We start from the raw sequence: 85,369 nt of genomic DNA, 5'->3' as shown, positions 1-85,369 counted from the left end.
ATAGTGATGCCACTTCCCAATATTATGGAGTATTAATCTTCATTTCTAAAGGCTATCCTCCTGTACAAGGCAGATTCTATACGCGTTACGCACCCGTTCGCCGGTCGTCAGCAAAAAAGCAAGCTTTCTCCTGTTACCCCTCGACTTGCATGTGTTAAGCCTGCCGCTAGCGTTCATCCTGAGCCAGGATCAAACTCTTCATTGTATAATCTTTAATATTATGAATGAATAAGTTTCAAAAGAATTTTATCTAACGAAGTTAGACATGTTATTCTACTCTTTGTTTTACGCTGTCAATTTCAATATTTTCAATGAACTTTGTTAATCGCAATATTTAGTCTTCTCAACCAAAATTTTAATTAACTCTCTTGCAGAAATACTAGACTCGAACTAGTTGATTTTTTTTATCTAAATCATTCCAAAATTTCTATGATCGTGTCGCTTTATTTAAGCGGTTGCAAATTTACAAACCTTTTTGAAACTGACAAACTTTTTTGAAAGTTTTTTTTTAATTTGTTTTTGCTAGAATTTTAATGAACTGTCGTCTCTAAAACGGACTGCAAAGATAGCATCTTTATTTTGTAATAAACAAGAATAATTTAACTTATTTTTCACTCTCTTTTAACACCTCTCTACCGCCTATTTTAATGAACTTTTACTAACTTTATAACTTGTCGTTTTTTCGTTAGCGGGTGCAAATATAGAACCCTTTTTTAACATAACAACTATCTTTTTTAATCTTTTTTTGAATTATTTTTTATACACACTATTTATCAGGTAGTTATAAGTGAAAGTTTTTTAAGCTAGGTATTGATTAAGCTAATTCTTCTTTATTCTTTTTGTTTTTTTACTCTTTTTTTTCTTCTTCTTCATCTTTGCAAACATCTTTATATACTCTTCTACATCTACTTTTCCTTTTCTATTTATTACAATTGATTTATAATCTTTTTCCAATTTAGGCTTTTGATATTCTATTTTTTCATCTATTAAAGCTCTTTGTATTATATCTTCTATTAAATAATCTTCGTTTTCGCTTTCTGGTTTGTATTCAGATTTTAATGATAGCTTAAATAAATTTGCTGTAGTATTGTACCAAAATGCTTTCCACCCACTTCTTAATTCTTTTACATTATTAAAAGCCGTCTTCCCTGTTTGTCTATGTATTAGTTTTAATAATAATCTTCCTTCTGTTCTTGTTAATTTTTTTAATGGTTTCGTTAATTCTTCTTCCAAATATTTTTGTACTCTTTTTACATATCGTCTTTTTTTACTTTTCGATTTTATTCTAGACAATCGAGAATTAACACTATCTATTCTTTTTGCTGCTAATACTGCATACGGATATGCTTTAAAAACTTTCCTTCTGAACCAATAATAATAATGAACATCTGATTGTTTTTTAAATTTATGCTTTGGCAAAACAGAAACTTCGTTTAAAGTAATCATTAAACTATCTCCATCCTTTATTAAAAAATATTCATCATTAAAATTTGGTAACGTATCTTTTATTTGCCCTTTCATAACTCCGGCAATTAATATTATACATATATATATGAGCTTTTTCATTATTTTTTTATGCATTAAATAAGGATATCAAATTTAATTAGTTTCTTTTAAAACAAAAAAACTCATGAAATGTTTCATGAGTTTTTCTTTTTTATTTTTTTTAGACTATTCTGCCATAATAGCTTCTGCTATTCTTTTGTAAGTTCCGTTTTCTAACTTTTCTCGAATTGCTGAAAATGCTTCGATTGTTTCATCTACATCTTCTTGTGTATGTCTTGCTGTTGGTATTAATCTTAATATAATTAAACCTTTTGGTATTACTGGGTACACTACAATTGAACAAAACACTCCATGGTTTTCACGCAAATCTTGTACCATTGCCATTGCTTCTGGTATTTCTCCTTTCAAATACACTGGCGTTATACATGTTTGTGTTGTTCCTAAATCAAAACCTGCATTTCTTAAACCTGACTGTAACGCATTAGTGATTTTCCACAGATTTTCTTTTAACTCTGGCATAGTACGGATCATATCCAAACGTTTTAATGCTCCTTTTACCATTGGCATTGGTAAAGATTTAGCAAACATTTGTGACCTCATATTATATTGTAAGTATTGTACTACATCTTTATCTCCTGCAAAAAATGCTCCTATACCAGCCATAGATTTTGCGAATGTTGCAAAATACACATCTATTCCATCTTGAACTCCTTGTTCAAATCCTGTTCCTCTTCCTCCTTCTCCTAAAGTTCCAAATCCATGTGCATCATCTACTAATAACCTAAAGTTATATTTTTCTTTTAGTGCTACTATTTCTGCTAACCTTCCTTGCTCTCCTCGCATACCAAAAACTCCTTCAGAAACCAACAAGATTCCTCCTCCTGTTTTTTCTGCCATTTTTGTAGCTCTTTTTAGGTTTTTCTCACAGCTCTCAATGTCATTATGACGATATACAAATCTTTTTCCTGCATGTAATCTAACTCCATCTATTATACACGCATGCGTATCCATATCATATACGATAATATCATCTTTCCCAACTAAAGCATCTATTGCTGAAACCATTCCTTGGTATCCAAAATTCACTAAATACGATGCTTCTTTTCCTACAAACTCTGCACACTCTTGCTCTAATTGCTCGTGATACTTTGTATGTCCAGACATCATTCTAGCTCCCATTGGATAAGCCATTCCATCAGTTGCAGCTGACTCTCCGTCTACTTTTAATACTTCTGGATGATTTGCTAAACCTAAATAATCATTAATACTCCAAGTAACTACTTTTTTTCCATTGAAAGACATTCTATTTGATATTGGTCCTTCTAATTTAGGAAACACATAATATCCTTCTGCTTTATCTGCCCATTTTCCTAAAGGTCCTTTATCGTCTTTTATTCTTTCAAATAAATCTTTTACCATTATTACTTTTGATTTTTTATAGACTGCGAAAATAGTTCTTTTTTAACAGACTTTCAAATTGACTTTATGTTCATTTTACTCATAAAAAAAAGATGCCCGTATGACATCTTTTAATTTCTTTTATATTTTTATTTTCTAGCTTTCTATTTTAACTGCTAATTCTTTTTCAAATGGCTGGCTATACATTCTCTTTCCTATAGCTTTGTATACCGCATTTGCAACTGCTCCTCCTGCTGGCGGAAGTCCTGGCTCTCCTAGACCTGTAGGCGATAATTCATTTTCTACAAAATGTACTTCTACCTCTGGTGTTTCATTCATTCGTATTAATCGATAGGTATCAAAGTTTTTATTTGATGGTTTTCCATTATCGAATGTTAAATCTCCATACATTGCATGTCCTAAACCATCTAGAACACCTCCTTGTATTTGATTTATAGCTCCCGTAGGATTGATTACAATTCCGCAATCTACTGCTGCTATTACTTTGGTAACTATTGGTGATCCATTTTTTAACTCTACTTCTGCTAATTCCGCCACATGTGTATTATGACTATAATATGCTGCAAATCCTTGGTAAACTCCTTCTCTTGGATTCCCCCAATTTCCTTTTTCTGCTGCTAGTTTTATAGTATTTTGCATTCGTTCTCCTGAATACTCGATTTTCTCATCTTTTGTACCCTTTACATTTTCCAGCAATTCTAACCTTAATTGTACTGCATCTTTATTTAATTCCAATGCTAATTCGTCAAAGAAACTTTGTTCTGCAAAGGCTAAAAAGTTTGTATAAGGTGCTCTCCAAGCTCCTGTTGTAATATTGCTTTTATAATTTTTGGTTGACACTTTATAGTTTGGAATACATCCTGCAGGAAAAAAATGTGGTATTAAGCCATACATATTTCCATTTATTGCTGCTTCCTTTAAATGGTATCCTGTTATTTTTCCATCTTTAATCGAAGCTGCTATTCTATATTTTATAGCTGGTCTGTAAATTCCATCTGTCATATCATCTTCTCTTGAAAAAACTACTTTTACTGGTTTTTTCGATTTATCTGATATTTCAGCTGCTTCTAAAGCAAAATCACCATATAAACGACGTCCAAATCCACCTCCCATTCTAGTCATTTCTAACTCTATTTCTTCTTCTTTTCTATTTAAGAGTTTTGCTATTCTTCCTGCTGTCCACTGTGGTGTTTGTATAGGCCCAACCAAATGTATTTTTTCTGAAGTTACATTTGCATAAAAATTCATTGGTTCTAAACAGTTATGCGGTAAAAAAGGTGAATGATATGTTTTTTCAATTATTTTATCTGCTTCCTTAAATGCTTGTTTTACATTTCCATCTTCTCTTCTTACATCTAAATCTTTTGCGTCTAATATTTCATTCAATATTTTATTATGATCTGATGTACTTTCTAGTTTTGAACCTTCTTTCCAGGTTGCTTTTAAAGCTTTTTTTCCTTTCATAGCAGCCCAAGTACTTGAACCTAGAACTGCAATTTTATCTCCAAATTTTATTATTTCTGAAACGCCATTTACTTTCTTCGCATCTGAATCATCAAAAGCTTCTAGTATTTGTCCAAATGCAGGTGGTCTTAAAACTGACGCATACAACATCCCTTCAGCCTTATAATCTAACCCGAACAACGGTTTTCCTGTTACTATTTTCTCTAAATCTACATTAACTGCATTTGTTCCTATTATGGTATATTCTGAAGATTTTTTTAATGTTACTTTTTCTGGCACTTCTAGAAGAGCTGCTTCTTTAACAACATCGCCATAACCTAAAGTTTCTCCTTTAGCATTTGTTATTACACCTTTGGATGCTTTACAAGTTGATGCCTCTACACCCCATTTTGCCGCTGCTGCATTTACCAACATTTGTTTTGTTGTTGCTCCTGTTTGCCTCAACGCATCCCATCCATGTCTTATAGATTGACTTCCTCCTGCTACCTGTCTTGTATATTCTTTTTTATTATACTTCGCTTGAACTACATGTACCTTATCCCAATCTACATCTAACTCTTCTGCAATAATCATTGGCATAGATGTTTTTACCCCTTGACCTATTTCTGGGTTAGGCGAATAAATGGTTACATAGCCTTCTTGTGAAATTTTTATAAAAGCATTAAAATCGTTAAAATTTAAATTCTCTACATCTATTGATGGTTTTACATTTGGTTTACATGCTGTAAACATATTAAAACCTATCATTACTCCTCCACCTGCTAATGCAGCCGTTCTTAGAAAATTCCTTCTACTGAATGTGTACTTTTTTTCTTGAGTGCTCATAATTTAAATTTTTAAGACATTTTTTTAGCTGCTATGGCTACTGCTTTTTCTATTCTATTATACGAGGCACATCTACACAAGTTTCCATGCATTGCTTCTCTAATCTCTTCACTTGAAGGTTTAGGGTTATCTTTCAAAAACGAAGCTGCTGTCATTATTTGTCCTGCTTGACAATAACCACACTGAGGCACATCTACTTCTTTCCATGCTTCTTGCAAAGGATGATCTCCTTTTTCTGAAAGCCCTTCAATTGTTGTAATTTCTTCTTTATCTAACATTGATACTTGAAGTTGACAACTTCTCATTGCTGTTCCATCTACATGTACTGTACAAGCTCCACATTGTGCTATTCCGCAACCAAATTTGGTTCCTAGCATGTTTAACTCATCTCTTAAAACCCAAAGTAATGGTGTATCGGCATCTACATTAACGGTTTTTGAGCTACCATTAATATTAATTGTATATGTTGGCATTTTGGATAGTTTTGTTACGTTTTGTGTAAGTTACAAAAAATATAAAACTTCTAATTTCTCTTAACTTCTTTTTAAGAAAACTTTAAGCTCAATTATTTTTAAATTAAACTGTCTCATAACCAATTCATACGCCTTTTATTAATAGTTTTGTAAGATATTTTACTCTTATGGAATTTGATAGACACTTTTTTTACGATTACCTAATAGATTTTGGTTTTTCTAAAAACATTTCTATTTATTTAAATCTGTTTTTTCTTGTAATCATATCTCTTATTCTTACTTATCTTATAGATATTATTGCTAGAAAAGTACTTAGAAATATCTCTATTAGGATTGCGAAATCGTCTAAAACAAGTTTTGATGATATTTTAATTACCAATAAAGTTCCTACTAATGTTGCACATCTTATTCCTGTGCTTATTTTTTTCGAGTTAATTCCTATTATCTTTTTTGATTTTGAATATTTAAGGAATTTCACCACTAAATTAGTTTCAATAATTAGTATTCTTTTAACGCTTAGTATTGCTAGGAGTATTTTGAATAGCCTTAAAGATTTTTTAAAAAAGCTTCCTCGTTTTAAAGACAAGCCTGTTGATAGCTATATTCAGGTTTTTATGATTTTTGCTTGGCTAGCTGGAACTATTTTAGCTTTTGCTATTATCACCGATCAATCTATTTGGAAGTTTTTTACCGCTCTTGGTGCTGCTTCCGCTATAATTATTCTAATTTTTAAAGACACAATACTTGGTTTTGTTGCTAGTATTCAAGTTTCTGTTAATGATATGGTTCGTATTGGTGACTGGATTACTTTTGAGAAATTTGGTGCCGATGGTGATGTTATTGAAATTTCTTTAGCCACTGTTAAAGTTCAAAATTTTGATAAAACTATTACCACTATCCCAACCTATGCTTTAATTTCTGATTCTTTTAAAAATTGGAGAGGTATGGTTAATTCTCAAGGTAGAAGAATTAAAAGAGCATTAAATATTAAAATGGATAGTATTCATTATTTATCTGATGACGAGATAAACAATTTAAAATCTATTCATCTTATTGAAAATTATTTAACTGACAAACAAGAAAACATTAATGCCTATAATGAAGAGAAAAATATAAATAAGAACTTTCTTTTAAATGGTAGAAACCTCACTAATATTGGTGTTTTTAGAAAATATGCTGAAACATATATAGAAAATCATCCTGCTATTAATAAAAACATGATGATTATGGTTAGACAATTAGCTCCAACTTCTCAAGGATTGCCTCTTGAAATTTATGCTTTTAGTGCTGATAAAAGATGGCAAAACTATGAATATATTATGGCTGATATTTTTGACCACTTACTTGCTTCTGTGCAATACTTTAATTTAGAAGTGTTTGAATTACCTTCTAATCTTACAACTATAAATTAAGCTCGCTAATCATTTCATTATAGTCGTACTGTAAATCTTCGTGCAACTTATCTATGGCTTTTTTTGCTAGCTCTAATTGCCTATCGTAAGTTGCTTGTAATCTTGGACTTCTTTTTATACTTGGTTTAAATTCTTTTAGCCTAATACAAAAGTGTAACAGTAAAGCTACTTCTGTTTCTTTCTTTTTTGAATATCGAATAAACTTTTTGGTTGTTGTTAAGATTTTACGAACACTTTTACGTATATAATAGTAACTCTTTGTGTTTACTTGCTCAAATAATTCGTCTATTTCTTCTTTTATACTTTCTATATAGCCTTCCTCATTATAAGATTCAAATAACAAATACGTTAGCAACTCTTTATTTTCTTTTTTAAATTTTGATAACTGTAAACATAATTCCATCAATTCTCCTGATGTTTTATATGCCAATTCATCTTTTATTTTTTTTACAGTTACTGCCTTCATTGGTTTAATTTTAAAAAGTTAAAAATAAAAAAAGCCTCATAGAAATTCTATGAGGCTCTTCTTAAAATTTATTTTTTATTGAATACTTGGGATTTCTACTAACTCATTTACATCAGCATCGTAGTCTACTCCTGCTACTTTAAATCCAAATAACTTAAAGAATTCATTACTATAACCTTCTAAATCTCCTATTTCAGAAAGATTTTCTGTAGTTGCTTCTTCCCATAATTTAGAAATCTCCGCTTGTACATCCTCTCTCATTTCCCAATCATCAACACGAATTCTTCCTTTTTCATCTAAAGCTAAATCTCCTCCAAACAATCTCTCACTATATAAACGTTGGATTTGCTCTATACACCCTTCGTGAATTCCTTTTTCTTTCATTACTTTAAATAATAATGATATATATAATGGAATTACTGGTATTGCTGAACTTGCTTGTGTTACTAATGCTTTATTTACTGAAACATAAGCCTTTGCTCCTATAGATTTTAAATCTTCTGTAATTTTAAATGCTGTAGCTTCTAAATCATCTTTTGCAGCTCCTATTGTACCATTTCTATATACTGGTTTTGTTACTTCTGGCCCAATGTATGAATACGCTACTGTTGTTGCTCCTTCTGATAATAAATTTTCTGCTTGTAAGGCGTCCATCCACATTTTCCAGTCTTCTCCTCCCATTACAGTTACCGTATTAGCAACATCATCACCTTCAGCTGGTTTTATTGATATTTCTGATACATTACCTGTATGAAAATCTACTGTTTTATTTGAAAACACCTCTCCTATTGGTTTTAAAACAGACTTATATCTTTTTCCTGTTTCTGGATGTGTTCTTACAGGCGAAGCTAAACTATAGATTACTAAATCTATTTGACCTAAATCTTCTTTGATTAAATCTACTACTTGCTTCTTTACATCATTTGAAAATGCATCGGCATTTATACTTTTTGCATATAATCCTGCTGCATGCGCTTCTTTTTCAAAAGCTGCTGTATTGTAAAAACCTGGTGATGCTGGTCTTCCTTCACTTGCTGGCTTGTCAAAAAACACTCCTATTGTTGCGGCATCTGAACCAAATGCACTTGTTATTCTTGAAGCTAATCCAAATCCAGTTGAAGCTCCTATAACTAAAACTTTTTTTGCTCCTTCTATTTTTCCTTTTGACTGTACATATGCTATTTGGTCTTTTACATTTTGTTCACATCCAACTGGGTGAGATGTTAAACAAATAAACCCTCTAGTTCTTGGTTCTATTATCATTGTTGTTTGTTTTAAAATTTTTAATTTCTAATTGGCTATCTGAAATTCTTTGACCAATCATCGTTAAAATTCTTTTATTTATTTCAGCATCATTGTCTTTATAGAATTCAAATTCTTTTATGGTGAATTGACCTATAATTGAACCTAATAACTGATTTTTAAAATTTATATTTTTTTTAATTATTGTATCAACTAGATTTTGAAAACTTTCTTTTTCTAGATGTAATACCTTAACTTTTTGTTTATTACAGTAAAAAATAAAAAACTGTAAAATAAGATCGTGTTGTAGTTTTAAAATTGGTCGTAAAATTCTGTTTTGAAAATCTTCAATTGGAATTTTTGATGTCAAATTTAAAACCGGTCGTATGCTTATTTTTTTATTGTCCATTTAAAAAACTGACAACATTTTTTTCAATACGTGCTAATACATTCTCTGTATTTGCCTTAACAAAAGTTTCTCCTGTAATTTGTTCGTATAATTCGATATATCTATTAGATATCTCATTAATTTTCTCATCTGACATTTCAGGAATTTGTTGTCCTTCTTTTCCTTGAAACCCATTTTCTATTAGCCATTGACGTACAAACTCTTTTGATAATTGTTTTTGCTTTTCTCCTTTCTCTTGACGTTCTTTATATCCTTCTTTATAAAAATAACGCGATGAATCTGGAGTATGTATTTCATCTATCAAAACTATTTTTCCATCTCTTGTCTTACCGAATTCATATTTAGTATCTACTAAAATTAAATCTCTAGAAGCTGCTATTTCTGTTCCTCTTTGAAATAATTTTCTTGTGTAATCTTCTAAAACTAAATAATCTTCTTCTGAAACTATTCCTTTTGCTAAAATTTCCTCTCTTGAAATATCCTCGTCATGCTCCCCGTTGTCTGCTTTTGTAGATGGAGTAATAATAGGTGTAGGAAATTTATCGTTCTCTTTTAATCCTTCAGGCATTTCAACTCCACAAAGAATCCTTTTCCCTGAATTATATTCACGAGCGGCATGTCCTGACAAGTAACCTCTAATAACCATTTCTACTTTAAATGGTTCACATAAATGTCCTACTGCAACATTTTCATCTGGATTTGCCACTAACCAATTCGGAACAATATCGGCTGTATCATTCATCATTTTGGTTGCGATCTGGTTTAAAATCTGTCCTTTAAAAGGGATTTGACGAGGCAAAATTACATCAAAAGCTGACAATCTATCTGATGCAATCATTACCAATAGTTCATCATTTACATTATATACTTCTCTTACCTTTCCTTTATAAACAGACTTCTGTTGTGGAAACTTGAAGTTAGTTTCGTTAATTGTATTCATTCTTTTTTTGTTGTGTTGTTGACTGCAAAAGTAAGTTTTTACATTTCAAAACTCAAAGTTTAAAAGTTATAAATTACAACTAAAGATTACTCTGTTTCAATACTTTTATATGCTTTTACAATTTTCTTAATTAAGCGGTGTCTTACTACATCTTTATCATCTAAGTATATTTGTCCAATCCCATCTATACCTTTTAAAGCTAACAATGCTTCTTTTAAACCTGAGACTTGTTTTCTTGGTAAATCTATTTGACCAGGATCACCTGTAATAATAAACTTTGCATGCATTCCCATACGTGTTAAAAACATTTTCATTTGGTTATGCGTTGTATTTTGTGCCTCATCTAAAATTACAAATGCATTATCTAATGTTCTTCCACGCATAAATGCTAATGGTGCTATTTGTATAATTCCCTTTTCTAAATATGATTCTAACTTTTCATGCGGAATCATATCTCTTAATGCATCATATAAAGGTTGCATATACGGGTCTAATTTTTCTTTTAAATCTCCTGGTAAAAAACCTAAGTTTTCCCCTGATTCTACCGCTGGTCTCGTTAGTATAATTCTACGCACTTCTTTTTCTTTAAGTGCCTTTACTGCTAATGCTACTGCTGTATATGTTTTTCCAGTTCCTGCTGGACCTACTGCAAAAAGCATATCGTTTTTAAGCATTAACTCAACCATTTTACGTTGGTTTGTTGTTTGTGCTTTTATTAATTTACCGCTAACTCCATGTACTAAGACTCCTTCAACCTTATTCGATTTACGAATTTCCTCTTCCTTTCCTGTAGATGTTAAAATACGTTCTATGCTATTTTCATCTAACTTGTTATATCTATTGAAGTATTTTATGAGCATTCCTAAACGTTTTTCAAATTCGTCTAAAAGCTCTGCTTCTCCATAAATTTTTAATGTATTTCCTCTTGCAACAATTTTTACTTTTGGAAAGTATGTTTTTAACTGAGTTATTGTACTGTTTTGAGCTCCAAAAAAATCTTTTGGATTAATTTCGGTTAATTCAATAATTCGTTCGTTCAAATGATATATGTTTTTAATATTATTCACTCTAAAAATAATGATTATTTTTATCGAATTACGTAGTTTTGCTGTAAATTCAACAGATTTTTTCAACATATTAATTAACAAGCAACTAATTAAATGCCTCTCATTACTTTAACTACCGATTTTGGAATAAAAGACCACTTTGTAGGGGCTGTTAAAGGTGCTATTTATACTGAATTACCTGATGCGAACATTGTTGACATTACGCATCACATTACTCCTTTTAATATTACCGAGACTGCTTATATTTTAAAAAACACCTATAAAAGCTTTCCTGATAAAACAATACATATTGTTGGAGTTGATTCTGAATTGAGTGTAGATAATAAACATATTGCTTTAGAATTAGACAATCATTATTTTATTTGTCCTGATAATGGAATTATATCTATGATTGCTTCCGAAATAAAACCTTCAAAAATTGTTGAAATTAATATCCACAATCATATTGAGAGTAGTTTCCCTGTATTAGATGTATTTGTTCAGGTTGCTTCTCATATTGGTCGCGGCGGTAGCTTAAATGTTATTGGTAAAGAGATTGAGTCTTACAAGAATATTACTGAAATTCAACCTAAGATAAATCAAAAGCAAGACCATATTATAGGTGGTGTTATTTATATTGATAACTACGGAAATGTCATTACAAATATTAGTAAGAAACTTTTTAACTCTATTGGTAAAGGGCGTAATTTTACTATAACTGCCAGACGCTATAGTTTTGATAAAATTTACAATCGTTATAATGAAATTGTAGATTATTCTATTCCTGTTGAAAAAAGACAATACGATGGAGAAAAATTAGCTATTTTTAATTCTGCTGGTTTTTTAGAAATTGCCATTTACCGTAGTAATTTAGATACTGTAGGAGGTGCTTCTACCTTGCTAGGTTTAGGTTATAGAGACAGTATTTCTATTGAGTTTGAAACTATTATTTCACCAGATTTTACCACTATAAATTAATTATATGTTTGTTCGAATTGTAAAAATGAGTTTTCAACCTGAAAAAATTGAAGAATTTTTAAAAAACTTTGATTCTAAAAAAGAGTTTATTAGAAAATCTCCTGGTTGTAACTTATTAGAACTATATAGAGATAAAACAAATCCGAATACCTTTTTTACTTACAGTTATTGGGACACTGAACAAGATTTAGAAAATTATAGAAATTCTGAATTATTTAAAGGTGTTTGGGCTCAAACTAAAGTTTTATTTAATGATAAGCCATTAGCTTGGAGTGTAGATAAATTAGTTTCTTTAGTTTAATGGAATTACTATTCAAACCTTTTCCTAAATTAGAAACTGAGCGATTAGTTTTAAGAAAACTTATAGATAGTGATAAGAAAGCTATTTTTGATATACGATCTAACAAAGAAGTTAATAAATTTATAGACAGACATGCTCCTGAAAATATTTCCGATGTAGAAACTTTTATTAGAATGATTGACCAATTAATCAATACTAATAAAGGTATTTATTGGGTAATTGAACATAACAACACTCTAATTGGTTCTATTGGGCTGCGTCATTTTAACCATGATTTTTCTTATGCTGAGATAGGTTATGAATTGCATCCTGATTTCCATAGAAAAGGTTTTATGAGTGAATCATTACAAAAAGTTATTCATTTTGGTTTTTCTAAACTTAACTTAAAAGCTATAGAAGCCTTCACTCATAAAAATAATGAAAGCTCTATCGCGTTATTGAATAAAAATAATTTTATTTATCAACCTAAAAGAAGAGATAAGGGTTTTGAAAATAATCGTATTTTTCGAATTGAAAATAATTAATAATTTACGTTAACAATTATATGTTTCCTATTTTAAAAAAAGAATTTAACTCATTTTTTTCATCCCCCATAGCTTATTTAGTTATTGGTGTTTTTTTACTAATAAACGGATTATACTTATGGGTATTTAAAGATAATTTTAATATTCTAAACGCTGGTTTTGCAGATTTAAGTAGCTTCTTTTATTTAGCTCCTTGGTTATTCTTGTTTTTAATACCAGCGATTACTATGAGAAGTTTTGCCGATGAATTTAACAGTGGAACTATTGAAATTTTAAAAACTAAGCCATTAACCGATTGGCAAATTATTTTAGGCAAGTTTACAGCTTCACTTCTTTTAGTTTTTATTACTTTAATTCCTACATTAACTTATGCATATACTGTATATGCGCTAGGTAATCCAATTGGAAATTTAGATTTAGGAAGTATTGCTGGTTCTTATTTTGGTCTGTTTTTTTTAGCTGCTATATACACTAGTATTGGTTTGTTTACCTCTACTCTATCTAAAAATCAAATTGTAGCTTTTATTATTAGTGTTTTTATCACTTTTATTTTATTCTATGGTTTTGATACAATTGGTAACTCACTAGGAAATTCGGGATACTTATTTCAACAATTTGGAATTAATGAACACTTTAAAAGTATTAGTCGAGGTGTTATCGACACTAGAGATGTAGTTTACTTTATTAGCGTTACTTTTTTCTTTTTATTCATTACTAAACAACAATTAAAAAATGAATAAGAAAATACAACATATAGCTTATGCTTTCGTAGGAATCTTATTAGTAAATTATCTTTCTAACTTTGTATTTAAACGTTTTGACTTAACTCAAGACAAACGTTACACAATTTCTAACGTTAGTACGAAACTACTAAATAAAATAGATAAGAACATTTTAATTAATGTATACTTAGAAGGTGATTTTCCAGCTGAGTTCAAACGCTTACAAATAGAAACTCGTCAGTTTTTAGAAGAACTAAAAGCTGAAAATTCAAATGTTAGGTTTCGTTTTGTTAATCCTGATAATATTCGTGAACGTCTTATAAAAAAAGGAATGCTTCCTAGTCAATTAACTGTAGAGGAAGATGGAAAATTATCTGAGGCCATTATTTTCCCTTGGGCTGAAATTAATTATGGTAAAAAAACAGAGCTTGTTTCTCTTTTACCAAATTCTATTGCTAAAACTCAAGAAGATCAATTACAAAACGCAATTGAAAAACTTGAATATTCTTTTGCTAATGCAATTCATAACATAACCAAAACCAAAAGAAAAAAAATAGCAGTTTTATCGGGTAATGGTGAATTAGACGATATATATGTTTATAGTTTATTAAGTGAAGTTGGAAAAAAATATCGCTTAGCTAAATTTACTTTAGACAGTGTTGAAAACAGTCCTCAAAAAACATTAAATGATTTAACTAAGTATGATTTAGCCATTATTGCTAAACCTACTAAAAGGTTTACCGAAAAAGAGAAATTTACAGTTGATCAGTTTATTACAAATGGAGGTAAAACTCTTTGGATGATTGATAATAATTATTCAGACACAGATAGTTTATATAATGAAGGAAGAATGTTAGCTTTTCCTCGCGATTTAAATTTAACTGATTTACTTTTTAGTTATCAAGTACGTGTAAATAATAAACTTATTCAAGATTTATATTCTGCTAAGATTCCTTTAGCTACAGGAAATTTAGGAAACCAAGCACAGTTTCAACATTTAAATTGGTTTTATCATCCTTTAGTGAATGGAAATCCAAACCATCCTATTACTAAAAACGTATCACCAGTTCGTTTTCGTTTTACAACGCAGATAGATACATTGAAAGGAAATATTAAAAAAACTCCTTTATTAGTTACTTCTGTTTTAACTAAAAAAATAGGAACTCCTAAAATTGTTGAATTACAAAGTATTTCTAAAGAACCTCAACAAAAAGATTACTCAAGTGGTCCACAATTATTATCTGTTTTATTAGAAGGTGATTTTAAATCTGCTTATAAAAGTAGAATCAAACCATTTAACACTCCACTTTTCAAATCTGAAAGCAGCTCTAATAAAATGATTGTTATTGCTGATGGTGATGTAGGGAAAAATCAAATTTTAAAAGGAAAACCTCATGATTTATCTTTAGACAAATGGACTGGAGAAATATTTGGAAACAAAGATTTCTTAATGAATGCTATTGATTATTTATTAGACGATTCTGGTTTAATTCAACTACGTAATAAAACAGTCAAGATAAACCTTCTAAACAAACAAAAAGCTTATACTGAAAAACGTTTTTGGCAATTTATAAATATTGGTGTTCCTTTAATTTTACTTGCCTTGTTTGGTTTTGGTTTTAATTACTTAAGAAGAAAAAGATACTCTTAAATAACTAATAAATCATCATAAATAAAAGTATAATTCAATTGTTTCTGTAATTTATCTGAACTGATTATTTTATACTTCAAATCTAAAGAATCATCAAAAACTGGTGATTCTTTTTTCATTTTAATCTTTGCATTGATATAAAATTCTTTTCTTGTTGGGTGGTGATTTGAACAAGCGTTAAATACTTCTTCCCATACATTTTGTTTAATTATTTGATAAATAATTTGAATACAATCGTCCTGATGTATCATATTTACAAAACCTTTTGGATGCGGTATTTTTCTATTTTCAAACCAATTCCCAGGATTCCTATCCCTACCTAACAATCCCGCAAAACGAATTACAGTAGTTTTAAAGTTTATATTTCCTTTAAAAAGATTTTCTATTTCTGCTAAAGGTGAAGATATCAATGTGTCTTCCTCAGTTATTACTTTGTTTAAACTAGGATAAACTGAAGTAGAACTTATAAAAATTACTTTTTGGACTGTTGATTTCTCTATTTCATTTATTAAGCTTTCATAGCTTACAGTATTCTTAGATGTAATTGCTACAATTAATATACCTGAACTTAAAAACGATTGTATTTCTTTATTGAAATTTACATCAATATCTATTAAAAAAGGAGCAATTCCTTTTTCTTTAAAAATACTTAATTTATTTTTTGAAGTAGTAGACCCTTTGACATTATACCCTTTCTTCAATAAATATTCTGCTAATGGAAGTCCTAACCAACCACATCCTAAAATACTAACATCCCTCATCGCAACAATTGTCATCTTTTACTAATTTACACGAAACTACTGCTAATAACGCTCCTAAAATTGGTGCTAATAGATACAACCATAAATGTTCTAAGTGTCCTGACACTAATGCCGGCGCTATTGAACGTACTGGGTTCATCGAAGCTTTTGTCATTGGTCCAGCAAACATTGCTTCTAACAAAACGACTCCTCCAATAGCAATACCTGCCATTACCCCAACTTCTTTACTCCCTGTTGAAACATTAATAATTGTAACCATTAAAAAGAAAGTCAGTAATAATTCTAATATAAAAGCTCGCCAAGGCTCAATACTAGGTATCGTAGCTCCGTAAAATTCACTTTCAGGAAATAAAACCCACAGTACACTGCTTGCTAATAATGCACCTAATAATTGGGCTATTATATATTTTGGAACCTCTTTCCATGAAAACTTTTTGGCATAAGCAAAAGCAATGGTTACTGCAGGATTAAAGTGTGCACCCGAAATTTCTCCAAAAGAATATATCATTGCCATTACTATTAATCCCCAAGTAATAGCTACTCCTATATGAGTTAAATCTACCCCTCCAGTTATTTCATTAATTGTCATAGCCCCTGTACCACAAAAAATTAACGCAAAAGTTCCTATTAATTCAGAAATGTATTTTTTCATAATGGCAAATATCAATTAAATAGTTAATATTTATTTTAAGTTTTCGTTAACATTAATCCGTATAATTCCTCGTAATTTTATCAGAACAAACTATAAACAAATTAATCATCATGAAAAAATTACTTTTAAGCTTATTTGTTGTTGCTATATCAGCAAATGTTAATGCACAAGTAAAAACTCCAGCACCAAGCCCTGCTTCTAAATTAGAGCAACAAGTAGGTTTAACTGACGTTACTGTAGAATACTCTAGACCTGGAATGAGAGGTAGAACTATTTTTGGAGATTTAGTGCCTTATGGAAAAGTATGGAGAACCGGAGCTAATCAAAACACTAAAGTTACATTTAGCGACGATGTTACAATTGATGGAAAAGAATTAAAGAAAGGTACCTATGCCTTGTACACAAAACCGAATAAAGATTCATGGGAAGTTATTTTTTATTCTGATGCAAACAACTGGGGAACTCCAAGAAAATGGGACGACAGTAAAGTAGCATTATCTACAACTGCTAAAGTTGAAAAAATGCCTATGAAAATTGAGACTTTTACTTTAACTATTGACAATATCAAAAACAGTTCTGCTGTTTTAGGTATGTTATGGGAAAATGCTTATGTTGGAGTAAAGTTTAACACACCTACTGATAAAGGTGTTGAAGCTAGTATTGCAAAAATAATGAGCGGACCTTCTGCTGGTGATTATTTTTCTTCTGCTAAATATTATTTAGATGAAGGTAAAGACATCCAAAAAGCTAAAGAATGGATCAACAAAGCTGTTGATATGACTAAAGACCGTCCACGTTTTTGGTATTTACGTCAGCAATCATTAATCTTAGCTAAAGCTGGAGATAAAAAAGGAGCTATTGCTGCTGCTAAAGCTTCATTAGCTGGAGCTGAAAAAGCTGGTAACGCTGATTACGTTAAAATGAACAAAGAGTTTTTAGCTAAAATGTAATAAACTCACATATTTAAAAAAAACTCGTAGCTATATATTAGCTACGAGTTTTTTTTATCTAAAAATAATCTATTTAGTTAATTTATTTACACATAAATAAAATTTATCATAAAAAATTAAATTAACCATATTTAAAACATAGATTAGTAAGTAATTAACTTAATCAAACTAATTTATGTGTAAAATTAAAGTCCCCCTTTTAATTGTACTTTCTTTACTTACGATACAATTAATACAATCTCAAAACAATAACTACGACATTGGTGTAGGTATTTCAGACATTACTGGAGAAATTGCTGAAAGCGCTTTTTTTGGTTATGGAAACCCTTTCTTTAAAAATAGCGGTATTAAAGACAGACAATATGCAAGAGCATATATTGTTAAAGAACCCAATGGCACACCCGCTGTATTTGTTTGTATAGACAAAGGTGCCATGTTTCAATCAGTTAATTTAGCTGTTCTAGAAAAACTTAAAAATTATTATGGTAGTACTTATACTGATACTAACCTCGTTATTAGTGCTACTCACACTCACGTTTCACCTGGTGGATATTCCCATTATGAGCTTTACAATACTTCTACCGGTGGTTTTTATAAAAAGAACTTCAATATTTTAGTTGATGGAATTTTTAATGCTATCAAACAAGCTCACGACAACTTAGCCCCAGGTAGAATTTATTATAACTCAGGAAGTTTAACAAATGCCAGTATTAATAGATCTTTAGTAGCTTACAATTTAAATAGTGATGCTAATGACTATATGAATATTGATGATCAAATGACGGTTTTAAAATTTGTACAAGGTAATACTGAGGTTGGAATGATTTCTTGGTTTGGAGTTCACCCAACAAGTTTATCAAAGAACTATAAATATGCTAGTGGCGATAGTAAAGGTTATGCTTCATTAAAATTTGAACGTATGAAACAATCTTCATACGGAAATGGTAACTTTACTTTTGTTGCTGCTTTTCCTAATACAAATCCTGGAGATATGTCTCCTAATTTAAACCAACCAGCTCCAAATGATTTATATACAGATGCTACTGGACCAGGTAGTAACGAAGTAGAAAGTTCTGAAATTATTGGAGATAGACAATATCTAAAAGCATTAGAATTATATAATAATGCTAGTGAACAACTTACCGGATCAGTAAAAGCAGTATCAAGATATAGTGATTTTTCTAATATCGAAGTTGCTTCAAAATTTACCGATGGGGTAATACGCCATACTTGTAAAGCTGCTCTTGGTATTTCTTTTAGAGCTGGTGCAGAAGATGGTAGAAGTGGTATTGGACGAGAGGGTGAGACAAGGTCCAATCCTAATTCAGGTCCTGCTGTTGATCAATGTCATATGGAAAAACCTATTGATCCTTTATTTTTTGTAGGGCGAAATAGTAATAATCCAAGAACTCCTAAGATACTCCCTACTAGTATTTTAAAAATAGGTCAATTTGGAATTTTTGCTGCTCCTGCTGAATTTACTATTATGGCTGGAAGGCGTGTAAAAGCTACTGTTGCAGAAAATAGTGCTACTGGAATACAGTATAGTGTTTTAGCTGGTTATTCTGATGCTTACTGTGGTTATGTAACTACTAGAGAAGAATATGCCTCTCAACAATACGAAGGAGCCAGTACACAATTTGGTCCATGGACCTTAGCTGCTTATCGACAAGAGTTTGAAAGATTAGCTACTTTATTAGTTTCTCCAAATTCAACCCCTTGGCCTACTCTAGCACCAACTCCTCCTCAAAAAACATATATTGGACTTGATAAAACGGTACATATTCTTTTTGATGATAAACCCTTATTTAAAAGTTTTGGAAGTGTGTATTCTGATACAAATAGTTCATACAATACCGGTAATACTGCTAAAGTTACTTTTTGGGGTGCTCATCCTAATCATGATACTAAAACAAATAGTACTTATTTTACTGTTCAGAAAAAAGTTGGAAATTCTTGGGTTACTAAATTTCAAGATAGAGATACCAACACTCTTATGATTTGGAAAAGAGACGGTGTAGCAAATTCAAAAATTACTATACATTTTAAAATCACCTCAGAAGTAGAAAGTGGCTATTACAGAATTGTACACACTGGTAAATGGAAAAATGGTTGGACAGGAAAAATAAGTCCGTATAGCGGAACTAGTAAAACGTTTTATGTAAATGGTTATGCTAGTAGAACTGTTAAGCAAGAAACAGAAAAGAACATGCTCAATCAACATATTGTTTATCCTAATCCTAGTCGCGGAAACTTCACTTTTATCAACAATAAAAACTCTAAAGGTTCTTTTAAAATAGTTAACACTGTAGGACAAGTAATTAAAACTGGTGAAATTCCTAACAAAAAATATATTAAGAATCTATATTTTAAAGCTGAAGCTGGAGTTTATCTTTTGAAAGTTAAATATGATAATGGAGAAACTGATATAACTACAATTTTAAAAAAATAAGCGAATAAAAAAACTCACAATATAAATTGTGAGTTTTTACTTTTTATATTTTCAATTTAAAATCTCCAACAAACAATTCTAGTTACTTTATTTCCTTGTGTCATTGGAATTACTTTAAATTCTTTTACTCCTAGTTTTTTACCCGACTTCTGTAAACTTTCTACATTTTCTTTTTTAGAAACCAAGCTTGTAAACCACTTACTAACTGTTGGATATTGTGAACTCTCATATAAATATGTATGTAAAAAAGCTTTTTCACCTCCTATATACCAAAGTTCGTTACTATTTCCTGAAAAATTACGAACTGCATTATTTCCTAAATTTCTCGACTTTCTCCTATTAGCTCCTCTAGCCTCTTCTGCCGATTTATAAAAAGGAGGATTGCACATAGTTACTGTAAAAGAATCTTCCTTTTCAAGAATTCCTTTTAAAACATGCTCTTCTTTAAATTGCTGTCTTAATTTTATTTTAGCATCTAAATTATTATCATCTATAATATCTTGAGCAGAATCTAACGAGTCTAAATCAATATCAGATGCTACAAAATTCCAATTATACACTGCATTTCCTAATAACGGATATATACAAGTTGCTCCAGTACCAATATCTAATACAGTTACCTCTTTTTCTTTCCCTATTAAATCTGCTAAATAATGAATATAATCAACTCTTCCTGGAATTGGCGGGCATAAATTATCGTCTGAAAACTCCCATGTTTTAATATTGTAATAAACCGATAGTAAAGCTTTATTAAATTCTTTTACTGCTTTTGGATTTGAGAAATCGATAGTTTCTTTACCGTACTTCTCTATTACAAACTCTTTTATTTTAGGATACTTTTCTTGAAGTACTTTAAAATCGTATCCTTTATTATGGATATTATTTTTATGTAGTGCTTTTTTCTCCATTAAAGTGTAATTATTGTAAACTCTAAATCTAAAGGATTTAAACTCTTTTTTAACTTATCCAAAAAACGAACTCCATACTCTAGATAATATTCTGAGAAATTACGTTGACGTTCTTCTAAACTTTGATTTGGTAATATTTCATTTTGAAGCAATGTAATTCTGTCTACCAATTCTTTTTGTTTTCTTTTCTCCGCTCTTAACCACCTTTTCTCAAGGTTTTCTAATCCTTTTAATTGTTTTTTCTCTTGGGCATTTACAGCCCCTATAAAAGAAACATCAGTTTTTTGAGCTACTTCTCTTAATTCATTGAATTGCTGTTGTAAAAAGCTTTTCTGATTTGTAAAATCAACTTTTACTTCTGATGAATTTAAAACTTTATTCTTTAGTAATGTATTTTGCTTACTGAATAATTCTTCTTTAGATATTGTTAACTTCTCTAATTTTCTTTCTTGTTTTTCCGATAAAACTTGTACTGAATTTCTCAACAATAAAACAGGAAATGGAACTTCTACAGCTTCAAAATAACTTTTCAACTGTAACCAATACGCCAACTCTCCTCCTCCTCCTATGTAACATAAGTTTGGTAAAATTACTTCCTGATATAATGGTCGCATTATTACGTTTGGAGAAAATCTTTCGGGATTACTTTCTAGATGACTTAATATCTCTTCTTTAGTCCAAGAAACATTTGTATTATTTACTTTATACCTACCTTCTTCGAAAATAATACGTTCACGAATCTCATCAGTTAAATAAAATAAGTTTATTTCTCTTGGATTTACTTGTACTTTATATTCTTCACCTAAAGCTTTTATTGTTTCTGTTACCTTTTTATAAGATATTTCTTCTGTTAATTCTCTTGTTATATAAGGAATAAACTCTCTTTTTAAATCATTATCATCTGCATCAATAATCACCAATCCATAGGCTCCAAATAACTCATTAGCAATATACCTAGTAGCATCTGCTAAATTGTTATGTTTTAAATATCCTTCTTCAAATAATTTTACTAAATACTGTGCATTTTTAGAATTTCCTATGTGCAATGAAAAAGCTTCTAAAACTTCTTGTAATCCATCTGTAGAAAAGCGTCCAACTCCCCCAGTTTGTTCTGAATTCCACTGAACTTTTTTTCCTTTAAAATTAAAATAGTTTATTTCGTCAAAATCATGATCTTCTGTTGCCATCCAATATACTGGAACAAAATTTTGATTTTCAATTTTACTATTTAATTCTTCACATAAATTAATTGTTGAAAATATTTTATACAAAAAATATAAAGGGCCAGTAAACAGGTTTAATTGATGACCTGTAGTTATAGTATATGTATTTTCTAAAAGTAAACTATCTATGTTTTGTATTGTTTCCTCTGTAGCATTTAGCTTACTATATTGCTTTTTTAATGCATTAACTAAAACGGTTCTTTTTTCCGGTTTAAAAGATACACCTTTAGCTTCTACTTGTTTTTTTAAACCTTCAATATTCGAAAAATTATTGTAAAAAGGCTTTATTTTCTCTGACTCCTCTAAATAATCTATCATAGTTTTAGAGAAGAAACCAGTTTTTTTGAAAGGTATTTGAATTACACTCATTACTTATTTTTTCTTTGGAATAATGTATAAATATATGGTCGTTCTCCTCCATAAGGATTGGTAAAAGTGTAATTGAATTTCTTAATCAATTCAAAATCTTCTCCAAGTCTCTCTTGCAACATTTCTGCATTATATTTTTGTAACTCAAGCCCACAACATTTTTCTGCTCCATCAAGAGCAAAAACAGCTATAATTACAAAACCATTATTCTTTACAAGTTGTTTTAATAATTTAAAATACACTTCTTTTTCTTCTTCTTTCAAAAAGAAGTGCAATACAGCTCTATCATTCCAAATGTCAATATCTGAAAGTTGATTAAGTTTTGACGGCTTTATTAAGTCATCAACAATAAAATTTATATCTGATGATTTATCTCCTAACCTATTTTTTACATCTTCAATAGCTTTTTCTGACAAATCATTTGCTATCAAATTTGTATATCCATCAGCTAATAATTCATCTATTAACATAGAAGATCCAACTCCTACATTTAAAATCTTAGCATCTTTAGGAGCTTTAGATAGTTTTATTAAATCTATTGTTTCTTTTGAGCTTTCTTCATACCAACCTAATTTCTGTGTAGTATTTTTAGTATAAGCTGTGTTCCAATGTTCTTTTAAAGTATTTTCTTCAGGAACTTTACAATCACTCTCTTTTGTAGTCATAGCTCAAAAATAGTAAAATTTGATACTTCTTTAATAACAAAATTAGATTCTAACAGTTTTTTAACTACATTCTTTTTTTAATCATCATTTTAGCTATTTTTACATCTAGTAAAAAAACATCTATGTATTTTAAACATCCTGAAATTCTATACTTCTTAGGGCTTTTAATAATTCCTGTTTTAGTTCATTTATTTCAGTTACAACGTTTTGTTAAAGTTCCGTTTACCAATGTTGCTTTTTTACAAAAACTAGTTTTACAAACACGTAAAAGTTCGCAAATAAAAAAATGGTTAATTCTCTCAACTCGATTACTACTTTTAACCGCTATTATTTTTGCTTTTGCGCAACCTTATTTTAGCAATCACACAATTGATAAAAAGAAAAACTTTTTTATTTACTTAGATAATTCTTTAAGTACTAATACTAAGGGAGAAAAAGGAAATTTATTACAAATTGCCTCTCAAGAAATTATCGAAAATCTTTCAGATAATGTTACCTATTCATTATTAACAAATGATAACTTTTACAGAAATAAAACAACAAGTGATTTAAAAAAAATATTACTTAAAGTTTCTAATACTTCTAAAAACAGAAATCTCGAAGACGTTTTATTAAAAATTTCCACAGAAAACAAGACACAAAACTCTTTATCAAAAAATATTTTTATTTCTGATTTTCAAAACTATACCAAAAATGATTTTGATGATGTAAATACTCCTATCTCATTAGTTAATCTTATTCCTGAATTAAAAAATAACATAGCTATTGACAGTGTTTTTTTAGACGACAATGGTTCTTCTAACTTTAATCTTAATATTCTTGTAAGCAATCAAGGAAAGGCACAAAAAAACATTCCTATCTCTCTTTCTGACAAGAATAAATTAATAAATAAACAAACCTTTTCTATTGAAGAAAATCAAATAAAAAAAATTGTTTTTTCTATTGTTAAATCTCCTGAATTCTTAGGAAAAATAAGCCTCAATTTCAGTGATACTTACAGTTTCGATAATTCCTTTTACTTCACAATTGATACTAGCACCAAAATTAATGTACTAGCTATAGGAAAGCCTTCTGATTTTATAAATAGAATTTATACTAAAGATGAATTTAATTTAACTACACTTAGTAGCAAAAACATAAACTACAATCTAATCCCTAAGCAAAGTTTAATTATTTTAAATGAACTTGAGAGAATTCCTCAAACCCTTATTAATTCTTTAGTAGATTACACTAAAAAAGGCGGCAATATTATAGTAATACCAAATAATAATACTTCTATCTCATCATATAACGAATTACTTACTAGTGTTAATGCTGGTAAAATAGTTACTAAGAAAAATGATAGTTTAAAAATTACTAGTATTAACTATAATCATCCTCTTTTAAAAAATGTTTTTGAAAAAAGAGTTCAAAACTTTCAATATCCTTTTGTTAAAGAATCATTCACTTCTATATTAAATAACGAGAGTAATTTAGTTTCTTTTGAAAACAAAGATGGTTTTATTAAACAAGTAAATTTATCTAATGCTAACCTCTATTGGGTAGCTGCTCCTTTAGAAAAAGAAAATAGTAATTTTACTAACTCTCCACTAATTGTTCCTATATTTTATAACATAGGAAAACATAGTTTACAATTATCAGAATTGTATTACACTATTGGAGAAGACAATACGATTGATATTAATAAACAATTAGGAAAAGATGAAATTTTGACTATTTCAAATAATGAAAATTCATTTATACCTTTACAACAAACCTTTCAAAATAAGGTTAGAATTACTACTAAAGACCAACCTTTAAAAGCTGGTTTTTATCAGATAAAACAACAAGAGAACCCTATAAAAAACATAGCTTATAATTATCCTAAAAGTGAAAGTTCATTACAATTTTTAGATATTTCATCAACTACAAACAAAGACATCTCTACTTCAGTAAAAAACACTTTACAGGATATAAATAATGAAACTAAAATTCAATGGCTTTGGAAGTGGTTTTTAGCGCTAGCCATCGTATCTTTGCTTTTAGAAATTTTGATATTAAAATTTTTTAAAACATGACAACGCTGCTAAAATCGGCAACAATTATTGATGCCACCAGCTCTTACCACAAACAAACTAAAGATATTTTAATTACCGACGGTATTATTACCAAAATTGATGATACTATTTCTGCTCCTGAAGGGTGTGAAATTGTAACACTTGAAAACTTACATATTTCTACTGGATGGTTTGATACGAGTGTTTCTTTTGGTGAGCCTGGTTATGAAGAACGAGAAACTATAAAAAATGGTTTACTTACTGCTTCAAAAAGTGGATTTACTGATGTTGCGGTAAACCCAAATACTAATCCTGTTATTGATAATAAATCTGCTGTAGAATTTTTAATAAACAAAGCTAATGGAGATGCCACTAATTTATTTCCTATTGGTACGTTAACACAACAAAGTAAAGGAATGGAAATGGCCGAGTTGTTTGATATGAAACAATCAGGTGCAATTGCTTTTGGTGATTATAAAAAATCTATCAACGATAATTTATTAAAAATAGCTTTATTATATACTCAAAATTTTGATGGTTTAGCTTTAAGCTTCCCAAAAAACAACTCTATTGCGGGTGAAGGAGTTGCTAACGAAGGAAAAAACAGCACTTTACTTGGTTTAAAAGGAATTCCAGCCTTAGCAGAAGAAATTCAAATTTCTCGAGACTTATTCTTATTAGAATACACAGGAGGAAAATTACATATTCCAACTATTTCTACAAAAAAATCTGTAGAACTAATTAGAGAAGCAAAGAAGAAAGGATTAGATGTTACCTGTAGTGTTGCCATTCATAATTTGGTTTTAACAGATGATGAGTTACATGGATTTGATGGAAACAAAAAGGTCAATCCGCCTTTAAGAACATCAATTGATACAGAAGCTTTAATCGAAGGCTTAAAAGACGGTACCATAGACATTATTACGTCTGATCATAATCCTATTGATATAGAACATAAAAAAGTAGAATATTCAACTGCTAAAGATGGAACTATTGGTTTAGAGAGTGCTTTTGGCGCTTTAAATACTGTATTAGATATTGAAACGATTGTAAAATGTTTATCTCATAATCCTAAAAATCGTTTTGATATTGAACAGAACCCTATAGAAGAAAACCAAAAAGCTTGTCTGTCTATATTTAATCCTGATGGAAATTTTATTTTTTCTAAAGACCATATTATTTCTACTTCTAAGAATAGCATCTTTTTAGACAAAGAATTAAGAGGTAGTGTTTATGGTATATATAATAAAGGACAGCTTATTCTAAACGCTTAATCGAAAAAACACAATAGCAATTCTAGGCAAAAACAATACAATAATCAGTTATTGGTATATTAAGTTGGGAAATTAACTTCTTTTATCAAAACTGCTTTAAGGAATTTATTACATGAGTTTACACTATATTATACGAGAGCCTAAAAAGGCTTCTACCAATCCCCCACTATTAATTTTATTACATGGATATGGTAGCAACGAAAGAGATTTATTTTCATTTTCTGAAGAATTACCTGATGAATTATTAATTGTAAGTGCCCAAGCTCCATATAGCATGGGATATGATGGATATGCTTGGTATGCTATTAACTTCGATGCTAATAATGAAAAGTTTTCTGATCTAGACCAAGCAAGAGATTCAATGACTAAAATTGCTTCTTTTATCAATGAAATTAAAGAGAAATACAATACAGACTCAAATAAGACGTTTCTTTTAGGGTTTAGTCAAGGAGCAATATTAAGCTATGCTTTAAGTCTTAATAATCCCAATATGGTACAACACGTAGTAGCTTTAAGTGGATATGTTAATGAAGATTTGTTACCAGCTGAAGTTAATACTGAAATAACAACTGATTATTATATTTCTCATGGTACAGTAGATCAGGTTTTACCAGTTAATTGGGCAAGAAAAGCACCTACTTTATTAGAAAATTATAATTTAAAAAGTGATTATTCAGAATATCCTGTAGGTCATGGTGTAGCTCCTCAAAACTTTTACAGTTTTAAGAATTGGATTGAACAACGATTAAAATAATGTTTTTAACTTTACACAAAATTTAATAAATGGATATTTTTACTCATCAAAATGCATACAAATGGTTCGTACCTATTTGTGCATTAGCCATTTTTATTGAAATGTATTTTAGCTACAAAAGAAAAGCTAAAAATTATGAGTTCAAAGATGTTTCAACAAATGTCTACTTTGCCATAACCAATGTTTTTTTAGATGGTCTTATGTATGGAGTTTCATTTATAGTAATGAACTTTTTTTACAGCTATAGATTAATTAACTGGGAAAGTACAGGTGTTTTATATTGGTTAATAGCTTTTATAGGACAAGACTTTCTATATTATATACACCATTATGTAGATCATCATTCGCGCTTTTTCTGGGCAGTTCATGTTACGCATCATAATTCTGAATACTATAATATTTCCACTGGGTTCCGTTCCCCTGTATTCCAACCTTTTTATAGGTTTATGTTTTTAATTCCTTTAATTCTTGTTGGAATAGCTCCACTGCATATTATGTTTGCTTATGCAATGAACCAAAATTATGGAACTTTATGCCACACGAATTTTATTAAAAGAAATAAACGTAAAGGTGTTCTTGGTTTCTTTTTAAATATATGGGAATACATTTTTGTAACACCATCTCATCACAGGGTTCACCATGCTTCAAACACCAAATATTTAGATAAAAATATGGGAATGGCATTAATTATTTGGGATAGAATTTTTGGTACATTTCAAGCAGAAGAAGATGAAGAAGATTACGAAAAACTTAAATTTGGATTAACTAAACCTTTAGAAGATAAAGGACCTGTTAATATCATTTTTCATGAATGGAAAGAAATTTTTAAAGATTTCTTTAGTCGTAAAAAACACTTACCGTTAGGTACTCGATTAAAATATGTTTTTATGCCTCCAGGATGGAGTCACGATGGAAGTTCGAAAACTAGTAAACAACTTCAGAAAGAATTGTTCGAGAATAGTAAATAATAAAAAAACCGAGTATTGTACTCGGTTTTTTTTATTTATCCTAAAATTTGATTGGCGTGTTCTTTTGTTTTTACTTTTAAAATAACATCTTCAATTATTCCATTTTCGTCAATTACAAATGTTGTACGGTGAATTCCATCATATTCACGTCCCATAAATTTCTTTGGTCCCCAGACTCCAAAAGCATTGATTACTTCTTTACTTTCATCTGCTAATAAAGGAAATGGTAGCTCATGTTTATTTATCCAATTCTGTTGACGCTTTGCCGAATCGGCACTAGCTCCTAAGATTTCATACCCTTTGGATAAAAAAGCTTGGTAATTATCTCTCAAATCACATGCCTCAGCAGTACATCCTGGAGTACTTGCTTTTGGATAGAAAAACAATACTAATTTTTTCCCTTTATAATCAGAAAGTTTAACAACATTTCCTTTTTCATCAACTGATTCGAAATTTGGTGCTTTATCTCCTATTTTTAATGTAGTCATAATTTGTATTTTTGCGAATATAAAGATATTGAAAATGACCAAAGCAGACAAAGTACAATTTGTTATTAATACATTAAAAGAGCTATATCCTGAAATTCCTGTTCCTTTAGATCATAAAGATCCTTACACCTTACTTGTAGCAGTTTTATTATCTGCTCAATGTACAGATGTTAGAGTAAATCAAATTACTCCTTTACTTTTTGCAAAGGCAGATAATCCTTATGATATGGTAAAAATGTCTGTTGAAGAAATTAAAGAAATTATCAGACCTTGTGGATTATCTCCAATGAAATCCAAAGGTATATATGGTTTATCAAAAATATTGATTGAAAAACACAATGGTGAAGTACCAGAAAGTTTTGAGTATTTAGAAGAACTACCAGCAGTTGGTCATAAAACAGCTAGTGTTGTAATGAGTCAAGCTTTTGGCGTACCTGCTTTTCCTGTTGATACTCACATACACAGATTAATGTATCGTTGGAATCTATCTAATGGAAAAAGTGTAGCTCAAACAGAAAAAGATGCCAAACGATTATTTCCTAGAGAACACTGGAACGATTTACATTTACAAATAATTTGGTATGGTAGAGAATACTCTCCTGCTCGTGGATGGGATTTAGAAAATGATATTATTACAAAAACAATAGGTAGAAAAACTGTTCTTGATGAATATTATAAAAAATAGAACATAAAAAAAGCCCCAACTTTCGTTGAAGCTTTTTCCACTCTTAATTCAAATTCAATTCAATGAGATAGTTTGATTTGGTTTTAACTACTTTTAACGATTTAGAAAAATTAATCAAAAATTGAATTGTTTCTTGTTTAGGTTTCATTTTAAAATCCGAAGATCTTTCAGAGTAAAGTTGCATCATAAAAATTCCCTTATTTATTTATTTTCAATTATTTAACGATGCTTTTTTACTTTTATTGTTTAATTCACCAAAATAATTTTATTTTTCTCTACAATCTTCCTTAAGTTAATTAATGCATATCTCATTCTACCTAAAGCTGTGTTAATGCTAACACCTGTATTTTCAGATATTTCATTAAAGCTCATATCATTATAAATACGCATTTTTAAAACTTCTTTTTGTTCTTCGGGCAACTCCTCTACTAAATCTTTAACATCAGATAGAATTTGCTCTTTAATTATTTGATTTTCTGCATTTAATGTTCCATCACTTAATACAGAAAAAATATCAAAATCATCCGTATTATTAAATGTTGGCATCCTATTACTCTTTCTAAAGTAATCTATAATCAAGTTATGAGCTATCCTCATAACCCAAGGTAAAAACTTCCCTTCTTCGTTATAGCTTCCTCTTTTTAGTGTTCTTATTACTTTAATAAAAGTATCTTGAAAAATATCTTCTGTAGTATCTCTATCTTGTATTTTGCTATAGATAAAGCTATACAAGCGTTGTTGGTGACGTTTAATCAATAATTCTATTGCTAACTCTTTTCCGTTAATGTAGTTTTTAACTAATACACTATCACTTACATCGTTTTTATGCATCATAATTACTTTTTTTTAAAGAAGTCTTTCACAGAGTTTCTTTGGTTAAGGGGTATGTTTATTAAAAGTAATTATTTAGCTATAGGCGTTTATTTATTGATTAATAACTAGTTACAAATATTGCTTTTTTTATATAAAAAACCAAAAATAATTTATTTTTTTTATAAAAACATTAACAAACTCAGGGTTTATAGCCTATTTCTTTAGCATCTTTATCAAACTGAAAATCAGATTATTTTTTCATTTTAATCATTTAATTTCCTAGTTTCTAGATTATGTTTTTCTTATATTTACAATAAACTTAGTTTATATATTTAATTAATCCTCCGAAAACTATGACTAGTATTGCCAAATCCTCAATCGTCTTTCCTCCTGGGAAAGTAATTTCACCTGAAGTAACAATTCAAAAATCTGGAAGCATTTATTTTGAAAACACATTTAAACGCCCCTTACCTTCTCTAGTAGAAGCAACTCAAAATCGTCTAGAAGCAACTCAACATCGTCATGAGCCTATAAATGTAAAAGCACTTATTTTTGTAAGTTCTTCAACTCCATTATCAGCTTCAGCTATAAAGATCTCTCAACTATTTTCTGTAAATAGCTTTGGTGACTATATGCTACAGTTTTTTATTCATACTACTGTAGAAGATATGTTAAAAATAAATGATAAGAAAACTATAAATGAATACCAAGCTTATACGATTAAATTTTCTACTAACGAATTAGTAACATTTCCTGAAGGCATGGACTTGGATGATATCAAAGTAATTCAAACATTTGTTTGGAACATTGACCCTACAACCTCTAGAGGAACTGAAACCACTGTACAAGACACCACACCAGGTTAACCACTAGTATCAAAGCTCTAAATAGAGCCTGTTTTTTTTATATAATTTTTACCCCCCGTAACAAATGCATATTTTAAGAACTATACTAGTACTGTTATTTACTGTACATCTTTTTTCTCAGCAGAAAGACGAATTATCTGTTGAGTTTGAAAAGATTATTGAAAAACATCAACAAAAAGAAGATTTAAAAAGAATACATACTTTTTTCAAAGAAAAGGAATGGGATTCAACTTTAATTCATTCCTATGTTTTATTAAAAGACACAAAGGATAAGAAATTATTAAATTATATACATTTCTTAAGAGCTCGTAGTTTCAAAAAGAAAAATGTTTTAGATCAATCTTTAAAAGAATACCAATTAATATCTAATGTTTTTCCTTTTTATCCCTACACCAAAGGTGCTATTGGTCAAATATATTTGCTGCAAAACAAATACAAGAAAGCTCTAAAAATTTTTCTCGATTTAGAGAAAAATTATTTCAATATTAAACACAAACCTCAGCAAAGTGCTATACTACACAATATAGGACTTTGTTATTTTCATTTGTCTAAATTTAAAGAAGCTGAAAAATATTTATTAAACAGTACTTCTCTACAAGAAAAAAAGAAAGACACGATACTTTTAATTGGTTCTTATATGGATATTGCTAATGTTTATTATGAACAATATAAAGACAATGAAGCTATTCCTTTTTTCAAAAAAGCTTATGAACTTTCAAAAAAAACCTCAAATTTTAAGATCAAAAGAAAAGCAGCTTTAAACATGGCTGTAGTTGAAGAAAATAGAAAAGATTTAGCTAAAGCTCTAGTTTACAGAAAAGAGTTTGAAAAATGGAAAGATTCCATTAATAACCAAAACAGAATATGGGCTGTTGCTCAAGTAGAAAAGAAACTCGCTGTAGCTCAAAAACAAAAACAAATAAATTTATTAGAGGCTGAAAATAAATTAAAAGCATCACAACGAAATGGTTTTTTCATTTCTTCTATTCTACTCATCCTTTTACTTACAAGTGGACTATTCTTATATTCTCAAAAAAGTAAAGCCAATAAAATAATTACAACCCAAAAAGAAGAGCTCAATCAATTAAATAAAACAAAAGACAAACTTTTTTCTATTGTAAGCCATGATTTAAGATCATCAGTAAATCTATTAAAAAAAAGCAATTCTAATCTCTTAACAGAAATTAAAAATCGAAATTACGATGCATTGGGGAACATTGTAAATAAAAATGCAGCTATCGCTAATAGCTCTTATAATTTATTAGAAAACTTGTTAAACTGGTCGACAATGCAAACAAAACAAATCTATTTCAATATAGAATCTGTTGATTTATTTTCTATAATGCAACAAGTTGCCTTTAATTATCAACCTTTATTTGATACTAAAAATATAACTTTCATAAACAAAGTAACTCCTGCTACTTTTATTTATGCTGATATAGACTCTCTTAAAATAATTATTAGAAATTTATTAGACAACGCTATTAAATTTTCTAATGAAAACGACACTATAATTATTTATAATTTTTCTATTAAAAACAACTTAGAATCACTAGTAATAGAAGACACTGGAATTGGAATGAGTGAAGAAACGGTCAAAGATCTTCTAAAAGATACAACACTACTTAACAAAAAAAGAAATCAAGAGGAAATCGGTACTGGACTAGGTATTCACCTCTGTAAAACATTAATCGAAAAAAATAACGCACAATTTAAAATTGAAAGCATTAAAGATATGGGCACTAAAATGATTATCAGTTTTCCAAAATCAAACTAAATATGGATAATATAAACATACTTATTGTTGAAGATAATAGCATAATAGCAATGGAACTAAAAGCTATTTTAGAAAAAAATGGATATAATGTAGTTGGTATTGGACATAGTTACCAAGAAGCTTTAACGCTCTTTTATGAACTTACTGTAGACCTTGTAATCATCGATGTCTTTTTAGGTACAAATCCGGAAGGAATTACTTTTGCTGAAACCATTTCTACCGTTCCTAAATCACTAAAACCATTTATTTTCTTAACAGGTTCTAAAGACCGACATATATTTGAAAGAGCAAAACTAACCAAGCCTTTTCGTTTTTTATTAAAACCATTTAATGAATTAGAAATTTTATATGCTATCGAAATGGCTATTGAAAAGTTTTATAACCAAACAAATATTTTCGCAAGTACTAATCAAAATACAGTAATTAGTGATGATTATTTATTTATAAAGAAAAGAGACTCCTTAAAAAAAGTAATGCTTTCTAACATCATTTATATTGAGGTTGATAATAGATACTGTAACATCATTACGGAACATGAAAAATTCATCATTCAAATTTCATTAGGAAAAATGAATGATTATTTAAACAATTCTTTATTTAAACAAGTTCATAGAAAATACATTGTCAATATCAATGCAATTGATCAAATAAGATTTAAAGAGAACTCTCTATTATTAAAAGGCAAACATGTAGTTTACTTTAGCGATAAGTACAAAGAAACTATCAAATCATTTGCCATTTTAAAATAAACACTAAACACATAAACCTAACTAACAAAGCTTAAATGACGTATAATTTTTATACGTCATTTTTTTTGTATCACTACATAAAAAAATGTGTTCACAACATATCTGTAAAATACAACCTATTTAAAAAGTAACTTCATCACTAAGACTACAAATAAGTGTAACTAAAAATAACTAATCATGGGAAAAAGTACTAACGATTTTAAATTTGTTTATAACGCAGATATAGCGTTAACTAAACTCGACTTTAAAGCTAAAAAGCATTCTATAGGTGATGAAAAAAATTGGGGAGATATTTCCGTCAAAACCAATAAAAACACACTTACAATTACAATTAAAGCTGATAGACATGGTGATGAAAAACCAGCTAAATTTTATAAGGATTTTGTAGATAAAAATACGCAGCATATGATTCATACTGCTAGAGGAAGTAACTCTCCTTCTAAATTAAATTTTGCCGTAGAAGGAACCTTATATATTAATCAAGATGAATTTGAAGTATGTCTTGGTCAAGGACATTATTCTTCTACCAACAACTGGCACCTTTGCTCAAAAAGCATAGAAGCTAAAAGCGATAACAAAGGAGGTGAAATCATAAATGAAAACACCAAATTAGAAGATCAGTTTTACTTAGATCCATCAGGTAGTAACTCTTTTAAAATAAAATGTATAAGTCAACTTTCAGGAAGTCACGATAATGAATTCATCTTATCCGTACCAGATTCTAAATTTGAAACCTTCGAATTCAATACTTCCAGTGCTATTGTTACTATTGGACAACCATATAAAGAAGTGACTTCATCAATAAAAAATGGAAAGGGTGTTATTACTGTAAAAGCTGGAAGACATAAAAGCGAAGCACCTGCAAAATGGTTCAATAATAATATAGGAAAAGGTAGCACCATTGCTTCTTTTACTACAGATAAAAAACCAAGTGAATTAAACTTTGCAATAAAAGGTAATTTAAGATTTAGCATTGAAGGTAAAAAATATCAAATATCAAATGTAGTCATTGGACAAGGGTCAAATATCGGTTTACAAAATAATTGGTGGCTAGGAGGAAAAGAAATGAAAGGTATAAATCTTCCTTTATTAGGAGGTGGAATACTTGCCGCAGGAATTGGAATATCAACAGCTCCTTTTCTTTTCAAATCAATTTTAAATCCAAATGAAATGAGTATCAATAAAGTTGATATTAAAAAAAGTGGAGCAAATCTGGAAGAACTACTTCCTATGATTTTAGAAGAAATTAATCAATAAATTATAGAAAAATGAAAACAAAAAATTTAATTATTAAAGCTTTTAATGATACCGATTATTGTTGGGAAGCTTTTCCAAGCACAAGGAATGAAGAAATTGCCATGAACACATACGATCCAGAAAATCAGGATCAAAAATGGACTATAATTGACTCTAAGTTAACTATAAACACTAAAAACCAAGGTGCTAAGGTAGCTGAAAGTTACCCTAACAGTAATAGACTAGAAACATCTAATAACCACCCTAATGATGTTGATCAAGTTTTTAATTTTCAACATGTAAAAGGTCAAGATTCTAATGTATACTTTATTAGTTGCAACACTAAAAACCAAGGATTACTTTATGTATATGGTAATTCAAAAAATCATCAAGGAATTGGACTACGAGAATATAATCACAGTGATACAGAACTGTATTGGGTTATAGAATAAATTATAAATAAAATTAATTATTATGATGCAACCAACAATTACAATACAGTTAAAAGAACAAATCGATTCTTTTTTAAAAGAATTAAATAAAATTATTCCTTCAAATGTAACTATTTCTACCAATTGGGGAGACTTAGAAAATGTATACGAACATAATTTAAAAAGTCAAATTTTTAATAGACGTTTACAATTTAACCCATTTGTTATAGTCTATTGCGAAACAGCTTCTGATGTTGAAGCTACATACAACACAGCTATCAAAAACAAACTTCCTATAAAAGTTAGAGCTGGTGGACACGATCACGAGGGCGAATGCAACGGAACCAACGTTGTATTAATTGATGTTTCGAAAATGAACCGTGTTTCTATAGATCCAAATACTAAAATAGCTAAAATAGGACCTGGTATTCGATTTGAGTCACTTACCTCAATTTTGGCCGATAATAATGTTATGATACCTCATGGAACTTGTGCAACAGTAGGAATTGCTGGGTTTACCATGGGAGGTGGTTGGGGACCATGGACTCGAAAAATGGGGATGTGTTGTGAACATTTAGTTGGCGCTACTATCCTACTTGGAAATGGTAAATTAATAAACCTAAACGCAAATCCGGAAACAGGTTCTATACCTGACTTACTTTGGGCACTTAGAGGAGGTGGTGGTATGAGTTATGGTATTGTTACTGAATTACGCATTCAAACATTTCCTTTACCTAAAGTTTTACATCGCTTTGAAATTGAATGGAATCCTTATTCTGATCAAAACCCTGACTCAATAGAAGAAAATGTTCCTACCATTCAAGTATTGAAAAAATGGGAAGAATTAATTACTTCAAAAAATACTCCTAGACTAACTGGTACTAATTTAAAAATAAACGGTAGATCATGGGATAACAATACATCAATTGATACTGAAACTATAGCGCATAATTGTGTGTTTTATGGGTACTGGGAAGGAGATGAAACTAGTTTAACTGATGCTATAAATGATAATTTCACAGGAGTTCTGGCAAATTATGAATTTACTATTGAACCAGCTACTGGCGCAGATTTTCATCATAAAAATAATTATGGTAAAAATTTAATGAGTAATTGGGACAGAGAATCTCATTCTAAAATTTTAAGCAAGCTAAACTTACTTCAGGGAACTCCTTTACAACCTGATGAAGATTTACCTGCTCCACATAAAATCACTTCTCGTTTAGTTGATAAAAATGGATTGGATTACAATGATAAAAATGGATATCAACAACTTTTAAAAAGTTTAACATCAAGTTTAATATTAGATGGTAATAGAGCTTTAGGCCTATTTAACTATGTTACTTTAGGAGCTATAGTGGGAGATTTCTATACACAAAAAAGTGAAGAAACAAATAGCGCATTCCCATACAAAGACAAGCTATACACTATACAATATCAATGCTGGTGGAATACAGAAATTGAAGAAAAAGAAGAGTTTCAAGACAATTTTGTCTATGATAGAACAAATCGTGCTTTAGATTGGATTGAAGCAAGTAGAGATTTTGACATTCCAAATACCTCTGGAGCTTTTATTAGTTTTAAAGATAGTTCAATCCCTACCAAAACATACTTTGATAAAAGTTATAAACGCCTAATAGAAATAAAAGAAAATGAGTCTAAAGACCCATATAATCATTTTAGAACTCGTAAAACCATTATTTAACTCTCTAAAACAAAAACATTATGACAAAAAAAGTAGTTGGTTATTTTAGTAATTGGATTACACTTACCGATGTAAAAAGTAAATATAAAGGATACACAGATATATTATTTTCATTCTGGCAAGATCCTAAAAAAGGAGTAATTGGAGCAGCAGAAGCTGTTGTAAATTCTCCTGAAATTATTAGTTTTTTAAAAAGTGAAGATAAAAAATGTATTCTTTCTGCTGGAGGCGAATATTTGAATCCTCTTAATTTTGATCCAAAAACATATGGTTCAGATCTTGCAAGTTTTGCTATCCAACATCAATTTGATGGAGTCGATTTAGACATAGAAAATATTTTAATGGATTCTCAAACTATTCAATGGTTAGTTGATGTAACAATAGCGGTAAACAAAACTAGCATGGAAAAGAACTATCCATTACAAATTTCCCATGCACCACAAGCGCCATACTTTATGTTTAATGGAGGTTATAGTGAAATAGAAAGAAAAACTAATGGGATAATTGACTATTATAATATTCAATACTATAACCAAGGAAATTGGGAATATCAGTCTTATGAAAATTATAATTCGTTATTTGAAATTCAGTATAATTCAATCCAAAATCCTACTTCAATTTTAAGCATTACTAAACAGAATGTACCTTCACATAAATTAATTTTAGGTAAACCTATTACCCCAGAAGATGTAAATAATACAGGATATATTTCTACTGAGAAACTTCAATCAATATTATGTAAAGCAATCAATAATAAAATAGAATTTGGAGGTGTAATGGGATGGAAAATAGATAGTGATATAAATGGAGAATGGGGATTAGCAATGTCAAAAACACTGCAAGACTCTAAAGTAAACATCAGCATATAAAGCATATATTTTTTTCTTAAAATATAGAAATATCAAAACCGAATTTCTAATTAAAAACTAGAGATTCGGTTTCTTTAACAAGTTCTTTTTTTATATACAAACTACTTCTTTACTAGAGTTATCTAAGAGTTAAATAAAACAATTCAAAATGTTATATTTTATAATAAAAAACTTAAAACAAAACACATAAAAACCTTTTTCACAACACATTACATCACACTCACAACACAAAAAAAAGAATTCACAACATTATTTAAAAATCCTTCTTTCTATAAAAAGTAACTTTATATCAGAAGACGAAATAGCGCTATAAAATTAGTTTTCTAAAGTAGAGACAGAAACTACTTAAAAAAACGAGGCGTCCCCCGAAAAGCCATATGAGTAGGAATTTTTAACTAATCAGATTATGAATGTACTAACTGTACCTGTTGATGAAACAACTGAAATCATTAACGAATTAAAAAAACAAGCTAACCAATTACTTAGCGCAACTTATGGTGTAAATTTAGAAGCTTTTCATGTTGGTTCGAAAGGTAACTTTCCTTTCTACTGGGAAAACTCAAGTAACTTAAAATTTAATTCAGCATCATACGACTGGATTAAATCTAGCATAAAAAGAGAAAACTCTGATAGTCCTGTTACATTAGAAGGTGTATTTACAAACATTTTCCTAGAAACTATAACAAACATTGCATATAGTTTATCTACTGCTGACCAAGCTATTTTAACTAAAGCTCACCAAAATGCTCAAGATCAACAAGGAGCTTTATTACGAGCTTGGAGAGCTGCTTTTGGTACTTTACCATCAGGAAACACTCCTATTAATGACATTTTAGGTACTATACAAAAAGATTGGTCTTCTACACCAAACTTAACTTTGCAACAAATTCAAAATGCTAGAGATCTTAATGAGTTATTAGACAAAACTCCTCCAGCTGGTGCTCCTATTTTACCTGTACTTGCTAGCTATTTAAACGCTTTAGGAAGTGCTATTAATTTAGAAAATGATGTAACTTTAAACAACAGTATTCTTAGAGATCTTAGAAATGCTATTAACAATCCAACAGCTAGTAATGGTGCAGTTGAAGTATACAATTCTTCAGCAGGTTCTTCAATGTATTTACCTAATTACCCTTTTGCTGCTTCATCATCTGTTGCTAAATTAACTAATAGCTTACAACATCCAACGTCAAACCCAATTACTTTAAAAATGTCTGTAAGTAATTTTAACGGAAGTGATGTTACTATAAGCGTAAATGGTGGTGCTGGTGTTACAATTCCAGTGTTAGACTTCTTCTCTATCTCAGGAAGCGGTCATGCTAGCTACTTCAAAAATACAATCGCTGCTGAAGCAAGTCAAATTGATATAGAAATGAGTTTCTCTGGAGTAACTCTTGCTCAATTTGGACCAATGGATTATGATATCTCTAGCCGACAAGGTTGGTTATATGCTGATCCTATTAAACAAGCAATGAAAAATGGTGATAAAGATGTATCTGGATTTAAATTTGGAACAACAGAAAGTGCTGATTTAGCAAAAGAATTTTCTTTCATCAATGCTGTTGCTTTTTCTAACTTCCCTGATATCAAAATGGTTATCCACTCTAGTAGCTATGAATCTATTGAAACTATTTTCAAAGAAACAACTAGCTGGAGTGTTGGTTTCTTAGGTATACCTTTAGGAGGTGGATCTCAAACATATACTAGTAAAGACACTCAAGTAAATAGCTCAGATGGAACTATTACTATAAACTTATCTGCACCACAAGCTGTAGTTTCTGAAAGTGCAGATTCTTCTACAGGGTTTGTTTTAGGTGTACAACCTGAATTCCCATTAATGTAGGTTACTTCTATATATTATAGAATTTAATGAGGTGAGACGAGACTGTTTAAATACAGTCTCGTTTTTTTTATTATCAAATCAATACTGAAAACTTACCGATTAAAGAGAGTATTTTACTACATCTAAATGTGTATTCACAACATTTATCTCTAATTCAAACTACATAAGTAATAGCTTTACATTAAACGATATTCTTAATAGCGTTATAAATAACACAACATTTAAAAATCAAAATTATGAGCCACTCACACAATCACCCCGAAGGTTTACATTGCTCATGTTGCAATCCAATGTGGAAATCTTTATTTCCTGATGTTAAATTTGGAGAAACAAACAATGAAAAAGATACTAAAAACAATACTGCTCCAGAAACAATTATTTTTCGAACAGGAACCAATCCTTTAGACAAAGAAGACCAAACTGTAGGTTATATACAAACAATGGCAGGAGGTAAAGATATCATGGTTGAAGCTGTTGGAATAAAAGATGGTTATATAATAGCTACTGGTTCTTATAATCACGTAAAAGAAAAAATGCCTAAAGACACCATTGAACAAATTATTTTTGGTGGACAAACACTATTACCAGGTTTTTTTGAACCTCATCTTCATATTCTTCCAACAGCCATTTTCAACATGGCTACCGATGTAGGTCCTTTTATAGGACAAGAATTAAGAACTAACGTAGCTACTAAAGAAGAAGATAAGTATAGTACAGATTGGATTATACAAACTTTAAAAAAAGAAGCTATTGATGGTAAAGAAGAAAACTTTTCTGATACATGGATTTTTGGTAGTAATGTAGACCCTTCTTTATTAACAAATCATAATAAAGAATTCAATGCTAAAACTTTAGATAAAATATCAAAAAACCAACCTGTCTTTTTAATGAATTCATCCATGCATTTGGCTTACGTTAATAATGCTGCTATTAGGTTAGCAAACGAAAAATATGGTCTGAAATTAAATGAGGATGGTATATTGAAAGAATTTGCCGAAATGGAACCTGTTTTAAAAATAATAGCTGACAGTATTAACCCTATTACTTTCGAAAAAAAATTATCCACCGAAGTTGATAAAATATTTAAAGAAGCTAGTTCCAGAGGTGCAACTTATCTTTTTGATGCTGGAATAGAACCTTTTTCTCAAAAAGGGTTGAATCAGCCAGAATATCTAAAAAAGAAAGCCAATGCTAATTGTTCAGTAAGAATAGGTGGAGCATTAGTTGCAATTACCCTAGAAGATTTTGATACTAAAATAGAAGGTAGATACATCCCTAACAAAGGAAACAATGAATTTAACTTAGCCTATGTAAAAGTAGTATCTGATGGTTCCAATCAAGGACTAACTGGTTACCAAAAAACACCTTATGATTGTAATGAAAACTTTGTTCTTTACGGAGAAGAAGGAACAAAAATTTCTGACCAAACAAATGAAGGAGTCTTCAATTACGGTTATCCTATAGAGTTCAATACTCTAATTAGTAAAGCTGTAGATAATAATTGGCCAGTAATGGTTCATGCTAATGGAGATCATGCACTTGATCGTACAATCAATGCTTTCAAACTAGCAGGTATTAATAAATCTACCATAGAAACCAGAAGAGATAGAATAGAGCACGCCTCTTTATTATCAGATCAAAATATGGAAGACATGAAGGAATTAGGAATATCTCCAAGTTTTTTAATAGGTCACGTAGGTTACTGGGGATGGGTATTCCAACAAACTATTTTAGGTAAAGAAAGAAGTAATCATTTAGATAGATGTCATGCTGCTTTACATGATTATAATATGAGGATTACACTTCATAGTGATAATAGTGTTACCCCATTAGGACCATTACGCATGATGGAACAATCCATTACAAGGATAATGGAAGGAACTCCTGAAGGATTAAATACTCAAGTCTTAAACGAAACAGAACGCATTACCAGATTTCAAGCATTAAAAGCTATGACTTATGATTCAGCTTGGCAATGTCACGCAGATAAATGGGCAGGTTCACTAGAAGTAGGAAAATGTGCAGATTTTGTATTACTAAAAGAGAACCCTCTTACTTATAGTAATGGAAAAGGAGTTTATTCAGCCCAAGGTATGCGTAATATTCCTGTATTAGAAACTTGGAAAGGAGGTATAAAAAGATATAGTACTGCTGAAGAAATAAAAGAATTATTACTTGAAAATCCTTCTTTAAGAGTTGGTGTGAAAGAATTAGTATAAAATTAAACTATAAAAAATGAAAAATTTTAATTGGGAATCTCATATTTCAATAGTTGATTCAAGTCTATCGCAAATGGCCATTGCCAACATAGAGAAAGTAGATACTGAAATGTTAGCACATATGGACATACTTCAAGATAATGTACAAAAAGATCTTACCAAGTTTCAGCCCGTAATAGTATGTCAATTTACTCCCGCAGGAGGTAAATTCACGTTACTAAGAAATAAATATAATAGTGAATCGAGAACTGTAGCAGAACCTGTTTCTAAACTTTTCGAAATAGCTAAATCTATAGCACATGCTCCACTAGGAATATATGGGTGCTTTGGTTCCTACTCTACTAATTTAGAAAATCAAGATTGGCGTATACCTCTAGGTAACTATCTAAAGGTGCTGGAAACAGCTTATAACACCTTTGATAATATCGGTGAAGGATTCGAAATAAATAACGAATTGAAAAAGCGTTTAGTTATCGATTTAAACAAAATTCCAAAAAAATTTGACGGTGCTAACCCTCATCTTACATCAAAAACTGTTATAAGTCACATTAAATATGTATTAAAACAATTACTAGCCTCATCTATTGACTTTATTATAAATACTGCTATGCCTTTGAAAGTTGGAGAATCTATAGCGGAAGTCTTTCAAAAATGGTGCAATCAAACCAACGGGGATATTAGTAATCCAAATAATACACTTTATAAACTAATCGTTCAATGTCAAGTCATAGCAGCAACAGCTCAACAATATGGTATAAGCACTCTGATACAAGATTGGAAAGCCACATTTACAGAAGAACATTGGTCTAAATTATATGTCATCGTAGAAGCTGAGTGGGTTACAAGAAAAATGAACTCAATTGCTCAATGTATATTACCATATATGAAAGATAAAGATCAGGCACTCGATCAAAATCTTTTAATTGTAACCAACTTATCTGATGTCGATAGCGCTCTACATTTTTTAGCTCGAATTATAGAAGATCGAGCTGCAGCAGATTTGATTTTAACAAATCAAAAAGAGCCTCGCGAACATTTATCTGGTCAAGTAGATCTTCTCGGCCCTGTAATGCACGATGTAGTTTGTACAAATACACAGGTTAAAAATGAAAAGTCTTTATCTAAATGCCCTGTTTCATTTCAACTATAACAAAACAATATCGTTCTAATAAGTATTTTATCTAGATAAACACCAAACATCATGAAACAAAGCAAATACGACTACATCATAGTAGGTTCTGGTGCTGGAGGTGGTCCTCTAGCAGCTAATCTAGTTTTAGCAGGCTTTACCGTTTTACTATTAGAAGCTGGAGGAAAAGAAGCTAGCGTAAGCTACTCTGTTCCTTCATTCTTAGGATTAGCAGCTGAAAACGAAAATTATAGATGGGACTTTTTCGTACGTCATTATTCAAATCAAAAACAACAAGAAAAAGACCCTAAATATGTCCCTTCAAAAGACGGCGTTCTATACCCAAGATCCAGTACACTGGGAGGCTGCACTGCTCACAATGCAATGATTACTACCTACCCTTCTAATTCTGACTGGGAATACATTCAGAAATTAACAGGAGATGAATCTTGGAATCCTACCAATATGAGACGATATTTTGAAAAATTAGAGAACTGTCAATACCTGGATCCTATTACTGCGAAAAAAAACGGGCACGGCACAAATGGTTGGCTTAGTGTTGAGAAAGCAGATACCTCAGCAGCCCCTAAAGATTGGCAATTAATAGAAACACTGGAAAGTTGCAAATTACAAGGGGAAAAAGCAGAAAAGCTCGGTGAAATTAATGAACATCAAGATCCTAACTCTATCGGTGCTGTTAATAACAAGAGTACTGGATACTTTACAATTCCTCAATCTACTAATCGCATGACTAGGAATGGATCAAGAGAATTTATACTACAGGTACAAGAACAATTTCCAGAACGGTTTATCATAGAAACTCATGCCTTAGCTACAAAAGTTCTGTTTGATAAAGAAGATAATACAAAAGCCATAGGAATTGAATATATGAAGGGATCTTATCTTTATGAAGCTACACCTAGAGCTAATGAAGAATGTAAATTAACCGAACCCAAAACAAAAACTTCTTATGCCAACGAGGAAATAATTTTATCATGTGGTACATTCAATACTCCACAAATTTTAATGTTATCAGGAATTGGTGAAAAAGAGCAACTAGAAAAATTTAATATCCCTGTTAGAGTTGATCTACCTGGTGTAGGTAAAAATCTTCAGGACAGATACGAAATACCACTCATTACTGAAATGGAAGAACCATTTAAGGTGAATGAAATGGCTACTTATAGCGACGATCCAGAAAACGATGCTTTTTTAAATTCATGGTTAAAAGATAGAAAAGGGCCATACAATAGTATGGGATCACCTTTAATGTACTTGAAAAAATCATTTCCCGAAAAATTAAATCCAGATCTCATCATTTTTGCAAAAAGTGTACGATTTCAAGGCTTTTTTCCTAATTGGTTTTGGACTTTTCGTCCTATTCTAAACCAATTTACTTGGACAGTCCTAAAAGCTCATACCAATAATAGAAAAGGCGTAGTAGAACTTAAATCGAGTAATCCAAGAGAAGCTCCCTATATCAACTTCCATTATTTCGACGAAGGAACAGATGATAATGGAGAAGATTTGAATGATATTACTGAGGGGTTCAAATTTGCAAGAACTCTAATGAAAGATGCTCCTTTTAAGGTTAAAGAGGTTCTGCCAGGAAAAGAAGTTCAATCAGATGAAGATATTAAAAATTATATCAAAGCACAATCATGGGGACATCATGCCTCTTGCACTTGCCCTATTGGTGCTGATGATGATAAAAATGCTGTATTGGATAGTCGTTTTCGAGTAAGAGGTACTAAAAACCTAAGAGTAGTAGATGCCTCAGTATTTCCAAAAATTCCAGGAACATTTATAGTAACACCAATCTATATGATTAGTGAAAAAGCATCAGAAGTTATTATCGAAGATTATAAAAAAAGCAATCATGAGTACTAAAAATAAATTAGATCAAATAGAAAAATATGTTATCTACCCCGCAGTAGGAATATCAAGGGTAGGAAACTCTAACGAATGGTATTATTCACCTGAACTTCCCGGACAAGTTGCTGATCCTAGAGTACCCAATAATATGAATGCATCAAAAAAAGACATTCAATACAAGGATGCAGCTGGTGCCATCAAAAAACAAGCTGCTCGTTTTAGAGTTTATGGTTTAGACAAAAACGGGACAGTTGTTACTGAAATTAATTCAGATTTAAATCAAGAAGGATTAAATGTTAAGGTTAATTGGTCAGTACATTTAGCAAATAGAAAAGGGGCTTGGTATGAATTTACTAATCCCATGGATTTAAATCTCAATGCAAAAGAACAAGGAAACACTAAAGAATTAGCACTTTCTGTAACTCACAAAAATAATTCTTATGGAGGAGTTCCTTATGGATTACACCCAAAAAGAGAAAAACTATTAATTGACGCTGGAGTTGCATCAATTTCTGGATTAAATAGTAAAAGTGCTCCTTTAGACAAAGGTACCTTTATGGGGAATAATGTAAATTTAGGAGAATTACGAACTGATAATAAAGGTAGACTAATTGTATTAGGAGGTTCAGGTTTGGCAAAAAGTGCTATTCCTAACAATCCTGTACATCATTTTGCAAATAATGATGGTTGGTATGATGATACATCTGATGGACCTGTAAGAGCTACAATTACTATTGAACAAAACGGAAAAAGCCAAAATTTTGATGCAGAGGCTGCTTTCGTTGCTGTAGTACCTCCTAATTACGGACAAGGACTCTATGGAACAATTACCATGTATGATATTGTAAAAGATCTATATGCGCGAAGAAAAGAAGGAGGGATTTCTATCAATGATGAACCTTCTTTTGAAGAAGATATATGGCCAATACTTAAATCTATTAGTGATTCACAATGGGTTAGTGAAGGACTGTATATGCTATTTGGTCAAGGTTCACCTTCTAATTTTACCGATCCTAAAATATACGAGCAATTAGTTTCTAAAAATCCTTCTACTGAAACCATAAAAAAGAAAATTTTTAATTGGTTTAGAAACCCATCTACAGATAAATTTGAACCAACTCAAATACCTTCTAATTATGGCGATGCTTTAAGAGATTTTAGTGATCAACCAAATGAAAATCTATGGGTAACAAGGACTCAATATTCTTATTTAGAAAAATGGTCTAGGGGATACTTTATTGCTCCAAAATACAATTTACTAAACTCTAATTTTCCATTAAAAGAAGAAACTACACTAGACCCTATAGAAGATCAAGATATATTTATACAACCTTATTTATTAACTAAAGCTGCATTACAAGAATGTCTTGGAGGACCATTTAGACCAGGTATAGAAGTTTCTTGGCCGTTTAGAGTTGATCAAATGTGGAAACCTGCAAGTCCAGGAGAATTAGCTGCTTTTAGACTCAATGTTGTTTCACAAATAAATGAAGACAATCCAGATTTCATTTCTGATGATTATGGACCTGTGCTTTCTCCTGAAAAAGCAATGGCTAAACAAGGGCCTGTTCATTATAGCGGCCCAGGAACACTTACTAGATGGATGGGAGTTCCTTGGCAAGCAGATGCCGCAAGTTGTCTTGGTGGATTAGATGAATCTAACTATTTACCTGTGCCTGCTTTATGGGCACCTAGAGCTCCACAACATGTTATTAGTGAGCAATCTTATGAAGGTATGAATTCTGAAAAAAATGGCACATTTCAAAAAACCAAGCAGTTTAATTATAGGCAGTTTTGGTTACGAGATTTAGACAATTCTGATACTCTAAGTAGGCTTAATGATATGGCTAAGGAATGGTCTGATTTAGGAATTATCTCTGCCAAGGAACTAGATTCTAAAAACTTAAATGATGAAATTCCAAAGATTGTATGGGTTGAACAACAACGTTCAAAAGCATATACAAATTGGGACCCTACTTACTTACAACTACAAGTAGCTGAAGGAAAAATTACTCCAGATGAAGCTATTAAAATCGAAAAACAAGAAAGAGAATCCTATAGACAAAGTATAGAACGTACAGAAAATGCAAATGCTCCAAGGAAAATATATGGCAGACTAGAGCGATAGTAACTGTAAAAATAAAATTCTTTTCAATCTTTTTATAAATCCTTGTTTTACTGAATATATTTTTAGATTAAAACAAGGATTTTTATTTTAAAAATCAATGAAAAAAAATCAAAAAATAGTGGTTATAGGCGGTGGCCCAGCAGGAGCTGTTATAGCAATGCAATTAGCCAAATATAATATGGAAATAATTGTATTAGAAGCCAACGCCGTTCCTATACAAAAACCAGGAGAATGCTTACCTCCTAACATTAATCCTTTACTTAAAAAACTAGAATTAGATCATTTACTTTCTAAACATAAAAATAGTTACAGTAATCAATCCGCTTGGGGAACTGACGAACTAATAGATGATGATTTCATTAGTGGAGTCCATGGAAATGGTACACACATTAACAGAAAATTATTTGAGACAGACTTAGCTAATGAAGCTCAAAAAGTAGGAGTAATTTGGCATACTAAACATATTCTCAGAAAGTGTAAAAAAATAGATACAAAATGGCATCTTGAGATAGATTATTTAAACGATAAGAAAATTATTATAGCAGATTTTATAGTAGATGCCAGTGGAAGGAAATCTATAATAGGTAGATGTTTAAATCTTAAACGTAAAACATTAGATAAGCTAGTAGGCATAAGTGCTATTCTAAAAGGAAATTCTGTTTTAAATGCATCTACACTCGTAGAAACCTGTGCAAATGGATGGTGGTATACTGCTAGTTTACCTTCAAATGAATTAATCGTTTCATTTATGACTGATTCTAATCTAGTATTAAAATTAAAAGCCAATAAACATGAAGGCTTTAACAGTTTACTCCAGAAAACCAATCATGTAAAAAAAAGAATAACAGAATGTATCGGTAAAGATAGAAATATCAATGTATCATTAAATACTCATGCAGCAAATTCATCTCGATTAGAAAAAATTACAGGAGAAAATTGGCTAGCTGTAGGAGATGCTGCTTGCACATATGATCCTTTATCTTCCTATGGTATCACTGCAGCTATTGGAACTGCTTATTACGGAAGCCGTGCCATCATAGATTATTTACAAGGAAAAAAAGAAGCTTTTTTAACCTATGAATACCTTATGGATAAAATGTACAATACATATTTACCTATGATAACTTTTTCCTATTCCCAAGAAAAACGTTGGACAGATAATGATTTTTGGAGAAGAAGGCATTGATTTTAACAATTAAAAAACTACACTTTAATTTACTATAAAATAGTTAGGTGATCTTATAAAACTCTTATAATGAGAGTTCTTTTAAACTTAAACATCAATCCCCTCTTTACACCTCTTTCTTACATAATCACTCCATAAAAAAAAGCGCTCATAACATTAATTTATTTTTCAATGGTTTTAAATAATAACTTTAACTAAGGAAGTACAAAATAGCGCTAAAAACAACTTCGAAATGTAGAGCTCAGAAACTACTATAAAAACGAGGCGTAATCCGAAAAGCCTTATGAGTAGGAAAATTATTAAACTTAAAAAGTCCCTCATGGAAAATCAAAACAACGAAATCAGACATTATTTTAATTTAAATTACAGAATTAGCAACCATCTTGCTGGTGGAATCTCTTTTAATGTATCATTAATAGTTGATACTAACACTAAAAAGATTATTGGAAAAGGAAATATTACCCAAGCAGTAAATCCTCCTTTGAATATTCCTACTATTTTAAGTGGTGATTATTCATATATGTGTACAATGAATTCATGTAATATTTTAGTAGTAATGGAAGGAGTATCTCCTTACTCACCTTTAATATTAGGAGCACCTCAACCAATACAAAATGTAAAATTAAGAATGTCATTAGAAGACGATTGGAAATCTGGAACAGCTACATACTCATTTTTACTTGATGGAAAATGGGTAGATGTTGGTTATCAAAAAGTTGAACTTGTTGAATTATCTGACGAATTGAATGTAGATAAACTTTCTTCTTTTGTAAAAGAACAAAATCTAGAAACAAGTTTATAGAATCAAAATAAACCACACTACTTGGTAGTGTGGTTTTAATTTAAACTACACTTCAATATCTGTTTCTTACCTAAAAAATAAACCGTACTTTTATCGTTTATTTTTTTGCGTAAATGAAGACAGATATTTCTACTATAAACCCTAAAGAAAACATCATTATAAAAGGAGCAAGTCTCCATAACTTAAAAAACATTGATGTCGTTATTCCTCGTAATAAATTAGTTGTTATTACTGGGCTTTCAGGTTCAGGGAAATCATCCTTAGCTTTTGATACTTTGTATGCAGAAGGTCAAAGACGCTATGTAGAAAGTTTATCGTCTTACGCACGTCAATTCTTAGGTAAATTACACAAACCAAAAGTAGATTATATTAAAGGAATTGCTCCAGCAATTGCCATAGAGCAAAAGGTTAACTCTACCAACCCAAGATCTACCGTAGGTACTTCAACAGAAATTTACGATTATATCAAATTATTATATGCTCGAATTGGGAAAACTTTCTCTCCTATTTCTGGTGATGAAGTAAAAAAACATACAGTTTCCGACGTTTTAAATTTTGTAAAGCAATTTGAAGAACGCACTAAATTATTGTTATTAGCTCCTATCGCTATCAACGAAAAAAGAGATATCAAAACAGTAATTCAGGTATTAACCCAACAAGGATATGCTCGTATAAAACATAACGATACTGTATATAGAATTGATGAATTTCCTATTGCTGATTTCAAAGGCAACGAATTACTTTTAGTTGTAGATCGAATTGTTGTAAAAAATGAAGAAGATTTTTACAATCGTTTAGGAGATGCTGTACAAACTGCTTTTTTTGAAGGAAAAGGAATTTGTTTTATTGAAAACTTAACCGACAATAAACTTACTGAATTTAGTAATAAATTTGAATTAGATGGAATTTCCTTCTTAGAACCAAATACCCACCTTTTTAGTTTTAACAATCCCTATGGAGCTTGTCCAACTTGTGAAGGTTACGGAAGTGTTATTGGAATTGATGAAGAATTAGTAATTCCCAATACTGGACTTTCTATTTATGAAGATGCTATTTTTCCTTTCAAAACAGAAAGTTATCGAGAATATAAAGATAACTTAATTTTAAACGCTTCAGATTTTGATATTCCAATTCATAAACCCTGGTTTGAGCTTACAGAAGAGCAAAAACAATTAGTTTGGAATGGAACTAAAAAGTTTGATGGAATTAATAGCCTATTCAAAAAATTAGAAGAAAAAAGTTATAAAATTCAAAATCGAGTAATGTTATCTCGATATAGAGGTAAAACTACTTGTACTGATTGTAATGGTAAACGTTTACGAAAAGAAGCAAATTATGTACAAGTATACGGTAAAGTAATTTCTGATTTGGTTAGCTTACCATTAGATGAACTTGCTGCTTTTTTCAAAAGTATAAAACTTAACAAGTACGAAGAAAAAATAGGAAAACGATTACTTACTGAGATTAATAATCGTTTACAGTTTTTACAAGATGTTGGATTAAATTATTTAACCTTAAATAGAACTTCAAACACACTTTCGGGAGGAGAAAGTCAACGTATAAACTTAGCTACTTCGTTAGGAAGTTCTTTAGTAGGTTCAATGTATATATTAGATGAACCTAGTATTGGATTACATCCAAAAGATACAGAAAGGTTAATTGGAGTTTTAAAAAACCTACGCGACTTAGGTAATACTGTTATTGTTGTAGAACATGACGAAGATATTATGAAAGAAGCCGATTATGTTATTGATATAGGTCCAGAAGCAGGTACATATGGTGGTAATGTAGTAGCAGAAGGTACTTTTAAAGAAATATTAAAATCAGAATCATTAACTGCACAATATTTATCAGAAAAGCTAAAAATAGAGGTTCCTGTACAACGTAGAGCTTCTAAAAACACTATTGATATTATTGGAGCTCGTGAAAACAATTTAAAAAACATTAATGTTTCTTTCCCGCTAAATAACCTAACAGTTATTACAGGAGTATCAGGTAGTGGAAAAAGTACTTTAGTTAAGAAAATTCTGTATCCAGCAATGCAAAAAGAATTGATTGGATATGGAAATAAAATCGGACAATACACAGAAATCAAAGGAAGCTATGATAATTTAAAGCATGTTGAATTCATAGATCAAAACCCGATAGGTCGTTCATCAAGATCTAATCCAGTTACCTACATTAAAGCTTATGATGATATTCGTAAATTATTATCAACTCAAAAGCTATCGAAAATACGTAATTACCAACCAAAGCACTTTTCTTTTAACGTAGAAGGCGGACGTTGTGAAGTTTGTAAAGGTGAAGGAGAAGTTACTATTGAAATGCAATTTATGGCTGATGTTCATTTAGAATGTGAAGCTTGTAATGGAAAGCGCTTTAAAAAGGAGGTTTTAGAAGTTACTTTTGAAGGGAAATCTATTGACGATATTTTAAATCTTACCATAGATGATGCTGTTGCCTTTTTTACAGAACACAATCAACCTAAAATTGCAAAGAAATTAAAACCTCTACACGATGTTGGATTAGGATATGTCCAGCTAGGACAATCTTCTTCTACCCTTTCAGGAGGTGAAGCACAACGTATAAAACTAGCTTCTTTTTTAGTAAAAGGAAACACTAAAGATAAAGCCTTATTTATTTTTGACGAACCGACAACAGGTTTACATTTCCATGATATAAAAAAATTATTAGCTTCATTCAACGCATTAATAGAAAGAGGACATTCAATCATTGTAATTGAACATAATATAGAACTTATTAAGTGTGCCGATTATATTATTGATTTAGGTTTAGAAGGTGGAAAAAATGGAGGTCAATTAATATTCACAGGTACTCCAGAAGAATTGGCTAAAAATAAAAATTCATACACTTCTAAATATTTGGCAGAAAAAATTAACTAACATTAAAATATTAATATTTTCATTTTATTATTTCTCAAAAAAGAATATTTTTACAAAAAAAATGAAAGCTGTTATGAAAAATCTTTTTTTAACTTTAGGTTAATTAGTTATTTGCTATACTCTTTCATTATTTAACTTTTCAAACATTTTAAATAAAAAACATTATGAAAAAAATTATGTTAATGAAACTAGTATTAATATTTTCAATTATTACTTTTACTAGTTGTACTGATTCTGATGAAAATGTAAACTTCAATCAGAATGATCTTCTTGGTGAATGGAAGCTTACAAATTACACTTATAATGGAAATTTTGAACTTTCAGGAGGTCCATTAACAATTCCAAAAACAAATTTTTCTGGAGAGGGAATTAACATGAACTTAACTACAGTTTTTTCTGAAAACCCAAATAAAGCTAATGCTTCTGGTTCTTACGACATAAAATCTAGCTCTACATCTAACGGTCAAACAAATATAGAAACGTTTAAAGTAGAGAATATTAATAGTGAAGTTGACTGGGAGTTAAACAACAATATATTAACTATTAAAAATGGAGAATTAATTAAAACTAATTTACCAGATCAAATTAATAGTACAGTAAATCTAGGTGACGCTGATTTTGAAGTTATTGAGCTAACTCCTAACTCATTAAAATTAAGAAAAACTGTTGATAAAAAGTTTTCTCAAGGAGGAATTTCAGTAAGCACAACTATTAATATAGCTGTCGACTACACAAAATAACAACATATTTAATACACACAATCTTAACATTAACACAGGTCTTCTAATAATTTAGACTTGTGTTTTTTTTTTATAAAAAAGAATGGTTTAATCTTAATGATTAAACCATTCAAACGTAACAAAAACTAACAAAATTCAATAATTACATTACTGAAGTTTTTCTTTATTTTAAAGACTTATCTCCAACATTTGGATTGTATACATAATCAAATGTATAATATCTAGGTTCATTAGAAGTCAAATCTTTATAGTAACTCTTTATTTCCATTTTAGCGTAGTTTCCATCAATAGTTTTAACTACTATGATAACTCCTGCATTTGTTTTAACTACTCCTGCTGCATAAGTATACCAACCTGCTCCACTAATAGGTAAAGCATACACACCTGTTCCATCTTGCTTAAACTCACTATCAGCTGGCGCCATTAAAACTTTTGAAAACTCACTATTCACAACGGCTAACGATGCATTTCCTGTTCTTTCTGGCTCATCTGTTAACCCATATTTACTACCACCATTAACAATTACTCTAAGACCTCTGAAAGCGATATCCCAATTATCTCCAGTAACAACTTTACCTTCTTTAAAGCTAAATTTGGTAAAATCTCCAGAAATAACAGGTGGTGTTACTGTATAATCTGATACTTGAGGAGCATATAAGTTTGATATCGTTTTAGCCTCAACAGACTTAACTACAGAAGTATCATTATCACTACAAGAAGTAGCTACAAAAGATATAATTGCTAAAACTAAAAGTGTTTTTAATTGTTTCATTTTTAATTGATTTATAATATTTAAGGTTTATTCTAAAATTTAAAAGTTATTCTACTATATACTGTTCTTCCCAATAATAAAGTGTTATCATTTGGTACTCTTTGACCATTCACTATTGAAAAAAAAGTGTTTTTATTTTCTTCTCCTCTTTCATCAAAAACATTATCAACTCCTAGTTGCAGTGTCATTAAATCAAAGAAGGTTTTATCTACCGCTACATTAACTCGCATTTGAGAAGCAACAAAATCATCGTAATTATCAATAATCCCTCTACTACTATTAGTATCTGTTAATGCATACTTGCTTCTATATACCGCTCTAATATTTGCTGTAAAATCATGTTCGAAGTTTTCATAAAACAGCTTTAAGTTTGCTGTATGCTTTGATCGATTTGGTAATCCGAAATAATTCGACATTGTTAATTGTTCTGATGAAGATGTTGGAGTTCTTCTAAAAAACACTTTCCCTTCTTTTATCAAACGTTCTTGTTCTTTATCACCAGTATCTAAGAATTGGTATCCTCCTATTAACCTAAAATTGTTAGAAATTCTATAATTTACATCTACCTCTACTCCTTGAGTATATACCTCACTAATATTTCTATAAGAAAAAGTTCGAGTACCAGGAGATAATCCTAAATCAGCTGCAGACAATTGGGTATCGAAAGTATCTATCAGATCTTGAATATCATTTCTAAATAAATTAATCCCAATATTTAAGCTAGATAATGGCTTTAATTGAAAACCAAAATTATAGCCTATTGAATTTTCTGGTTTTAAATCTTTTTCAATATTATTAATACCTGTTGCATTTGGATATAAATCATGTAACGTTTGAGTTCCAAGAACTATATAACCACCAGATGAGTTTCTAAAGTTAAAATACAATTGACGGAAATCTGGAGCTTTAAACCCATAACCTACAGATCCTTTAGCTGTAACCCAACCGTTTATTTTATAGCTCGCCGAAAGTTTAGGTGAGAATGCAGATTTATATTCATTATGACTATCAAATCTAGCACCAGCTACAATATTTAAATTTTCTATTGGATTAAAATCATATTGACCAAAAACATATTGAGCTTCATATTTTTTATTTCCATCGAAAGCACTTCTTTCTAAAGCATCAAAATTTGCTCCTACTCCAGCTACAATTGTACCATAATCTCCAAATGAAACAGTAGTTTTGATTTCAGGTCTAAACAAACTTCTATTAAATAAATCTAAACTTCCATTAAAAATACTTTCTGTTTTATAGCGAGTTCCATAAAAAATATAATCTATATCCCACGAATCAGAAAGCTTATGAGAAACATTCGCATTAAAATTCCAATCAGTTTGTTTGTTATCTGAAGAAGGGGTATTCTGCTCTTGTTTATAATATCTACCTGCAACCAAAGCTTTTAGTTTATCAGAAAAATCATAACTCAATTGTAAATTTCCTGTAAAGTTTTGATGGGGATATGTTGTTTTAGAGTTTGGAGATTCAGGAGTTAAATCAAATCCACTACTTGAGTTCAAGTTAAGACCTGCTACAACTCCGAACTTATCTTTTTTAGCAACTATATTGGTATTGATATCCAATTCATTTCTAGCGCCACCTCTAGCTAACAATTGTAAATCCCCTTTAAATTGCCCTTCTTTTGGTTGTTCAGTAATAATATTTATAACTCCACCAATAGCTTCTGAACCGTATAAAGAAGACGACGGCCCTTTTACTATTTCTATCTGTTTAATATTGTTTACAGTAAGTCTTCGTAAGTCTATATTTCCAGATGTTCTACCTACAACTGGTACTCCATCAATTAATATTAACGTATAATCAGCAGCTACTCCTTGCAATTGAACTCCTTCTGAGTTTCCAAAGTCAGAAACCATTACAATTCCTGTTTGCTCTAACAATATATTTCTTAATCGAACAGAACCTGATTTCTGTAATTGTTTTTTAGAAATTAATGTCACAGGCATTGGCACAGAAGACAACTGTCTTTTAGTTCTAGTTGCAGTAACCACAACTTCATCTAATTTATTATCATCTTTTATACTATCTCTACTTTGTTCCTCTTGAGAGAAAACTACTACCCCCGTAAATACAAGTAGAAAAGTTAAAGTTTTATTTAGAAACATTCTTAATAATTTTCGGCAAATATATATAGTTATTTTTAACCAATCTAAATAAATTTTATATTTTTGTAAAAAATTTTTAAAAACATAATAAAACAAACAATGAGAAACTTATTCGTAGTAACTCTAATAACGTTTGCAGCATTTACTGTAAATGCACAAAGCAAAAAAAGTAAAGACTTAAAAGCCATTAAGAAAATGTGTGGTTGTTTTGAAGTGACTTTTAACTTTACTGAGACGTTCAACTATAGTAAAGATTCATTATACAAGCCGTCAAAAACTAAAATTGCAAAAGGTTTAGAATGGGCTGAATTAGTGGAAGATGAAAAAAACAAAATATCAATCCAACATTTATTACAAGTAGGAAACCCAGCAGAACCTTATATCGTTAAGCACTGGAGACAAGATTGGATGTACCAAAATCGTGACTTCTATATGTTTAATGGAGATAATAATTGGTTATACGTAAACAAACCAAAATCTGACGTTAAAAAACAATGGACACAAAAGGTATATCAAGTAGATGATAGTCCACGTTATGAAGGATCAGGTACTTGGGTTCATGTTGATGGAAAAAGCTATTGGGAAAATACTACTGATGCTCCATTACCAAGAAGAGAATACACTCAAAGAGCTGACTACAATGTTACCGAAAGAGGTAACCGTCATGAAATAACTGATTACGGTTGGGTTCACGATCAAGATAACAAGAAAGTAGTACGTAAAGCAGGAGAAAAAGATTTTGTTATTGCAAAAGAAAAAGGATACAATACTTATGTAAGAGTTCCAGACTCTCGTTGTCAAGCTGCTCAAGATTGGTGGAAAAAGAACCAAGCTAAGTGGCAATCGGTTAGAAACAAATGGTCTGAAGTTTATGGAAGAAATAAAGACCTATCTTTGAAAGCTAAAGTTGATAATAAAGCGTTATTCAAACACCTTTATTCTGAAAAGCTTAAAGAAGACGAAATGAATAACATTATAGAGTCATTTGTAAAAAAATAATCTAAATGAAATCATTAAATATTAAATTACTACTGAGTTTATTCTTAATAAGCTCAGTAGTTTTTGCTCAAAACACAAACATCTTTTTAAAAAGAGATTTTTGGAAAACTAAACCTTCTATTGACCAAGTTGAACAAAAAATTAAAGAAGGTAACAGTGCTACAAAACTAAACAGATATGGTTTTGATGCTGTTGTGTATGCTTTGTTAGAAAATGCAGATGAAAATGTAATTAAACATTTACTTAGCAAAAAAGGGAATGACGTTAATAAATTAACTCATGATGGTAGGACTTACATTTTTTGGGCTGCCTATAAAAACAATATGCCAATTGTAAACTATTTACTGAGCAACGGTGCTAAAACTGATGTCATTGATGATAAGGGATATTCACTACTAAACTTTGTTGCTGTTGCTGGTGTAACAAACACAAAACTGTATGATCTTTTAATTAGTAAGGGAGCTAACATCCTAAAAGATAAAACTCCTAAGGGAGCTAATGCTTTGTTATTAATTACTCCAAAATTAGAAGACTTTAAATTAGTAGACTATTTCACTAAAAAAGGGTTAAATATTAATTCTACCGATAAAGATGGTAATGGTGCTTTTAATTATACTGCTCAATCTGGTAATAAAAAAATGCTAGAATTACTGATTAAAAAAGGATTACCATATAAAACATTGAATAAAAAAGGTGGAAACGCAATGTTATTTGCAACCAGAGGTTCTAGAAGAGGTTATAACTCATTAGACTATTTTAAATATTTAGAAGATTTAGGAATCAATCCAAACATTACTAATAAAGAAGGTACTACTCCTTTACACAATTTATCATATAGAAATAAAGATATAGCAACTTACGAGTATTTTATTGGTAAAGGTGTAGATGTAAACCAAGCTAATAAAGAAGGAAATACTCCTTTATTAAATGCTTCTGGAAGAAACTCTATAGAAGTCATAAAATTATTAGCCGACAAAACGAAAAATATTAATCATGCTAATAAGGACGGTAAATCTGCTTTAACTTACGCTTTAAGAAACAAACCTGAAATAGTTGATTATTTTATATCAAAAGGCTCTGATGTTACTATAGTTGACAAAAAAGGAAATAACTTAAACTACTATTTATTCAAAACATTTAATCCTAAAGACAAAGAGGAGTTTTCTAAAAAACTAAATGCTTTAAAATCTAAAGGGTTAGATATTGAAAAAACTCAAAAAGACGGAAATACTTTATATCATTTAGCTGTAGATAAGCAAAGCATTCCAATGTTAGATTTTATTAAAGAATATAAAATTAATGTTAATGCAAAAAATAACAAAGGTTTAACAGCATTACAAAAAGCGGTTATGACAGCTAAAAATGATAAGATTATCAAACACTTAGTATCATTAGGCGCAAATAAATCTGTAAAAACAGATTTTGATGAAACCTTATATGACTTAGCTAAAGAAAACGAAGCGTTAAAAAATATCGATATTAGCTTTTTGAAATAAACAATTGAATTAAAAAAATGATAAAAAAATTTTCAATACTTTTTATAGTAGCATTTGGAATAATTGCATTTACTACCCCAGACAGTAGTAAATACAAATGTATGATTCAAATGAAGAATTATGACGGTGAGGGAGCCTATATTGTCATTTCATTATTAAATCCTAAAGGAGAATATGAAAAAACTTTATATGTTCAAGGAGATGATCAAGAATGGTATCATGATATTACAGAATGGTGGAGTTTTCATGGTAAAGTACGCTCAAATATTGATGCTATAACTGGTGCAACAATAAGCGGAGGAAATAGAGCTATTAGTATTATTGAAATTCCTAATGATAAGATTAATAAAGGATATAAAATTCGTTTTGAATCTGCTGTAGAAGATCAAGAATACTATAAAGACGATGTAGAATTTGATCTAAATTCAGAAAATATTAAAAGTAAAATTGAAGGTAACGGTTTCATACGTTACGTTCGTATGATACCACAATAATAGTACAACAAAATGATTACTTCAATTTGGAGATATAGCCATCTAACTTTGGCTATATCTTCTTTTGCTTTTATAGTTATAGCTTCATTAACAGGTATAATTTTAGCTTTCGAACCTATTTCGAATCAGTTAAAACCTTATGCTATACAAAACACCGATGAGATTACAATTGCCCAAACCATTAACTCTTTAAAAAAAGAGTATGATGAAATTATTGATTTAAAAATTGACGATAATAATTTTATAATTGCATCTGTGGTCACTAAAAATGGTGATAATAGCACTTTTTACATCAATCCAATTACAGGTAAAAAAATTAGTAATATTGTAAAAAGAGCTACTATTTATAAATGGACTACTAACTTACATAGATCTCTTTTTCTAAAATCTACAGGTCGTTTTTTAGTCGCCCTTTTCTCTTTTCTTCTATTATTAATTACTATTACTGGAAGCATTCTTATTATTAAAAGACAAGGAGGAGTTAAAAACTTTTTCACTAAAGTTGTTCGAGAAAATTTCGCACAAGATTATCATGTTATTTTAAGTAGATATGCTTTAATACCTATTATAATTATTACACTTACAGGAGTATATTTATCCTTAGAGAAGTTTTCTTTACTTCCAAAATCTAAAACTTCTCATAACATTGATTTTTCTAAAACAAAAGATGCTCAAAAAATTAGTTCTGAAAACTTTCCTTTTTTTAAAGAAACCAAGCTAAACGAATTAGAAAGTATAGAGTTTCCTTTTTCCGATGATGAAGAAGATTATTTTATAGTAAAACTACATAACAAAGAACTATACATACATCAGTATACTGGAGATATTATAAGTACCAAAAAAGCATCTTTAACTCATATATTATCTAGCTGGAGTTTATTCCTACATACAGGACGTGGTACTATCTTATGGTCTATCACTTTATTACTCTCTTGTATCGCTATAATATTCTTTGTTTATTCTGGTTTTGCTATTACCTTAAAAAGAAGAACAAAAAGCTCTTTACCTAAAAATAAATTCAATAAAAACAATGCTGAATTTATCATACTAGTAGGTTCTGAAACAGGAAACACTTATAGTTTTGCTGCTTCTATATATAAAGCTTTAGCAGCAAGTCAGAAAACTGTTTTTGTAGATTATTTAAATAACTATACTACTTACAAAAGCGTCAAACAACTAATCATTTTAACTTCAACTTATGGAGAAGGTGCTCCGCCTATTAACGCAAGTTCCTTTTTAAAATTGGCAAAAAAAGTTAAGCAGAAAAATTCAATTGATTATGCTATTGTTGGTTTTGGTTCTTTAGCCTACCCTAATTATTGTCAATTTGCAATTGATATTGAAAATACACTACAAGAGCTTGCTAATTTTAAAGCTGTTATCCCATTATATAAAATAAACAACCAGAATTTTACAGATTTTAAAACTTGGGGACTACAATGGAGTGCTAGTACAAAAGTAAATCTCGATTTAAAACAAGAAGCTAAAAAGCTAAAAAAACAACTAGACTTTACAGCTGTTGATAAAACAGAACTAAATAAAGACGATTCTTTTCTTATAAGATTAAAACCTAGTAAAAAATTGAATTTTGTTTCTGGAGATTTGCTTTCTATAACCCCTAGCATAGATAATGTTGAAAGATTATATTCAATAGGAAAAATTGAAAATGATGTTTTATTAAGTATTAAAAAACATGATTTAGGTGTATGTTCTAATTTACTTTTAAACTTAAATAAAAATGAAGCTATTTTGGCTTCTATCCAACAAAATAAATCTTTTCATTTTCCTAAAAAGAATAAAGAGGTTGTACTTATAGCTAATGGAACTGGTATTGCTCCTTTTCTAGGAATGCTCAACAATAATACTAACACACATTTATTTTGGGGAGGAAGAACTTCTGAGTCTTTAACCATGTATAAACCATATTTACAAAATACTAATATGTATACAGCTTATTCTCAAGAAGGTAAAAAACAATATGTACAAGATTTAATTTCTGTAGAAAGTAAACTAATTATTTCTGTTTTAAAAAATAAAGGCACTATTATGATCTGTGGCTCTATTGCTATGATGAATGCTGTATTAAAAGTATTGGAAAACCTAACTTTAACTGAATTGAACACTCCTATTGAAAAGTTTCAGAAAAACCATCAGATAAAAACCGACTGTTATTAATAATTAGGTTTACGGTAAAACCTTACTTTTATTACGGTTTTATAAATCTTTGTAAATATCTTTTTAAGTATGTTTGAAAAACTTAAAACTAATCAACATGCTTAAAACAATTTCTAACTTAGGAAGTGTACTTAACAAATCAGAACAAAAATCAGTAAAAGGAAGTGGTGGCCCAAACGGTGAAATTCATTGTCCAAATTACTGTCCAAAGTATTTACCTTATTCTTGTCTTTGCGATTGGGGCGGAGGTCATTAAAAAAATAAAAGCGAACTTAGGTTCGCTTTTTTATTTTGATATATTTTTCAAAAAGAGATAAAGCATTTATAATGCTAACAATTATAAAAATTATAGGCAATAAAAAAGTTAATACTCTCTCAAAAACACTTACATCATCTCCAAATTTAAACTCTATAAGAAATATCAATATTTTTATAGCAAAAAAATTGGTTATCAATAATGTTATAAACACAAAACTTTTTAATAAAAAATATATTTTATTTTTTTTAAGTTTTAAATCTGTATATGCTACCATGTACACATATGCTAAAAACACAATTAATAACGAAAAATAATCTTCTACTGGCGGATTAAACTCATGACCACTAGCAAAGTACACAAGAAAGTAAATCCCAATACCACCTACAAGCATCATTAAATAAATCCATCGGGCTGCTGAAGAGTACTTTTTAATCATTACCTCTAGATAATGTATTGATTTTTCCATAACAATTTTAATTTCATTTAAATATAAAAATAATCTTTTTCCTCATTGATAATTATTATTTTGTATTCAAATCCATTAAAGATTTCTTTATCAAACTTTTTGTCTCATCCACCAATCTAACCTCATCTAAATCAACCACATTCATAGTAATTAAATCTTTAGTAACGAGACGAATTTTCCCTTTTTCTTTATAAACCCTTTCAATATTCGCCAGTGGTATCTTATGTTTAACCTCTAATTCATTAGTTCTATATACTAAATATTCTTCATCTATTTTTATGAATAAATCTTTAGATTCTTTTGTAAATTTTAAAGAACTAAATATCAAAAACAGTCCAACTAAAATTCCCATTGGTTTATCCCAATCTCCAGGAAATTGATAAATAAAATCATTGGTTTTTAAAAAGACTAACAATTGATAACTAAAAGCCATAACAAGAAAAACTCCTGTTAAAAAAAGTATTCTCATCTTTCCTGATCCTTTTCTTATAATATACTTCATTTCTTACGTTTTTAAAGAGCTATTACAGCGATTAATAAAAGTTAAAAAACACACAAACAAAATCATAAAACACTACATAACAAACACTTAAAACTACCTCTATTTTCTTTCCAAATAAAAAAAACTTTGTAAAGTTATTTTTTTTTCTTTATTTTTATAAAGCAATGAGGTCGAAATTATTAGTATTCGGTCCCCTGATTGAAATAACGTATTGAAGTTTTTATTATATCTAATTTTTGCCATCGAAATCAAAAAATTGATTTAGTTAAACTTCATAGAAATATTTATAGGTAGATAAATTTCTTATTGTTTAAGGGAAATAAGAAAGGGAGTTCGCCTTAAGTAAGATAAATAATTATCTTCCTCATTGCTTTTTCTATTCACCGCTCTCACTTTCTACTCATTTTCAGTTCATTTTATTAAAAAAGCAATTCATCTCTACTTTACTACTTATTGTCTAATTTTTAATTTCACAAGGCTTTTCCATACTATCTTTACCATATAATTTAGAAATTCATTATAGGTTATTTGGTTAGTTAGTTACAAAGAAGTGTCTTTTCGATGGCAGACACTTCTTTTTTTATTTAACTATATTATTTAATATTCTTTCTCCACAATTCACCATTCGTTCCTACTGCATAAACAATCCCATTAGCTATATAAACATCATTAAATATTATAGATTTTTTTGGCTGTTTTATATCCCAATCTTTTCCACTATTTTTACTCACAAAGACATTTCCTGTAAGATCTGTTAATACAATTTGTTCATTATTCACATATAATCCTCTTAACGCCCCAGATGTTATCGATGGTTTTTCATAAACTATTTTAAAAGTAGCACCTCCGTCATCACTTTTAGATAAATAACTATTAGAAAGTGCATATAAAGTTTTCGCGTTTACTACAGTAAGATTAAAAAAGTCGTCAAATGTATTTTTTCCTCCAGTAGGTTTTGCTGTACCTTCTACAGCCACTGTCCAAGTTTTACCTTTATCGGTTGTTTTTAAAATTCTACCCGAATACCAAGAAGACAAATAACCGGTATCACCTATAAAGCCAGCAGACGTATAAAAACCAGTATGTGGACTCTTATAAACCTCTGTCCATGTTGTTCCATCATCAGTTGAACGATAAACAGTTCCTGCAAAAGAAGAATTACTTCCCCCTATCATCACATCTTCACTAGCATAATAACAGTAGTAACTTGAAGTAGTATTAACCACCTTCCAGTTCTTTCCTCCATCGGTAGTAGATAGACCATTAATTACCCCTTTATTTTTTCCATTAAAACTAATAGAAACCAAATCATAAGTAACTCCTGATGGAATTTCCGTCCAATCATTCCCCCCATTTTCTGTTTTAAATAACTTCCCTTTATTCCCTATTATAAAACCTTCAGAGTTATTTATAAAATGAATTTTATTTAAGTTTTCAGTTGTACTAATATCTAATTTCTCCCATTCTTTTGATATCGAATCAAAACTATTATTAGGGACAATTTCAGTGTCTTTATCACAAGATTGTAAGACAAAAACAAAAGTGAAAAACGATAACATCTTTAAAACATATTTCATATCAAATCATTTATAATTAATATTCATATAAAGATTCACACAAAAAATACCCTACCTCCCAATAGGAAAAAATATTTTAAAAACCACTTATTCAACACCACAGACCTAAAATCTACGTTACTTTACAAGCCTTCAAGAAAAATCAATTACGAATTCTAATTTATTCCAAACGAATTCTAATTAACTCAAAATTACTGCTTCTTTCTCTTCTAAATTTGATCATATAAAACAAAAATTATGTGGTCAAACAATAGCTATTCATCAATCTTAAAAATGTATTTAAATAAATACAACAGTTTAAAATTACAGGTAAACAACGATGGACTTATTGCTTCTATAGAAAAGCAAGAAAACGGTAGATGGATTAACGATCGAAACTTACCTAACATTTTAAACAAACTATCAAACGATTTTAATTTAGAAAGAAATGTAACCATCATATTACAGCAATAACATATTAACCTAAAAAACAAGAACCTATGAAACAAAAGATTTTTAAAGTAGGAACAGTAATAGGATTATTACTACTTACAGGATTTTTCACTAGTTGTGAAGAGAAGAAAACGAATACAAAACTAGAGTTGGGAAACATTGCAAAAAAAGAAGAAATAATTAAGAAAATTTATAAAAAACCTAGAAACCCCATTGTATTTATTACAGGTTATGATAAAGGACAAAATAAATTTTATAACAATGCTCGTACATATTTTAAGGAAAAGAAATATCAAATTGTAAACGACATGTATTCTTTAGAAGAAATTATAGGTTGGATGAATTCTAATGTTACTGAAAAGCCTTATGGAGAAATTCACATTGTAAACTACAACAATCCATTAAAAGGACTTAGTTTAGAAACTACTATTAACGGAGAAAAAGTTACAACAGATGCTCTCCAAACAGCCATTAATCAAAGTAAATTGCCTAAAATTAATAAAGGAATAAATGCAAATAGTAAAATCGTGTTTCATTCTAATGGAGTTGGTAACAACGAAGAACTTTTAAACACTTTAAAGTTATCGTTTAAATCTGATGAAATGCCACAAATATTAGCTTCTCCATACTTTAATGTTTTTGGAGGTGAATTCACCAATCATTTTTTAGCTAAACCTTACTATGTATTTTATCCTACAGCTCACTCACCAGGAAAAGTAGATTTATCTAAAGAAATTGCAAAAAAATATCCTAATGAAAAAGAAATTGATTGGTTTAGTGCTTTAACAAATGAAAGAGAACGTTATATAGGTGAACCTTATACAAAACAGTTTAATATTCCAATAATGTGGGAATTAGACTATGAAAATTCTGATGACGATGTTCCAACATTTGTAATGCAAGAAGAGCTAATGGATTTTATTGCTGGTGATGTAGACTTAATAACAGATGTAAAAAAACTAAACATCCCTATTGAAAAATTTAGATGGACTTATACTGTTAAAAACAATAAGCTAATTATAAAAGGAAAAGCCTCAGTTTTATGTGTGTTAAAACCTTTAACTAAACCTTATGGAGATTTAGAACACATAAAGCCAGACACAAATAATAAACGCTTATACGCTATGAAATAATTGAATAATGTTTAATAATTCTTAAAAAGTAACTGTTTAATTTGAGCAGTTACTTTTTTACTGTAAGTTTGTTTCTATGAAGTTTTATAAATTAATACTTTTCATCCTTTTTTTTCTAACAGTAACTAAGACAGTTGCTCAACTAAACTCTTTAAAAAATTATACCTTAAACGACGGATTACCTAGTTTAAAAATTAACGATATAACACAAGATAACACAGGCCATTTATGGTTTGCTACCGACAAAGGAATTATTCGTTTTGACGGAAATGATTTTACTAATTATACTACCAAAAACAATTTAATTTCTAACAAAACGCAAATTGTTTCTAAAAAAAACAATACTCTTTTAATTGGAACCAATAAAGGTTTAAGCATTAAAACCTATAATAAGTTTATAAACTTTGAGAGCAAGAGAATCAATTGTATATTAAAAACACCTGAACACACTTTTTTAGGAACTAACAAAGGAATTTTAAGAGTACGTGAAGATTTCCTATCCCCTATTCGAACCAATTTTCAAATCGATTTAAATAGTATTAACGATTTAGAATTCGATGGTACTTTCTTTTGGATTGCAACGAACAAAGGTTTATGGAAACTTGATAGATTAATTAATCCTACTATTTTAAAAAGAATAGATTTAGGAAATTACACCTCTATATTAATTGACAATAAAAATGTAATCACTTCCACCTATAAAAATGGTCTTAAAATTGTAAAAAACGACAAAGCAGAATCTCTTAGTAACTCTCCTAAAAAAATAAATGATATTGTAAAAATAGATAATGAATTATGGATTGTTTCAAAAGACGAAGGAATAGAAATACTTGACCAAAATTATTCTTTTATCAAACGTATAAACAAATATAACACTCTAAAAACAAACCAAATAAATACTGTTTTTCAAGATATTCAAAAAAACATATGGATTGCTACCAATAATCATGGTATCTATAAATTTACTAGAAATAACAACTCTCCAATAAAACCTAAAATAGCTTTCCAAAACATCGAAGTTGTTTACCAACCTATTGACTCTATTGATATTAACAACTATACTAACACATTACAATTAAAACCTGATCAAAACCACATATCTTTTACTTATAAAACAGCAAATATTAATGCTCCTAAAAAAGTAAAATACCGCTATAAATTAAATGATAAGTTTAGCCCATGGACATTTAACTCTTCTATAAATTTAGCTAATTTAAATTCTGGAGATTATAATTTCTCAATACAATCAAAAGTTAATGGGTTAGAAAGTGACCCTGTAAAATTTCATTTTTATATTGATAAACCTCTTTATCAAAAAAGCTGGTTCCAACAGCTGAGTGCTGCTATAATTATATTAGTATTAACGAGCATTATTATTAATTACATCAGAAGAATAAAGAGAAAAAACAAAGCTAAAGTTGAAAAACTAGAGTTAAAAAATCACTTATTATCATTGGAACAGAAAGCATTACAGCTACAAATGAATCCTCATTTTATTTTCAATGTTTTAAACGGAATAAAAGCTCTAGGAAATTCTGGAAAATCTACTGAACTTAATGTAACTATTAGCAAATTTGCGACTCTCTTACGTGGTGTATTGCACAATTCAAGGCAAGAAGAAGTTAATCTAAAGGAAGAAATTGCCATACTTAAAAACTACATAGAGTTAGAACAACAAATGAGCTCAAATCCTTTTGAATATGTTATAAATACAAATTTTGAATTTGATTCAGAAGAAATATTGATTCCACCAATGCTTATTCAACCATTTATAGAAAATAGCATTAAACATGGAATTAAAAGCATAGCAAATGGTCTTATTACTATTAACTTTTCTACTCAAAAAGACTTTTTACTTTGTGCTATTATTGACAATGGAATAGGAATTAATCAATCTAAGAAAAACAAAAAAAACACCAATCATAATTCAATTGCTATAAAAGTAACGGAAGAACGTATAAAAGCTTTATCGAAAAAAAGTAAATTTAGCATTGAAGAAGTTACTGAAAATAATTTAGTTAGAGGAACTAAAGTGTTTTTTAAAATACCTTTAAAAACTGACTTTTAAAATGGAAAAATTGACTGCAATAATTGTTGACGATATGCCTTCTGCATTAGAACTATTACAAAATGACATTAATAGCCAACATTCAGAAATAGAAATAATCGGAACAGCAAAAAGTGTAGTAGAAGCTTCTAAATTATTGCGTAAACAACAACCAGATATTCTTTTTTTAGATATAATGTTAGGAGATGGAACTGGCTTTGATGTTTTAGAAATTCATCCAGATTTATCTTCAAAAATAATCTTCGTTACCGCTAGTGACGAATATGCTATTAAGGCTTTTAAATTTGCTGCTATAGATTATGTTTTAAAGCCTTATTCAAATGAAGATTTATCTAACGCTATAAGTAAAGCTAAAAATCAAATTACACCCGATAAAGAGCAATTAACGGTACTACAACAATCTATAAAACAACCTAATTTACACCCAAAAAAGATTTCTTTAAACACTTCTGACAAAATTGTTGTTGTTAATTTAATGGATATTGTTAGATGTAAAGCCGACAATAATTACACGGAATTTTTTATGAATGATGGTCAGAAAATACTAGTAGGAAAAACATTAAAATATTACGCTGATATGCTCAAAGATTTAGGATTCCTACGTGTTCACCAAAGTCATTTAGTTAATTTACAATACATTAAGGAATTTATAAAATCTGATGGAGGCTATTTAGTTTTAAAAAATAAAACTACGGTTCCCGTTTCTGTTAGAAAAAAGAACGAAGTTATTGCTGTTTTAGAAAGGATTTGATCTTCAATAAAAAGAAGCAAAAAATAATAATCCTCAAAAGGATTTTCCCTTAAATTACACGTATTTTAATCTTTTTGTTAAATTTTTATTAAAATTTTCTTTATTTTAGTAGAACAAACTAGAATGAGATATGGTTGCACTAAAACCTGAAAGGGGCAGATTATTAATTGCAGAACCTGCTATTTTAAATGATAGTTCTTTTAAAAGAGCTATTATTTTGCTTACAGAACATACTGAAAGTAGTTCGGTTGGATTTATATTAAATAGACCTTTAAACTACACTCTAAACGACTTAGTACCTGAAATAGACTGTGATTTCACTGTATATCAAGGAGGTCCTGTAGAACAAGACAATTTGTACTTTATACACAAAGTACCTCATTTAATACCTAATAGTATTGAAGTGGCTAATGGTATCTTTTGGGGAGGGAATTTTGAACTTTTAAAAGAGCTACTTAATAATAATCTTTTAGAACCAACAGACATTCGTTTCTTCTTAGGATATTCTGGTTGGGGAGTAAATCAATTAGAAAACGAGCTTTTTTCCAACTCTTGGTTTGTATCAGAAAATGATTACAGAAATATTCTTTCAACCAACAACGAAACCTTTTGGAAAGATCAATTACTTCAAAAAGGTGGTAAATATAAAATTTGGGCTAATGCTCCTAGTGATGTTCAAATGAATTAACTCGCTGTAAGCATTAATACATTAAGATTACTTTTTAGTTTGTTTGTTATCTCAGAAACAAATTGTTTCTTTCTGTAATTAGTAACCGGCTGTATTCCTATGATTGCGTTGGTTATAAAAACTTCGTCTGCCTTCTGAATTTCGAATGGAGAAATTGAAGTTTCCTCAAGAGTATACTCTGGATGTTTTTCTACAATTTCAATAATCTTCTTTCTAAGAACACCTTTTATACATCCTTCTGTTAAAGCTGGAGTTTTAATAACCTTATTTTTTATGATAAAAATATTTCCATTAGTTGCCTCTACTACCCCTTTTCTTTCATTCAATAAAATACAATTATCTAAATCATTTTCCTCTGCAAAAACAGCTGATAATGTATTCAACATTCTATTGGTAGTTTTCACTGTAGATAATAATCCTGAGTAATTATAAAAGTCTTTAAATAAGTCTACTTTATAAACTGCTTTTTCAGTGTACTCTAACTCTTTTATTTCTATTAAATAATCTACTTCATTAGATTTAGGCGCATACAAACCTCCGTCTTTCCTATAAACTGTTAGTCGAACTCTATAAGTTTTGGTTCTTGCAAAGTTTTCAATAGTTTTTAAGATTTCATCTTGCAAAAACTCTAAAGTAAATTTCATCGGAATTTTCATTCTTAACATCCTCATAGAAGCCATTAACCTAAAATAATGATCTTCAAAGAAAACTACTTTTCCTTTTGATACTTTTATCGTTTCAAAAATAGCATCACCATATTTAAATGCTCTATTCTCACTTGAAAGTTGTAATTCGTTTTCAGAAATTATTTCTCCGTTAAAATTTATCATTCTTCAAAAATTTGACTGCAAAATTACGACTTAGGTAATTATTACACATAAAAAAACTCGACAAAATGTCGAGTTTTTTTATTGTTCTATATAAATATTAAGCACCTATGTTATGCTTTAAATTTTCTATTTGATTTTCCCATAACAATTTTGCTTCTTCAGCATCATCTTCATCGTCTGCGAAATCGGTAATAATAATCGCTACATCTTTGGTTAAAGGATCAACTTGTATTCTAAATTCAAAGTAACTTTCATCACCTTCGCTTTCTGTCCACTTAAATTTTATTAACTCATTATTTTTTTTGGTAACAATTTTGGCTTCTTCTTCAGAACCATCCCAAATAAAAGTCATTATTTTACCTCGAGAATTCACTCTATCAGCAAACCACTCTTCTAATCCTGAAGGAGTTGCTAAGCATTGATATAACATACTCGGAGAAGCATGCACAGGAAACTCTAATTCGAATTTTACTTTACTCATTTGTATTTTCTTAAAGTAGGCAAGATAGATATTTATTTTTTTAAAAAAAAATTACATTTTTCCATTGTTCAATTAAAAAGAAGTACTATATTTGCACCCGCAAACGGCGAGGTAGCTCAGTTGGTTAGAGCGCAGGATTCATAACCCTGAGGTCGGCAGTTCAAATCTGCTCTTCGCTACAAAAACTCAAACTTAATAAGTTTGAGTTTTTTTTTGTTTTATACTTTAGTATACATTTTAAAATGTGGCCCTACTTTTTCTACTGTAAACTCTTCTCCTACCTTCACAAATTTTAATTTTTCATAAAACATTGTTACCTCTTTACGAGCATTACACCACAAATATTTTATACCTCTTGTTTTTAACACCTTCACAGCCTCTTCAATTATTATTTTCCCAAAGCCTTTTCCTCTGACTTCAGGTAAAGTCGCCATTCCTCTCAATTGATAATGTTCCCCTTCTAAATCTTTTAAATTATTCTTTATAAACGTCGCTATAGTTACCAATTTTTCTTTATAGAAAACTCCTAAATGGAACGTATCCTCTTCTAAATCTTCCTTAAATTTATATGGTAAATCTATTCCTTTACGTAAAACCTCTAATCTTATTTTCGAAGTTTCTCCTGCTATTATTTTTTTTACCTCAATCATTATTTCAAACTCTTATAAATAGTTTCTCTTATTTCTTTTGCTGATATAAACCAACCTCCATATTCGTCTTTATACTCTTTAGTTATATCTTCATCATTAGAAACCTCTGTTAATGTTTTCCCTTTATCTATACTCTTCTGAACTCTATTTCTTAAAGTCACAAGCATTTTTTTATAAACCTTTAGTTCATCTTTAGTTGATAAACCTCGATGTCCTGGTATAATTACCGTTTTATCATTAGACATTAATAATACCTTATCTATAGAAGCAATATACCCATCAATACTTCCTCCACTATCTAAATCAATAAAAGGAAATTTTCCTTGAAAGTACGTATCCCCCATATGAATTACATTACTATTTAAAAAGTAAATGTGAGAATCGCCATCTGTATGAGCATTATGCACATGTGAAACAAGTATATTTTCACCGTTAATATGAAAATTCATGTCCTTCGTGTAAGTTATAACAGGTAGAGCTTCTTTGGAAGAAGCCTTTTTCAGCCTTCCTCTCACTTTTTGATCAGTACTCATTCTTTTTCGAACATTTTCTTGTGAAAAAATCAAAACATCATGTTTTTTCATATTTTCATTTCCACCAGTATGATCTCCATGCCAATGTGTATTCACTAAATATTTAATTGGTTTCTCCGATATTTCTTTAACCTTTGCTAAAATTTTATTGGTTAATGGCGCAAATTGATCATCAATCATAAAAACACTTTCATCTCCTATAAACAAACCTATATTACCACCTTGACCTTGTAGCATATATATATTGTTTGTTATTTTTTTAGCTGAAATTTTCACCCCTTTATTTTGTCCTTGAAAGTTAAAACTTACAAATAACAATAAGCTGAACAATACCACTTTTCGTAGTTTCCGTTTTATTTTCCCCATATGTTTATTATTATATTCCCTTTATAATTGCTACCAGTAAGTTACTATTTTATTTTTTAATAATAGTAATTTACCTACATATAAATCCATGCCTTTTATCCATTATTACAATTCAACGAATATAATTTTGCTTTATCGTATATTTTTTGCAGTTCATCTTATCCTTTTTCCGACTAATCTAAAATCGAGGTTAATTACTATTTTCTACTAGTATTTTTGATGGTATAAATAATAAATATCATGAAAAAAACAGCACCAATAACAGTAGAATTATTAAAAACCGATGGGTACTTTTTTAAGATTAAACTTTCTCATTTGGAAGTTCCTATTACTGTAAATAAAGAATATTACGATAGCCTTATCAAGAATTCTAAAGATTATAAAATCATTTAGAATCATAATTATATCATAATAGTTTATATAAATTTTTATCTCTATAACTTTATAATTAACTTTGTCGTAAATATTTTACGCTATGGTTTTTATCATTAAATTATTCTTATACTTACTTAAGTTTACTTTTGGATTTACTCTTATTATCCTAAACTTTTTATTAAATAAATAACAAGTACCAGCTTTCTTATTATTCTTTTTTAGTTGTTTTTTATCTACATCAAAGAGATAAAAAACAAACACAGAAAAGCTTTTTTCTCAATATAACATCTTTGTAAAAGAACTGGTCTATTTTCTTTTCATTCATAATTTTTTGTCATTACTTTTACAATACAGTAAACCTTCAAAATAATTAAAAAACTGTATTATGACTAATTCAATCCTAGACTTAAAAGGAATTTCATTAATTACAAAACTCGATCAAAAAACACTTTTTGGCGGCAATACCGACCCTAATGATTTTTATGATTGCCACGGAGCCTATACACGTTGTAATTTAAAATACCCTAAAGATTTTGACGCTTTCGACCATTGTATGGCTCGAGAAGGGTGTAGAGAATAAACACAATTATTACCTACTGATTTTTTTATGGAATTCCCCTATTTATTTTATGGTTTTTCATGTCTAATCTTATCTTTTTAGATATATTTTTGAATCATTAAAAAAATTAGACACAACATTAAAACAATTAAAAGTTAACCACGGTTTTCTTTTAATTGTTTTATTAATTGACCAAAAAGAGTTATTTCTGTGAAATAACTCTTTTTTTTAGGGTTAATCAAAACCTACCTGTTTAATACAATGAAATTAATAATGTAACAACAAATTACTTTATCAAGAATTTAATGTTATCTTAGAAAAGAGGTGTCTGGAGGTGATAACCTCTTTTCTTTTTTTAACTTCTTTTATACAAGCCTTTTTTTATCTTTACAAAAATTAACTATTTATGAATTTAAGCTTTAAAGCTATAGATAAAAAAAATATTTTGTCTATTCTTCCTCTTCTAAAAAAGGTAAACACCACTACTCCACATGATATTTTAGAAAAACGTGTTTCAGAAATGATTGAATATGACACTTATGAATGTGTTGGTGTTTTTGACAATGATAAATTAATTGGAATTTCTGGACTTTGGTATAGTTTAAGACATTACTCTGGTAAAAGTGTTGAACCTGACCATGTAATTATTGACGAGACCTATCGAGGGAAAAATATTGGTAAACAATTCTTTAACTGGATTTATGAATACACAAAATCTAAAGGCTGTGAAGTAATAGAGCTAAATACTTACACTGGTAATAGAAAGTCTCACAAATTTTACTACAACGAAGGTTTTGAAATCTATGGCTTTCATTTTCTGAAAGTTATGAGAGAAGATCAAAAATTCTATTAATTTTTTCTTTTTTTTCATTGTAAATAATAGAAACTATACTATATTTGCAACCGCTTTTAACAACAAGTAATTTAATTGTTATTAAAAGTTAAAGAACGACAAGAAATTGTTAAAAGTCTTTACCTAATGCGAGAGTAGCTCAGTTGGTAGAGCGTCAGCCTTCCAAGCTGAATGTCGCCGGTTCGAACCCGGTCTCTCGCTCAAATTAAAATACGACAAGTAATTGTCAAAAAGTCTTTACCTATGCGAGAGTAGCTCAGTTGGTAGAGCGTCAGCCTTCCAAGCTGAATGTCGCCGGTTCGAACCCGGTCTCTCGCTCAAATTAAAATATGACAAGTAATTGTCAAAAAGTCTTTATCAATGCGAGAGTAGCTCAGTTGGTAGAGCGTCAGCCTTCCAAGCTGAATGTCGCCGGTTCGAACCCGGTCTCTCGCTCAAAAAACCGAAACAAATGTTTCGGTTTTTTTATTCATTTAACTTCAGCTTATCTCCAAACAAAAACATTACTAAAATAATTAATCCCATAAGCCCAATCATTATTGGATTATTACTAACAACACTAGGTTTTAAAAACAATGTTAAAACATAGCCACCTATAGCTCCACCTAAATGCGCTGAATGACCAATATTACCCAATTGCTTCTTCATCCCATAAATTGAATACACTAAATAACCTATTCCCAACGCATAAGCCGGAAAGTCTATAAAAGGGAAAAATATAAAACTATATGTTTTACTAGGATACAACATAATTGCAGAAAACATAATACCAGAAACAGCTCCAGACGCACCTACTGCACTATAATAAAACTCATGTTTATGCTGATATAAAGAATACATACTTCCTAACAATAAACTACCCAAATAAATTAATGCAAAATTTATTGTAGAAAAATTACCGATTACTAAGCCCCCAAAAAGATACAAAGCATACATATTAAACCCTAAATGCGCCCAATCTGCATGTAAAAAACCAGAAGTTATCATTCTTATTTTCTCTCCATTTAGAATTTTTTGAACTTGAAATTTATAGCGATCAAAAAAAAGAAGATCGTTAAATCCCTTATAGGAAACTAAAACATTGGCAACTATCAATACTAATACTATCTGACTCATAACTTTCTTTAAATATCAACAAACATAATCAAAAGTTAATAAAGTAGTAGATTGATATTTTAATGCGATATTTGCGTTTTAAATTTAAAACATGCAATTACTACTATTTTCTATTGTTTATCCTATAGTTTGGTTGATTTCAAGACTACCAATGAGAATTTTATATTTCTTCTCAGATATCTTCTTTCTTATTCTATACTACCTAGTTGGTTATAGAAAAAAAGTTGTTGAAGCAAACATTAAAATGGCTTTTCCAGAAAAGAATGATTCTGAAGTAAAAAAAATATCTAAAAAATTCTTCAGACACTTTGTCGATTTAATTTTTGAGAGTGTAAAAGCTTTTACTATTAGTGAAAAAGAGATATTGAAACGTTACAAATACAAAAATCCCGAACTGATAAATGAAATTGCAGCGAAAGGAAAAAGTATTGCTTTAGTTGGTGCGCATCAAGCTAATTGGGAATGGTCTATTAACCTACCCCTTGTTCTTAACATTAATGTTGCCGGAGCATATACTAAATTAGGAAATAAATATTTTGAGAAAAAAGTAAAAGAATCTCGAATGAAATTTGGCATCACTGGTTTTAAAACTTCAGAAACGGTTAAAGGGATCCACAAAGACTATATGAATAAAATCCAAAGTTTATACATACTACTAAGTGATCAATCTCCACAAGTACACAAAACACATTACTGGACCGAGTTTATGGGAGTTAAAGTACCTATTCATACTGGAGCAGAAATGCTAGCTAAAAAATATGATTTTGCAGTTGTTAATTACGTAGCAAAAAAAATAAAAAGAGGGTATTTTGAAACCCATTTTGAACTTATCACAGAAAATCCTAAGGAATTTGACAATTATCAAATTACTGATAAATATCTAAAAATTACAGAAAAGAATATTAAAGACCAACCCGAATTCTATTTATGGTCTCATAAGCGTTTTAAGCATAGAGATAAATATGAAGAATGGCGTAAAAATTATAAAGCTTCTCGAAAATAATCGAGAAGCTTTATTTTTTCATTTACTTTTATTTTATCTACTATTTTAAAATAAAAAAAGCTTTCTCTAAACGAGAAAGCTTTTGGGTGGATGATGGGATTCGAACCCACGACCCTCGGCACCACAAACCGATGCTCTAACCAACTGAGCTACAACCACCATGTGACTTGCGGGTGCAAATATAAGACAGTTTCTCATATCTGCAAAACTTTTTTTTAAATTAATTTACTTAAATTTTCTACCGCCACGTAACGTTCTGAGGTATAACCTTCTGCAAAATCGACTCCAATCAATCTTCCTAAATCTTTTGCTCTATATTCTACACTTTCTGTAAAATTTTTGCTTGTTATTGGTGTTTCTGGCTCATTACTTTTCGGATCAAAGAACTGAGATGAGTATGCTAATACCGATTTTATCTTTTTATCCATGAAACCTGATACATCAATTACAAAGTCTGGCTCAATATTTTTCCATTGAATATAATGATATACTTGTTTTGGTCTCCATTTTTCTTGAGACACTCCATCTAGCTCAGTTTCTATTTTTAACAATCCGCTTAAAAAACACGCATCAGATACTAACTTACTTCCTTTTGGGTGATCGATATGACGATCATCAATAGCATTACATAATACTATTTCTGGCTTGTACTTACGTATCATCTTTATCACTTCCAACTGATGCTCTTTATCGTTTCTAAAAAACCCATCAGCAAAACCTAAATTTTCTCTTACAGATACTCCTAAAATCTCGGCAGCCTTGGCTGCTTCTATATCTCGTAATTCAGCAGATCCTCTAGTACCCAATTCTCCTCTTGTTAAATCTACAATTCCTACTTTTTTTCCTAAAGAGACTTCTTTTGCTATGGTTGCTGCACAACCTAACTCTACATCATCTGGATGTGCTCCAAATGCCAATATATCTAGTTTCATTTATTCTATATTCTTTTCTTAATTATTATCAACTATAACAATTGATTTATAAATTTCTATTCTTTCTATAAACAAGTTTAACTAAAGCATAAAACTCCCTTTATACCTGAACTGTTTTCCATTTTCCTTTTCTAAATAACCAAATACCTATTACTGCAATAAGTACCTCAGCTAATGTTATTGACCAAAACACTCCTTTTGGTCCAAAATCTAAGACAATAGCTGATATATATGCTAAAGGCAATTGAAACATCCAAAAACATATAAAATTGATTAATGTTGGTGTTTTCGTATCTCCAGATCCATTAAACGATTGTATTATAACCATTCCATAGGCATAAGCTATATAACCAGCTGCCATGATTTGTAAACATAAAGCTCCATTTTCTATAACTACTGTACTATCTGAAAACCAACTTAGAAAAGTAGGCGCAAAAAGGATATAAATAAGAGATACAGCACCCATAAAATAAGCACATAATCTACTAGTAATCCATACTGATTTTTCTGCCCTATCAGGCTGTTTTGCCCCTAAATTTTGTCCTACTAAGGTTGCTGCTGCATTACTCATTCCCCAGGCAGGCATTAATGTAAACATCATTATACGTATAGCAATGGTATAGCCCGCTAAAACTTCACTTCCAAATTTTGCCATTATCCACATTAAAAACACCCAGCTCGATGTACCTATAATGAATTGACCTATTCCTCCTAATGATGTTTTTATTAGATTAATCATTACTGAAGTTCTAAGTACTAAGTCTTTTAATGCTAATTTTACTTTTCCTGCTCCAAAAAACAGTATTAATAATTGTGCTACCACTGCTACTCCTCTACCTGTTGTAGTAGCAATTGCTGCACCCTCTACACCATAAGCTGGTATAGGGCCTAGTCCAAAAATAAAAATAGGATCTAAAATAATATTCAATCCATTAGATAAAATCAATGTCCACATAGCAATAGAAGCATTTCCTGCACCTCTAAAAATTGCATTGATTAAAAAAAGTAACATTACAGTAATGTTTCCACCTAATATTATTTGTGTATATCGATATCCCTCTTCTATTAAGGCTGGTTCTCCACCCATTAACCCTAATATTTCCTTTGGATACAGTATACCTATAAAACTAATTGCTATAGAAATCGCTATTCCTAAGAATATTACCTGAACAGCTGTTTGATTTGCTCCTTCACTATCTTTTTCTCCTGTTCTTCTTGCTACCAGTGCTGTTGCAGCCATACTTAACCCGATAGCTACTGCGTATACTAAGGTTAATACAGACTCTGTAAGTCCTACTGTTGCTACGGCATTTACACTAACTCTTGACACAAAAATGATATCTACTAAAGCAAAAATTGACTCCATCATCATTTCAAGAATCATAGGAATTGCCAACATGAAAATAGCCTTATTGATACTTCCTTGTGTAAAATCTTGTTGTTTTCCGAAAACGGCGTCTTTAAAAAGTGAGAATATATTTTGTTTGGTTGTTTGATTGTTCTCTGTCATCATTATTTTTTTTGATATGAAAAATACTCCTTAAAGTATTAAGGATGAAATTGGGGTCGTTATATACGACAAGTCTGAAGTAAAAAACTTAAACAATCATAATACTACAAATATGCAAAAAATATTTTTAAGTAATTTCTCTTCCATAAAAATATATATATCTTCGCTATTATGATTCGTGTATGTATTCTTGGAGGAGGCAATGTAGCAACACATTTAGCCAAAGCTTTTTTAAAAGCTTCTAATGTAGAATTAACGCAAATATATGCGCGTTCTATAGAACAAGTTATCGATTTTAAACATCAAACTTCTATAACGAATTCTTTAGACTTACTTGATGAAGCTGATGTATATATTATAGCTGTTTCCGACGATGCAATTGCAAAAGTTTCTTCTGAATTAATAACAAATAATCAATTAGTGGTTCACACTTCAGGTTCCGCTCCTTTAGATTTGTTAAAAAAACATGCTCGATCTGGTGTGTTTTACCCTCTTCAAAGTTTTTCAAAAGAAAAAGAAGTAGATTTTTCTACCATACCATTTTGTTTGGAAACATCTAATGAAGAAGATTTTCCAATACTTGAACAATTAGCTTCAGCCATAGGGAAAAAAATATATGCTATAAATTCAGAACAGAGAAAAAGATTACATGTAGCAGCGGTTTTTGTAAACAATTTTACCAATCATATTTATAAAATTGGTTCTGATATTTGTACAGAGCATAAAGTTCCTTTTGAAGTTTTACTTCCTTTAATTCAAGAAACTTCAAGAAAAATTATTGAACTATCGCCTGAAAAAGCACAAACTGGTCCTGCTAAGAGAAACGATCAAGATACAATTCAAAATCATTTAGAATTGTTAAATACTGAACAACAAGAAATTTATAAATTAATTACAAAATCAATCCAAAACAATGGAGAAAAGTTATAAAGAAATATTACCTCAAATAGATACATTTATTTTTGATGTAGATGGAGTATTAACCAATGGTATTGTTACTGTTTTTCCTGACGGACAATTAGTACGTCAAATGAATATTAAAGATGGTTATGCCTTAAAAGCAGCTGTTAAAGCTGGCTATAGAGTTTGTATTATTTCTGGAGGTAAAAACGAGGGGGTACGTACTCGTTTGGCTAATTTAGGCATTAGTGATATTTATTTAGGAGCACATGATAAAACAAAACAATTCAATGAATTAGTTGAAAAATACAATTTAAACACAGAAAATGTGTTATACATGGGTGATGATATTCCAGATTTCCCCGTAATGAAATTGGTAGGTATGCCTTGTTGCCCTAATGATGCTGTTAGAGAAATTCAACAAGTATCTAAGTATATTTCTGATAAAACTGGTGGAAATGGTTGCGCTCGAGATGTGATAGAGCAAGTATTGCGAGTTCAACAAAAATGGGATAGCAATTTTGATGCTCAATACGATTAATTGGAATAATTTTTGAAATTTTCTCTCTATAAAACTTATAAAAAATGAAAAAAATAATTTTTACCTTTTTATGTATCGCTTTTAGTAGTTCAATTTTTTCTCAATCTATCTTTGGTAAATGGCAAAATATTGACGAAAAAACCAACAAAGTAGATTCTGTAATTGAAATTTATGAAAAGAACGGAAAAGCCTATGCTAAAATTATAGAGATTACCGATAAAGATAGACAAGAAGCCGTATGTGACAAATGTAAGGGTAAACGTAAAAATGCTCCTATTTTAGGTATGAACATTTTAACTGGGTTGAAAAAAGATGGTGATGAATGGTCTGGTGGAAAAATTTTAGATCCTAAAAATGGTAAAGAATATAAATGCTATATAAAGTTAGAAAATAAGAATAAGCTAAAAATTCGTGGATATATAGGCTTTGCTGCTTTTGGTAGAACTGCTTATTGGTATAAAAATAAATAGCTGATTAACTAAAAATATTAGTAAAGCCTAAATGAAAAATCATTTAGGCTTTACTTTTATATAAATATTTGTAAGGTTTAATCAAAAACAGCAACTAACTAAGTGAATTTGAATTAATTAAACCTAAAACATTAATTAACACTGGAGCATTTAACCGTGCTCCTTTTTTATTTCATATAGAAAATCGTATTTACATTTCTCTCTTACGTTTTTGAATTTTTCTTATTTCATATCTTCTTTTTTTATTTTTTAGTCCATAGATTTTTTAAATCATAACACAAATACAATAGAGCAATGAGATAGTAAATATTTAAATTCAATTCCCTGATTGATTTAAACATCAAGATTTTCTTGAGAAAACAAGCTTCTTATTACTTTAAGGGAAACTAATAATTTGATTAACTCAAGTAAAATAGAACAACTACTTCCCTCATTGCTTACTTTTTTCATTAACTAGTTGAACTAATTTAATTCTTCAACTAGTTTTCTTGCTATAACTGTATCGTATATTATTTTTAACTTAGATATTTTATTTTCAGAATCTAATTCAATAATATCAACAACATCAAACTCTACTTTGGTGTTATTTTTCAAAGTCCATTTATAAGTAAAATACAGCGCTAAATCGTTTGAATCATTTTGTTCAAAAATTCCTTTTAGGTATAACTTTGAATTTGTAGTATCATCTTTTAACTCGTGGTAAAACTGATTTGCTTTTTTTATTCCATAAATGGGTGAATCGACTATTCCGTTTTCATTAAACAAATCAATTACCTTTTCAACATCTCCATTTTCAAGATGCTCTAAGTATTTATTAGCTAACTCTTTTTTATTCATTTTTATTCGTTTTTATAACTTCTCTTTTAGAATTTCAAATTGTTTTTTCAATATAAATTCATTTCGGTTATGCCCTACTCCTTTTATTGTAAAATATCCTTTATGAGGCGCCTTTATTTTTTCAAAATACAATTTACTTATTTTTTTAGATGTTAATATATCTTGTTCTCCTTGTACAATATAAATTGGTACTTTAAATATTAAAGAATTTGATAGTAAAACAATTAAAACTGTTAAGTTTATTAATACTTTAATATAAAATATTTTTAGAAAAGGACATCTTTAAAATAACATTGTTACACCTTACCTGTAATTTGATAGCTCAAATCATTAAAAAACAACCTTTTAAAAAGACTCTTCAAATTAAAAAATTCTAACCTTTTGATTAGTAACTCTAAAAATTATCTTAAAAAAATGTTAATTACTTAGGGTAAATTCAATCTTAACAGTTTAATTAATGTGTTTCCCTTGAATTAATATAATAGAGGATGCTTCTTCGGAAGCGTTCTTTATTATCATCAAATCCTTGTTTCAATCAAAAACATAAGGTTAAATTAAGGTAAATCAGTTTTTAATAGTTAGTGATAATGCTCCGAAAGGAGCATTTTTCATTTTTTTTAAGAAAATCTCTTGTAAGTTTTAAAAAATTGCTCGTCTAAAAATCCGAAATTGAATTGCTAGGGGGCTTTTCATTTTTACACTATGAAGGGAGCATTTTTATGCTCCTTTTTATTTTATCAATACTTTTCAATATTGGCTATTATTATGGATTCGCCTTACTTTTTTTATGGAATTTCTCGTATAAAAAGAATTATATCTATCTAAATTTGAGAAACTTTAATTTTCAAAACTATGTTAAATAACATTTCAAAATTAGGTACTCCCCTAAACAAAAAAGAACAAAAAACTATTAACGGTGGATTTAGATGGTCTCAATGTGGACGTAGAATGTGTTGTGCAAGATTTCCAAATGGGGAAATTTTTAGGGAGCCATGTTATTGTGATTCATGGGGACATTGTACCTTACTATAATTAATAATCAAACTGCTGAAGTTCTTGGTTACAAACTTCAGTAGTTTAACTTCTTACTGCTCTAATTGTATAGTTTTTTTAGATCAAATTTTTCAATTAAATATTTATCTTTCCAATCTTTATTAACATGCTCTATTATAAGAGCTTCTGCGAATCCTATATCATAAACAGTTATTCTCTTCTCCTTTGAAAGCTTCATTTTTTTTACATTTTCTAAATGTCGAGTATAAAACTCTTTTAAATACATTTCATAAGCCACAAAATCTTTTAAATTTAAAACTTCTTTTGAAGGTTCAATACCTTGCAATAATTTCAAAAATGCATATTCGGTATATCTAGCAATTCCTTCTTGATACCATTGAAAAGAAATGTATTTATAATCATCTTCTCTCAGAGACCCTTTAAATTCTTTTCTCTTATCTATATACTGCTTATATACTTTCTCCCAATTCTTGTTATTTCTTGCCTTTACTGCTTTTATTAAAAACTCTGTATACTTATCATAATATTTATTTACACTAATATCTTCATAAGGAAATGGATAATTTAGTTGCCACATTCCAGTTTGATCTCCTTTTGAAATCCCTAATGCTAACGCATCTTTGTTATAGTTGGGTGAATTATATTGATATTGATGAAAACGTTCATGCAACAAAGTAATGATCCATTCAGTTGAATTAAGACCTGTATTTTCTGGTGTTCCAATGACAATACAATTAACTCCATTAACAGCAGGAAATGTAGCTAGAAAACGTTTATTAAACTGTTTTTTTCGCACATAAACTTCAGTCTTTAAAATTTCATCTTTACCTATTAGTTTAAAATCTTTAGTTGGATTCGGATGATTAATCAGGTATTCATACTTATCTGTAACTAAAATAATTGTAAAAGGAGAGCTATTAAACCCCTTCCAAATAGCATCTCCATAAGTTTCTGAAATCTTAATCGCCTCTCTTATTCTAATTTTATCTTCTAATCTAAAATCTAGATTAGCTTTAGAATTTTTCGTAGCAAAACTAATTGCACAAAAAATTGCAAGCATTCTTAAAACATCCATTATTTGCTTTTTAGTGTTTTATAAAGGACTGATAATAATTATTAATGTTGCAAAAACTACTTTATAAAACATAAATCCATCTGCTTTAAAACAGATAAACCTTTATAAAACTACTAGTAATAAAAGGATTGACTATATTTCTCTTAAGATTTTTTTTTAGCTGTATTAAATTAAAATTAATGCACAAATCCATACAGCTATAATAAACAAGTTAAAAAAGATTAAATTTAGTCGAGCGTTTTCAGTTATCTTCTTAGTTATATTCACATAAACAATTGAAATCATTATAACCCCATTAAACAAAATCAATAAAAGCTTATTAAAACCATTAAATCCCGATGCTAAAGCTACACCTACATTTTCGGATGTTTTTACTGTTTTTACCGTTTTAAAAAGCGGGCTTACTGTTAATTTTATCTTAGGTGATTCTATTTTAGTTTCTATAGTAGAAAACTTTAGACCATTTGCAGTTGTATATTTATATCCAATACTTTTATTAGCTCTTACAGAATTATCTTGTGAAGTTTGTGGTGTTTTTATAAAACTCACATAAGAAATTGAATCATTTACAATTGTCTCAGGTAAGAGAAAAAAGTCTGCTAAAAACAAAGCTGTTATTAATATTGGTTTCAATAAAAAGATTGTAAACTTTTTTTTAAAATCTTTTTTAAAAAACAAATTAATTTTCCCTGAAACTATATTTATATGCATAGCAATTCAATTAAATCGATTCAATATTTTTTAACATTCTAATACACATAGCTGCTGTTTGTATTAACTCTTTTTCTACTTCTTCTATTTTCCCTCCTTCATATTCAAACTGTAGTGCAGCTCTAGTTGCTTCTCCCGACTCTTCATTTACTATTGCTATTTGATGCAATATATCTTTTGGCCAATTTGGGTGCATGACTTCTGCTTTCCCTAACTCTTCTTTTATTTTAGTTATTGCTAAATTTTCAGTCATTCGTTTATTTTTATTTTATGAAAAATTGTTAAAATCAACTAAATATAGAGTTTATTGAAACTAAAAAGACCTCTTTATATGTTAAATTAATTTCTTTGGGGCTAATTTTAATTTTCCTTCTAATTCCTTCATAGGTTTAATAGTCTCTAATTTTTCAACCTGCCACTGCTATGTAATTTCACCAAATTTAAGGACTGTGATTTTACTGGCATTGTAAATTGTTTTTGTTTTCTGCTTTAATTCTTAGACTTCTTTAAATTTTAGACTAAAAAAGGTTGTAACACTTTCTACTTTTTTGCTACTTATAATAAACAATTAACTATGCAAAAATCAAGAATACTCATTTTATTTATTTTAGGATTAATCTCAATATCTTTTTCTTACATATTCGGATACCTTTTTAACCTTTCTGACCTAATAAAAGGTGTTTTTATTGGATTTGGAATTGGATTCTTAATCACATCCTTGAAACATTATAAATTAAAAACACTGTAGAGCAACAACTTAACTAAAAAACAAACCAAAAAAGTTTTAAACTAGCTTTTATAACTCTTCTGTTTTTTACGGTTTTACCTTACTTTTTTTACGTCTTTTTCTTCATTTTATAATTTTTTGTATCCTATTTTCGCGGCTAATGTGTTATGGGGATGACACTTGTAATGAATAATTAAGGGGTTTCAGAAATGAGCTCCTTTTTTGCTTATAAAGCTTCAATGTTTCTTCACGAAAAAGTATTAACAATCAAACTCTTTTTAATTGTTATATACAATCTTTAAGCAACTTATTTTAACTAGTTTTTTTTGAAATTTTTAACTTTATTTATTCGTTTCCAACATATAGATTTGCTCAAAATAATTTCATTGTGTTAGTCCCCTAATAAGACCTCGATATTCCCTTTTATCGAGGTCTTTTTTATAAAAGAACTATGTAGGAAGTTATTTTACTTCTAAACATCTTTTTCTAAAACAACAAAATTTTCAAGCAAACACTCAAAATAATTAATAAGAATCAAATGATGATTTTTTATTTAAATCAGCTTTTTTAATATTATTTTTTCTTTCTCTTATCAAATATTAACATTTTTAAATAACCTTATTTAATAATTAAGTATCTTTATTAGGCAATGAGGATATAGTTATATTTAGATTCGGTCCCCTGAACGAAATAAACTACAGAAGTTTTTTATATCTAATTTTGCCATCGAAATCAAAAATTAGTTTAGAAAGCTTCATTGAGGAATTTTAGAGGAAAACATGAATAAACCTTTCGTAAAACATATAATTAAACTCCTCATTGTTTTTCTTACATAAGGAGAACTTACCTATTTCCGTTTTGTTTGTAGGAAAAGTTTCTTCAACGAAACTTTATTGCTTTTCATCTAATTTTAAAAAACACAACCTCTTTCTCTAACTATCTTTGAAGTATAAATAAAGATTTTGTTTTTTTCATTACATAGTTAGATTGATTAGTTAGTTTTAAGAAAAGAAGTATCCTTGATGGCAGATTACTTCTTTTCTTTTTTATTTGAAGTAAAAAAGACTGGAATTTAGAATATTATCTAAATCATAAAAACTAAGATATATTACCA

Annotated in this window: 79 protein-coding genes, 5 tRNA genes and 1 rRNA gene; 51 read left to right on the top strand and 34 right to left on the bottom strand. The window is 29.6% G+C overall.

The genetic code is table 11. The features are described from left to right. From MHN29_RS03950 to MHN29_RS03930, 5 genes are all read right to left on the bottom strand, one after another. Positions 1–205, bottom strand: a 16S ribosomal RNA gene (locus MHN29_RS03950); the annotation flags it as partial. 614 nt (positions 206–819) lie between these two features. Then, on the bottom strand, positions 820–1,566 hold the full coding sequence (locus MHN29_RS03945; protein ID WP_235272777.1) for a DUF4294 domain-containing protein: 747 nt from the start codon (positions 1,564–1,566) through the stop codon (positions 820–822). Positions 1,567–1,671: 105 nt separating this feature from the next. Beyond that, positions 1,672–2,925 (bottom strand): aminotransferase class I/II-fold pyridoxal phosphate-dependent enzyme, encoded by a 1,254-nt coding sequence (locus MHN29_RS03940; RefSeq protein WP_235272778.1) that lies wholly within the window; start codon positions 2,923–2,925, stop codon positions 1,672–1,674. Positions 2,926–3,060: 135 nt separating this feature from the next. Next, complete coding sequence (locus tag MHN29_RS03935) at positions 3,061–5,214, bottom strand: molybdopterin cofactor-binding domain-containing protein (protein ID WP_235272779.1); 2,154 nt, start codon at positions 5,212–5,214, stop codon at positions 3,061–3,063. 11 nt (positions 5,215–5,225) lie between these two features. Continuing rightward, the gene (locus MHN29_RS03930) at positions 5,226–5,687 is read right to left on the bottom strand and encodes a (2Fe-2S)-binding protein (RefSeq protein WP_235272780.1); all 462 of its coding nucleotides are present in this window, start codon (positions 5,685–5,687) and stop codon (positions 5,226–5,228) included. Between the two features lie 167 nt (positions 5,688–5,854). On the opposite strand from MHN29_RS03930, the gene MHN29_RS03925 reads away from it, so the two are divergent. Beyond that, positions 5,855–7,099: a mechanosensitive ion channel family protein gene (locus MHN29_RS03925; protein ID WP_235272781.1), complete on the top strand. Its 1,245-nt coding sequence runs from the start codon at positions 5,855–5,857 to the stop codon at positions 7,097–7,099. Here MHN29_RS03925 and MHN29_RS03920 read toward each other — a convergent pair. The 5 genes from MHN29_RS03920 to MHN29_RS03900 form a co-directional block, all read right to left on the bottom strand. After that, positions 7,089–7,565, bottom strand: coding sequence for a hypothetical protein (locus tag MHN29_RS03920; RefSeq protein ID WP_235272782.1), 477 nt, complete (start codon positions 7,563–7,565; stop codon positions 7,089–7,091). The two genes, MHN29_RS03925 and MHN29_RS03920, sit on opposite strands and share 11 nt — an antisense overlap. Positions 7,566–7,640: 75 nt before the next feature. Then, complete coding sequence (fabV, locus tag MHN29_RS03915; RefSeq protein WP_235272783.1) at positions 7,641–8,828, bottom strand: enoyl-ACP reductase FabV; 1,188 nt, start codon at positions 8,826–8,828, stop codon at positions 7,641–7,643. Next, a complete protein-coding gene (locus MHN29_RS03910; protein WP_235272784.1) occupies positions 8,806–9,177 on the bottom strand; it encodes a glyoxalase in 372 nt (123 codons plus the stop codon). The genes fabV and MHN29_RS03910 overlap by 23 nt, the downstream gene beginning before the upstream one ends. A 28-nt stretch (positions 9,178–9,205) precedes the next feature. Next, complete coding sequence (locus MHN29_RS03905) at positions 9,206–10,156, bottom strand: phosphoribosylaminoimidazolesuccinocarboxamide synthase (RefSeq protein WP_235272785.1); 951 nt, start codon at positions 10,154–10,156, stop codon at positions 9,206–9,208. Between the two features lie 86 nt (positions 10,157–10,242). After that, positions 10,243–11,196, bottom strand: coding sequence for a PhoH family protein (locus tag MHN29_RS03900; RefSeq protein ID WP_150899847.1), 954 nt, complete (start codon positions 11,194–11,196; stop codon positions 10,243–10,245). 120 nt (positions 11,197–11,316) lie between these two features. Between MHN29_RS03900 and MHN29_RS03895 the strand changes: the two genes are divergently transcribed. Genes MHN29_RS03895 through gldG form a run of 5 tightly spaced genes read left to right on the top strand, consistent with a single transcriptional unit; the run spans position 11,317 to position 15,378 of the window. Beyond that, a complete protein-coding gene (locus tag MHN29_RS03895; protein ID WP_235272786.1) occupies positions 11,317–12,180 on the top strand; it encodes an S-adenosyl-l-methionine hydroxide adenosyltransferase family protein in 864 nt (287 codons plus the stop codon). A 4-nt stretch (positions 12,181–12,184) separates the two neighbouring features. Beyond that, on the top strand, positions 12,185–12,481 hold the full coding sequence (locus tag MHN29_RS03890; protein ID WP_235272787.1) for a putative quinol monooxygenase: 297 nt from the start codon (positions 12,185–12,187) through the stop codon (positions 12,479–12,481). Beyond that, complete coding sequence (locus MHN29_RS03885; RefSeq protein WP_235272788.1) at positions 12,481–13,005, top strand: GNAT family N-acetyltransferase; 525 nt, start codon at positions 12,481–12,483, stop codon at positions 13,003–13,005. The genes MHN29_RS03890 and MHN29_RS03885 overlap by 1 nt, the downstream gene beginning before the upstream one ends. Before the next feature lie 20 nt (positions 13,006–13,025). Continuing rightward, positions 13,026–13,745 carry a gliding motility-associated ABC transporter permease subunit GldF gene (gldF, locus tag MHN29_RS03880; RefSeq protein WP_235272789.1) on the top strand — a complete coding sequence of 240 codons (720 nt, stop codon included), beginning with the start codon at positions 13,026–13,028 and terminating at the stop codon, positions 13,743–13,745. Then, positions 13,738–15,378: a gliding motility-associated ABC transporter substrate-binding protein GldG gene (gene gldG / locus MHN29_RS03875; RefSeq protein WP_235272790.1), complete on the top strand. Its 1,641-nt coding sequence runs from the start codon at positions 13,738–13,740 to the stop codon at positions 15,376–15,378. The genes gldF and gldG overlap by 8 nt, the downstream gene beginning before the upstream one ends. Here the strand turns inward: gldG and MHN29_RS03870 are convergent. Together MHN29_RS03870 and MHN29_RS03865 are read right to left on the bottom strand one after the other, a co-directional pair. Next, on the bottom strand, positions 15,375–16,154 hold the full coding sequence (locus MHN29_RS03870) for an NAD-dependent epimerase/dehydratase family protein (protein ID WP_235272791.1): 780 nt from the start codon (positions 16,152–16,154) through the stop codon (positions 15,375–15,377). The genes gldG and MHN29_RS03870 overlap by 4 nt on opposite strands. Then, on the bottom strand, positions 16,126–16,791 hold the full coding sequence (locus MHN29_RS03865) for an MIP/aquaporin family protein (RefSeq protein ID WP_235272792.1): 666 nt from the start codon (positions 16,789–16,791) through the stop codon (positions 16,126–16,128). Before MHN29_RS03865 ends, MHN29_RS03870 begins: the two co-directional genes overlap by 29 nt. Positions 16,792–16,901: 110 nt before the next feature. Here MHN29_RS03865 and MHN29_RS03860 point away from each other — a divergent pair, with 110 nt between their 5' ends. Both MHN29_RS03860 and MHN29_RS03855 read left to right on the top strand, forming a co-directional pair. Next, positions 16,902–17,741 (top strand): DUF2911 domain-containing protein, encoded by an 840-nt coding sequence (locus MHN29_RS03860; protein ID WP_235272793.1) that lies wholly within the window; start codon positions 16,902–16,904, stop codon positions 17,739–17,741. A gap of 175 nt (positions 17,742–17,916) precedes the next feature. After that, the gene (locus MHN29_RS03855; protein WP_235272794.1) at positions 17,917–20,193 is read left to right on the top strand and encodes a neutral/alkaline non-lysosomal ceramidase N-terminal domain-containing protein; all 2,277 of its coding nucleotides are present in this window, start codon (positions 17,917–17,919) and stop codon (positions 20,191–20,193) included. Between the two features lie 56 nt (positions 20,194–20,249). Here MHN29_RS03855 and rlmF read toward each other — a convergent pair whose 3' ends face one another. From rlmF to MHN29_RS03840, 3 genes are read right to left on the bottom strand one after another with little or no spacing between them, the layout of a single operon-like run. Further along, positions 20,250–21,101 (bottom strand): 23S rRNA (adenine(1618)-N(6))-methyltransferase RlmF, encoded by an 852-nt coding sequence (rlmF, locus tag MHN29_RS03850; RefSeq protein ID WP_235272795.1) that lies wholly within the window; start codon positions 21,099–21,101, stop codon positions 20,250–20,252. Next, positions 21,101–22,693 carry a bacillithiol biosynthesis cysteine-adding enzyme BshC gene (bshC, locus tag MHN29_RS03845; protein WP_235272796.1) on the bottom strand — a complete coding sequence of 531 codons (1,593 nt, stop codon included), beginning with the start codon at positions 22,691–22,693 and terminating at the stop codon, positions 21,101–21,103. Before bshC ends, rlmF begins: the two co-directional genes overlap by 1 nt. Then, a complete protein-coding gene (locus MHN29_RS03840; protein ID WP_235272797.1) occupies positions 22,693–23,358 on the bottom strand; it encodes a class I SAM-dependent methyltransferase in 666 nt (221 codons plus the stop codon). The genes bshC and MHN29_RS03840 overlap by 1 nt, the downstream gene beginning before the upstream one ends. A 122-nt stretch (positions 23,359–23,480) precedes the next feature. Here MHN29_RS03840 and MHN29_RS03835 point away from each other — a divergent pair, with 122 nt between their 5' ends. The 4 genes from MHN29_RS03835 (at position 23,481) to MHN29_RS03820 (ending at position 28,390) form a co-directional block, all read left to right on the top strand. Continuing rightward, positions 23,481–25,415 (top strand): BatA domain-containing protein, encoded by a 1,935-nt coding sequence (locus tag MHN29_RS03835; protein WP_235272798.1) that lies wholly within the window; start codon positions 23,481–23,483, stop codon positions 25,413–25,415. After that, a complete protein-coding gene (locus tag MHN29_RS03830) occupies positions 25,412–26,668 on the top strand; it encodes a dihydroorotase family protein (protein ID WP_235272799.1) in 1,257 nt (418 codons plus the stop codon). The genes MHN29_RS03835 and MHN29_RS03830 overlap by 4 nt, the downstream gene beginning before the upstream one ends. A 112-nt stretch (positions 26,669–26,780) precedes the next feature. Next, the gene (locus MHN29_RS03825; protein WP_235272800.1) at positions 26,781–27,422 is read left to right on the top strand and encodes an alpha/beta hydrolase; all 642 of its coding nucleotides are present in this window, start codon (positions 26,781–26,783) and stop codon (positions 27,420–27,422) included. 29 nt (positions 27,423–27,451) lie between these two features. Then, entirely contained in the window at positions 27,452–28,390 is a 939-nt protein-coding gene (locus MHN29_RS03820) for a sterol desaturase family protein (protein WP_235272801.1), read from the top strand. 35 nt (positions 28,391–28,425) lie between these two features. Here the strand turns inward: MHN29_RS03820 and bcp are convergent, their stop codons facing one another. Beyond that, positions 28,426–28,878, bottom strand: coding sequence for a thioredoxin-dependent thiol peroxidase (bcp, locus tag MHN29_RS03815; protein ID WP_235272802.1), 453 nt, complete (start codon positions 28,876–28,878; stop codon positions 28,426–28,428). Between the two features lie 34 nt (positions 28,879–28,912). Here bcp and nth point away from each other — a divergent pair, with 34 nt between their 5' ends. Beyond that, positions 28,913–29,563: an endonuclease III gene (gene nth, locus MHN29_RS03810; protein WP_235272803.1), complete on the top strand. Its 651-nt coding sequence runs from the start codon at positions 28,913–28,915 to the stop codon at positions 29,561–29,563. Positions 29,564–29,809: 246 nt separating this feature from the next. Here the strand turns inward: nth and MHN29_RS03805 are convergent, their stop codons facing one another. Beyond that, entirely contained in the window at positions 29,810–30,394 is a 585-nt protein-coding gene (locus tag MHN29_RS03805; protein WP_235273654.1) for an RNA polymerase sigma factor, read from the bottom strand. Positions 30,395–30,729: 335 nt separating this feature from the next. Between MHN29_RS03805 and MHN29_RS03800 the strand changes: the two genes are divergently transcribed. From MHN29_RS03800 to MHN29_RS03725, 16 genes are all read left to right on the top strand, one after another. After that, complete coding sequence (locus MHN29_RS03800) at positions 30,730–31,242, top strand: hypothetical protein (protein WP_235272804.1); 513 nt, start codon at positions 30,730–30,732, stop codon at positions 31,240–31,242. A 64-nt stretch (positions 31,243–31,306) separates the two neighbouring features. Further along, entirely contained in the window at positions 31,307–33,019 is a 1,713-nt protein-coding gene (locus MHN29_RS03795) for a tetratricopeptide repeat-containing sensor histidine kinase (RefSeq protein ID WP_235272805.1), read from the top strand. 2 nt (positions 33,020–33,021) lie between these two features. Beyond that, complete coding sequence (locus MHN29_RS03790) at positions 33,022–33,768, top strand: LytTR family DNA-binding domain-containing protein (RefSeq protein ID WP_235272806.1); 747 nt, start codon at positions 33,022–33,024, stop codon at positions 33,766–33,768. Positions 33,769–33,945: 177 nt separating this feature from the next. Further along, positions 33,946–35,025, top strand: a complete 1,080-nt coding sequence (locus MHN29_RS03785) for a hypothetical protein (protein WP_235272807.1) — start codon at positions 33,946–33,948, stop codon at positions 35,023–35,025. 11 nt (positions 35,026–35,036) lie between these two features. Beyond that, a complete protein-coding gene (locus MHN29_RS03780) occupies positions 35,037–35,456 on the top strand; it encodes a hypothetical protein (protein ID WP_235272808.1) in 420 nt (139 codons plus the stop codon). Between the two features lie 22 nt (positions 35,457–35,478). Then, positions 35,479–37,140 carry an FAD-binding oxidoreductase gene (locus tag MHN29_RS03775; RefSeq protein WP_235272809.1) on the top strand — a complete coding sequence of 554 codons (1,662 nt, stop codon included), beginning with the start codon at positions 35,479–35,481 and terminating at the stop codon, positions 37,138–37,140. A gap of 20 nt (positions 37,141–37,160) precedes the next feature. After that, entirely contained in the window at positions 37,161–38,009 is an 849-nt protein-coding gene (locus tag MHN29_RS03770) for a glycosyl hydrolase family 18 protein (protein ID WP_235272810.1), read from the top strand. 406 nt (positions 38,010–38,415) lie between these two features. Then, positions 38,416–39,852, top strand: coding sequence for a lamin tail domain-containing protein (locus MHN29_RS03765; protein WP_235272811.1), 1,437 nt, complete (start codon positions 38,416–38,418; stop codon positions 39,850–39,852). Positions 39,853–40,088: 236 nt separating this feature from the next. After that, entirely contained in the window at positions 40,089–42,071 is a 1,983-nt protein-coding gene (locus tag MHN29_RS03760) for an amidohydrolase (RefSeq protein ID WP_235272812.1), read from the top strand. Between the two features lie 16 nt (positions 42,072–42,087). After that, on the top strand, positions 42,088–43,221 hold the full coding sequence (locus tag MHN29_RS03755) for a hypothetical protein (RefSeq protein ID WP_235272813.1): 1,134 nt from the start codon (positions 42,088–42,090) through the stop codon (positions 43,219–43,221). A 51-nt stretch (positions 43,222–43,272) separates the two neighbouring features. Further along, the gene (locus MHN29_RS03750; RefSeq protein ID WP_235272814.1) at positions 43,273–45,090 is read left to right on the top strand and encodes a GMC family oxidoreductase; all 1,818 of its coding nucleotides are present in this window, start codon (positions 43,273–43,275) and stop codon (positions 45,088–45,090) included. Further along, entirely contained in the window at positions 45,080–47,203 is a 2,124-nt protein-coding gene (locus MHN29_RS03745) for a LodA/GoxA family CTQ-dependent oxidase (protein WP_235272815.1), read from the top strand. The genes MHN29_RS03750 and MHN29_RS03745 overlap by 11 nt, the downstream gene beginning before the upstream one ends. A 97-nt stretch (positions 47,204–47,300) precedes the next feature. Next, positions 47,301–48,389, top strand: coding sequence for an NAD(P)/FAD-dependent oxidoreductase (locus tag MHN29_RS03740; RefSeq protein WP_235272816.1), 1,089 nt, complete (start codon positions 47,301–47,303; stop codon positions 48,387–48,389). A gap of 319 nt (positions 48,390–48,708) precedes the next feature. Continuing rightward, a complete protein-coding gene (locus tag MHN29_RS03735; protein ID WP_235272817.1) occupies positions 48,709–49,191 on the top strand; it encodes a DUF1842 domain-containing protein in 483 nt (160 codons plus the stop codon). Positions 49,192–49,304: 113 nt separating this feature from the next. Continuing rightward, positions 49,305–52,094, top strand: a complete 2,790-nt coding sequence (gene uvrA / locus MHN29_RS03730) for an excinuclease ABC subunit UvrA (protein ID WP_235272818.1) — start codon at positions 49,305–49,307, stop codon at positions 52,092–52,094. A 164-nt stretch (positions 52,095–52,258) separates the two neighbouring features. Further along, a complete protein-coding gene (locus MHN29_RS03725) occupies positions 52,259–52,834 on the top strand; it encodes a lipocalin family protein (protein WP_235272819.1) in 576 nt (191 codons plus the stop codon). Positions 52,835–52,997: 163 nt separating this feature from the next. On the opposite strand, the gene MHN29_RS03720 is transcribed toward MHN29_RS03725, so the two are convergent. Together MHN29_RS03720 and MHN29_RS03715 are read right to left on the bottom strand one after the other, a co-directional pair. After that, positions 52,998–53,606 carry an HmuY family protein gene (locus MHN29_RS03720; protein WP_235272820.1) on the bottom strand — a complete coding sequence of 203 codons (609 nt, stop codon included), beginning with the start codon at positions 53,604–53,606 and terminating at the stop codon, positions 52,998–53,000. 32 nt (positions 53,607–53,638) lie between these two features. Beyond that, entirely contained in the window at positions 53,639–55,732 is a 2,094-nt protein-coding gene (locus MHN29_RS03715) for a TonB-dependent siderophore receptor (protein WP_235272821.1), read from the bottom strand. Between the two features lie 99 nt (positions 55,733–55,831). Here MHN29_RS03715 and MHN29_RS03710 point away from each other — a divergent pair, with 99 nt between their 5' ends. The 5 genes from MHN29_RS03710 to MHN29_RS03690 all read left to right on the top strand — a co-directional run bounded on the left by MHN29_RS03710 (position 55,832) and on the right by MHN29_RS03690 (position 61,152). Continuing rightward, the gene (locus tag MHN29_RS03710; RefSeq protein ID WP_235272822.1) at positions 55,832–56,731 is read left to right on the top strand and encodes a DUF6607 family protein; all 900 of its coding nucleotides are present in this window, start codon (positions 55,832–55,834) and stop codon (positions 56,729–56,731) included. Between the two features lie 5 nt (positions 56,732–56,736). Next, entirely contained in the window at positions 56,737–58,227 is a 1,491-nt protein-coding gene (locus tag MHN29_RS03705) for an ankyrin repeat domain-containing protein (RefSeq protein WP_235272823.1), read from the top strand. 17 nt (positions 58,228–58,244) lie between these two features. Next, positions 58,245–58,721 carry a DUF2271 domain-containing protein gene (locus MHN29_RS03700; RefSeq protein ID WP_235272824.1) on the top strand — a complete coding sequence of 159 codons (477 nt, stop codon included), beginning with the start codon at positions 58,245–58,247 and terminating at the stop codon, positions 58,719–58,721. 12 nt (positions 58,722–58,733) lie between these two features. Then, positions 58,734–60,896, top strand: coding sequence for a PepSY domain-containing protein (locus tag MHN29_RS03695; protein ID WP_235272825.1), 2,163 nt, complete (start codon positions 58,734–58,736; stop codon positions 60,894–60,896). Between the two features lie 97 nt (positions 60,897–60,993). Further along, the gene (locus tag MHN29_RS03690) at positions 60,994–61,152 is read left to right on the top strand and encodes a hypothetical protein (protein WP_175578699.1); all 159 of its coding nucleotides are present in this window, start codon (positions 60,994–60,996) and stop codon (positions 61,150–61,152) included. A gap of 16 nt (positions 61,153–61,168) precedes the next feature. Here the strand turns inward: MHN29_RS03690 and MHN29_RS03685 are convergent, their stop codons facing one another. The 3 genes from MHN29_RS03685 to MHN29_RS03675 all read right to left on the bottom strand — a co-directional run bounded on the left by MHN29_RS03685 (position 61,169) and on the right by MHN29_RS03675 (position 63,700). Beyond that, positions 61,169–61,621 carry a hypothetical protein gene (locus tag MHN29_RS03685; protein ID WP_235272826.1) on the bottom strand — a complete coding sequence of 151 codons (453 nt, stop codon included), beginning with the start codon at positions 61,619–61,621 and terminating at the stop codon, positions 61,169–61,171. A gap of 55 nt (positions 61,622–61,676) precedes the next feature. Beyond that, on the bottom strand, positions 61,677–62,123 hold the full coding sequence (locus MHN29_RS03680; protein ID WP_235272827.1) for a hypothetical protein: 447 nt from the start codon (positions 62,121–62,123) through the stop codon (positions 61,677–61,679). 593 nt (positions 62,124–62,716) lie between these two features. Continuing rightward, entirely contained in the window at positions 62,717–63,700 is a 984-nt protein-coding gene (locus MHN29_RS03675) for a YCF48-related protein (protein WP_235272828.1), read from the bottom strand. 237 nt (positions 63,701–63,937) lie between these two features. Between MHN29_RS03675 and MHN29_RS03670 the strand changes: the two genes are divergently transcribed. The 5 genes from MHN29_RS03670 to MHN29_RS03650 all read left to right on the top strand — a co-directional run bounded on the left by MHN29_RS03670 (position 63,938) and on the right by MHN29_RS03650 (position 68,772). After that, positions 63,938–64,153, top strand: coding sequence for a hypothetical protein (locus tag MHN29_RS03670; RefSeq protein WP_150899794.1), 216 nt, complete (start codon positions 63,938–63,940; stop codon positions 64,151–64,153). A 26-nt stretch (positions 64,154–64,179) separates the two neighbouring features. Beyond that, entirely contained in the window at positions 64,180–65,265 is a 1,086-nt protein-coding gene (locus tag MHN29_RS03665) for a hypothetical protein (RefSeq protein WP_235272829.1), read from the top strand. Positions 65,266–65,341: 76 nt separating this feature from the next. Then, positions 65,342–67,333 carry a histidine kinase gene (locus MHN29_RS03660; RefSeq protein ID WP_235272830.1) on the top strand — a complete coding sequence of 664 codons (1,992 nt, stop codon included), beginning with the start codon at positions 65,342–65,344 and terminating at the stop codon, positions 67,331–67,333. Position 67,334: 1 nt separating this feature from the next. Further along, positions 67,335–68,084 (top strand): LytTR family DNA-binding domain-containing protein, encoded by a 750-nt coding sequence (locus MHN29_RS03655; RefSeq protein WP_235272831.1) that lies wholly within the window; start codon positions 67,335–67,337, stop codon positions 68,082–68,084. Between the two features lie 130 nt (positions 68,085–68,214). After that, positions 68,215–68,772 (top strand): YqgE/AlgH family protein, encoded by a 558-nt coding sequence (locus tag MHN29_RS03650; protein ID WP_235272832.1) that lies wholly within the window; start codon positions 68,215–68,217, stop codon positions 68,770–68,772. Here the strand turns inward: MHN29_RS03650 and MHN29_RS03645 are convergent. After that, on the bottom strand, positions 68,769–69,602 hold the full coding sequence (locus tag MHN29_RS03645; RefSeq protein ID WP_235272833.1) for an aminotransferase class IV: 834 nt from the start codon (positions 69,600–69,602) through the stop codon (positions 68,769–68,771). The two genes, MHN29_RS03650 and MHN29_RS03645, sit on opposite strands and share 4 nt — an antisense overlap. A gap of 97 nt (positions 69,603–69,699) precedes the next feature. Then, positions 69,700–70,083 carry an START-like domain-containing protein gene (locus MHN29_RS03640; protein WP_150899788.1) on the bottom strand — a complete coding sequence of 128 codons (384 nt, stop codon included), beginning with the start codon at positions 70,081–70,083 and terminating at the stop codon, positions 69,700–69,702. A gap of 105 nt (positions 70,084–70,188) precedes the next feature. Between MHN29_RS03640 and MHN29_RS03635 the strand changes: the two genes are divergently transcribed. Then, positions 70,189–70,262, top strand: a tRNA-Met gene (locus MHN29_RS03635). Between the two features lie 39 nt (positions 70,263–70,301). On the opposite strand, the gene MHN29_RS03630 is transcribed toward MHN29_RS03635, so the two are convergent. Further along, on the bottom strand, positions 70,302–70,733 hold the full coding sequence (locus MHN29_RS03630) for a GNAT family N-acetyltransferase (RefSeq protein WP_235272834.1): 432 nt from the start codon (positions 70,731–70,733) through the stop codon (positions 70,302–70,304). Next, positions 70,733–71,503, bottom strand: coding sequence for an MBL fold metallo-hydrolase (locus tag MHN29_RS03625; protein WP_235272835.1), 771 nt, complete (start codon positions 71,501–71,503; stop codon positions 70,733–70,735). Before MHN29_RS03625 ends, MHN29_RS03630 begins: the two co-directional genes overlap by 1 nt. 369 nt (positions 71,504–71,872) lie before the next feature. On the opposite strand from MHN29_RS03625, the gene MHN29_RS03620 reads away from it, so the two are divergent. The 6 genes from MHN29_RS03620 (at position 71,873) to MHN29_RS03595 (ending at position 73,854) form a co-directional block, all read left to right on the top strand. Then, on the top strand, positions 71,873–72,025 hold the full coding sequence (locus tag MHN29_RS03620) for a hypothetical protein (RefSeq protein ID WP_235272836.1): 153 nt from the start codon (positions 71,873–71,875) through the stop codon (positions 72,023–72,025). A gap of 367 nt (positions 72,026–72,392) precedes the next feature. Beyond that, positions 72,393–72,587: a hypothetical protein gene (locus tag MHN29_RS03615; RefSeq protein ID WP_235272837.1), complete on the top strand. Its 195-nt coding sequence runs from the start codon at positions 72,393–72,395 to the stop codon at positions 72,585–72,587. A gap of 385 nt (positions 72,588–72,972) precedes the next feature. Then, on the top strand, positions 72,973–73,419 hold the full coding sequence (locus MHN29_RS03610) for a GNAT family N-acetyltransferase (protein ID WP_235272838.1): 447 nt from the start codon (positions 72,973–72,975) through the stop codon (positions 73,417–73,419). A 128-nt stretch (positions 73,420–73,547) separates the two neighbouring features. Continuing rightward, positions 73,548–73,620: transfer RNA gene (locus tag MHN29_RS03605), tRNA-Gly, on the top strand. Between the two features lie 44 nt (positions 73,621–73,664). Then, positions 73,665–73,737: transfer RNA gene (locus tag MHN29_RS03600), tRNA-Gly, on the top strand. Positions 73,738–73,781: 44 nt separating this feature from the next. Next, a tRNA-Gly gene (locus MHN29_RS03595) sits at positions 73,782–73,854 on the top strand. 30 nt (positions 73,855–73,884) lie between these two features. On the opposite strand, the gene MHN29_RS03590 is transcribed toward MHN29_RS03595, so the two are convergent. After that, a complete protein-coding gene (locus MHN29_RS03590) occupies positions 73,885–74,535 on the bottom strand; it encodes a rhomboid family intramembrane serine protease (protein WP_235272839.1) in 651 nt (216 codons plus the stop codon). 91 nt (positions 74,536–74,626) lie between these two features. Here MHN29_RS03590 and MHN29_RS03585 point away from each other — a divergent pair, with 91 nt between their 5' ends. After that, positions 74,627–75,538 (top strand): lysophospholipid acyltransferase family protein, encoded by a 912-nt coding sequence (locus MHN29_RS03585; RefSeq protein WP_235272840.1) that lies wholly within the window; start codon positions 74,627–74,629, stop codon positions 75,536–75,538. Positions 75,539–75,623: 85 nt separating this feature from the next. Here MHN29_RS03585 and MHN29_RS03580 read toward each other — a convergent pair. The 3 genes from MHN29_RS03580 to MHN29_RS03570 all read right to left on the bottom strand — a co-directional run bounded on the left by MHN29_RS03580 (position 75,624) and on the right by MHN29_RS03570 (position 77,980). Continuing rightward, positions 75,624–75,697 (bottom strand) — tRNA-His (locus MHN29_RS03580). Between the two features lie 56 nt (positions 75,698–75,753). Next, complete coding sequence (bshB1, locus tag MHN29_RS03575) at positions 75,754–76,470, bottom strand: bacillithiol biosynthesis deacetylase BshB1 (protein WP_235272841.1); 717 nt, start codon at positions 76,468–76,470, stop codon at positions 75,754–75,756. Positions 76,471–76,570: 100 nt separating this feature from the next. Beyond that, positions 76,571–77,980: an MATE family efflux transporter gene (locus MHN29_RS03570; protein WP_235272842.1), complete on the bottom strand. Its 1,410-nt coding sequence runs from the start codon at positions 77,978–77,980 to the stop codon at positions 76,571–76,573. 171 nt (positions 77,981–78,151) lie between these two features. Between MHN29_RS03570 and MHN29_RS03565 the strand changes: the two genes are divergently transcribed. Genes MHN29_RS03565 through MHN29_RS03555 form a run of 3 tightly spaced genes read left to right on the top strand, consistent with a single transcriptional unit; the run spans position 78,152 to position 79,891 of the window. Further along, complete coding sequence (locus MHN29_RS03565; protein WP_235272843.1) at positions 78,152–78,910, top strand: Rossmann-like and DUF2520 domain-containing protein; 759 nt, start codon at positions 78,152–78,154, stop codon at positions 78,908–78,910. Further along, a complete protein-coding gene (locus tag MHN29_RS03560; RefSeq protein WP_150899777.1) occupies positions 78,894–79,421 on the top strand; it encodes an HAD family hydrolase in 528 nt (175 codons plus the stop codon). The genes MHN29_RS03565 and MHN29_RS03560 overlap by 17 nt, the downstream gene beginning before the upstream one ends. A gap of 44 nt (positions 79,422–79,465) precedes the next feature. After that, positions 79,466–79,891, top strand: coding sequence for a DUF2147 domain-containing protein (locus MHN29_RS03555; RefSeq protein WP_235272844.1), 426 nt, complete (start codon positions 79,466–79,468; stop codon positions 79,889–79,891). A gap of 462 nt (positions 79,892–80,353) precedes the next feature. On the opposite strand, the gene MHN29_RS03550 is transcribed toward MHN29_RS03555, so the two are convergent. Beyond that, positions 80,354–80,728 (bottom strand): nuclear transport factor 2 family protein, encoded by a 375-nt coding sequence (locus MHN29_RS03550; RefSeq protein WP_235272845.1) that lies wholly within the window; start codon positions 80,726–80,728, stop codon positions 80,354–80,356. Positions 80,729–81,580: 852 nt separating this feature from the next. On the opposite strand from MHN29_RS03550, the gene MHN29_RS03545 reads away from it, so the two are divergent. Then, the gene (locus MHN29_RS03545; RefSeq protein ID WP_235272846.1) at positions 81,581–81,760 is read left to right on the top strand and encodes a hypothetical protein; all 180 of its coding nucleotides are present in this window, start codon (positions 81,581–81,583) and stop codon (positions 81,758–81,760) included. A gap of 61 nt (positions 81,761–81,821) precedes the next feature. Here the strand turns inward: MHN29_RS03545 and MHN29_RS03540 are convergent, their stop codons facing one another. The 3 genes from MHN29_RS03540 to MHN29_RS03530 form a co-directional block, all read right to left on the bottom strand. Then, positions 81,822–82,817, bottom strand: a complete 996-nt coding sequence (locus MHN29_RS03540; protein WP_235272847.1) for a hypothetical protein — start codon at positions 82,815–82,817, stop codon at positions 81,822–81,824. Between the two features lie 165 nt (positions 82,818–82,982). Beyond that, complete coding sequence (locus MHN29_RS03535) at positions 82,983–83,450, bottom strand: hypothetical protein (RefSeq protein ID WP_235272848.1); 468 nt, start codon at positions 83,448–83,450, stop codon at positions 82,983–82,985. Positions 83,451–83,538: 88 nt separating this feature from the next. Then, positions 83,539–83,781 (bottom strand): hypothetical protein, encoded by a 243-nt coding sequence (locus MHN29_RS03530; protein ID WP_235272849.1) that lies wholly within the window; start codon positions 83,779–83,781, stop codon positions 83,539–83,541. Between the last annotated feature and the right edge of the window lie 1,588 nt (positions 83,782–85,369).

Origin of the sequence: Tenacibaculum sp. Cn5-46 (assembly GCF_022347705.1) — a bacterium.
Lineage (GTDB): Bacteria > Bacteroidota > Bacteroidia > Flavobacteriales > Flavobacteriaceae > Polaribacter > Polaribacter aiptasiae.
The sequence above is the reverse complement of the archived record's forward strand: the minus strand, read 5'-3'. Positions and strand labels throughout refer to the sequence as shown.

What these genes read in the sequence shown, in the direction of transcription:
- MHN29_RS03945 (WP_235272777.1), bottom strand. Translation starts at nt 1,566, where the DNA reads ATGAAAAAGCTCATATATATATGTATAATATTAATTGCCGGAGTTATG.
- MHN29_RS03940 (WP_235272778.1), bottom strand. Translation starts at nt 2,925, where the DNA reads ATGGTAAAAGATTTATTTGAAAGAATAAAAGACGATAAAGGACCTTTA.
- MHN29_RS03935 (WP_235272779.1), bottom strand. Translation starts at nt 5,214, where the DNA reads ATGAGCACTCAAGAAAAAAAGTACACATTCAGTAGAAGGAATTTTCTA.
- MHN29_RS03930 (WP_235272780.1), bottom strand. Translation starts at nt 5,687, where the DNA reads ATGCCAACATATACAATTAATATTAATGGTAGCTCAAAAACCGTTAAT.
- MHN29_RS03925 (WP_235272781.1), top strand. Translation starts at nt 5,855, where the DNA reads ATGGAATTTGATAGACACTTTTTTTACGATTACCTAATAGATTTTGGT.
- MHN29_RS03920 (WP_235272782.1), bottom strand. Translation starts at nt 7,565, where the DNA reads ATGAAGGCAGTAACTGTAAAAAAAATAAAAGATGAATTGGCATATAAA.
- fabV (WP_235272783.1), bottom strand. Translation starts at nt 8,828, where the DNA reads ATGATAATAGAACCAAGAACTAGAGGGTTTATTTGTTTAACATCTCAC.
- MHN29_RS03905 (WP_235272785.1), bottom strand. Translation starts at nt 10,156, where the DNA reads ATGAATACAATTAACGAAACTAACTTCAAGTTTCCACAACAGAAGTCT.
- MHN29_RS03895 (WP_235272786.1), top strand. Translation starts at nt 11,317, where the DNA reads ATGCCTCTCATTACTTTAACTACCGATTTTGGAATAAAAGACCACTTT.
- MHN29_RS03890 (WP_235272787.1), top strand. Translation starts at nt 12,185, where the DNA reads ATGTTTGTTCGAATTGTAAAAATGAGTTTTCAACCTGAAAAAATTGAA.
- MHN29_RS03885 (WP_235272788.1), top strand. Translation starts at nt 12,481, where the DNA reads ATGGAATTACTATTCAAACCTTTTCCTAAATTAGAAACTGAGCGATTA.
- gldF (WP_235272789.1), top strand. Translation starts at nt 13,026, where the DNA reads ATGTTTCCTATTTTAAAAAAAGAATTTAACTCATTTTTTTCATCCCCC.
- gldG (WP_235272790.1), top strand. Translation starts at nt 13,738, where the DNA reads ATGAATAAGAAAATACAACATATAGCTTATGCTTTCGTAGGAATCTTA.
- MHN29_RS03870 (WP_235272791.1), bottom strand. Translation starts at nt 16,154, where the DNA reads ATGACAATTGTTGCGATGAGGGATGTTAGTATTTTAGGATGTGGTTGG.
- MHN29_RS03865 (WP_235272792.1), bottom strand. Translation starts at nt 16,791, where the DNA reads ATGAAAAAATACATTTCTGAATTAATAGGAACTTTTGCGTTAATTTTT.
- MHN29_RS03860 (WP_235272793.1), top strand. Translation starts at nt 16,902, where the DNA reads ATGAAAAAATTACTTTTAAGCTTATTTGTTGTTGCTATATCAGCAAAT.
- MHN29_RS03855 (WP_235272794.1), top strand. Translation starts at nt 17,917, where the DNA reads ATGTGTAAAATTAAAGTCCCCCTTTTAATTGTACTTTCTTTACTTACG.
- rlmF (WP_235272795.1), bottom strand. Translation starts at nt 21,101, where the DNA reads ATGGAGAAAAAAGCACTACATAAAAATAATATCCATAATAAAGGATAC.
- bshC (WP_235272796.1), bottom strand. Translation starts at nt 22,693, where the DNA reads ATGAGTGTAATTCAAATACCTTTCAAAAAAACTGGTTTCTTCTCTAAA.
- MHN29_RS03840 (WP_235272797.1), bottom strand. Translation starts at nt 23,358, where the DNA reads ATGACTACAAAAGAGAGTGATTGTAAAGTTCCTGAAGAAAATACTTTA.
- MHN29_RS03835 (WP_235272798.1), top strand. Translation starts at nt 23,481, where the DNA reads ATGTATTTTAAACATCCTGAAATTCTATACTTCTTAGGGCTTTTAATA.
- MHN29_RS03830 (WP_235272799.1), top strand. Translation starts at nt 25,412, where the DNA reads ATGACAACGCTGCTAAAATCGGCAACAATTATTGATGCCACCAGCTCT.
- MHN29_RS03825 (WP_235272800.1), top strand. Translation starts at nt 26,781, where the DNA reads ATGAGTTTACACTATATTATACGAGAGCCTAAAAAGGCTTCTACCAAT.
- MHN29_RS03820 (WP_235272801.1), top strand. Translation starts at nt 27,452, where the DNA reads ATGGATATTTTTACTCATCAAAATGCATACAAATGGTTCGTACCTATT.
- bcp (WP_235272802.1), bottom strand. Translation starts at nt 28,878, where the DNA reads ATGACTACATTAAAAATAGGAGATAAAGCACCAAATTTCGAATCAGTT.
- nth (WP_235272803.1), top strand. Translation starts at nt 28,913, where the DNA reads ATGACCAAAGCAGACAAAGTACAATTTGTTATTAATACATTAAAAGAG.
- MHN29_RS03805 (WP_235273654.1), bottom strand. Translation starts at nt 30,394, where the DNA reads ATGCATAAAAACGATGTAAGTGATAGTGTATTAGTTAAAAACTACATT.
- MHN29_RS03800 (WP_235272804.1), top strand. Translation starts at nt 30,730, where the DNA reads ATGACTAGTATTGCCAAATCCTCAATCGTCTTTCCTCCTGGGAAAGTA.
- MHN29_RS03795 (WP_235272805.1), top strand. Translation starts at nt 31,307, where the DNA reads ATGCATATTTTAAGAACTATACTAGTACTGTTATTTACTGTACATCTT.
- MHN29_RS03790 (WP_235272806.1), top strand. Translation starts at nt 33,022, where the DNA reads ATGGATAATATAAACATACTTATTGTTGAAGATAATAGCATAATAGCA.
- MHN29_RS03785 (WP_235272807.1), top strand. Translation starts at nt 33,946, where the DNA reads ATGGGAAAAAGTACTAACGATTTTAAATTTGTTTATAACGCAGATATA.
- MHN29_RS03780 (WP_235272808.1), top strand. Translation starts at nt 35,037, where the DNA reads ATGAAAACAAAAAATTTAATTATTAAAGCTTTTAATGATACCGATTAT.
- MHN29_RS03775 (WP_235272809.1), top strand. Translation starts at nt 35,479, where the DNA reads ATGATGCAACCAACAATTACAATACAGTTAAAAGAACAAATCGATTCT.
- MHN29_RS03770 (WP_235272810.1), top strand. Translation starts at nt 37,161, where the DNA reads ATGACAAAAAAAGTAGTTGGTTATTTTAGTAATTGGATTACACTTACC.
- MHN29_RS03765 (WP_235272811.1), top strand. Translation starts at nt 38,416, where the DNA reads ATGAATGTACTAACTGTACCTGTTGATGAAACAACTGAAATCATTAAC.
- MHN29_RS03760 (WP_235272812.1), top strand. Translation starts at nt 40,089, where the DNA reads ATGAGCCACTCACACAATCACCCCGAAGGTTTACATTGCTCATGTTGC.
- MHN29_RS03755 (WP_235272813.1), top strand. Translation starts at nt 42,088, where the DNA reads ATGAAAAATTTTAATTGGGAATCTCATATTTCAATAGTTGATTCAAGT.
- MHN29_RS03750 (WP_235272814.1), top strand. Translation starts at nt 43,273, where the DNA reads ATGAAACAAAGCAAATACGACTACATCATAGTAGGTTCTGGTGCTGGA.
- MHN29_RS03745 (WP_235272815.1), top strand. Translation starts at nt 45,080, where the DNA reads ATGAGTACTAAAAATAAATTAGATCAAATAGAAAAATATGTTATCTAC.
- MHN29_RS03740 (WP_235272816.1), top strand. Translation starts at nt 47,301, where the DNA reads ATGAAAAAAAATCAAAAAATAGTGGTTATAGGCGGTGGCCCAGCAGGA.
- MHN29_RS03735 (WP_235272817.1), top strand. Translation starts at nt 48,709, where the DNA reads ATGGAAAATCAAAACAACGAAATCAGACATTATTTTAATTTAAATTAC.
- uvrA (WP_235272818.1), top strand. Translation starts at nt 49,305, where the DNA reads ATGAAGACAGATATTTCTACTATAAACCCTAAAGAAAACATCATTATA.
- MHN29_RS03725 (WP_235272819.1), top strand. Translation starts at nt 52,259, where the DNA reads ATGAAAAAAATTATGTTAATGAAACTAGTATTAATATTTTCAATTATT.
- MHN29_RS03720 (WP_235272820.1), bottom strand. Translation starts at nt 53,606, where the DNA reads ATGAAACAATTAAAAACACTTTTAGTTTTAGCAATTATATCTTTTGTA.
- MHN29_RS03715 (WP_235272821.1), bottom strand. Translation starts at nt 55,732, where the DNA reads ATGTTTCTAAATAAAACTTTAACTTTTCTACTTGTATTTACGGGGGTA.
- MHN29_RS03710 (WP_235272822.1), top strand. Translation starts at nt 55,832, where the DNA reads ATGAGAAACTTATTCGTAGTAACTCTAATAACGTTTGCAGCATTTACT.
- MHN29_RS03705 (WP_235272823.1), top strand. Translation starts at nt 56,737, where the DNA reads ATGAAATCATTAAATATTAAATTACTACTGAGTTTATTCTTAATAAGC.
- MHN29_RS03700 (WP_235272824.1), top strand. Translation starts at nt 58,245, where the DNA reads ATGATAAAAAAATTTTCAATACTTTTTATAGTAGCATTTGGAATAATT.
- MHN29_RS03695 (WP_235272825.1), top strand. Translation starts at nt 58,734, where the DNA reads ATGATTACTTCAATTTGGAGATATAGCCATCTAACTTTGGCTATATCT.
- MHN29_RS03690 (WP_175578699.1), top strand. Translation starts at nt 60,994, where the DNA reads ATGCTTAAAACAATTTCTAACTTAGGAAGTGTACTTAACAAATCAGAA.
- MHN29_RS03685 (WP_235272826.1), bottom strand. Translation starts at nt 61,621, where the DNA reads ATGGAAAAATCAATACATTATCTAGAGGTAATGATTAAAAAGTACTCT.
- MHN29_RS03680 (WP_235272827.1), bottom strand. Translation starts at nt 62,123, where the DNA reads ATGAAGTATATTATAAGAAAAGGATCAGGAAAGATGAGAATACTTTTT.
- MHN29_RS03675 (WP_235272828.1), bottom strand. Translation starts at nt 63,700, where the DNA reads ATGAAATATGTTTTAAAGATGTTATCGTTTTTCACTTTTGTTTTTGTC.
- MHN29_RS03670 (WP_150899794.1), top strand. Translation starts at nt 63,938, where the DNA reads ATGTGGTCAAACAATAGCTATTCATCAATCTTAAAAATGTATTTAAAT.
- MHN29_RS03665 (WP_235272829.1), top strand. Translation starts at nt 64,180, where the DNA reads ATGAAACAAAAGATTTTTAAAGTAGGAACAGTAATAGGATTATTACTA.
- MHN29_RS03660 (WP_235272830.1), top strand. Translation starts at nt 65,342, where the DNA reads ATGAAGTTTTATAAATTAATACTTTTCATCCTTTTTTTTCTAACAGTA.
- MHN29_RS03655 (WP_235272831.1), top strand. Translation starts at nt 67,335, where the DNA reads ATGGAAAAATTGACTGCAATAATTGTTGACGATATGCCTTCTGCATTA.
- MHN29_RS03650 (WP_235272832.1), top strand. Translation starts at nt 68,215, where the DNA reads ATGGTTGCACTAAAACCTGAAAGGGGCAGATTATTAATTGCAGAACCT.
- MHN29_RS03645 (WP_235272833.1), bottom strand. Translation starts at nt 69,602, where the DNA reads ATGATAAATTTTAACGGAGAAATAATTTCTGAAAACGAATTACAACTT.
- MHN29_RS03640 (WP_150899788.1), bottom strand. Translation starts at nt 70,083, where the DNA reads ATGAGTAAAGTAAAATTCGAATTAGAGTTTCCTGTGCATGCTTCTCCG.
- MHN29_RS03630 (WP_235272834.1), bottom strand. Translation starts at nt 70,733, where the DNA reads ATGATTGAGGTAAAAAAAATAATAGCAGGAGAAACTTCGAAAATAAGA.
- MHN29_RS03625 (WP_235272835.1), bottom strand. Translation starts at nt 71,503, where the DNA reads ATGCTACAAGGTCAAGGTGGTAATATAGGTTTGTTTATAGGAGATGAA.
- MHN29_RS03620 (WP_235272836.1), top strand. Translation starts at nt 71,873, where the DNA reads ATGAAAAAAACAGCACCAATAACAGTAGAATTATTAAAAACCGATGGG.
- MHN29_RS03615 (WP_235272837.1), top strand. Translation starts at nt 72,393, where the DNA reads ATGACTAATTCAATCCTAGACTTAAAAGGAATTTCATTAATTACAAAA.
- MHN29_RS03610 (WP_235272838.1), top strand. Translation starts at nt 72,973, where the DNA reads ATGAATTTAAGCTTTAAAGCTATAGATAAAAAAAATATTTTGTCTATT.
- MHN29_RS03590 (WP_235272839.1), bottom strand. Translation starts at nt 74,535, where the DNA reads ATGAGTCAGATAGTATTAGTATTGATAGTTGCCAATGTTTTAGTTTCC.
- MHN29_RS03585 (WP_235272840.1), top strand. Translation starts at nt 74,627, where the DNA reads ATGCAATTACTACTATTTTCTATTGTTTATCCTATAGTTTGGTTGATT.
- bshB1 (WP_235272841.1), bottom strand. Translation starts at nt 76,470, where the DNA reads ATGAAACTAGATATATTGGCATTTGGAGCACATCCAGATGATGTAGAG.
- MHN29_RS03570 (WP_235272842.1), bottom strand. Translation starts at nt 77,980, where the DNA reads ATGACAGAGAACAATCAAACAACCAAACAAAATATATTCTCACTTTTT.
- MHN29_RS03565 (WP_235272843.1), top strand. Translation starts at nt 78,152, where the DNA reads ATGATTCGTGTATGTATTCTTGGAGGAGGCAATGTAGCAACACATTTA.
- MHN29_RS03560 (WP_150899777.1), top strand. Translation starts at nt 78,894, where the DNA reads ATGGAGAAAAGTTATAAAGAAATATTACCTCAAATAGATACATTTATT.
- MHN29_RS03555 (WP_235272844.1), top strand. Translation starts at nt 79,466, where the DNA reads ATGAAAAAAATAATTTTTACCTTTTTATGTATCGCTTTTAGTAGTTCA.
- MHN29_RS03550 (WP_235272845.1), bottom strand. Translation starts at nt 80,728, where the DNA reads ATGAATAAAAAAGAGTTAGCTAATAAATACTTAGAGCATCTTGAAAAT.
- MHN29_RS03545 (WP_235272846.1), top strand. Translation starts at nt 81,581, where the DNA reads ATGTTAAATAACATTTCAAAATTAGGTACTCCCCTAAACAAAAAAGAA.
- MHN29_RS03540 (WP_235272847.1), bottom strand. Translation starts at nt 82,817, where the DNA reads ATGGATGTTTTAAGAATGCTTGCAATTTTTTGTGCAATTAGTTTTGCT.
- MHN29_RS03530 (WP_235272849.1), bottom strand. Translation starts at nt 83,781, where the DNA reads ATGACTGAAAATTTAGCAATAACTAAAATAAAAGAAGAGTTAGGGAAA.